The following is a 111,534-nucleotide window of genomic DNA, read 5'->3' on the forward strand; positions in this document are numbered from 1 at the left end:
GGGTGTCGCCCATGACGAGGGTGCCCGTGAGGAAGGCGACGCCGAGGAGGACGGCGGCGAAGGTGCCGAGGAAGCGGCGCCGGTGGGCGCGGAGCGAGGACCGGGCGAGCCGGAGGGTGGCGGGGGTGTTCATGCCGCACCTCCGGGGAGCGTCGCGGTGCCCGTGTCGAAGGCCTTCATGCGGTCGAGGACGAGGTCGGCCGTGGGGCCGGTCATGCGGTCGACGAGCCGCCCGTCCGCGAGGAAGATCACCTCGTCGGCGTGGGCGGCGGCGACCGGGTCGTGGGTGACCATGACGACCGTACGGCCGGTGTCGCGGACCGTACGGCCGAGGAGGCGGAGCACCTCCTCCCCGGACCGGGAGTCGAGGTTGCCGGTGGGTTCGTCGGCGAAGACTACGTCGGGGTCGCCGGCGAAAGCGCGGGCGACGGCGACGCGTTGCTGCTGTCCGCCGGAGAGTTCGCCCGGCCGGTGGTGGAGGCGGTCGCGCAGGCCGACGGTGTCGACGAGCCGGTCGAACCGCCGCCGGTCGACGGCGTGTCCGGCGAGGTCGAGCGGGAGGGTGATGTTCTCGGCGACGGTGAGGGTCGGGAGCAGGTTGAAGGCCTGGAAGACGAAGCCGATCCGGTCGCGGCGCAGCAGGGTCAGACGCCGGTCGTCGAGGGTGGACAGGTCGGTGTCGCCGACGAGCGCGGCGCCGGAGGTGAGCGTGTCGAGTCCGGCGGCACAGTGCATGAGCGTGGACTTGCCGGAGCCGGAGGGGCCCATGACGGCGGTGAAGCGGCCGGCGGGGAAGTCGACGCTCACCCCGTCGAGGGCCCTGACCTCGGTGTCGCCGCGGCCGTACACCTTGACGGCGTCGACGACGCGTGCGGCGGGGGTGGTCATGTCCGGCGCCCCTTCGGGTCCACGGCGTGGCGGCCGAACTGCTCCTCCAGGACGCTCAGGCGCCGCCAGTACTCGTCCTCGTCGATCTCCCCGGCCGCGAACCGGTGGCCGAGCAGGGCGATGGGCGAGCGCTCGTCGGGCCCGGCGTCGCGCCACGGCCTGCCCCGGCGCCATCCGACGCGGCGGGCGACGGTGACGATCCCGATGACGACGGCGGCCCAGACGAGGGGGAAGAAGAGGACCCACGGGCCGGGGCCCGCGTAGGCGAGTGTGTTCATGAGGGTTCAGCTCCTCGGTGTGTTTCTCCGTGGTTCGAGGTTCCCTCCGGAGGGGGGTCCGGGTCGTCGTACGGGCAGCGGCTCCTGACGTACGCCACCGGGAGTACGTCGCCCCGGTCGGCGCTCCTTCCGCTCTGTACCTACTGGTATGTACAGTGCCGTCATGAGCATGAGCACCCAGGAGCGGCTGATCGAGGCGACCCGCGAACTGCTGTGGGAGCGCGGCTACGTCGGCACGAGCCCCAAGGCCGTCCAGCAGGCGGCGGGCGCGGGCCAGGGCAGCATGTACCACCACTTCGCCGGCAAGCAGGACCTGGCGCTCGCCGCCATCCGGCGCTCGGCCCAGGAGCTGGGTGCGGCGGCCGAGGCGGTCCTCGGCGGCGGGGGTTCGGCGTACGCCCGCATCGAGGCGTACCTGCTGCGCGAGCGCGACGTCCTGCGCGGCTGCCCGGTGGGCCGGCTGACCATGGACCCGGAGGTCATCGCGGACCCGGAGCTGCGCGCACCGGTCGAGGAGGTGCTCGGCCGGGTGCGCGGCCGGCTCGCCGAGGTCGTCCGGGAGGGCGTGGAGAGCGGCGAGCTGAGCGGCGGCCTCGATCCGGAGCAGATCGCGGCGACGGTCCTGGCGACCGTGCAGGGCGGGTACGTGCTGGCCCGCGCGACGGGTTCCCGCGCGCCCTTCGACACGGCCGTACGCGGACTGCTCGCGCTGTTCGCCCCCCTCCCGCACTGAAGAGACGGAGCCTTCCCGTGCACGCGACGCAGTACGAGATCACCCTGCCCGCCGACTACGACATGGAGATCATCCGCGAGCGGGTGGCGAGCAGGGGCCACCTTCTCGACGACTTCCCCGGGCTCGGCCTCAAGGCGTACCTGGTCCGGGAGCGGGAGGACGGTTCGCCCGTGAACCAGTACGCGCCGTTCTATCTCTGGGCCACCCCCGAGGGCATGAACTCCTTCCTCTGGGGCCCCGGTTTCCAGGGCATCGTGAACGACTTCGGCCGGCCGGTGGTGCAGCACTGGACGGGCCTGGCGTACGAGGAGGGGCCGGCGGCCGCGTCGGCTCCGGGCGCCGCGACGCGCCGGAGGATCCCGCTCGGGGAGGGCGTCCCGCCGGGCGAGGCCGTGGCGGCGGCGGTGGCCCGGCATGCGCGCGAGGCGCGGCGGGACGGGGTGGTGGCCTCCGCCCTCGCGGTGGACCCGCGTCACTGGGAGCTGCTGCGCTTCACCCTGTGGGCGAGCCCGGAATCGCCCGCCGACGAGGGCGAGCGCTTCCGGGTGCTGCGTCTGTCGGCGCCGGGCCGCGCGGCGCTCGGCGCGGGACGGCAGTGGTGAGACGGGGCCCGGCCGGCCTCAGGCCACGGCGACGAGGGTGAGGTAGGCGATGCCGAGGACGCCCCGGTAGCCGTTCAGCCAGCTGGAACGCTGCCGGTCGACGCGCTCGCGCGTCTCGGCGGCGAGCGGGTGGCCGGGGTGGGCGGCGAGCCAGACCTCGGTGTCGTACCGGTAGCCCGACTCGAACTCCTCCCACTCCTCCGCGCTCGCCGTCTCGATCCACGCGGGCCGGAAACCCGCCTCGATCGCGAGGTCGACGAGGGCGCCGAGGGAGAAGTGGTCGCCGGTGCTCGCGCCGGGCCACATCCCGGCGAGCTCCGTCTCGGTGGGCGTGCGCTCCCAGAAGCCCTCGCCGAGCACGACCCGCCCGCCGGGCCGGACGAGCCGCCGCAGCTCGCGCAGGACGGCGGCGGGGTCGTACGGCAACTCGGGGTCGCAGAGGGCCTGGCTGGACCCGAGGCAGAGGATCGCGTCGACGGGGCCCCGGTCGGTGCCGAGCGCCGACTCCTCGACGAAGGTCACGCGGTCGGCTAGCCCGCGCGCCTCGGCGAGGGCCCGGCCGCGGACCAGGTCCTCGGCGTTGATGTCGATGCCGATGCCCTTCGCGGCGGGGGCCGCCTCGAGGACGCGCAGGAGCAACTCGCCCCAGCCGCAGCCGATGTCGAGGACGTCGGCGGGTGCGGAGGCGGCGAGCCGCTCGATCATGCGGGTGGCGCGGGCCTCGGAGAGAGGGCCGTGGAAGGTGAGACTGCCGAGGCGCGGGGGAAGGTCGGCTGCGGAAGAGGCGTCTGAGCCCGAAGTGATCATGAGGGGGAACAGTACGGCGTCCCCGCTCCCCCGCCCACCGGTTTCTCGGGCCGGGTCCCGGTAGCGCGTGGCGGCGACCGGCACCGATCCGCTCCCGGCCGGCCGGCCGCCCTGGCGGAGGGGCTCCCCGGCCCCCGAGCCCGCCCCCGTCAGGCCGGTTCGCGCCCCAGGGCCGCGAGCGGGTCGTCGAGGACCGGCTGCCAGGCGAGCTCGGCCGCGCCGACGAGGCTGTTGTGGTCCAGGGTGCAGGGGAGGATCGGCACACCGCCGCTGCGGCCCCAGAGGCTGCGGTCGGCGACGACCGCCCGGAGCCGCTCGGGGTCGGCGTCGAGCAGCTCGCGGTGCAGCCCGCCGAGGATGATCCGGTCGGGGTTGAGGATGTTCACCAGACCGGCGAGGCCCAGGCCGAGCCGGTCGATCAGCTCCCCCACCGCGACCCGGACGCCCGGGTCGTCGGGGCTCGTGCGCAGCAGGTCGCGGGACTGCTGGAGCAGGGAGACCTCGGGTCCCGGCACCCGGCCGGCGGCAGTGAGGAAGGCGAGCGGGTCGGTCTCGACGTCGAGGCAGCCGCGGCTGCCGCAGTGGCAGGGACGGCCCTCGGGGTTGACCGTGAGGTGGCCCACCTCCAGGGCCAGGCCGGAACTGCCGGTGTGGAGGCGGCCGTCGAGGACGAGCGCGCCGCCGACGCCCCGGTGGCCGGTGGCCACGCAGAGCAGGTCCCGGGCGCCGCGGCCCGCGCCGTGGCGGTGCTCGGCGAGCGCGGCGAGGTTGACGTCGTTGCCGGTGAAGGCGGGGCCTTCGATGCCGGCGGCCCGCACCCGCTCGGCGAAGATCTCCCGGACGGGCGCCCCGGCGGGCCAGGCGAGGTGGAGCGGGTTGAGCGCCGTGCCCTCGGGTTCGGCGACGGCGGAGGGGGCGGCGAGTCCGGCGCCGACGCACCGGCGGCCGCTCTCCCGGAGCAGCGCGGCGCCCGCGTCGACGACGGCGCCGAGGACCTGCGCGGGGTCGGCGGAGACGGTGACGCAGCCGGGGGCGGTGGCCACGATGGTGCCGCCGAGGCCGACGAGGGCGGCGCGGAAGCCGTCGGCGTGGACCTGGGCGGCGAGGGCGACGGGGCCCTTCTCGTCGACGGCGAGGCGGTGCGAGGGCCGCCCCTGGGAGCCGGCGGCGGCACCGGGGTTGGAGTCGACGCGGATGAGGCCGAGGGCCTCCAGCTCGGCGGCGACGGCGCCGGCGGTGGCGCGGGTGACGCCGAGCTCGGCGGTCAGGACGGCCCGGGTCGGCGCCCTGCCGGTGTGCACCAGTTCCAGCGCGGGGCCGAGCGCGTTACGCCCCCTGTCCAGCCGTGTCCGGGTCGTCGTCGCCTTGCCGTTCATGGGGGTGAGTCTCCCATGATCGGACCGCGACGCCGTCCCCGCCCGGTTGATTCCGTCGCCCCTCCGCCCCTATCCTGAGTTTGTGCCGCTACTAAACAAAGTACGGACGGCCGTATCGGGGGGCCCCGGCGGAGACACCGCCACCCGCTCCCTGCCCCGCCTCCGCTCCGCCCTGACCCTCTTCTTCGCCCTCGACGGCTTCCTGTTCGCCGGCTGGGTGGTCCGGATCCCCGCCGTCAAGCAGCAGACCGGCGCCTCGGCCGGCGACCTCGGCCTCGCCCTCCTGGGCGTCTCGGCGGGCGCCGTGATCACGATGACGCTGACCGGCCGGCTCTGCCGGCGGTACGGCTCCCACGGTGTCACCGTCGCCACCGCCGTCCTGCTCTCCCTCTCGGTCGCCCTCCCCGCGCTCACCCGTTCCCCGCTCGCGCTCGGCCTCGTGCTGCTCGTCTTCGGCGCCGCGTACGGCGGGATCAACGTGGCCATGAACAGCGCCGCCGTGGACCTCGTGGCCGCGCTCCGGCGGCCCGTGATGCCGAGCTTCCACGCCGCGTTCAGCCTCGGCGGCATGCTCGGCGCGGGTCTCGGCGGGCTGCTCGCCGGGAGCCTGTCCCCCACCGCCCATCTCCTCGGCCTCACGGTCGTCGGCCTGGCCCTGACGGCCGTCGCCGGTCCCGTACTGCTGCGTCACCCCTCCCCCGTGTACCCCGAGTCCCTCCCGACGCCGTCCACCCCCGAAGGCTCCGGCGCGCGGGCCGCCGGGTCGCGCCGTACGGTCCTCGTCTTCGGGGTGATCGCGCTCTGCACCGCGTACGGCGAGGGGGTGCTGGCCGACTGGGGCGCCCTCCACCTCGCGCAGGACCTGCACGCGCACCCGGGGGTCGCGGCCGCCGGGTACTCCGTCTTCGCGCTGACCATGACCGCCGGCCGGCTCTCCGGCACCGCCCTGCTCGAACGCCTCGGCCAGACCCGCACCCTCGTCGCGGGCGGCGCGACCGCCGCCGCCGGCATGCTGCTCGGCGCGCTCGCGCCGAGCGTCTGGGCCACGCTCCTCGGCTTCGCGATCACCGGCCTCGGCCTCGCCAACATCTTCCCCGTCGCGGTGGCCCGCGCGGGCGCGGTCGCCGGCCCCGGCGGGGTGGCGACGGCGTCCACCCTCGGCTACGGCGGCATGCTGCTCGGCCCGCCCTCCATCGGCTTCCTCGCCGACTGGTTCTCGTTGCCGGTGGCACTGACGACGGTCGCGGTCCTCGCGGCCGGCGCGGCGGCCATGGGCTACGCGGCGCGCAACGCGGGAACCTCCCGGGACGGTTGAGGCGGTCCGGGGCCGTCGGAGGCTGCCAGAATCCGCGTCATGGACACGCTGAAGATCCCCGAGCACATCCTGGCCCTTGAGACGGCTGGTCTCGGCCTCGCGGACGCCGCCGCCGCGGCAGGACCCGACGCGGAGGTGCCGACCTGCCCCGGATGGCGGGTCCGGGACCTCCTCCGCCACACGGCCATGGTGCACCGCTGGGCCACGACCTTCGTGGCCGAGGGGCGCACCGCGTTCCACCCCGGCGAGGGAGAGACGGCGCTCGACGGCGAGGAGCTGCTCGCGTACTTCCGAGAGGGGCACGCGCGACTGGTCGCCGCCCTGCGCGCGGCGCCGGAGGACCTGGAGTGCTGGACCTTCCTCCCGGCACCCTCACCGCTCGCCTTCTGGGCCCGCCGCCAGGCGCACGAGACGACCGTCCACCGCGCGGACGCCGAGTCCGCGCTCGCGAACGGTCCGGGACCGGTGGATCCGGCGGTCGCCGCCGACGGCATCGACGAACTGTTCCGCGCCTTCCACGCCCGCGACCGCAGCCGGGTGCGGACGGCCGGACCCCGGACCCTGCGGGTGCGGACGACGGACACCGACGACGTCTGGACCGTTCGTCTCTCGCCGACGGACCCGCCCCGGACGGAACGGGCCTTCCACGTCACGGGCGGCCCGGCCGACACCGAACTGAGCGGCCCCGCCGACCGGTTGTACCTGACCCTGTGGAACCGGCTCCCGGCCGGGGCCGTCACCCTGACCGGCGACGAGGAGCTCCTCCGGGTGTGGCGGGAGACCTCGGCGATCACCTGGGGCTGAGCGCGAGGATCAGTGAGCCGACGGGAGGCCGAGCGGGGCGAGGTCCGGCTCGACCCACCGGGCGCGGGCCTCGGCGGACGCCAGCGTGGCGGGACGGTAGAACCGGCCGAGCAGATCCTTGTCGAGCAGGTCGGCGTGGCGCGCCGCGAAGGCCGCGAAGTCCGGCAGCCGGTCCTCCGCCGCGCACCCGGCCACCAGCTCGACCCACGCCCTGGTCATCGTGACGTGGAACTTCCCTGGTGCCCCCGCGGCGCGGGCGGTGCGCTCGATGCCCTCGCTGACGAAGGCGACGGCGTCGGGCATCCCCACCCGCCGTACCGCCAGCCAGGTCAGATGGACGTGCTCGCGGTGCCCGAAGCCGCCGGTGGCCGCCATGGCCTCGGCCATCAGCTCCCGGAAGACGATCTCATGCGAAGGGGAAGTCACGAGATCGGAATATACGATTTCGCAGCGATGGCCCGCAAACACCGCCCGGACGGCGGCGCCCGCCCCCTCAGCCCAGCCAGCCCGGCCTGACCAGGCCCGACTCGTAGGCAAGGACGACGAGTTGGGCGCGGTCCCGGGCGCCCAGCTTCACCATCGCGCGGCTCACATGGGTCTTGGCGGTGAGGGGGCTCACGACCAGGCGCCGGGCGATCTCCTCGTTCGACAGGCCGATCCCCACCAGGGCCATCACCTCCCGCTCCCGCTCGGTCAGGGCGCCGAGCGCGGCCGTCGCCGCCGGGGCCTTGGAGCGGGCCGCGAATTCCTCGATGAGCCGGCGGGTGACGCCCGGGGAGAGCAGCGCGTCCCCGTGGACGACGGCCCGCACGGCCCGCAGCAGCTCCTCCGGTTCCGTGTCCTTGACGAGGAAGCCGGAGGCGCCCGCGCGGATCGCCTCGAAGACGTACTCGTCGAGCTCGAAGGTGGTCAGCATGACGACCCGGACCCCGCCGAGGTCCGGGTCCTCGGTGATGCGCCGGGTCGCCTCCAGGCCGTCGAGCCGGGGCATCCGGATGTCCATGAGCACGACGTCGGGGCGCAGCGCCCGGACCCGGTCCACCGCCTCGTCGCCGTCGGCGGCCTCGCCGGTCACCTCGATGTCGGGCTGGGCGTCGAGCAGCGCGCGGAATCCCGCCCGCACCAGCGACTGGTCGTCGGCGAGCAGGACACGGATCACGGGGTCTCCTTCGTACGGAGCGGCAGGACGGCGTGGACGCGGAAGCCGCCGTCCGGGCGGATACCCGCCTCGATGGTGCCACCGAGGGCAGCGGCCCGCTCCCGCATTCCGGCGAGTCCGTTCCCGCTGCCGCCGGCCTCCGTGCCGGTGGCGGGGCCGTCGTCGTCGACGGTCAGCTCCAGGCTCCCGGAGCCGTGCGCGATCCGGACCCGTGCGGCACGCGAACCGGAGTGGCGCACCACGTTGGTGAGCGCCTCCTGCACGATCCGGAAGGCGGCGAGGTCGGCGCCGGGCGGCAGGGCCGCCGGGGCGCCGCTGGTCGAGACGGTGACCGTGAGGCCCGCGGCGGCGGCCTGCTCGACGAGTTCGGGCAGCCGGTCGAGGCCGGGGGCCGGGGCGCGGGGGACGTCACCGGGGGTACGGAGGGTGTCGAGGACCTGCCGGACCTCGCCGAGCGCCTCCTTGCTGGCCGCCTTGATGGTGGTCAGCGCGGTCCTGGCCTGTTCGGGGTCGGAGTCCAGGAGGGCGAGTCCGACGCCGGCCTGCACGTTGATCACGGAGATCGAGTGGGCCAGCACGTCGTGGAGTTCGCGGGCGATGCGGAGCCGTTCCTCGTCGGCGCGGCGCCGCTCGGCGGCGGCCCGTTCGGCCCGCAGCTGGGCGTGCTGCTCGCGCCGTACCCGTACGACCTCGGACGCGGCGAGCACGGCCACGGCGAACGCGGCGGCGGGCAGCTCCTGCCCCCAGGGCGCGGGCCCGTCACCGGCCGGGGGCAGATAGCGGTAGAGCCAGTGGGCGAGCAGCAGATGGCCCGCCCAGAGCAGGCCGATGGCCCACCAGGCGGCGGTCCGGTGGCCGTGGACGACGGCCGCGAAGCAGGCGACGGCCACCATGACGAAGACCGGGCCGTACGGGTAGCCGGCCGCGAGGTAGCCGAGGGTCACGGCCGCGACGGCGAACACCACCGGCACGGGCCGGCGATGACGGAACAGCAGCGGGACCGCCCCGAGCAGGAGCAGGGCCCGCCCGAGGGCGTCGAGCGCCTCCCGGTCCGGCTGGTTGCGCGCGGAGAAACCGGTGCCCACCATGACGAGGACGGCGATCAGCACGGTCGACCGCCAGGCCAGACCCCCACCGTCCCGCCACCTCGGCTCCCGGAACCTGCGGCCGGGGTCGCGCCGTGGCGTGCGGCCCGGCTCACGCCCGGGCTCGCGGCCGCCGTGTCCCCGTCGGGGCCCCCGTCGGGGCCCGTGCCAGGGCCCGCCCGGTCGCTCCTCGTCCATGCCCGCTTCCATACCGGTCACGCTAGCCGCGACCGCCCCGCGCGCACGTCAGCCCGGCGGGGTGGTCGCGCGTACTCCCGCCGGAGTAGGAACACGGCCCGGGCGGCGGGTCAGCCGCGCGGGAGGAGGCCCACGTCCTGGCCCAGGCGGCGGGCCGCCGCCGCGAAGAAGGTGTCGCGGTCCTCGACGACGTTGTCGAACTGGCCGAAGACCTCGAAGGAAACGAGGCCGAAGAGCTGCGACCAGGCGGCGACGAGCGCGACGATGAGTGCCGGCGGCAGGTCCGCGGCGATGTCGGCGCTGATGCGCGCGGCTTCGGGCGCCAGGGTGTCCGGCAGGGGCCTGAGGGCGACTCCCTCGCCGGTGTGGGCGCTGCGGGCGATGTCGATGAAGACGAGACCGACGCGGGAGGCGGGGGCGATCGTGTCCTGGGGGGCGGTGTAGCCGGGGACCGGAGAGCCGTAGATGAGGGCGTACTCGTGGGGGTGGGCGACGGCCCAGGCGCGGACCGCCCTGCAGGTGGCGGTCCAGCGGTCGAGGGGGCGCTCGGCCCCGGCCCCGGCGGCCGCCTGTTCGGCGGCGGCGCCGACGGCGTCGTAGGCGTCGACGATGAGGGCGGTGAGCAGGTCGTCGCGGCTGGGGAAGTAGCGGTAGAGGGCGGAGGACACCATGCCCAGTTCGCGGGCGACGGCGCGCAGGGACAGCTTGGCGGCGCCTTCGGCGGCGAGCTGGGTGCGGGCCTCGTCCTTGATGGCGGCGGTGATCTCGATGCGGGCGCGGGCGCGGGCTCCTCGAACGGTCGTCATGGAGAGCAGTGTGCCACTTTCAGAGCACTGGAACGAAACGAGAGCACCGCTCTTGCGTGCCGACGCAGAACCGTGCACACTGATCTCAAGCGAGAGCAGTGCTCACAGTTTCGATCGCAGCATGATTCCGCAGGATTCCGCGAGACTTCCGCAGGAGGCCCACATGTCCGCTCAGCCCGCCGCCCACGTCATGAAGCCCGGCTGGTTCACCGTGAACGTCTTCAACCGCGCCGTCGCCTGGATGACCCGCCGCGGCATCAGCGTCTGGGGCTCCCGTGTCCTGGCCGTCCGCGGCCGCAAGAGCGGCGAATGGCGCCGCACCCCCGTCAACCTCCTGACGGTGGACGGCTCCCAGTACCTCGTCGCCCCCCGCGGCCACGTCCAGTGGACCCACAACATGCGGGCGGCCGGCGGCGGCCAGCTGCACCTGGGCAAGCACGTGCAGGAGTTCACCGCCGTCGAGGTCGGCGACGACGACAAGCCCGTCCTGCTCCGCGCCTACCTCAAGCGCTGGAAGGCCGAGGTCGGCGTCTTCTTCGACGGCGTCGGCCCCGACTCCTCCCCGGAGGAGCTGCGGGCCATCGCCCCGAAGCACCCCGTCTTCCGCATCACGACGACGGGCCCCGCCACCCCGGCGGCGTGATGCCGGCCGGGACGACGGGGCCCGTGACGAACGGTCAGACGTCTTCCGGGGCGCTCTCCGGCTCGGACGCCGCGCGCTCGCGCGGGCTGACGCCCCGCCCGGCCGGGCCGACTCCCGCCGAGGTGTCCATGCGCTTGTCGAGGAGCTCAAGGGCCCGCCGGGCCATGCCGTTCGAGCGGACCATGCCACCGAGCGTGGCGGAACCGCGGGTGATGTCGGCGAAGGCGTTCCAGGCCGGGCGCAGTCCCGTGATCACCGCGTGCAGCAGCCCGGGCCGCCGCTCGAAGACGGCGAGCATCCGGCGCCCGACCGCCATCTCGACCCCGAGGCCCGCCTTGATGGCGAAGGCGTAGTTCAGGGCCTGGCGCCGCGCGTCGACCGCGTCGTTCGACTCGGCGACCCGCACCGCCCACTCGCCCGCGAGACGACCCGAGCGCAGCGCGTACGAGATGCCCTCGCGGGTCCACGGCTCCAGGAGGCCCGCCGCGTCACCGCAGACCAGGACCCGGCCGCGGGAGAGCGGCGAGTCGTCGGTGCGGCAGCGCGTCAGATGACCGGAGGAGATCGAGGGCTCGAAGCCGGCGAGGCCGAGCCGGGCCACGAAGTCCTCCATGTACCGCTTGGTGGCGGCGCCTTCGCCGCGCGCCGAGATGACGCCGACGGTCAGCGTGTCCCCCTTGGGGAACACCCAGCCGTAACTGCCGGGCATCGGCCCCCAGTCGATGAGGACCCGCCCCTTCCAGTCCTCCGCCACGGACGGCGGCACGGGAATCTCCGCCTCCAGACCCAGGTCGACCTGACCGAGCCTCACCCCCACATGGGCGCCTATCCGGCTGGCACTGCCGTCGGCACCGACGACCGCGCGCGCGAGGACGGTCTCGCCGTCGGCGAGGACGACGGCGACGGTCCGCCGGTCCGGCACCGCCGGGCCGTGCTGCTCGACGCGGGACACCGTGGCCCCGGTCCGCAGTTCGGCTCCGGCCTTCTGCGCGTGCTCGACGAGCTGCGCGTCGAACTCCGGACGGTTGATGAGCCCGAAGAGCATCCGGCGCGAGCGGCGGGTGCGGGCGAAGCGTCCCTCCAGGGAGAAGGTGACGGCGTGGACCCGGTCCTGGAGGGGCAGTTCGAAGCCCGGCGGGAGCGAGTCGCGGGAGGGGCCGATGATGCCGCCGCCGCAGGTCTTGTACCGGGGCAGCTCCGACTTCTCCAGGAGCAGCACCCGGCGGCCGGCGACCGCCGCCGCGTAGGCCGCGGACGCACCGGCCGGGCCGGCGCCGACGACCACGACGTCCCAGACCTCCGCCGGCTCCCCGGCTGACGACCCCTCCGACGAGCCGGCCGGTTCCCCGTCGGGCGCCGCGTCGTCCGGGAGCCGTGCCGGCTCCGCCTCGGCGCTCCCGGCGGCCGCGGCAGCCGCGTTCTCGGGCTCGGTGTGCTCCGGACCGGCGTTCTCTGCGTGCTCGCTGCTCACGTGTGCTTCTGCTCCTGATCCGACCGGTGGTCTGCCTGACGCATCCTACGGCGCGGTAGCCAGGGCCCCGCCCGTAGGATCGGCGGTGCGTTCGCCGTACCACGACATACGACGGACGCCGTCCTCACGTCGTAACGTCGCACCCATCAGGAGCGTGCCCATGACTTCGAATCCGATCGCCGAGACCGTCCGGTCACTGATGCCCCGGGCCAAGGCCGAGCTCACGGAGCTCGTGGCCTTCGAGTCGGTGGCGGACGAGGCCGTGGCCCCGCGAAGCGAGTGCGAGGCCGCGGCGAACTGGGTCGCGGACGCCCTGCGCACCGAGGACTTCCAGGACGTGGCGCTGCTCGACACCCCGGACGGCTCGCAGGCCGTGTACGGCGTCCTGCCCGGCCCGGTCGGCGCGCCGACCGTCCTCCTGTACGCCCACTACGACGTGCAGCCGAAGCTGGACGAGTCCATCTGGCTCTCCCCGCCGTTCGAGCTGACCGAGCGGGACGGCCGCTGGTACGGGCGCGGCACCGCCGACTGCAAGGGCGGCGTCATCATGCACCTGCTCGCGCTGCGCGCCCTCAAGGCGAACGGCGGCGTGCCGGTGACGGTCAAGGTCATCGTCGAGGGCTCGGAGGAGCAGGGCACCGGCGGTCTCGAGCGGTACGCGGAGCAGCACCCCGAACTGCTCACGGCCGACGCCATCGTGATCGGCGACGCGGGCAACTTCCGCGTGGGCATGCCGACCGTGACCGCGACGCTGCGCGGCATGACGATGATCCGGGTCACGATCGACACCCTGGAGGGCAATCTGCACTCCGGTCAGTTCGGTGGTGCCGCGCCCGACGCGCTGGCCGCGCTGATCCGCGTCCTGGACTCGCTGCGCGGCCCGGACGGCTCCACCGTCATCGACGGCCTCGCGAGCGACCAGGTGTGGGAGGGCCTCCAGTACCCGGAGGAGGACTTCCGCCAGGACGCCAAGGTGCTGTCCGGCGTGTCCCTGCCGGGTGCCGGCACGGTCGCCGACCGGATCTGGGCGCGCCCGGCGGTCACGGTCATCGGCATCGACGCCCACCCGGTGGCCGGCGCGACCCCGTCGGTCCCGAAGTCGGCGCGCGCGCAGATCAGCCTGCGGGTGCCGCCGGGCGAGGACGCGGCCGAGGTGACGAAGCTCCTGTACGCGCACATCGAGAAGCACACGCCGTGGGACGCCCGGGTGTCGTTCGAGCAGGTCGGCCAGGGCCAGCCGTTCCAGGCGGACACCTCGAGCCCGGCGTACGCGTCGATGGCCGAGGCGATGCGGATCGCGTACCCCGGCGAGGAGATGCAGACGGCGGGCCAGGGCGGCTCCATCCCGCTGTGCAACACGCTGGCCTCGCTCTACCCGGAGTCGGAGATCCTCCTCATCGGTCTGAGCGAGCCGGAGGCGCAGATCCACGCGCCGAACGAGTCCGTCTCGCCCGAGGAGCTGGAGCGCCTGTCGGTGGCCGAGGCGCACTTCCTCGTCAACTACGCCCGGTCGAAGCAGGCCTGACGGCCCGTCGGTTCAGCGCTCGGCGAAGCTCGCCGAGAGCGTAGAAGCATACGGCGGACCTGCGCGGATGCGTAGGTTCGCCGTATGGCATCCATCGAACCGACCCGGATCACCCCTCGACTGCACCTCCTCGACTTCTCCATCGGCCAGGCCTACCTGTGGCAGGACGAGGAGGAGCTGACCCTGATCGACGCCGGCTGGGCCGGCACGGCGGACGCCATCGGCGCGGCGATACGGTCGGTCGGCCTGGACCCGGACCGGCTGCGCCGGATCGTGCTGACCCACTGCCACCGGGACCACGTGGGCGCGGCCCAGGAACTCGCGGACCGGCACGGTGCCGAGATCCTCGCGCACCGGCTCGACGCGCCGGTGATCCGGGGCGAGGCCCCGGTCCCGGAGCCGGACCTCCTGGACTGGGAGGTCCCGATCTTCGAGCACGGCCTGACCTCGCCGGAGGCACCGCCGACGCGGGTCGACCGGGAGGTCGAGGACGGCGAGGAGCTCGGCTTCGGCGACGGGGCCGTGGTGGTCCACGCCCCGGGCCACACCCCCGGCTCGATCGCCGTCCATCTCCCGCGCCACGGCGTGCTGTTCACGGGGGACACGGTGGCCTCGGTGCCGGACGTCATGTTCGGCGTCCTGCACGTCGACCGCGCGCTCGCCCTGGACTCGATGCGGACGCTCGCGAAGCTGGCGCCGTCGGTGCTGTGCTGCGGGCACGGGGCACCGGTGACGACGGACACGGCGGACCGCCTGACGGCGGCAGCGGCGGCGGCCCAGGCCTGACGGAATCGGTCCCTCAGCCGACCGGGTCGCCTGGGGCTCAGCCCGCCGGGGTCGCCCTGGGGCTCAGCCCACCAGGGCCGCCCTGGGGCTCAGCCCACCGGGGCCCTTGGGGCTCAGCCCACCGGGGCCCTTGGGACTCAGCCTTCCGGGGCCCTTGGGCCTCAGCCCACCGGGTCGCCCGCCTCCAGGTTGAGGACTGTGCCGCGTTCGCGGGCGCGCAGGGCCCAGTGGAGGCGCCTGTAGCGGACGGGCGGCAGCAGCTCGGCGGCCTCCTCCTCGGTGACGAACCGCCAGCCGCGCAACTCGGCGCCGGGGAGGTGGAGCCGCTCGACGTCGGCGGTACGGAGCGTTCCGCCGTCGAAGAGGAGACGCAGCCCCCCGTAGCCGGGGGGCTTGGGGCGTTCCCAGTCGACGAGCAGCAGCCGGGGTACGGAGCCGAGTTCGAGGCCGACCTCCTCGGCCACCTCGCGCATGCCGGCCCGGGCCGGCGGTTCTCCCGGCTCGACGACGCCGCCGGGGAACTCCCAGCCGGGCTTGTAGGTGGGGTCGACGAGCAGGAAGCGGTCCTGCTCGTCGAAGAGCAGGACGCCCGCGGCGAGGGTCTCGCCGGTCGGCTCGGGCGTCTGGACGATCCCGCAGGGAGCGGCCCGGCCGGCCAGGACCGCGTCGGCGACGGCCCGGGCGGCCCCGGCCGCGGTGAGTCCCGAGGTGTCGACGGTGTAGGCGTCGGCGGCGAGCCAGTCGAGGGCGGCGCGGTACGGGGGCAGGTGCTGGTGACACCACGCGCGTACACGGGCGTCGGCCTCGGGGTCGCCGTACTCCGACCGGTCGTCGATCCGCTGCCGCAGGATCGTTTCCTCCGGGGCGAGCAGCACATGGCGCACGTCGATGCGGCGGGCGGCGAGCCCGCCGAAGATCTCGTCCCGGTACTCCTGCCGCAGCAGGGTCATCGGGACGACGAGGACGCCGCCGACCTCGGCGAGCAGGGCGGCGGCGGTGTCGACGACCAGGCGGCGCCAGATCGGCAGGTCCTGGTAGTCCTCGACCTCGGCGAGCCGCTTGGCCGGGAGCAGCCGGCGCAGTCCCCCGCCGGTGACCTCGGGGTCGTACAGGGTGCTGTTCGGGATCAGATCGACCAGCTCGCGCGCGGTGCTGGACTTTCCCGCACCGAACGTACCGTTGATCCAGACGATCACGTTTCCCCCTCATCGATAGCCCCCAGTGGCTTGCCCGCAACACCCTGCCACGGAAACCACGAACAGCGGGACCGGGCCGCAGGCACCGGCAGGAGGCTAGGACCGGGGCGGTGCGGTCATCCGCCGGATCCTCGGCGGGTGGCCGCCGCCGCGGCGCCGAGGAGGCCCGCGTCGGTGCCCGTGGCCGCGGGGACGACCGTCAGGTTCCGGGTGAAGGAGAGCGCGGCGTAGCCGCCGAGGCTGCGGCGGAGCGGGGCGAAGAGGACCTCGCCGGCGCCCGCCACCCCGCCGCCGACGACCGCGATGTCGATCTCGACGAGAGCGGCGGTGGCGGCGATGCCGGCGGCGAGGGCCTGGGCCGCGCGCTCGAACGCGGCGATGGCGACCGGGTCCCCGGCCTGGGCGGCGGCGGCCACCGCGGCGGCGGAGACGTCGCCGTCGGGTCCCGGCCGCCAGCCGTTCTCCAGGGCGCGGCGGGCCAGGTGCGGTCCGCTGGCCAGCCGCTCGACGCAGCCGCGCCCGCCGCACGCGCAGGGTTCGCCGTCGAGGTCCACCGGGACGTGGCCGATGTGACCGGCGTTGCCGGTGGGGCCCGGGTGGACCCGGCCGTTCAGGACGAGGCCGCCTCCGACACCCGTGGAGACCACGAGGCACAGGGCGTTGGCGTGGCCCCGGGCGGCCCCGAGCCAGTGCTCGGCGGCCGTCATGGCGACACCGTCGCCGACGAGGGTGACCGGCCGGCCGGCGGCGGCCCGGCGGACCCGCTCGACGAGCGGATAGTCCCGCCAGCCGGGTACGTTCACCGGGCTGACGGTTCCCCGGGAGGCGTCGACCGGACCGGCGCTGCCGATGCCGACGGCCCCGGCGGACTCCCACAGCGGGGAGGCCGCGAGGTCGGCGAGCACCGCCTCGACCGCCGCCATCACCGTCTCGCCGTCCTCACGCGCGGGCGTGGGCCGCTGGGAGCGGACGTGGATGCGGCCCTCGCCGTCGACCAGCGCGCCCGCGATCTTGGTGCCCCCGATGTCGAGGGCGGCGACGAGGCCCGTGGCGGGGTCGGTGTCCATGGGCGCGGAGTCTCCAGTCTGCGGCGGGAACGGAAAGTCGTTCCGTACAGTCTCCCAGTGATGACAACGTTGTCCAAGCTCTATGCTCGAATCGAGATCGACTCGACTACCCCACACCGAGTGACCCGCTCCGGAGGAACCCCGCACCGTGGCAGACATAGCCCGCCGCCCCGAGTCCCGCTACGGCACCCGGCCCACGATGAAGGACGTCGCCGCCCGGGCGGGCGTCGGCCTCAAGACGGTGTCCCGGGTCGTCAACGGCGAACCGGGCGTCACCCCGGACACCGAGCGCCGCGTACGGGAGGCGATCGAGGCCCTGGGATTCCGCCGCAACGACAGCGCGCGCGTCCTGCGCAAGGGCCGCACGGCGACCGTCGGCCTCGTCCTGGAGGATCTCGCCGACCCCTTCTACGGGCCGCTCAGCCGGGCGGTCGAGGAGGTGGCGCGGGCGCACGGGGCCCTGCTGTTCAACGGTTCGAGCGCCGAGGACCCGGACCGGGAACAGGAGTTGGCGCTCGCGCTCTGCGCGCGCCGGGTCGACGGCCTCATCGTCATCCCCGCCGGTGACGACCACCGGTACCTGGAGCCGGAGATGAGGGCGGGTGTCGCCACGGTCTTCGTCGACCGGCCCGCCGGGCGCATCGACGCCGACGCCGTCCTCTCCGACAGCTTCGGCGGGGCGCGCGGAGGCGTGGCCCATCTGATCGCGCACGGCCACCGCCGGATCGGTTTCATCGGCGACCGTCCCCGCATCCACACCGCGGCCGAGCGGCTGCGCGGCTACCGGGCGGCGATGGACGACGCGGGCCTCCCGGTCCGGGACGCCTGGGTCTCCCTGGGCTCCACGGACCCGGAGCGCGTGAGCACGGCGGTACGGGAGATGCTGGCGGCGCCCGAGCCCGTGACGGCCCTGTTCTCGGGGAACAACCGGGTCACCGTGACCGTGGTCCGGGCCCTCGCCCGGCACGGGCGGCCGGTCGCCCTGGTCGGCTTCGACGACATCGAACTGGCCGACCTGCTCGGCGTCACGGTCGTCGCCCAGGACGCCGCCACCCTCGGCCGGACGGCGGCGCGGCGCCTCTTCCGGCGCCTCGACGGGGCCGACGAGGCACCGGAACGGCTGGTCCTCGGCACGACGCTGCTCGCCCGCGGATCGGGCGAGATCGCGCCACCGGCCGTCTGAGGCCCAGGGCCCGTCCGGCCCTGATCCGCCGGACGGTTCCCGGTCGTTCAGCAGATCCGCAGGCCCGCCACCGGACCGCCGCCGCCACCGCCCGAGAGGTGGAGCACGCTGAGGTAGACGTTGGTGTTGCCGCTGTCGTCGTCGGTGCGGGCGAACCAGCGGCTGGTGGTTCCGCCGTACGTCTCGGTCCGGTCCAGGTCGACCTGGCAGGAGAAGGAGCGCGGACCGGCGCCGACCGTGCCCATCTCGCCGCCGTCGTACCGGGTGGTGGTGGCGCTCCGGACGACCTGGCAGGTCGCGGACGAACCCGAGGCGGTGCAGCCGGAGGCGGGCGGCGGGGCCTGGGTGGTGGGCGCGGTCGTGGCGCCGCCCCCGGAGGGCGCGCGGGTCGTGCTCGTACCGCCGCCCGCGGTGCTGCTCCCACCGGCCGTGGCCGGGACCTTCGTACCGCCTCCGCCGCCGCCCGCTCCGGACGCCGGGTCCGAACCGGCGCCGCCCGCGGCCGCGCCCGGGTCCGAGCCGTCGGAGCCCGGTCCGTCGGTCGCCGGTGCACCCCCGGCCGCGGCGCCGGACTCCCGGCCGGAGGGCGTCGAGCCGGCGGACGGGGTGGCGCTGCCCCTCGGCCGCCCCGAGGGCGCGGTGCTGCTCCCGGGGTCGAGGACACGGCCGGAGTCACCCCCGGCGGCGGCGCCACCGCCCCCGTCCTGCGGGTTCTCCCCGGCGGCCCGCGCGCTGCCGTCGTGGTCCATGAGGGCGTACGTGACGCCCCCGCCGGCCAGGAGGACGGCGGCCACGGCGGCGGCGATCAGCACGCTCCCCCGGCGCGGCTTCGCCTCCGCACGGCGCGCGGCCCGTCCGCCGGAGCCGCCGGCGGCGGCGTCGAGCCGCACGGACGGCACGGGTGGCCCGGGCACGGCCGGGCCGAAGGATCCGGCGGGCGGCGTGGCGGCCGAGGCGTACGGGTGGGGCTCGACGGCGACTGCGTACGGATTCGGCTCCACGGAACCGGCGTACGGGTTCGCCACGGAGACCTCAGGCGCGGGCGCGGCAGCCGTCGGAGCGGGCACGGCAGCCGCCGGCGTCTCCGGGGCCACTTCCGCCTCCGGCGCCACTTCCGGCTCCGGCAGCGCTTCCGGCGCCGCACCCCCCACCGCGCCCAGGAGCCGCGCCGCCTCCCGTGCGGTCGGGCGGGAGGCGGGGTCCTTGTCCAGGAGGCGGCGCAGGACCGGGGTGAGGGGGCCCGAGCGCCGGGGCTCCGGGAGGGGTTCGGTGACGATGGCGGCGAGGGTCGACCAGGTGGACGTGCGGCGGAAGGGCGAGGAGCCCTCGACCGCCGCGTACAGGGTCGCGCCCACCGCCCACACGTCCGAGGCCGGGCCCGGGTCCTGTCCCTGGGCGCGCTCGGGGGCGAGGAAGTCGAGGGATCCGACGATCTCGCCGCTGCGCGTGAGGTGGGTCGCGGAGCCGTCGCCGGGGTCCTCCATCGTGGCGATGCCGAAGTCGGTGAGGACGATCCGGCCCATTGGGGTCTCCCCTGCTCGAGCGGAGTCGAGAGCTTGGGGAAGGTCGAGCAGGATGTTGCCGGGCTTCACGTCCCGGTGGAGGACGCCCACGTCGTGTGCGGCGGCCAGTGCCTCCAGGACCTGGGCGCCGATGCGGGCGGCCTCGGCGGGGTCGACGGTGCCGCGCTCGGCGAGGACGTCGTCGAGGGAGGGCCCTTCGACGAGCTCCATGACGATGACGGGCCGACCCTCGTGTTCGGTGACGTCGTGGACGGCGACGACTCCGGGGTGGCGGACCCGGGCGGCGGCGCGGGCCTCGCGGGTCATCCGCAGGCGCAGGTCGGCCAGTTCGGGCGCGGCCGCGTCCGAGTACGTGCGGAGTTCCTTGACGGCCACCTCACGGCCGAGCACCTCGTCGACGGCCCGCCAGACGACGCCCATGCCTCCGCGTCCGAGCTGACGCACGATTCTGTAGCGGCCCGCGAGCCGCCCGTTCTCCCCCGATGACACGCTGCCCCGTCCCCCTGTCGATCATGTGAACTCGACAAGGGTACGGGGCAGTTGGCGGGAAAGTGACCGTTTAGCGATCGGTGGTGGCGGTGAGGTCGCCTCGGCGCGGGGCGGCGAAGCGGTCGAGGTCGGCGCGGGTCATGCCGGTGAGGGCGTCGACCTCGGCGGTGTCGAGGGCGCCGCACTGGAGGCCGCGCAGCAGGTAGGAGCTGAGGGCCTTGGCGGTGGCGGGCTCGTCCATGACGTCGCCGCCGGCGTGGTTGGCGTAGGCGGAGAGGCGCTTGGCGGCGGTCTCGAAGCCCTCGCGGTAGAAGGCGAAGACGGCGGCGTAGCGGGTGGGGATGTGGCCGGGGTGCATGTCCCAGCCCTGGTAGTAGGCGCGGGAGAGGGCGCGGCGGGTGAGGCCGTAGTGCAGGCGCCAGGCCTCGTGGACGTGCTCGGTGGTGCCGACCGGGAGGACGTTGGTGGAGCCGTCGGAGACGCGGACGCCGGTGCCGGCGGCGGCGACCTGCATGATCGCCTTGGCGTGGTCGGCGGCCGGGTGGTCGCTGGCCTGGTAGGCGGCGGAGACGCCGAGGCAGGCGCTGTAGTCGAAGGTGCCGTAGTGCAGTCCGGTGGCGCGGCCCTCGGCGGCGCCGATCATGCGGGCGACGGCGGCGGTGCCGTCGCTGGCGAGGATGGACTGGCTGGTCTCGATCTGGATCTCGAAGCCGAGGCGGCCGGCGTCGAGGCCGTGGGCCTTCTCGAAGGCCTCCAGGAGGCGGACGAAGGCGGAGACCTGCTCGGGGTAGGTGACCTTCGGGAGGGTGAGGACGAGGCCGTCGGGGAGGCCGCCGTTCTCCAGGAGGCCGGTGAGGAAGACGTCGGTGGTGCGGATGCCGCGGTCGCGTACGGCGGACTCCATGCACTTCATCCGGATGCCCATGTACGGGGCGGCGGTGCCGTTCTCGTACGCCGCGGAGATCAGGCGGGCGGCGCGGGCCGCGTCCTGGTCCTCGTCCGTACCGGCGTAGCCGTCCTCGAAGTCGACGCGGAGGTCCTCGATGGGCTCGCGCTCCAGCTTGGCGCGTACGCGGCCGTAGACGTCCTCGGCGAGGTCGTCGGAGAGGCCGAGGACGGCGGCGAAGGAGGCGGCGTCGGGGGCGTGCTCGTCGAGGGCGGCGAGGGCCTGGTCGCCCCAGGAGCGGATGGTTCCGGCGTCGAAGGCGTTGCCGGGGACGTAGACGGTGTGGACGGGCTGGCGGGTGCCGGGGTCTCCCGGGTAGCGCCGGTCGAGCTCGGCGTCCACCGCTGCGAGGGAGGCGCTGATGCCCTCGCTGACCGCGCCGGCGAGGCTCGTCGACACCTTCTCCTGCTGACCCATCCTGCATCCTCCTGTTTTCCGCTGCACGGAATCAACAATCCGTATAGCGAAGTTAGTAGGCGTCGGGACCTGCGTCAATGGTTGTCCGAAACCACCGGGGGGGGGGGGGGGGGGGGGGGGGGGGGGGGGGGGGGGGGGGGGGGGGGGGGGGGGGGGGGGGGGGGGGGGGGGGGGGGATGCCTTGCTGTCTCTCTCCCCCCCCCCCCCCCCCCCCCACCTCCCCCCCCCCCCCCCCCCCCCCCCCCCCCCCCCCCCCGGGACCGACAGAACCGCAGGTCATCAGCCCTTGCGGGACTTCACCTCTTCGGTGAGCTGCGGGACGACGTCGAAGAGGTCGCCCACGACGCCGTAGTCGACGAGGTCGAAGATCGGAGCCTCGGCGTCCTTGTTGATGGCGACGATGGTCTTCGAGGTCTGCATGCCCGCGCGGTGCTGGATCGCGCCGGAGATGCCGGAGGCGATGTACAGCTGCGGCGAGACCGACTTGCCGGTCTGGCCGACCTGGTTGGAGTGCGGGTACCAGCCGGCGTCGACGGCGGCGCGGGAGGCGCCGACGGCGGCACCGAGCGAGTCGGCGAGCGCCTCGATGATCGCGAAGTTCTCGGCACCGTTGACGCCACGGCCGCCGGAGACCACGATCGCGGCCTCGGTCAGCTCCGGGCGGCCCGTCGACTCGCGCGGGGTGCGGGAGGTGACCTTGGTGCCGTGGGCCTTCTCCGAGAAGGAGACGGCGAGCGCCTCGACGGCGCCGGCGGCCGGGGCGGCCTCGACGGGGGCCGAGTTCGGCTTGACCGTGATGACCGGGGTGCCCTTGGAGACACGGGACTTGGTGGTGAAGGAGGCGGCGAACGCGGACTGCGTCGCGACCGGGCCCTCGTCACCGGCCTCCAGGTCCACGGCGTCGGTGATGATGCCGGAGCCGATGCGCACCGCGAGGCGGGCGGCGATCTCCTTGCCCTCGGCGGAGGACGGGACGAGCACGGCGGCCAGGGAGCCTGCGGCGGACACAGACTCGTACGCGGCCTGGAGGGCCTCGACCTTCGGGACGACGAGGTACTCGGCGAACTCGGGGGCGTCGGCGGTGAGGACCTTCACGGCGCCGTGCTCGGCGAGCGCGGCGGCGGTGTCGGCGGCGCCGTTGCCGAGGGCGACGGCGACCGGGTCGCCGAGGCGGCGGGCGAGCGTCAGCAGCTCCAGGGTGGGCTTGCGGACGGCTCCGTCGACGTGGTCGACGTAGACGAGAATCTCAGCCATGGGACTTCAATCTCCTGCGGAAGAAACGGGGGCGGACTTCAGCGGCTCACGCGAGCCCAGCGGCTAGATGAACTTCTGGCTCGCGAGGTACTCGGCGAGCTGCTTGCCGCCCTCGCCCTCGTCCTTGACGATCGTGCCGGCGGTGCGGGCCGGACGCTCGGCGGCGGAGTCGACCGCGGTCCAGGCACCCTCGAGACCGACCTCGTCGGCGTCGATCTCCAGGTCGTCCAGGTCCAGGGACTCCACCGGCTTCTTCTTGGCGGCCATGATGCCCTTGAAGGACGGGTAGCGGGCCTCGCCCGACTGGTCCGTCACGGAGACGACGGCCGGAAGCGAGGCCTGAAGCTGCTCGGAGGCGGTGTCGCCGTCACGGCGGCCGGTGACGACGCCGTCCTCGATCTTGACCTCGGAGAGCAGCGTGACCTGCGGGACGCCCAGGCGCTCGGCGAGGATCGCCGGGAGCACGCCCATGGTGCCGTCGGTGGAGGCCATACCGGCGATGACGACGTCGTAGCCGACCTTCTCGATCGCCTTGGCGAGCACCAGCGAGGTGCCCATGACGTCGGTGCCGTGCAGGTCGTCGTCCTCGACGTGGACCGCCTTGTCGGCGCCCATGGAGAGCGCCTTGCGCAGCGCGTCCTTGGCGTCCTCGGGGCCGACCGTGAGCACGGTGACCTCGGCGTCGTCGGCCTCTTCGGCGATCTGCAGGGCCTGCTCGACCGCGTACTCGTCGAGCTCCGACAGCAGGCCGTCGACGTCGTCGCGGTCGACGGTCAGGTCATCGGCGAAGTGCCGGTCGCCGGTGGCGTCGGGCACGTACTTCACACAGACAACGATCCTCAAGCTCACGCCGGCTCTCCTACTGCATCGTCATAACTGGGCTGCCTTGTTGCTCGCAGCATAGGCGCCTGAAGGGCGGGTTTCCGGTCGGGGCGCCGGACGCCCCGACCGAAATATTACTCGCCAGTACACCCAGTCCGTTACCCATGAGCAAGCGCTCAGGCATGTGACCTTGCCAACGCGCGGAGAGCGGCGCGCGGGGGAACTCTCAGTCGCGCAGCGCGTTGAAGCGGCCGTGGTGATAGAGGAGCGGACGGCCCGCCCCGTCCGGGTCCCCGGCGACCGCCTGCGCGATGACGATCCGGTGGTCACCGGCGGGCACCCGGGCCACCACGCGGCAGACCAGCCAGGCGAGGACACCGTCGAGCACGGGCACGCCCTCGGGGCCGAGGCTCCAGCGGGTCCCCTCGCCGAAGCGGTCGGCGCCGCTGCGCGCGAACGTGGCCGCGAGCTCCTGCTGGTGCTCGCCGAGTATGTGCACGCCGATGTGCTCGGCCTCGGAGATCACGGGCCAGCTGGAGGAACCCGTACCCACCCCGAAGGAGATCAGCGGGGGTTCGGCGGCGACGGAGTTGAGCGAGGTGGCGGTGAAGCCGACCGGGCGCTCACCGTGCGCGGTGACGACCGCGACGCCGGCGGCGTGCCGGCGGAAGACGGAGCGGAGCAGATCGGGAGAGGCCTGCCGGGGTGCGCCGATCGTGGGAACGGTACGGACTTCGGGCGAAACCGTCATGGAGTTGTCCTTCTGCGAGGGCGTCATGAGAGGGGTCCTGGGGTGGTCAGACACCCGGACAGCGCGCGCTCGCGTTGCGGGCCAGATCCACGTGGGCCCGGCCGTAGAGAAGGAGTTCTATGGGCACTCCGTCAGGGTGACGATCGGTGACCGGTGCAGTCAAGTGCGTACCGGGATGTGGGAGAAGTGTCACGCCGTCAGACGGCCCGGGCCCGGCGGGGGCCCCTGCGGTCAGACGGCCGGTCGTCAGACGGCCGGTCAGACGGCCCGGCCCAGGGCCGCGATGACGTCCGCCTTACGGGGCTGTCCTGCGGCCCTGCGGACGACGCGCCCGGCGGCGTCGAGGACGAGGACGGTGGGGGTACGGGCGATGCCGAGCTCGCGGACCAGGTCGAGCCGCTCCTCGGCGTCGATCTCCACGTGCCCCACGCCGGGCACCATCGCGGCGACCTCGGCGAGGGTCCGGCGGGTGGCCCGGCAGGGCTGGCAGAAGGCCGTCGAGAACTGGACGAGGGTCGCCCGCTCCCCCAGCTCGGTGCCGAGCGCCTCCGGCCCCAGGACCTCGGTCATCCCACTCCCCTTCATTCAGCCGTTCCCCCGGTGCAGCGTCGCACGACGCCGATCGATTCCCGCCACGACCACCGCGAGTGACGAGAATCTCCCCCTACGAAGCCGTCTGGACTGGTCACGGGGCCCCACATGGGGCACGATCTGCCCAAAGCCGAAAACCTACGGCCGCGTAACTTCGCCGGGAGAAACCGCTCCGGGCACATGAAGAAGAGGTTCCTCTCCGATGGCAGAACTCGTCTATCGGCCGGTCATCGGCGCCGCCCTGACCATGTTCAAGGCGCTCGACCTGAAGATCGACACCCAGGGTTCGGAGCACATCCCGAAGACCGGCGGCGCGGTGCTCGTGAGCAACCACATCAGCTATCTGGACTTCATCTTCACCGGCCTGGCCGCCCTGCCCCAGAAGCGTCTGGTGCGCTTCATGGCGAAGGACTCGGTCTTCAAGCACAAGATCTCGGGGCCGCTGATGCGCGGCATGAAGCACATCCCGGTGGACCGCACCCAGGGCGAGCACGCGTACAAGCACGCCCTGGAGTCGCTGCGGGCCGGCGAGATCATCGGCGTCTTCCCCGAGGCGACCATCTCCCAGTCCTTCACCCTGAAGAGCTTCAAGACGGGTGCGGCGCGCCTGGCGCAGGAGGCGGGCGTCCCGCTGATCCCGATGGCGCTGTGGGGCACCCAGCGGGTGTGGACGAAGGGCCGGCCGCGGAACTTCAAGCGGAGCCACATCCCGGTGACGATCCGCGTCGGCGAGCCCTTGGAGGCCCCCTCCGACCAGTACGCGGGCGCGATCACCCGGCGGCTGCGCGAGCGCGTCCAGGAGCTCCTGGAGGCCGCGCAGCGCGCCTACCCGGTCCGCCCGAAGGACGCGAGCGACACCTGGTGGGTGCCGGCGCACCTCGGCGGTACGGCTCCGACGCCGGCCCAGGTCAAGGACGCCGGCTGACGGAACCCCTTCCCCGCCCTTCGAAGGCCGCCCCTGGGGCTCAGAGCTCCGCCGGCAGCGTCCGGTCGAGGTGCGGGCGGTCCTGGGCGGCCTTCAGGACTCCCAGGACGACGGGGTGCGGCTCGGCGTGCAGCTCCGGGTAGTCCACCTCGCCGAGCTCCGGCCGTACGGGGTAGGCGAGCCGCTCCTGCGTCAGTGAGAACCGGGCGTCGACGCCCGGCTTGTTCCCCCGCACGTCCTGGCGTGCCCAGGCGCGCTCGCCGGGCAGCAGGACGGCGACGAGGCCGTGGATCACCGGGTCCGTGCCGTCGTCCTCGGTGAGCCGCTGGTAGCAGAGGGCGGCGGGGATGCCCCGGGCGCGCAGGAGCGCGGCGTACGCGAGGGACTTGGCGTAGCAGATGCCGGTGCGCGCCTCCAGGACGTCGGAGGCCCGGCAGGTGACGCGGAGATCGCCGGAGTCCATGGAGTGCGGGATGGCGTCGCGGACGAAGTGGTAGGCCGCTTCGGCGTATGAGTATGCGTCGGGGTGGTCGTCGGCGAGGCGGTCGGAGATCTCCCTGACGCGCGGATGCTCATGGTCGACGGTCTCACTCGCCGCGAGGTATGCCTGTATATCGGGGTTCTGCTGGATCAGCTCCATGCGGGATGACCCTATGAGGACGGCCGGACGGAGTCAATGACTTTCCGTCCGGCCGTATATTCATTCACACAGTGCTAGCGGGCCAGCTCTTCCTTCAGCGCCTGGAGGAAGGCGTCCACGTCGTCCTCCGTGGTGTCGAAGGCGCACATCCAGCGGACATCGCCGGCGACCTCGTCCCAGAAGTAGAAGCGGAACCGTTCCTGCAGGCGTCGGCTCACCTCGTGCGGGAGGCGGGCGAAGACCGCGTTGGCCTGCACCGGGTAGAGGATCTCCACCCCGTCCAGCTCGCGCACGCCGGTCGCGAGGCGCTGGGCCATCGCGTTGGCGTGGCGGGCGTTGCGCAGCCACAGGTCCTTCGCGAGGAGGGCCTCCAGCTGCACCGACACGAAGCGCATCTTCGAGGCGAGCTGCATGGACAGCTTGCGCAGGTGCTTCATGTGGCTGACCGCGTCGGGGTTGAGGACCACGACGGCCTCGCCGAAGAGCATGCCGTTCTTCGTGCCGCCGTACGAGATCACGTCGACGCCGACCGCGTTGGTGAACGCGCGCATCGGCACGTTCAGCGAGGCGGCCGCGTTGGCTATCCGGGCCCCGTCGAGGTGCACCTTCATGCCCTTGGCGTGGGCGTGCTCCACGATGGCGCGGATCTCGTCCACCGTGTAGACGGTGCCGAGCTCCGTGTTCTGGGTGATCGAGACGACCTGGGGCATGGCCCGGTGCTCGTCCTCCCAGCCCCAGGCCTGCCGGTCGATCAGCTCGGGGGTGAGCTTGCCGTCCGGGGTCGGGACGGTGAGCAGCTTGAGGCCGCCCATCCGCTCCGGCGCGCCGCCCTCGTCCACGTTGATGTGGGCGCTCTCGGCGCAGATGACGGCGCCCCAGCGGTCGGTGAGCGCCTGGAGGGCGGTCACGTTCGCCCCGGTCCCGTTGAAGACCGGGAAGGCTTCGGCGGTGGGGCCGAAGTGGCTGTGCATGATCCGCTGGAGGTGCTCGGTGTACTGGTCCTCGCCGTAGGCCACCTGGTGGCCTTCGTTGGCGAGGGCGAGGGCCGCGAGGACCTCGGGGTGGGCGCCGGCGTAGTTGTCGCTGGCGAAGCCCCGGACCGACGGGTCGTGGTGACGACGTGCGTCGGTCCTGGGGCCGAGTGCCGCGGTCACGGCTTGGGGGTCAGCCACAGACGCTGTCCATTCACTTCCTGGGCGGGCTTGTCCCAGAGACCCGCGATCTCGTTCGCCAGGTCCTTGACGTCGGTGAAGCCCGCGAACTTCGCGTTGGGGCGTTCGGCGCGCATGGCGTCGTGCACCAGTGCCTTGATCACCAGGATGGCAGCCGCCGCCTGCGGGCCTTCGTCGCCCCCCAGCTTGCGGAACGAGTCCGCCATGGCGAGGGTCCAGGCCTCGGCGGCCGCCTTGCCCGCGTTGTACGCGGCGTTGTTGGCGACCGGCTTGTGCGCACCGGACTGGCTGACCAGGGCGTACCGGCCGCGCCCGCCGGCGCGCAGCAGCCCGTCGTGGAAGGCGAGCGAGGTGTGCTGGACGGTACGGATCAGGAGCTTCTCCAGGAAGTCCCAGTCCTTGAGGTCGGTCTCCGTGAAGGAGGCGCTGCCGCGCCAGCCGCCGACCAGGTGGACCAGGCCGTCGATCCGTCCGAACTCCTTCTCGGTCTTCGCGGCCCAGTCACGGGTGGCGTCCAGGTCGAGGAGGTCGACCGTGTCGCCGATGACCTTGGCTCCGCCGTGGGCGTAGCGGGCGGCGTCGACGGCCTCCGCGAGGCGCGCCGGGTCGGCGTCGGAGGCGACGACCGTCGCGCCCGCCTCGGCGAGACGCAGCAGCGTCGCGCGGCCCGCCGGGCCGGCCGCGCCGGCGACCGCGATGACGGCGCCGTCGAGCGGTCCGCCGTTTCCGTTGGAGTTCATGGGCGACGCCTCCTCGGTGTTCTCGGTGAGGTCGCTCACGCGGCGGCCCGCTCGGTGCTCGGGACGTCGGCGGCGGTGATCCCCTTGGTGTCGGCGATCACGCCCTTCAGCTTCTTGGCGAGGGCCTCAAAGAACATGCTGAGCGGAAACTCGTCCGGAAGCACGTCGTCGACCAGCTTGCGGGGCGGCAGGGAGAGGTCGAGGGCGTCGGGGCCCTTGGCCCACTTCGATCCCGGGTGCGGGGCGAGGTAGGTGGAGACGAACTCGTACGCCTTGAACCAATGGACCAGCTTCGGGCGGTCGATGCCCTCGCGGTAGAGGGTCTCGATCTCCGAGCAGAGGCGGTTGGTGACCTCGGGGGCGCGGTCCCAGTCGATCGTGAGGACGTTGTCCGTCCAGCGCACCACGTCGTTCTTGTGGAGGTACGCGAAGAGGAGCTGGCCGCCCAGACCGTCGTAGTTGCGGGTGCGGTCGCCGGTGAGCGGGAAGCGGAACATCCGGTCGAAGAGGACGGCGTACTGCACGTCACGGCCGTGCCCGTTGCCCTCGGACTCCAGCTTCACGGCCTCCTTGAAGGCGGTGAGGTCGCAGCGGAGCTCCTCGAGGCCGTACATCCAGAAGGGCTGGCGCTGCTTGATCATGAAGGGGTCGAAGGGCAGGTCGCCGCGGCTGTGGGCGCGGTCGTGGACCAGGTCCCAGAGCGCGAAGGCCTGCTGGCAGCGCTCCTGGTCGCCGAGCATGACGGCGATGTCCTCGGGGAGCTTCACGCCGAGGGTGTCGACGGCGGCCTCGGTGACCTTGCGGAAGCGCGCGGCCTCGCGGTCGCAGAAGATGCCGCCCCAGGTGAAGCGCTCGGGGACCTCGCGGACGGCGACGGTCTCCGGGAAGAGGACGGCCGAGTTGGTGTCGTACCCGGCGGTGAAGTCCTCGAAGGTGATGCCGCAGAAGCCCGGGTTGTCGTAGCGGGTGCGCTCCAGCTCGGAGAGCCACTCGGGCCAGACCATGCGGAGCACGACGGCCTCGAAGTTGCGGTCCAGGTTGCCGTTCTGCGTGTACATCGGGAAGAGCACGAGGTGCTGGAGCCCGTCGGCACGGCCGGCGGCCGGGTGGAACTCCATGAGGGAGTCCAGGAAGTCCGGCACGGTGAAGCCGCTCTCGACCCACTTGCGCAGGTCCTTGACGAGGGCGCGGTGGTAGGCGCCGTCGTGCGGGACGAGCGGGGAGAGCTGCTCGACGGCCGCGACGAGGCGGTCCACGGTCTGCTCGGCGAGCGCGCGGGCCGGGGCGCCCTCGGCCTCGAAGTCGATCGAGCCGTCCTTGGACTGCCAGGGGCGGATCTCCTCCACGGCATTCTTGAGCTCGGCCCAGGCCGGGTGGTCGATCACGCGGGCGTCGGTGGATATCGCCCCACCGGTCACGTCCTGCACAAGAATTTCCGTCATGCCTCTTCCTCCACAGGAGAACCTTGCGTCAATACAACGTAACCATTGACGCTTCGTTCCCACAAGAGGAGCCAAGAGAAATTATCCTGTGCGACCCCCCGGACGGCAGAAGTTTTTCCTGTCCGTCAGGGGGGAAGCCACCTTTCCGCCGGACGGATCAGTTCAGCGGCTTGATCAGGAGCTCGAACTCCAGGCCGTCGCGCAGAGGCAGGCCGAGTTCGTCGGCGCCGTACGGGGTCGTGCGGCCCGTACGGCGGTAGCCGCGCCGCTCGTACCAGGCGATCAGCTCCTCGCGCGCGGTGATCACCGTCATGTGCATCTCGCGCACCTCCCACAGCTCGCGCGCCCGGCGCTCGGCCTCCGCGATGATCCGCTTGCCCAGACCCGCGCCCTGCAGTTCGGGGCGGACCGCGAACATGCCGAAGTAGGCGACCTCCCCCCGGTGTGCCAGCTGGCAGCAGGCCACGAGCTCGCCGTCGCGCTCGACGACCAGGAGCCGGCTACCAGGGGTGGTGATCACCTCGGTCATGTCCTCGGGGTTGGTGCGCTGCCCCTGGAGGATGTCCGCCTCCGTCGTCCAGCCGCCCCGGCTGGCATCGCCCCGGTAGGCCGACTCGACGAGCGGGACGAGCGCCGGGACGTCGTCGAGTACCGCGTCGCGGTAGCTCATGCGGTCGGTCTCCTGCGATGCGGCGGTGTCCATGGTTCGGGGCTCCCCTCGGGCGCTGACGATCGGCGTGCGCGATCGGCCCGAGCCTAACGCGCGCGCCTTTCGCTCCCTTCGTACGCCTGTGCGCGCCCGTGCGCCCGCGTGCGGCCCCCGGGAGGCGGGCATTCCTCCCTGGAGGGGACGGCGGCCCTGGAGGGGACGGCGGCTAGGGGGAGGTGTGCCGTGCACGGACCGGTTCTGTCCGGGTGGTTGCTGGTCGCGGTGTGCGCGGCGACGGGCGGGTACTGCCTGCTGCGGACGCGCGCCGGTGTGGGCGAGGAGCGGCGGGCCGCCGCCGGCGAGGCGGTGATGGGCTTCGGGATGGCGGCGATGGCGCTGCCCGCGGCTGTCCTGGCGCCGCCGGAGTGGGTGTGGGCGGTGTACGCGGCGGTGTTCGGCGCGGCGGCGCTGCACGGCCTCCTGGCGGTCCGGCACGGCGGTCACCATCTGCACCACCTGGTGGGCACGCTCGCCATGGTCTACATGGCGGTCGCGATGGCGGCCCCCGGCGCGCCGGGGGCGCACGCGGGGCACACGGCGGGGGCGACGGGCGGCATACCCGTGCTCACGGGCGGGCTTCTCCTCTATTACACGGCGTACGTGCTCCGCTCGGGTGCGCGACTCGTCCCGGTGACGGCGACCTCGGGGGGCGGCGCGGGCCGGGCGTGGGCGAGCGCCGGGGGCGGCGCGGGCGCCGCCTGGGCGGGGCGGCCGGAGCTGACCCACGCCTGCCGGCTGTCGATGGCGCTCGCGATGCTGGCCATGCTGGTGACCATGTGAGGCCGGGGCGCGCCGGGCCCGGGGCGGTGTCGTGGGATCCGGCCCCGCGCCCTCGTCTTCCGGCCAACGAAACCGTGGCGTACGTCACTTGCCGTCCGCTCCCATACCCCGGCGCGTACCGCGCTCATAGGCTGACGCCATGTGGGTCTCCCTCGCGCTGTTCCTGCTCGGCCTCCTGACCGCCGTCGCGGCCCCCAAGCTGCTGTCACGCGCCGACTGGGTGGAGCGAGAACCCGTGGTGGCCCTGTGGGTGTGGCAGTGCGTGGTGGCCGCGGTACTGGTCAGCTTCGCGCTCTCCATGACGTTCAGCGCGTCCGTGGCCTGGCAGGCCGTACGGGGGCAGGTCTTCGCGGGCGCGCCGCGCGCGGTGGTGGACGCGTACGAACTCGGCACGTCCGGGCCCTGGTCGGCGGTGCTCGCGGTGGCCCTGGCGGCCGGCGGGCTCTGGTCCGGGGCGATGCTGGGCCGCGAGATCGGCCAGGCCCGCGCCCGGCGCAGACAGCACCGCTGCGAACTGCTCGTCCGCGCGCCCCTGCTGCCCGGGGAGCGGCCGGACGGCGAGCGGCTCGTCGTCCTGGAGGGTGAGCGGGCGAACGCCTGGTGGGTGGCGGGCTCCACGCCCCAGCTGGTCATCACGACGGCGGCGCTGCGCCGCTTGAAGGGGCGCCGGCTGGACGCGGTCCTGGCGCACGAGCAGGGCCATGCCCGGGCCCGGCACGACTGGCTGCTGCACTCCTCGGCGGCGCTGGCCGCCGGATTCCCGGGGATCCCGGTCTTCGCCGCCTTCCGGGAGGAGATGCACCGCCTGGTGGAGCTGGCCGCCGACGACGTCGCCTCGCGTCGCTTCGGACGGCTGACGATCGCGCTCGCGCTGGTCGAACTGAACGAGGACCGGGGGGTGTTCGGCCCGGGGCCCGCGCCCGACGCCGGTCTGCCGCAGCGGGTGAACCGGCTGCTCACCGCGACCCCCCGCCTGACCGCAGGCCACCGGCTCCGGCTCACGGCGGCCGCTTCCCTCGTCCCCGTGATCCCCGTGCTCGTGGCCTTCGTGCCGGCGCTCAGGGCGTTGGGATAGCGGCAGGTGACAGCGGGCGCGACGGACCGGGCGGGGACGGCGACGCGCGCCGGGGCGGAGGACCGGGCCCGGACGGCGACACCCCCTGGCGGGGACGACGGCGCAGGGCGGATCGTCGGGCAGGATCGGCGCATGCGCACCTCCGCCGTGATCTCCGGGGTCCTGGCCCTGACTCTGCTCGTGCTCGTCGCGGTGGGGTGGTCGCCGCTGCTCTCCTTCGACCGGTCGGTCGCCGAGGCGCTCCACCGCAGCGCCCTCGCCCACCCCGGGTTCACCCAGGTCAACCGTGTGCTGACCGACTGGGTGTGGGACCCGTGGACGATGCGCGCCCTGGCCGCCGTCGCCACGGTGCTGCTGTGGTGGCGGAGGGAGCGGCGCCTGGCTCTGTGGGTGGCCGGGACGAGCCTGCTGGCCGTCGGGCTCCAGCAGGCCCTCAAGTCGCTGGTGGGCCGGGAGCGCCCGCAGTGGACCGATCCGGTCGACTCGGCGCGGTACGCCGCGTTCCCCTCGGGCCACGCCATGACGGCGACGGTCACCTGCGGCCTGCTGCTCTGGGTCCTCGCCCTGCGCTGGCGCGACGAGTGGCGCGGCTGGGGCGCCCTGGCGGGCGCCGCCGCCGTCACGGTGCTCGGAGTGGGCTGGACACGGGTCTACCTGGGCGTCCACTGGCCTTCGGACGTCGTCGGGGGCTGGCTGCTCGGCTGGTTCTGCGTGGCCGTGGCGGTCCTCACGTACCGGTGGAGTGAGCGGCGCGAAGCCCCCGGAGGCGCAAGCGACAGCGGGAGCAGAATGGGAGAAAGGCGATGAAGCCGTCTGTTCTGGACGATCCCCCGTGTCGCCCAGAACAGACGGCATCCCCGGCGGTATGCCACAGGGGCATGCCGACGGCATGCGCCGAGTATATTGGCCGGCAGCCAGTCAACGCAGGAGTCCAGCATGTCCCCGCGTAGCCCATCGGTCAATGAAGAGCTTCGGCGCCGGTCGCGGGAGCGGATTCTCCAGGCGACGGTGGACCTGATCGACGCTCACGGCTACGAGGCGACCACGCTCGGCGACATCGCGGAGCGGGCCGGTACGGCGCGGGGACTGATCTCGTACTACTTCCCCGGCAAGCGCCAGCTGCTCCAGGCGGCGGTGCACCGGCTGATGCACCTCACCCTGGAGGAGGCGCTGGAGCGGGAGCCGCGCACGGAGGACGGCCGCGAGCGGCTGGCCCGCGCGATCGACGCGATCCTGGGGCTCGCGGTGACGCGGCCCACCCTGATGCGGACCCACATGGCGGGCATCCTGCAGGCCGAGGGGTTCGTGCAGTGCGAGGAGCAGCAGCGCCTGGCCTTCCTGCTGCGGGACACGGTCACGCGGTACGGCTCCACGGACGTGGACACGGACTACCCGCTGCTGCGCGCCCTGCTGATGGGCACGGTGGTGGCGCTGCTGCTGCCGGGGGCTCCGATGCCGCTGGCCCGGCTGCGGTGGGAGCTGTTCCAGCGGTACGGGCTCGACTGGGCGGCGGGCATGCCGCCGGGCGGGGGTCCGCCCGGCGGCATGCGGGTGCTCGGGCCGTCAGCCGGCCGTCATGACCGCGGTCAGCCGTCGAGGTCGAAGTAGTCCGGCTGGGTCTGGACGTTGAGCCGGTCCATCCGGATCCGCTTCGCCGGGTCCGTACGGCGGTCGGAGAGCTGCAGGACGTCGAAGCCCTTCGCGATGTCGTTCGAGTAGATGTGGCCGTTGTAGTAGTACGCGGACCAGGAACCGCCCGTCGCCATCGTGGTGGCGGACAGCGGGCCGCGCTCGAAGTAGCCGATCTCCTTCGGGGCGGAGGAGTCGGTGAAGTCCCAGACGGAGACGCCGCCCTGGTACCAGGCCTGGACCATGAGGTCCTTGCCCTTGACCGGGATCAGCGAGCCGTTGTGCGCGACGCAGTTCTCGGTGTCGGCCTGGTGGCGCGGGATCTTGAAGTAGCTGCGGAAGACGAGCTTGCGCTGGTCGCCCTTGCCGACGATGTCGTAGATGCCGTCGGCGCCCCGGTCGGGGCCGACCTGGGCGTTGCAGGTGGCGGCGCCGCCGCCGCCGAGCTCGTCGGTGAAGACGACCTTGTTCGCCTTCTGGTTGAAGGTCGCGGAGTGCCAGAACGAGAAGTTGACGTTGTCCTCGACCTGGTCGATGACCCGCGGGTGCTCGGGGTCCTTGATGTCGAAGAGGATGCCGTCACCCATGCAGGCGCCGGCCGCGAGGTTCTCCGACGGAAGCACGGTGATGTCGTGGCAGCCGGTGGTCTTGGAGACGCCCGGGTTGGTGGGCGCGCCCGGGTTGCCGCCGCCGTCCGGGCCGTCACCCGGGAAGAGGACGGGGAAGTTGACGACCGCGGCCTGCTCGGGCGCCTTGCGGGGCACCTTGATGACGGAGATGCCGTCGTGCGGGGGCTGGCAGTCCGGGAAGGCCACGTTGGGCGAGTAGGAGGAGACGTAGATGTACACGTTCTTGCCCTTGGGCAGGATCGTGTGGGTGTGCGAACCGCAGTTGGTCTCGACGGAGGCGACGTACTTCGGGTTGGCGATGTCGCTGATGTCGAAGATCTTCATGCCCTCCCAGGATTCCTTCACCGAGGCGGGCTGCGTCGTGCTGGCGCACGAGTTGTCGCTGCGGGAGGAGTCGGTGGAGAGGAAGAGGAGGTTCCCGGAGACGGAGACGTCGTTCTGGGAGCCCGGGCAGAGGACCTGGGTGACGGTCCTCGGGGCCTTCGGGTCACTGATGTCGAAGATCCGGAAGCCGTCGTAGTTGCCGGCGAAGGCGTACCTGCCCTGGAAGGCGAGGTCCGAGTTGAGGCCCTTGAGGGCGTCCTTGGGGATGTTGGCCAGGTGCTCGATGTTCTGGCTGTGGACGATCTCGTCCACGCCGGGTATCTCGCCGCTCTGGATGGCGGAGCGCGCCTCTGCGGCCTGCTGCGAGGAGACCGCGCCGGGTGCGGGGCCGGTGTCTCCGGGGTCGGGGCTGGCGGCCGCGGGTCCTGCCACGAGCATGGCGGCCAGGAGCCCGGCGGCGGCGGATGCCGCACCCAGGCGTCTGATGCGGGCACGCGGGTCGCGCGTGTCGGACGTGTCGGACGTGGAACGCGGGGTACGCAACGAACTCACTCCGTCCTCCCTGGTATCCGTTCGGCTGTGAACGGGTGTTGGACCCCGGCAGTATCTTCCTTGCCGTGCACATCTCAACAGATGGCAACAGAGACGTCATGAAGGTTTTCGACCGGTCAAGAAGAGAAAGTGCTAGGAACGGTCACTGTCCCCGCAAGGACCCCTGGAGGTCGCGTTGTTGATCTGCCGTCAGCGTGCCGTCGTCGCCGTGGCCCTGTCCGCCGTCGCCGTACTCGCCCTGGGTGCCTGCGAGTCGGGGTCCGACGAGAGCGCGCCGCAGGCCAAGGCCACGAACGGGCAGTCGGTGGTGGCACCGGGCAAGCCGGGTGAACCGGCCCGGCGGATCTCCCCCGAGGAGGCCGCCCGGCTGCTCCCCGACGAGAGCCCGAACGGTGCGGACTTCCGGTACGTCCAGATGATGATGGTGCACCACCGGCAGGCCCTGACGATGACGGACCTGGTCCCCCAGCGGGCGTCCTCGCCGCAGGTGAAGAAGGTCGCCGCGCGGATCGCGGCGGCGCAGCGGCCGGAGATCGGCGCCATGGAAGGTTGGCTGAAAAACAACGGCGGTCCGCGCGAGCAGGGCGCGCACGACCACCACGCGATGCCGGGGATGGCGACCGAGGCCCAACTGAAGGAGTTGAGGAGCGCGAAGGGCAGGGCCTTCGACGAGCTCTTCCTGAAGCTGATGATCAGGCACCACGAAGGGGCCGTGACGATGGCCGCCGAGGTGCTGAGCGAGGGGAACAACGTCCTCGTGGAGGAGATGGCGAACGACGTGATCGCCCAGCAGACCTCGGAGATCGACCGGATGCGCTCGCTGTAGGCGCCGGCGGAGGGGGCGGGCCGTCAGGCCGCCCCCTCCTCCCCCGCGCGCCCCGCCTGGGCGCCGGCGGCGGACAGGACGGAGTCGAGGAGGCCGGGGAAGAGGGCGTCGAGGTCGTCCCTGCGCAGCAGGTTGTACTTGGCCGTGCCCCGGTACACCTGCCGGATCACGCCGCTCTCGCGGAGCACCCGGAAGTGGTGCGTGGTCGTGGACTTGGTCACCGGGAGGTCGAAGTACGAGCAGCTGAGTTCGACGTCCTCGCGCGCCATGTCCCGCACGATCCGCAGGCGTACGGCGTCCGAGAGGGCGTGCAGCACCTCTTCGAGGCGGATCTGGTCGCGCGTGGGGTGTTCGAGGACGCGCGGGCTGGTGGTGGTCGTCATGGCGGCGGCTCCACTTCATCCGGGATGCGCACCATTGTACGAGAGGCCTCGTAGTTTGACAGGTGCCGTACTACGATGAGTATCGTACGAGCATCTTCGAGGCATCCCGAAACGGAGTCCGTCATGAGCGTCGCCCTCTTCGAGCCGTACACCCTGCGATCCCTGACCGTGCCCAACCGGGTCTGGATGGCGCCCATGTGCCAGTACTCGGCGGAGACGAGCGGACCGAACGCGGGCGTCGCCGGAGACTGGCACTTCGCCCACTACGCGGCCCGCGCCACCGGCGGTGCCGGACTGATCCTCGTCGAGGCGACCGCAGTCTCCCCCGAGGGCCGCATCAGCCCGGCCGACCTCGGACTCTGGAACGACACCCAGATCGCAGGACTGCGGCGCATCTCCGGATTCCTCAAGGAGCACGGCACCGTCCCCGGCATCCAGATCGGCCACGCCGGACGCAAGGCCTCCACCAACCGGCCCTGGGAGGGCCGGGGTCCGGTCGACCCGCGCGAGGGCTGGCAGCCCGTCGGCCCCAGCCCGGTCCCGTTCGACGAGGCCCACCCCGTGCCCACCGAACTGACCGTGGAGCGGATCCGGGAGATCACCGGACAGTTCGCGGACGCGGCCCGGCGCGCCCTCTCGGCCGGCTTCGAGGTCCTGGAGGTGCACGGCGCGCACGGCTACCTCATCGGCGAGTTCCTCTCCCCGCACAGCAACCACCGCACCGACGCCTACGGCGGCTCGTTCGAGAACCGCACGCGCCTCGCCCTGGAGGTCGTCGACGCCGTGCGCGCCGTCTGGCCCGAGGAGCTGCCCCTCTTCTTCCGCGTCTCCGCCACCGACTGGCTGGAGGAGCAGGGCTGGACGGCCGACGAGACCGTTCGGTTCGCCTCGCTCCTGCGCGCGCACGGCGTCGACCTCCTCGACGTCTCCAGCGGCGGCAACGGCGGACCGGCCGCGATCCCGGTGGGCCCCGGCTACCAGGTGCCCTTCGCCGCCCGCGTCAAGGCCGAGACCGGGCTGCCCGTCGCCGCCGTCGGCCTGATCACCGGGAGCGAGCAGGCCGAGAAGATCCTCGCCGACGGCGAGGCCGACGCGGTCCTCCTCGGCCGCGAGCTGCTGCGCGACGCCTCCTGGCCGCGCCGCGCCGCCCGCGATCTCGGCGCGCGGACCCCCGCTCCGTCGCAGTACGCCTGGGCGATCTGACCGCGGCGCGTCTCCGGGGGCCGTTGTCAGTGGCCGGGTGCAGACTGGCCCGTATCAGTGACAACGGCGTCCCTGGAGGTGGCAGACATGCCCGACGTACTCCTCACCGTAGGCACCCGCAAGGGCCTCTTCATCGGGCGGAGGCACGACGGACGATGGGAGTTCGACGATCCCGGCTTTCCCGCGCAGGCGGTGTACTCGGTGGCCATCGACACCCGGCGGCCGACACCGCGCCTGCTCGCGGGCGGGGACAGCGCGCACTGGGGCCCCTCCGTCTTCCACTCCGACGACCTCGGCAGGACCTGGACCGAACCGGCCCGCCCCGCCGTGAAGTTCCCCGAGGACACGGGAGCCTCCCTGGAGCGCGTCTGGCAGCTGCACCCGGCACCTCAGCACTCCCCCGACGTCGTGTACGCGGGGACCGAGCCGGCCGCGCTGTTCCGGTCGGCGGACGGCGGCGAGTCCTTCGAGCTCGTCCGCCCGCTCTGGGAGCACCCGACGCGCTCGAAGTGGGTGCCCGGCGGAGGCGGCGAGGCCGTGCACACCGTCGTCACGGACCCGCGCGATCCGGACGCCCTGACGGTCGCGGTGTCGACCGCCGGGGTGTTCCGCTCGCGGGACGGCGGAGCCGCGTGGGCGCCCTCCAACCACGGGGTGTCCGCCGTCTTCCTGCCCGATCCGAACCCCGAGTTCGGGCAGTGCGTCCACAAGATCGCCCAGGACGCGGGCGACAAGGACCGGCTCTACCTCCAGAACCACTGGGGCGTCTTCCGCAGCGACGACGCCGGCGCGAACTGGTCCGACATCGGCTCGGGGCTCCCCTCGGACTTCGGCTTCGCGGTCGCCGCGCACCCGCACCGCCCGGACACGGCGTACGTCTTCCCGATCACCGCCGACTCCGACCGGGTTCCGGCGGGCCGCCGCTGCCGCGTCTACCGCACGACGGACGCGGGTGCCACCTGGGAGCCGCTCAGCCGGGGGCTGCCCGAGGGCGACCACTACGGCACGGTGCTGCGGGACGCGCTGTGCACGGACGACGCGGACCCGGCGGGCGTCTACTTCGGCAACCGGAACGGCGAGCTGTACGCGAGCGCCGACGACGGGGACAGCTGGCAGCTCCTGGCGGAGCACCTGCCGGACGTGCTGTGCGTGCGGGCGGCGGTGATCTGACGGATCGGCCCGACCCACGGATCGGGGCGCCGGTCGTCCGGCGCCCCTCCGGGTTCAGGGCAGGCGCCAGTCCACGGTCTCGGCGCCCATGCCGAGGAGCATCTCGTTGGCCCGGCTGAACGGGCGGGAGCCGAAGAAGCCCCGGTCCGCCGACATCGGGGACGGGTGCGCGGACTCGATCGCCGGCAGGTCGCCGAGGAGCGGGCGGGCGTTGCGGGCGTCGCGGCCCCACAGGATCGACACCAGCGGCTTGCCCCGGGCGGCCAGCGTGCGGATCGCCTGCTCGGTGACCTCTTCCCAGCCCTTGCCCCGGTGCGCGGCCGGCTTGCGCGGGGCCGTGGTCAGCGCCCTGTTGAGGAGCAGGACGCCCTGGCGGGTCCACGGCGTCAGGTCGCCGTTCGACGGCCGGGGCAGGCCGAGGTCGGTGTGCAGCTCCCGGAAGATGTTCTCCAGGCTGCCGGGGAGCGAGCGGACCTCGGGCGCGACCGAGAAGCTGAGCCCCATCGCCATCCCCGGCGTCGGATAGGGGTCCTGACCCACGATCAGGACCCGCACCTCGTCGAAGGGCTGCTGGAAGGCCCGCAGCACGTTCTGCCCGGACGGCAGGTACGTCCGGCCCGCGGCGATCTCCGCCCGCAGGAAGTCGCCCATCGCGGCGACACGTCCCGCGACGGGGCCCAGGGCCTCCGCCCAGCCGGGCTCCACCAGTTCGTTCAAGGGTCGCGCTGTCACAGTCCGTCACTCTACCGGCCTACGCTGACAACGGGGTCCGGCCCGGACCTCCGCCGGCTCCCGCTCACGCCTCCGAGGATGGTGCACCGTGGTCCCCGTGGATCCCGTACGTCCCGCTCTTCCCGTGAACCAGCCTTCTCCTCCCGTGAACCAGCCCTCTCTTCCCGTGAACCAGCCCGTTCCTCCCCCGACCGAGTCCTCCGACACCCTGGTCGTCGGCGTCGACTCCGGCGGTTCGGGGCTGCGCCTCGCACTGGCCGCGGCGGCGAACGGCACCGTCCTGGAGACGTTCTCCTCCCGGGAGCCGGTGCGGACCGGACCGGGCGGCATCTCCGCCGGTCACTTCCTGGAGCAGGTCCTGCCCGCCGTCGCCGCCCTGCGGGAGCGGACCGGCGCGCGGCCGGTCGCCGCCGTCGCCGTGGGGGCCGCCGGGATGGCGACCCTCGGGGACGAGCTGCGGGCCCAACTGCCGGACGCCTTCGCGGCGGCCTGGGGCGTACGCCGTCTCGCGCTCGCGGCCGACGCGGTCACCGCCTACGCCGGGGCGCTCGGACAGCGGGCGGGCGTGGTCGTCGCCGGGGGTACGGGTCTGATCGCGCTCGGCACGGATCTGACGTCCTGGCGGCGGGCCGACGGCTGGGGGCACCTGCTCGGTGACTGCGGCAGCGGCGCCTGGATCGGCCGGGCGGGCCTGGAGGCGGCGATGCGCGCGTACGACGGGCGGCGCGGGGGTTCGGCGGAGCTCCTGGCGCGGGCCGAGAAGCTCTTCGGGCCCGCGGCCGGCCTTGCGGGCGTGCTCTATCCGCGTACGGACCGGCCCGCCGTCCTCGCCTCCTTCGCTCCCGAGGTGGGACGGTGCGCCGGGTCGGATCCGGTGGCGGCCGGCATCCTCGCGCGGGCCGGCGCGCACATCGCCGAGGCCGCCGAGGCCGCGTGCCCGGCGGAGCCCGGCGCTTCGGTGGCCCTCACCGGCGGGCTCTTCAAGATGGGCGAGCCCCTGCTCGCCCCGCTCCGGTCCGCCCTCACCGAGCTGCTGCCGGAAGCCAGGGCGGTGGAACCGGCCGGAGACCCGCTCGCCGGGGCGGTCGCCCTCGCCTCCGCGCTCGCCACCGGCACCCTGCGCCTGCCGGAACACCCGTCGCTGCTCCGCCTGTTCGGCGCCGGGGCGGCCTAGGCCGGGCCTTCCGCCCAGGTGGGACGCGGTGCGCGGAAGCAGGAGTCGACCCGTACGGCATGACGGAGACGAGGAAGCGGAACCGGCGCCGGGGCGGGTACGCAAGGGCGACGTAACGGTAGTTGAAGCCGAGAGCGGACATAGAGGGGCAGAAGACGCGTGACCGCACCTCAGCCAACGGCGCGGCGGGCGAAACCAGTAGCATGCGGCGCCATGAGCTCCCCCACTGGGCCTGCTTCCGGCCTGCCTGTACGAATGCCTCGACCCCGCCAGTCCGGGCGGCACCGTCGCCCCGAACCCGCGGCGGCGCCCGAGGGCGCTCCCGCACTGGTTCTCGCCGTGCCCGGCGCGCCGTCCGCCGCCATACGCTCGCTGGCCGAAGAGGTCGTGAGCATCGCCCGCTCCGAGCTGCCCGGCCTGGAGGCCGCGATCGGCTTCCTGGAGGGCGACGACACCGAGTACCCCTCGCTCGCGACCGTCCTCGCGGCGACCGAGAAGCTGCGCACCGAGCGGTACGAGCTGGCCCTGGCCGCCGGCCGCGAGGCCACCGCCCCGACGGGCCCGGCCGCGGTCGTCGTCCCGCTGCTCGCGGGCCCGGACAGCGCGCAGATGCGCCAGGTGCGCCAGGGCCTCATGGACGGCGGCAACACCGCCGAGCTGACCGATGTCCTCGGCCCGCACCCGCTGCTCGCGGAGGCGCTGCACGTGCGGCTCTCCGAGGCCGGCCTGGCCCGCGCCGACCGCGCCCGGCTCTTCACCGTCGCCACGGCCGCCGACGGCATCATCCTGGCCACGGTCGGCGGCGAGGAGGCCGTGCAGGCCGCCGGCATCACCGGCATGCTGCTCGCCGCGCGCCTCGCCGTGCCCGTGATGGCCGCCGCGCTCGACCAGGAGGGTTCCATCGCCTCCGTGGCCGATCAGCTGCGCGCCGCGGGCGCGGAGCAGCTGGCCCTCGCGCCGTACCTGATCGGCCCCGAGCTGGCCGAGGGCCTCCTCGACGAGGCGTCGAAGGAGGCGGGCTGCGCCGCCGCCGAGCCGCTGGGCGCCTACCCGGCGATCGGCAAGCTGGTGCTCTCGCAGTTCACGGCCGCGCTGGGCATCCCGCCGCAGCAGCCGCAGGGCGCGCCCGCGCTCTGAGGCCCGCCCGCAGGCCCCGGCCCCGCACCGTACGGAAGGGCCCGCTCCGGAATCGTCCGGCGCGGGCCCTTCGTCGTACCCCCGTGAAGGCCGTACCCCCGTGCGGCAGGTCTCAGCCGAAGACGACGCAGGAGGCGGCGGGGGCCTCGACCGCGCCCGCGCGCGACGGGATCCCGGTCTCCGGGTCGAGGGTGAACCAGGTGACGTCGCCGGAGCGCTCGTTCGCCGCGTACAGGTGCCGCCCGGAGGGGGCGAGGGTCAGGTCGCGGGGCCAGGTGCCGCCGCAGGGCACGGTGGCGACGAGACGGGCCTCGGCGCCGTCCGCCCCGAGGGCGAGCACGGCGAGGGTGTCGTCGCCGCGCACGGCGGCCCAGAGGAAGCGGCCGTCGGGGGCGACGACCACCTCGGACGGGTAGCTCGGTCCGGCGGTGCCCTCGGGGACGACGGGGGTCTCGCCGAGCGGTTCGAGGACGCCCTGCGCGGCGTCCCAGCGGCAGACGGTGAGGGTGGGCTCCAGCTCGTTCAGGACGTACGCGTGGGTGCCGGCCGGGTGGAAGGCGAGGTGGCGCGGTCCGGTGCCGGGGCGCAGCGCGGTCTCGCCGTGGAGGGTGAGCCGCCCGGTCGCGGGGTCGAGGGCGCAGATCCGTACGGAGTCGGTGCCGAGGTCCACACTGACGACCCAGTCGCCGCTGGGGTCGGGGAGCACCTGGTGGGCGTGCGGGCCGCTCTGGCGGTCGGCGACGGGGCCGCCGCCCTCGTGCCGCAGGACGGTGGTGGCGGGGCGGGCGGTGCCGTCCTCGGCCAGGGGCAGGGCGGTGACGCTGCCGGAGGTGTAGTTGGCGGTGAGGAGGTGTCCGGCGGCGAGCGCCAGGTGGGTGGGGCCCGCGCCGTCGACGGGGACGGGGACGCCGACCGGCCGGGGTGCGGGCCCGGTGACGTCGAAGGCGGCGACGGCGCCCGCGTCGGTCTCGGACACGGCGTGGAGCACGGGGCCGGCGAGGGCGAGGAAGGAGGGGTCGCCGACGGCGTCGCTGGCGCCGGTGACGGTCAGTGCGCCGGTCGCCTCGTCCACGTCGGCGGCGAGGACGCCGCGGCCGCCCGCCGAGGTGAAGGAGCCGATGTACGCCCGTACCCCGCTCCGGCCCTGAACCGTCCCTGTGCCGCCCACGGCGCCTCCCCTGTCCCCGGGCCGGTCGCGGTCGACCGGCCGCCGTCTCTCGTCGGGCCGACGGTAGCAGGCGGCGGTCTAGACCAGGCCGCGGAGCCTGGGGCCGTTCAGGAGCGGACCAGCCACGCGCCGGGCGGAGTCCGCAGCGGAGCGTCGAGCTCCGTGAGCACGCGCGCGAGCCCGCTCGCGTGGGCGAGGGCCGGCGCACCCGCGTGAGCCTCGCTCTCGGCCCGGAGGTGACCCTCCAGCTCCATCGCCGCCCCTTCACGCGAGGTGAGGGCCTCCACTGCGGCCTCCACGCGCCAGCAGGCGGCGGCAAGGCGCGCGTCGTGACTGGCGTCCGGGTCGGCGGCCACGGCCACAAGACCCCGTACCTCGGCGGCCGCCTCGTCGAGGAGCACGAGGACCTGGCGCGCCCGCTGCTTCCTCCCCAGGAAGGGGGTCAGCGGATGCACCAGCGGAGCCAGCGAGAGCCGGACGCGCCCGAGGAGCGCCTCCAGCTCGGCGGCGTGCGGCGTCGGGTCGGCGGCTTCCTCGCCCGCGAGACGGCGTACGGACGCCGAGGTGGCGGACCGGACGCACAGCAGCGCCCGCTGGATCCACGCGTCGTTCGTCGTGTGCGTCCGTACGGGAAGGACCAGCGTCACGGCGAGGCCGGCGCACACGGCCCCGACGACGGTCTCGGACACGCGCAGCAGGAGCAGCGCGCCGTCGAGGACCCCGAGGAGCCCGTAGAGCAGGCTGGCCATCACGGTGACCGCGAGGATCATCCAACTGTACGAGACGGGGGCGGCGTAGAAGATCCCGAACACGCACACGGCGACCAGCAGCGCGGTGGCGACGGGGGCGCCGCCCAGCGGGATGGCGACGAGGAATCCGGCGGCGATGCCGGTGACGGTCCCGAGGACGCGGCGGAAGCCCCGGACGAGCGTCTCGCCGCGCGAGGCCGTGTTGACGAAGATCCACCAGACGGTGCCGACGGCCCAGTACCAGCGCTGCTCCGAGAGGACCTGCCCGATGACGAGGGCCGCGCCGGAGGCGACGGTGACCTGGACGGCCTGACGGGTCGTGGCCCGGGCGAGCCCCGTCCCGGGCAGCGCGGCGGGCGCGGCGGGCGGCGGGACCCGGCGCTCGATGGGCCACAGCACGAACCGCACGGTCGCGACCGCGCCCAGGGCGATGCCGGTGGCCGCGTACAGCTCGGGGAGCTGGGCGGGGAGGGCGTGCAGGAACTGGGTCACGAAGAACTGCATGAAGGCGAAGATGCCGAGCGCGTGTCCGCGCGGCCCCCAGCGGCGCGCGTACACACCGGCGAAGATCACGAGCAGCCAGGCCCCGTCGCGCAGGCCCGGAGCGCCGTGCAGGAGGGTCGCGAGGGCGAGCACCGGGAATCCGACCGTCGGCAGCAGGGCCGTGGTGGCGGCCTGACGGCGCACGCTCGGGTCGGCGACCGTGAAGAGGGCGAGCAGCGCGGCGAGCCCGGCGGTGATGGACGCGACGAGGGACAGACCGGCCAGCTCGGCCAGGGCGACCGCGAGCGCGATGCCGAGAACGGCGCGCAGCGAGACCCTGAGCCTGACGCGCCCCGGATCCGGGGCCATGAAGTACTTGTGCACGGCGGCCAATCCCGCCCCCCCTTGATCTGTCCCTCACCGCGCGCGAGGCATCCCCTGGGGTGGTGGGGGCTCGGACACGACGAAAGCACCGCGGGCCGGTCCGGCCTCGTCGCCGGACGGCGCTGCGCGGCGCCGAAGATGTGTGATGGCTACAAGGATAGCCCGAAGGGGGTACGGCGGCTCAACTCACCGGCGAAGGGGTGGGCCATCGGCCCAGCGACACGCCGGGACGAGTGACCGGACGGAGCCATTGGTCCACACCGCCGGAAAACACATGCCGGCGGCGCGGCCGACGCGCGGATGAACTGACCGATGAGTTCGCCGATGGGTTCACCGATGAGTTCGCCGTCCCCGAACGGTCTGCCCGGCGACACGACCGTTCTCGACTCGACAGGAGTGCCATGTCCACCATCCAGCCGGTGATCGTCACCGCCCACCACGACGTCCTGCTCGACTTCTACACGAAGCTGTTCGGCGCCCGGGAGATCTTCCGGGTCCCGGAGGAAGGCCCCGCCTTCTACCTCGGCCTGCGCATCGGCGACACCGACCTCGGTCTGGTGGCCAGGGCCGACGCGGGGAACGGGGCTGCGCCGCGGATCCTGCTCAGCATCGGTGTCGACGACGTCGACGAGACGCTCGGCCGGGTGACGGCGCTGGGCGGCTCGGTCACCGGCGGCCCCACCGACATGCCGTGGGGACAGCGCGTCGCCCACATCCAGGACCCCGACGGGAACCCGTTGAACCTCACCCAGCCGGTCCCGGCTCCGTGACCGCCGTCCATTACAGTGCGTGCTGACGGCGACGGTCTGTCGCGTTCGTGACAAGGGGTGGGTATGGCCGGGCATCGGCTTTCGAAGAAGCGTCGCTACATCGCCGCGGCGACCGGGGGTGCCATCGCCGTCGTGGGCGCCGTGGTCGCGGCGCAGACCTCGATGGCGGCCACGGTGTGGCCCGCGCAGAAGACGTTCACCGGGCGGGCCTTCGACACGTGCGCGGCGCCCTCCCTGGCGGCGATGAAGGCGTGGAAGGGCAACGGCTTCTACGGCGGCGCCGCCGTCTACATCGGCGGGAAGAACCGGGGCTGCGCCCAGCCGAACCTCACCGCGTCCTGGGTGAAGTCGGTCGACGCGGCGGGCTGGAGGCTCATCCCCCTCTACGTCGGCGCCCAGCCGCCCTGCCAGACCAGCGCCAACCCCGAGAAGCTCACGGCCGCGACGGCGGCGTCCCTCGGCGTGACGGACGGCAACGACGCGGCGGCGAAGGCCTCGGCGCTCGGCATGAAGCCCGGCAGTCCGGTTTTCCTCGACATGGAGCCGTACGCCGTCACCGACAAGGCGTGCAACGACGCCGTGCTGACGTACGTGCGGTCCTTCACCAGGACGCTCCGCGCGAAGACGTACCGCGGCGGCTTCTACGGCTTCACCAGCTCCAGCGCGAAGGCCGTCGCCACCGCGACCGACCGCACCGACCTGCCGGGCAACCTCTGGTACGCCCTGTGGGACAGGCAGAACACCACCACCGCCGACTGGCCGTGGGGCGCCACCCAGTACACCGGCCACAGCCGTGGCCACCAGTACCTGGTCAACAGCAAGGAGACGCGCGGCGGTTACACCCTCACCGTCGACCAGGACGCGTGGGACGGCCCCGTCGCCATCATCGGCTGACCACCGTCCGGCGGTGGGGCGCCAGGGGCTGTCCGACCCTGATCCGCCGGACAGGTCCTAGGCGTCCTCGCCGTCCAGTTCGGCCCAGACGGTCTTGCCCTCGTCGGTGTAGCGCACGCCCCAGTTGTCCGCGAGGGAGGCGCAGATCAGCAGGCCGCGCCCGCCCTCGTCGACGGCCTTGGCATGGCGGAGGTGGGGCGCCGCCTGCCCGGCGTCGCTCACCTCGCAGGTGAGGGACGGGCCGTCGGCGATCAGGCGGAGGACGACCGGGGCGGCGCCGTAGCGGAGGGCGTTGGTGACGAGTTCGCTGACGACGAGCGTCACCGTGAACGGGTCGGCGGGGTGGTCCCACCGGCGGAGGCGGTCCTTGACATGGGCCCGCGCGGCGGCCACCGCGGACAGGTCGTACGGGACCTCCCACTCGGCGAGTTCGCCGGGCGGCAGATGGCGGGTGCGCGCCAGGAGCAGGACCCGGTCGGGGGTGAGGAGCCGCTCCACGTCGTCGGCCATCGCCTCCGGGTCGCGCACCGGGTGGGCGAGGGCCGCCATCAGGTCCTCCGTCCGGGGCCCTTCGCCGCCGGAGGCCAGACAGAGGGTGCTGCCCTCGGGCAGGAAGTACGTCGCGCAGGCGAACGGCGGGCCTTCGCCGCCGAGGAGGGGCCCTTCGTCGAGCGGCCGGGGGTCCGCCGACCCGTCGGGGTGGACGACGACGAACAGCGAGGCACCGGCACGGGCGATGTCGAGCCGCCCGTCGACGGGGTCGTGGACGGCGATCGTGCAGCCGGCGGTGGGGTGGACGTCGACGTGCGGCGCGGCGTCCGTGCCGACGGCCGCATCCCCGCCCTCCGCGGCGAGCCGCAGGGTCGTGGCGTGCAGGCGGGCGAGGAGCTCGTGCGGGTCGAGGTCGAGCGTGGTCAGGCTGTGGACGGCGGTCCGCAGCCGGCTCATGGTGGCGACGGCCCCGGGCCCCGGGGACTCCACCTGCCCCACGACGAGGGCCACGCGCGCGCCCGGCAGGGGGATCACGTCGCACCAGGAGCCGGCGCCGCTGCCACCGGGCCGCTGGCGGCGGGCGACGTCGACGGCGCTCTGGGTGGCCTCCTCCCTGGGCGGCGGCCAGCTCTGCAGGACGGCCATCACGGTGTGCTCGCGGGTGTAGCGGAGGGCGTTCTCCAGGCAGCTCGCCGTACGGGACGCCAGGGCGTCGGCGAGGGCGCGGTCGTCGGGGCCGTACGGCTCGGCGTCGGCCCGGCGCTCGAAGGCGACCGCGCCGAAGATCTGCCCGCGCACGGTCAGGGGGACCACGAGCCGCGCCGGAAGCGGACGGCCGGACGCGGGCTCCCGCTCCTCGAAGATCCCCGGCAGCACGACGGCACCGGCCTCCGGGACCTCCGTCCCGGTCCCCGTGCCGCCGGTGGCGGTGCAGCGCAGCAGCGGCACCGTGTCCCGGGACTGGAGGGCCGGGTCCTGCCCGCGGAAGACGGCGTCGGTGAGGGCGACGACGACGGAGTCGGCGAACGCCGGCACGGTCACGTCGACGAGCTCCCGGGCGGTGCGCTCCACGTCGAGACTGGCGCCGATCCACTCGTGCGCGTCGTGCAGGAGCCGCAACCGGGCGTGGGCCCGCTCGCGGTCGGTGACGTCGGTGCTGGTGATGACGAGGCCGAGGACGGCTCCCTCGGCGTCCTGGAGGCGGTACGCGGAGGCCGAGTAGACGCGCTCGCCGCGCTCGGCGCCGGGTGCGCGCCCGACGACGCGCAGGTCGGCGGCCGGGCGGCCCGTCGCGAGGACCTCGCGCAGGACGGCCTCGTCGACCTGCACGCCGGCGAACGTCGCGTACGCCTCGACGGCCGGCATGCCGAGGAGGCGGTCGGCGGGTACGCCGTGGAGTCCGGCGACGACCCCGTTCACGCGGACGACGCGCAGGTCCTCGTCGAAGACGTGGAGCCCGATGTCGGCCTGGGTGAAGACCGCGTCCAGGACGGCGTCGCCCCACGCCCCCTCCGCGCTCCAGAACTCGGCCGCCGCGCGCGGGGGCGTACCCGCCTGGTCCTGTCCACGGTACGCATCCACTGATCGTCGCTCCCGCCGAACGTGCCCGGCCGCGCCTCAGCCGGTTCCGACGAGCCTCTCCCAGATCGCTGCTCCGCGCGAACGCAACAGCGGACACGGGACCGAGGCACGGCACCCGCCTGGGGCCTGTCCGGCGGATCAGGGTCGGATAGGCCGCGGCGTCTGGTGCGGTGCATCGCAAGGCGCCGGAGCGCCTCGAATGGGGTCTCCCCTGCTCGAGCGAAGCCGAGAGCTTGGGGAAGGAGCTATTGGGGCGTTTCGGCAACGCGGCGAGGTGCCGTGCCAGACGCCGCGGCCCCGGCCATGATCCGCCGGACAGGCCCCAGGGCATGGGTACAGTCGGAAACCGGACGAGCCGGGGCGAAGGAGGGCGGCGGAGCATGGCGGTGGACGAGCTCGACACGCGGATCCTGCGGCTGCTCATCGAGCAGCCGAGGACGAGCGTGCGCGAGTACGCGCGGATCCTGGGGGTGGCGCGGGGCACCGTGCAGGCGAGGATCGACCGCCTGGAGCGGGACGGGGTGATCACGGCGACCGGCCCGGTCCTCTCCCCCGCCGCCCTCGGTCATCCGGTGCTCGCCTTCGTGCACGTCGAGGTCACGCAGGGGCATCTGGACGAGGTCGGCGACGCGCTCGCGGGCGTGCCGGAGATCGTGGAGGCCTTCTCCATCACCGGCGGCGGCGATCTGCTGACCCGGGTGGTGGCCCGGGACGCCGGGCATCTGGAGGACGTCATCCAGCGGCTGATCCAGCTGCCCGGGGTGGTCCGCACCCGGACCGAGATCGCCCTTCGTCGGTTCGTCCAGGCGGGGCGGGCGATGCCCTGAGATGGACCTTGATCGCTTGTAGGTGCGATCCGCACGCCCTAACGTGACCCGCATGCAGTCCTACACCATCGGTCAGGCCGCCCGCCTGCTCGGCGTCAGCCCCGACACGGCACGCCGCTGGGCCGACGCGGGCCGGGTCGCGACCCACCGCGACGAGAACGGCCGGCGGCTCATCGACGGCCGCGACCTGGCCGCCTTCTCCATCGAGGTGGGGCAGGGCACCGCCGGGGACGAGGAGGAGCCGTACACCTCCGTCCGTAACGCCTTCCCCGGGATCGTGACCGCCGTCAAGCTCGGCGACGTCGCCGCCCAGGTCGAGATCCAGGCCGGTCCGCACCGGCTCGTCTCGCTGCTCACCCGCGAGGCGGTGGAGGAGCTGGGGCTCGAGGTCGGCATGATGGCCACCGCCCGCGTGAAGTCGACCAGCGTGCACATCGACCGGACCTGAGCCCCCTGCGGGACGTCAACGTCCCGTCCCGCAAGGCGATTCGCGCGCGCCGGGCGGGGTGCTGAGCGGAGGGGTCAGCGGGTGGTGCGGGCGAGGAGCATCGCCACGTCGTCCTGGGCGGAGCCCGCGAGGAGCCGCACGATGACCTCGTCGCACAGCGTGTCCAGCGGCCGGTCCAGGGGCCGCAGCGCCTCGGCGAGCTGCCGCATGCCCTGGTCGATGTCCCGGTGGCGGGCCTCGATGAGGCCGTCCGTGTAGAGGACGAGGAGTCCGCCCCCGGGCAGGACGACCTCCTCCGTACCGAAGTCGTGCGCCCCGGTGCCGAGCGGGGTTCCGGGCGGCCCGTCGAGGAAGGTGATGGTGCCGTCCGGGGTGGCGACGGCCGGCGGCGGATGGCCCGCGCGGGCGATGACCCAGCCGCCGGTGGCCGGGTCGTGGACCGCGTAGACGCAGGTCGCCATCTCGTCCTCGCCGAGGTCGGCCACGACGGCGTCCAGGGAGCTGAGCATGCGGGCGGGTGCGATGTCGTGGCGGGCCAGGGTCCTGACGGCGGTGCGCAGTTGGCCCATGACGGCCGCCGCGTGGATGCCGTGGCCCATGACGTCGCCGATGACGAGCCCGGTCCGGCCGCCGGGCAGCGCGATGACGTCGAACCAGTCGCCGCCCACGTCGTGGGAGCTCGCGGGGAGGTAGCGGCCGGTGAGTTCGAGGCCGGTGACGTCGGGGAGCGCGTTGTTGGTGAGGCTCCGCTGGAGGGTGAGGGCGGCCTCCCGCTGGGTGGTGTACAGCCGGGCGTTGTCGATGTTGAGGGCGGCGCGGGCGACGACCTCGTCGATGAGGACGAAGTCCTGCTCGTCGAAGGCTTCACGGGTGCGCAGCCGGGTCACCGTGACCGCGCCGAGCACCTGGCCCCGGGCCACCAGGGGGATGAGCCGGGCCGAGCCGATGCGGGTGGCGAGATATTTCTGGAGGGCCTCGGTGCGGGGATCGGTGAAGAGCTCCGGGATGTCGGTCGTGTAGAGGTTCATGGGCAGGCCGCGGGCGATGACCTGCTCGTACACGGAGTCCAGGGGGATCTGGAAGGTCTGCCCGGGGGTGAGGAGGGCCGTGGGCGCGGTCGGGTCGGGGAAGCGGGCCGCGAGCCGCCGCAGCACGCTCCGGGTGGAGTCCACGGGATCGTCGGGTTCGAGGACGGACTCCAGCATCTGCACGTCGGCCGAGTCGGCGAGCTGGGGCACGAGGAAGGCGACGGTCTCGTCGGCCGTCGTCTTCAGGTCGAGGGTGGTGCCGATCCGGGTGCCGGCCTCGGCGAGCAGGGCGAAGCGCTGGCGGGCGCGCTCGACCTCGATGTGCGCCTCCTGGCTCTCGGTGATGTCGACGAGGGAGGCGATGAGCCCGAGCGACCGCCGTTCGGTGCGGTCGACGAGGGGGGCGTACGAGCAGGACCAGATGTGGTCGTGGTCGGGGTCGGCGGGGGTACGGCCGACCCGGCGGGCATCCACCACGGCCGTGCCGCTCTCCATGACCTGGCGCATCAGCGATTCGAGGCCGGCGGCGTTGACGTCGGGCACGACCTCGGTGAGCCGGCGGCCGACGTGCCGGGCGGCCGAGACGCCGTTCATGCGCGCCAGGGCGTCGTTGACGCGCAGGAAGCGCAGGTCGGGGCCGAGCAGTGCGAGCCCTATGGGCGACTGGGTGAAGAGGCTCTCCATCGCCGCCAGGTTCTCCCGCATCCGCAGGACCTCGGACGTCTCCACCGCGATGAGCATCGCGCCCGGGCGGCCCTCGGGGTCGGTGGCCGGGACGATCCACATCTCCATGGTGACCGTGTGGCCGTCGCGGTGGCGTACGGGGAGCGTGCCGACCATGGTCTCGCCGGACTGGACGCGGTCGGTGAGCTTGTCGGCGAGTTCCCGGTTGCTGTCGGGGACGAGGAGCGGGGTGGCGAGCCTTCCGAGGACGTGTTCGGGCCGGTGACCGAGGAGGTCCTGGGCGGCGAGCGACCACTCGACGATGCGGCCCTCGGCGTCCTCCCGCCAGAGGGCGATCGGCAGCAGCTCGCGGAGCACGCCCGCGTCCCCGACGGCCGCCCGGGGCGGCTGCGGAACCCTGCTCGACGACTGATGAGTCTCCAACGCAACGACCTACGCATCGGCCCGGCCCCGGGGGGCGCAATCCCTACCGAATCACCCTAGCCGAGGAGCCGACGGCGGGCCCGGCGCAGTGCGGCCGATCGGTGCGGAGCCCCGTCCCCGCCGGGTCGGCGGGGCGCCCGCTCCCGGTGGCCCAGGCACTCACGGGTGCATCCTGGCCCCCTTGAGCACCTTGTCGACGGCGTTGCGCGGCCCGTACACGGCGATGCCCGCCAGATCGAGCTGTCCCGCGCCCACGGCCCGTATGGCGGCGCGGTTGTCGCGGTCGTTGCCGGTGGTGAACAGGTCGGTGGTGAACACCGCCCGGGGCAGCGCCCGGGAGAGGGCGCGGCCGTGCGCGGCGGTGAGCGTCTCCTCGGCGCCCTCGAAGACCAGGACGGGCTGCCGGAACATCGGCAGGTACGGGGTGTCGTCGGCGTCGGCGTACGGTTCGCCGATCACCTCGGGGAGCTGCGTGCCGAGGCCGCTGACCAGGAACGCCGTCACGTTCAGCCGCTGCCAGGTCTCCAGGTCCTCGCGCAGCAGCACGGCGATCTTGGTGTCGAAACGTACGGGCGTGTTGTCGGTCGTCGTCATGGTCCGAGACTGCCGCCGGGCCCCTCGCGCGGTCTTGTACATTCCTTGCATGGTGGACCGCACGTGACCCGGGAGCAGGTCTCGGCGTGGCGCCCGCACGTGCCGGGTGTCGTGGAGGTGTTCCACGCCCACTTCACCGAGCACGCGTACCCGATGCACGTGCACGACGTGTGGACGCTGCTCATCGTCGACGACGGCGCGGTCCGCTACGACCTCGACCGGCACGAGCGCGGCACGCCCGGCGACACGGTGTCCCTGCTCCCGCCGCAGGTCCCGCACAACGGTTCGCCGGCCACCTCCGGCGGCTTCCGGAAGCGGGTCCTGTATCTGGATCTGACGCAGCTGGACGAGAGTCTCATCGGTGCCGCGGTCGACGCGCCCGACCTGGTCGATCCGCTGCTGCGGCGCCGTGTCGGACAGTTGCACACCGCGCTCGCGGAGCCGGGGGACGAACTGGAGGCGCAGAGCCGCCTCGCCCTGATCGCGGAGCGGCTGCGCGGCCGTCTGCGGCCCCGGCTCGTCACGCCCGCGCGGGGAGCCGATCCCGGGGTGGCGCACGGTCTGCGGGAGCTCCTCGACGCGCGCCTCGTCGAGGGCGTGACCCTGGACGAGGCGGCCCTGCGGCTGCACGCGCACCCCGCGCATCTCGTACGGGCCTTCAGCGGCGCCTTCGGCATCGCACCGCACCAGTATCTGACGGCCCGCCGGATCGACCGGGCCCGGCGTCTGCTGCTCGACGGGCGGCCGCCGGTCGAGGTGGCGGCCGCGACCGGTTTCTACGACCAGTCGCATCTGAACCGCTCGTTCAAGCGGATCGTGGGCACGACTCCCGGGCGCTTCGCCCGGACGCTTCGCCCGGACGCGCGGGGACCGTCGGCGCTGTCGTGAACTGGCCACCGGACGAGGGGCGCGCACGCGTTCCGGGAGCGGACGTCCGTACGCCCGGTGGTGCGCCGTCCGGCCGGTGAGGCGCTCCGAACCGGGACGTTCCGGCCAGACACACCGTCACCACCCCCTGCGGACGACCGGATTCCACCTATCGTCACCCAAACGGACCAGATGATGCACAGGTAGTCATCTCCCCTGGTGACGGTGATTCCAGCGCCCCGCCGCACGCCCTGTCGACGCCGATCCTCCGCCCGCACCCTGAGCAACAGGAGACAGCGGGGGAGAGCGAGCGGGGAGCGGGTGACCGAGTGGACACAGGCACGGACGACGGCGTGGACGTGTGCGTGGTCGGGGCGGGGCCGGTCGGACTGACCCTCGCGATCGGTCTGCGCCGCCTCGGGTTACGGGTCAGGATCGTCGACAAGGCTCCGGCCGCCAAGCACGAGGCCCGCGCCCTGGTGCTCTGGGCGCGGGCCCGCGAGGCCCTCGACTCGCTCGGGGTCGGCGAGCTCCTCCGGCGCCACGGGGTGGAGCTGGACGCGGTGACGATCCACGCGCGCGACCGGTTCCTCGGCGAGCTCACCACCGGCTGGGCGCTCTCCGCGCACGCCCGCCCCCTCAACATCGAGCAGCACGACATCGAACGCCTCCTGTGCGGGGAACTCGCCCGCCTCGGCACCCGCGTCGAGTGGAACGCCGAGGTGACCGACGTCAAGGTCCACGAGGACCGGGCCGAGTTCACCCTGCGCCACGGCGACGGCAGGATCGAGTCCGCCGCCGCACCGTGGATCGTCGGCTGCGAGGGCACCGCCAGCGTCGTCAGGGACCGGCTCGGCATCCCCTTCGAGGGCCGCCGCCGCACCGGCCTCCAGGTCGTCCAGGGCAACGCCCGCCCCACCTGGCCGCTCGGCGAGCGGCCGGGGCGCGGACACATCTTCCTGGCCCCGCACCGCTCCCTGCTCGTCTTCCCACTGCCGGGCGGCGGCTTCCGCTTCTTCTGCTTCCGCGACGACCCCGACCCCACGCTGACCGCCGCGCCCACCGTGGAGGAGCTGCGCGACCTGGTCGCGGACACCGCCCGCATGCCCGGTCTCCGGCTCGACACGACGGAGCCGCTCTGGCTGAACCGGGCGCGCTTCAGCGACCGGGTCGCCGCCCGGCTGCGCCACGGGCGCGGCCTGCTCGCCGGGGACGCGGCGCACGCCTGGGCCCCGGTCGGCGGCCACGGCATGAACGTCGGCATCCTCGGCGCCCACAGCCTCGCCTGGAAGCTCGCCGCCGTGCACCGGGGCCAGGCCGGCGAGGAGCTTCTCGACACGTACGGCGACGAGCAGCGGCGGATGGCCGTGCGGTACATCCGCGAGATGCGCTTCAACTTCATGGAACTGCCCCTGCCTCCTCTGGGCCACCGGGCGTTCACGGCCACGGTGCCCGGCGCCCTCGCCCGGCGCGGCTTCCAGCGCCGGCTCGACCTGCGCCTGAGCGACCTGCTCCGCCACCACCGGGGCCGCGCGCTGTCCTGGCACCGCGCCGGCCGCCACCACCGCTCCGGGCCGCGCGCGGGCGACCGCATGCCCGACGTCCGGGTCGCGAACGGCACGAAGGACCGCGGTGGACCCGTCGTCCGGCTGCACACCCTCCTCGCGTACGAGCGGTGGACGCTGGTGGTGCGGGCCGAGCGGGCCGCGCCCGGGGTGCTCGCCGCACTGCGCGCGGCGTGCGCCCGCTCCCCCGTACCGGTCCTGGTCCTGCCCGTGACGCCCCGGGACGGCATCGAGGCCGGGCGGCTCGGTCACCCCGGCGACCTGTGTCTGGTGCGGCCCGACGGTTACGTGGGCCTGGTCGCCCCGCTCGCCCGCACCGCCCTGCTCCGCGACTACCTCGCGGCGCTCGCCCCCCGGCAGAAGATCCGCCCGCACTGAACCGATCGGGAGTCGGACCGCCATGCAGACCACCACCGCCGTGCAGCCCGTCCCCGCGCAGCCCCTTCCCGCGCAGCCCCTTCCCGTGCCGTGCGCCCGGCGGCGCACCCGCGCCAACAGCACGGTGACCGTCGTCGGCGCGGGCATGGCCGGGCTCGTCGCCGCCTACGAGCTGGAGCGGCTCGGCTTCAGGACCGAGGTCCTCGAAGGCAGCCGCAGACTCGGCGGCCGTGTCCGCACCCACCGCTTCGGCCCGGCGGAGGGCGCCCCGTTCGTGGAGCTCGGCGCCATGCGGATCCCCACCGGGCACCGCCGCACCATGCACTATGTGCGCCATCTCGGCCTCGGCGACCAGGTCCGGCCGTTCACCACGCTGCTCTCCGAGGAGAACGCCTACCTCGCGACGAGCACCGGCCACGTGCGCCTGCGGGACGCGCCCCGGGCGCTGATCGCCGACGTCCGGGCCACGCTGCCGGGAAACCGGTACCGCGAGGAGACCGTGGTGTTCGCCGCGTGGCTGGCCGCCGTCGTCGACGCCGTCGCGCCGCCGGGTCTGCGGGCGGGGCTCCGCGCCGACCTCGCCCGCGACCTCCTCGACCCCGTCGAGGACATCGACCTCTCCCCGTACCTCCTCGGGAACGCCAAGGACCGGATCGACGTGCACGGACTCTTCGCGGCGCACCCCGGGATCCGGGCCGGCTGCGGCACCCGCCTCAACGGCTTCCTCGACGACATCCTCACCGAGACCAGCCCCGAACTGGTGCGGCTCGCCTGCGGCATGGACCAGCTCGCGCAGCGGCTGGCCGCCCGGATCCGGGGGCCGATCTGGCTGGGCCAGCGGGTCTCGGGCTTCGAGGTGACCCCCGACCACGTCCGCGTACGGCTCGGCGGCGAGGGCGCACCGGCCGCCGTCCGGCGGTGCGACTACGTGCTGTGCACGGTGCCGTTCTCCGTGCTGCGCGGGATGACCCTGGCCGGTTTCGACGAGGACAAGCTCGCGGTCGTCCGGGAGGTGGACTACTGCCCGGCGACCAAGGTGGCGGTCCACTGCCGCGAGCCGTTCTGGGAGCGCGAGGGGATCCGGGGCGGCGCCTCGTTCAGCGGGGGCCGCATCCGGCAGACGTACTACCCGCCGGCGGAGCCCGAGGGGACGGCGGACCCGGCGCGGGGCGCCGCGCTGCTCGCCAGCTACACGATCGGCGAGGACGCCGACCTCCTCGGCCGCATGCCCCCCGCGCTGCGGCACCGGACGGTGGTCGAGGAGCTGGGGCGGCTGCATCCGCAGCTGCTGCGGCGCGGGATGGTGCGGGGCGTCGCCAGTCTCGCCTGGGGCGGGCATCCCTGGACGGCGGGCGGCTGCACCATCCGCTGGGGGCGGTCCGCCGCCGCCTGCGAGGAGCAGCGGAGACGGGCCGTGCGGCCGCAGCACCGGATGTTCTTCGCCGGGGAGCACTGCGCGGCCGAACCGGCCTGGATCGAGGGTGCGGTGGAGTCGGCGCTCGACGCGGTGTCCCTCATCGCCCGGCACGCACCGGGCCGGGGCGTGGCACCGCCGGCCGGACGGGAGGCGGCATGAGCGTCTTCGACCTTCCCCGGCTGTACTTCGCGGGCACCGCCCTGACCCGGCTCCCCACGGGCCCGGGCGGCGGTCTCGTGGATCTGGCGCGGAACACCGCGCTGCGGGGTGCGCAGGGGCGGGCCCCGGTGCCGTTCGGGACGGACGGACCCGCCGAGCAGTACCACGCGCATCTGGCCGAACGGGGTGCGCGCGGCGGGCACTTCTCGGGGAACGGGCATCTCGTCGTGGAGGCCCGGGTGACCGGGGTGGAGCGGACGCCCGGCGCCGTGGAGACCTCGGACCCGCTGGTCGGGCGGGCCGTCGACCTGTGGGGGCACTACAACCCGTACCTGGGGACGACGGTGAACCGGCCCCGGGTCTTCGACGTCGACCCCGCGTCCGCGTGGACGACGACGCTGATGGGCGGTCGGTTCGCCTTCGGACGGGACGGACGCTCCCACGACTCCGGATACGTGTGCGTCGGTGACCTGACCGGCTTCATGCCGCCGCGCTGGCACGCCTTCCGCCCGGTCCGCCGCACGCTCCACCAGTGCGCGATCGAGGCCGGGGGAGGACTCGACTGGCCGGCCGGTGTGACGGACTCCCCCGCCGTCCGCGCCCTGCGGGCGGCCGTCGAGGCGCCCGAAGGCGGTGGTCTGCTCGTCCAGTTCACCCTGGAGGAGGCCCCCGGGGGCGGGGAGGACGCGCCGGGGCGGTGGCTCCTGCGCGGGGTCGTCGCCCCCTGGCACCCGGACGAGCCGCGCACCCACCCGGCGGGCCGGCTGCTCGTCCCGTACGGGGCGGGCCCCCGTACGGGACCGTGCACGGTACGGGTGTCCCCGACGGACGTGGCGGTCAACCGGCCCTTCACGGAGGGCGGTTCAGGAGCGGGCGAGCCCCTTGAGCTGCGGACCGGGCTGTCCGACCTGCTCGTGGCCGTCCTGCCGGCCGGCGGCGGCGAGGTGGTGACCGTACCGGCGGCCTCGCGGGAGGCGGTACGGAGGGCGGACACGGAGGGCCTGGTCCTGGTGGACCCGTCCCGCGCCGTGCTGTTGCGGGAGCGCGAGCGGCTCGTCCTGACCGACGAGGCCTGCCTGGTCCTGGAGCATCCGGACCGGGAGCGGGGCGAGGAGTACGCCGTGGAGGTCCCGGTCCGCACCTTCCTGCGGGGCCGGCCGGCGGCTCTCGGCACGGTCGTCGTCCGCCAGTACCCCAACCCCCGCGCCCTGCCGCTGGACCCGGCGGCCTCGGCGCCGCGGGCCCGCTGCGGGGACGTGGAGATCGTACGGCTCCGGGCGGGCGGGGACGGGGCTTCGTCCTCCTGCCGTCTCACGACGGACGCGCGCGGGCGCGGCCGGTTCACGGTCTCCGGGGCGCGGTCCGGCACGGCCAGGCTGCTGCTCGCGGCCGGGCCCGAGGACGTGCCGCCCGTCGATCCGGATGCCCCCGGCTCGGCCCTGGCCTGCTACGACCACGAGGACGTCCTGGGGTTCTGGCCGTGGGCGGGGTGGGCGGCGGTGCGGGTCCTGCCCGACGACTGGCACCTGGACGGCGTGCTCCAGGAGGACGTGACCTTCGAGCTGCTGCACCGCGAGGTGTTCGCGTACTACGAGCAGCTGTTCCCGTTCATGCGGGACGAGGTGTTCAGCCTGGAGGACCGCTGCAAGGTCGAGACGTACGCGAAGCTCATCTGGCAGATGTGCGACCCGGCCAACAAGGACAGGACGTACTACATGCCGCCGACCCGTGACCTGTCCCTGCCGAAGGCGCGCCTGCTGCTCACGTATCTGCGGGCCCGGGGCGCTGCGGCCGCCGTGCCTCCCGCGGCCGTCCCGTCTCCGGTCCGCGCGCATCCGCCGATCACGACGCGGGCCCAGCTGCGGGCGGCGCTGTGGCAGGCCGTCACCGTCGAGCTCGCGACCTCGCTGCAGTACCTGTACGCCGGGTACTCGGTCCCCACCCACGGCACGGGATTCGCGTATGTGCGCAGCGGGGTGTGGACCCCGCGTCAGCTCCGGCTCGCCTGCGGGGACGGCGGGGAGACCCTGGCCAAGGGGGTACGGGACAACCTCTTCGACGTGGCCCGGGAGGAGATGATCCACTTCCTGGTCGTCAACAACATCCTGATGGCGATGGGCGAGCCCTTCCACGTCCCGGAGATCGACTTCGGCTCTCCGGGCCGGCTGCCGCTGCCGCTGGACTTCGCCCTGGAGCCGCTGCATCTGGGCAGTCTCCAGCGGTTCATCGCGATCGAACGGCCGGAGCGGCTCGCGGGCGGCGGCACGAGCGCGGCCGGCGGGATCGGACCCGGCCGGTTCGGTTCGCCGAGCGAGCTGTACGCGGCCATCCGGGAGGGCCTGACCCGGGTCCCCGACCTCTTCCTCGTGGACCGGGGGCGCGGCGGCGGCGAGCACCATCTGTTCCTCGGTGAGGCGGTCGACTCCGTGCATCCGGACTACCAGTTGGAGGTGGACGACCTGTCGAGCGCGCTGTTCGCCGTCGACTTCGTGACCGAGCAGGGCGAAGGCGGTGTCCTCGGCGCCGTCCTCGGCGCGGAGAAGGGCGGTACGGAGTCCCACCACGCCACCTTCGTACGGCTCGCGGAGCTGCTGATGACGGAGCGCGCCGACGGCCCGCACGGGGCGGGGGCCCCGTGGCAGCCGGCGTACCCCTCGCTGCGCAATCCGACGCTCGACCCCGGCCACCCCGGGCGGGCGGCGGTGAGCGATCCGCACGCCCGGCAGGTGATGCGCCTGTTCAACCGCTGCTACTTCCTGATGCTCCAGCTGATCGTCCAGCACTTCGGGGAGAGCCCGGACGCGAGCCTGCGGCGCTCGCGGCTGATGAACGCCGCCATCGACGTGATGACGGGGATGATGCGCCCGCTCGCCGAGCGGCTGATGCCGCTGGAGTCGGGATGGCGGGGGCGGACCGCGGGGCCGTCCTTCGAGCTGGAGGAGCCGCCCGCGTACCTCGCGCGCCCCGATGTGGCCCGGCGCGGCTTCGCGATGCGCTTCCGGCACCTCGCGGCGATGGCCCGCGCCTGCGAGGGCGTGCCGGACCGGGTGCCGGAACTGATGGCCTGGTACGCGGAGCGCTTCGAGCGCGAGGGAGGGAAGTGACGCCGTGAAGGACACCCAGCGAACCTTCGAGGCCGAGGTGCTGATCGTGGGCGGCGGGCCGGTCGGGCTCGCGCTCGCGCTCGATCTGGCCCACCGGGGCGTGGACTTCGTCCTCGTGGAGGCCGGGGACGGCCGGGTCACGCACCCGAAGGTCTCCACGGTCGGCCCGCGCGCGATGGAGACGTTCCGGCGCTGGGGCGTCGCGGACGCGATCCGGGACGCGGGCTGGCCCGCCGGGCACACCCTGGACGTCGCCTGGGTGACCGCCGTCGGCGGCCACGAGCTGCACCGGCTGCGGCTCGGCACCGCGGGCGGGCGGCCCCTTCCCCCGTACACCCCGGAGCCCGAGGCGATCTGCCCGCAGCACTGGCTCGCGCCGCTCCTCGTCGCGCGGCTCGGCGCGGGCCCGGCGGGGCCGGTGCGGCTGGGCACCCGGCTCGTCGGGTTCACGCAGCGCCCGGACCGGGTGACCGGGGTCGTCGAGGACGGCGCGGGGGTACGGGCCGCGGTCCGCGCCCGGTTCCTGGTGGGGTGCGACGGGGCCTCCTCCGCGGTCCGCAAGGCCTGCGGGATCGACGCGCCCGAGCGGCACCGGACCCGCGCCCTGCGCAACATCCTCTTCCGGGCGCCCGGTCTCGCCGACCTGCTCGGCCCACGCACGGCCGTGCTCCACTTCATCACCGAGCCGGGCGGGCTGCGCTATCCGCTGCGGGCGATGGACGGCCGCGGCCTGTACCGGCTGACCGGTCCGGCCGGGCCCGCCGACGCCGTCGACGTCGTCCGGCGGGCCCTGGCGGCGGACCTGTCCGGCCTGCCGGTGGAGGTGGTGTCGGACGGCGTCTGGCACCTGACCCACCGGGTGGCCTCGCGCTACCGCGCCGGGCGGGTGCTGCTCGCCGGCGACGCGGCGCACACGCTGTCGCCCTCGGGCGGGCTCGGGCTCGCCACCGGGGTGGGCGACGCGGCGGACCTGGGGTGGAAGCTGGCGGCCGAGCTGGCCGGCTGGGCCGGTCCCGGGCTGCTCGACTCGTACGAGAGCGAACGGCGCCCGGTGGCCGTCGGCGGCCTGGAGGAGAGCCACCGCAACCTGCGGCGGACCGTCGACCGGCGCCTCTCCGCCGCCCTGCGCGACGCGACGCCCGAGGGGGAGCGGGCCCGCGCCGCGCTCGCCCGGGAGATCGCCGCGTCCGATCCGGGGCGCGAATTCGAGGCGCCCGACGCCCACTTCGCGTACCGGTACGCCTCGCCGGTGATCGCGGACGAGAAGACGGGGGCCGGCCGGTGCGCCTCGGCCGGTTCGAGTCCGGGCGGTGAGCCCTGGTGGAACCGTACGGCCCAGCCGGGCGGTGAGCCCTGGTGGAACCGAACGGCCCAGCCGGGGGCGCGGGCGCCGCACGTCCCGCTCGGGGCGGGCGTCTCGACGCTGGACCTGTTCGGTCCGGGGTTCGTCCTGCTGTGCCTCGGCCCGGGCCCGTACGCCGCCGCCGGGGGCGGCCCGGCGAACCCGGACGGCCTGGTGCGGGCCTTCGCCGAGCGCCGGGTGCCGCTGGGCGTGGTGCGCTGCCGCGACGTGGAGGTGGCACGGCGCTACGAGCGGCCGTTCGTCCTCGTCCGCCCGGACGGTCACGTGGCCTGGCGCGGTACGGCTCCGCCCGCCGCCCCCGGCCGGCTCGCGGACCTGGTGCGCGGGGCGGGGACATGAACCGGCCCCGGGCGGGGACCGGGCCTCCGGAGGAGTTCGATCCGGCGCGGCTCGACCTCGCCGACCCGTACCCCGTGTACCGGCGCTACCGGGAGACGGACCCGGTGCACGCCGTGCGCCCGAGGGCCGCGTCCGGGCCGACGACCTGGTACCTGTTCGGGTACGCGGAGGTGGCGCGGGTCCTCACCGACCGGGGCTTCGGCCGCACCGACCCGTCGGACGCGCGCACGGCGCCGGTGCCGCCGGGGTACGCGACGCTGCGACGGATCGTCGAGAACTGGCTCGTCTTCCTCGACCCGCCCCGGCACACGCGGCTGCGTGCCCTGGTCGCCCCACCGCTGGGCGCGGCCGCCGTCGGGGAACTGCGGCCACGCGTACGGGAGATCGCGGAGGGGCTCGCCGGGCCGCTCGGGCGCCGGCGGTCGATCGATCTCGTGGAGGGCTTCGCCGCCCCGTATCCGCTGCTCGTCGTCGCGGGCCTGCTCGGGGTGGACGGCGTGCGGTGGCCGTGGTTCCGGGCGGAGGCGCTCGCCCTCCAGCGGGCCGGCGGGACGCGGGGCGACCGCTCGCCCGCGGCCCTCGCCCGGGCGGACCGGTCGGCGGCGGCGCTCGACGCGTACTTCGGGAGGGAGTTGGCGGCACGGCGGACGGAGGACCGCGGGGACCTGCTCTCCGCGCTCGCCCGGGCCGGGGCCGTCGAACCGGCCCTGGGCACGACGGCGCTGACGGCGACCTGCGTCCATCTCCTCACCGCCGGGCACGAGACGACGACGGGACTGATCGGCAAGGCGGTGCTCGCGCTCCTCGCACGCCCCGGGTTACGGGCGGAACTCCGGTCCGACCCGGGCCTGTTGCCGAAGGCCGTGGACGAGTTCCTGCGCCACGACCCGCCGGTCCAGATGGTCACCCGGTGGGCGCACCGGGACGCCGAACTCGCGGGCCGGTCCGTGCGCCGGGGCGACCGGCTGCTGCTCGTCCTGGGCTCGGCGCACCGGGATCCGGCGCGGTTCCCCGACCCCGACCGCCTCGACATCCACCGGGACGCCGGCCGGCACTGCGCCTTCGGCCTGGGCATCCACTACTGCGTGGGCGCGGCGCTCGCCCGCGCGGAGGCGGAGATCGGGCTCGGCGTCCTCCTGGACCGGCTGCCGGCGCTCGGCCGCGGGGTCCGGCCGGGGGTGGTGGTGGAGTACGCGCCGGACTGGGTGTTCCACGGCCCGTCACGACTGACCCTGACCTGCTGACACAGGCGCCACTCGTCCCCCGGGAACGTCTTCCCGCCCCTCCGCGTTATACCCCCCAAGGGTATACAGAGGAGGGGTTCATGACCACGAGAAGACTGACCGCGCTCGCCCCCGAGCAGGCGCCGGGACGTGCCCGCGAGCTGCTGACCGACATCGTCGAACGACACGGCTCCGTCGGCGAGATGGTGTCCACGATGGCGCACTCCCCGGCGCTGCTCGACGGCTACCTCAGCCTCTCGCGCGCCATGAAGCGGGTGAAGATCCCGCGCGCCCTGAGCGAGAAGCTCTCCCTCGCCGTCCAGGAGTGGATCGGCTGCGGCACCTGCCGCGAGGCGCACGTCGAAGCCGGACGCGCGGCGGGCCTGACCGAGACCGACATCGAGCTCGCCCGCCAGGGCACGTCGACCGACCCGCGCGAGGCCGCCCTCATCGGCCTGGCGCTGCGGGTCCTCGCCGAACCGGGCGCGCTCTCCGACGAGGACGTCGCCGAGGTGCGGGCGCACGGCTGGAGCGACCGGGTGATCGCCGAGGTGGTCGGCGTGGTCACCCTCAACCTCCTCACCGGCGCCTTCAACCTCCTCGCGGGCATCCAGCCGGAGAAGGGGGACTGAACCGGCCCGGCCTCAGCTCGCGGTGGGGGCCGTGAAGGTGACGTCGGCGGCCCGGACGGTGGTCTCCGCGTCGCTTCCCAGGGCGTAGGCCGCGACGCGGGAGACCGTCGCGGCCGGGACGGCCTCGCTGATGCCCGGTGCCGCCGGGATGTCCTGGGTCGCGTGGGCGTCGTGCGGGACGACGACCCGGTAGCCGAGCCCCAGGGCCGTGCGGGCCGTCGCCTGCACGCACATCTCCGACATCACGCCGCAGACGGCGACCGCCCGTACCCCCGCGCCGGTGAGCACCGCACCCAGCGGCGTCTCCGCGAAGCCGTCGTCGTGGGGCTTGCGGATCACGACCTCGGCGGGTCCTGGTTCCACGGGGTGGTGGAGCTCCCAGCCGGGGGTGTGCGGTTCGTCCTCGGCGCCCGGCGGCCCGTCGTTCTGCAGATGGGCGATGAACGCCCCGTCCCGCCGGGCCCGGGCGATCAGGTCGGTCGTCCGGTCGACGAGCCGGCCGGCGTCGGGCACGGCGCCGTCTCCGGTGACGAAGGCCGACTGCACGTCGACGACGATCAGGGCATCCACGGCCTGCGCGCGCTCGGTCATCCGGACATCATCACGTCCACGGGCCGGGCCCGCCACGGCATTTCGCCGCCGCAGGAGGGGCGGGTAAACCCGCGCGCGGGCCACTGACCTGCGGGTAGCCTCACCGGTCGAGAACCAGGGGAGGATCCGCATGGCCGAGTCGACGACGTCCGAGTGGTGGGAGCTGCTGCCGGACGGCATCCGCGGTGAGGTCGACGGGTACGTCCTCCAGGACCGCCGGCTCCAGGCGGCGCGTGTCGTCTGGGAGAGCTGCCGGGCGCGTGGCATCAGGCTCCACGAGGCGGAAGAGGTCGTCCACGCCCGGTACCTCCACCACGGCGACCGGATCGCGGGCACCCCGCTCAGCCCCCTCGACCTGGAGTCGCTGACGGCGAAGGCCTCCGGCTGCCCGGGGCCCGTCGTCGCGATCGAGGCGATCTGGGACGGCGACACCGTCCACGACTGGTTCGTGATCCTCCTGGCCGTCTCCACCGAGCCCGCCGGCGAACGGGAGCTCGCCACGGTCTACCGGGAGACGGCCGTACGACACCTGGGCGAGGCGCGGGCCGCGGAGTCGCGCCGGCCGGAGGCCTCGGCCGCCGGGGTGGCGGGCCGGGCACTGGCCCGACACCTGTCCGTTCCCTTCCACTTCGCGAGCCCGGACACCCCGGACGACGAGGCGCCGCGCTGGCGGCCCTGAGCCGCGACACCGGTCGCCTAGACGCCCTTGGCGGCCCGGGCGAGCAGCCATCGGCCCGCGACCCCCGTGACAAGGAGTCCGGCGACGAGCGCGACCAGGGCGGCGCCCGGACCCGAGGCCCAGTCGACCGTGGTGGCGCGGGCCGCGAGGACCGCGCCGAGGGCGAGCGCCACGACGGGGACCGCGTGGAGCGCGGGGCGGATACGGTCCAGGTCGTCCTCCGCCAGGGACCCGAGGACTCCGACACCGAGGGCGAGCGCCCACACACCGAGGCCCTGCGCGTCGGCGCGGTTCACCGTCCACGGGAGCAGGGCGCCCCAGAAGGCCGGGAAGAACAGCAGGCCGGCGCCGATGCCGAGCCAGCCCGAGCCGAGCACGGCGAGCGGCGGCTTCGACCAGGCGGGCAGCGGGACGACCGGACACCGTGGCCCCGCCCCCGTGCCGCCGGGCCGTGCGCGGTACTGCGCGGCCAGGCAGCCCACCGCCGCGAGGGCGAGGACGCCGAGGGTGGCGACCCAGCCGAGGCTGAACAGGGCGAGGAACAGCGGGCCGCCCCGTACGGCCTGGAGGCTTCCGGCGTTCAGCACGGTCACCGTGAACAGGCCGACGAGGACGAGCGCGAGCGGCAGCACCAGGCAGCGGACCTCCTCCCAGACGCGGGCCCGGCCGACCGTGAACAGCGTGGGTGCCACGCCCGCCATGGCGGCCCCGACGAGGCCGGGGCTCAGCGCCTCGGGCGACACCCAGGCGCCCGCCGCGTGCCCGGTCAGGCTCGCCACGGCGAGCAGGGCGCCGACGGTGGCGCTGATGCCTCCGACGACCCCGCTCAGGACCACGACGGCGGGCGAGAGGGCGCGGCCGTAGGGCGTTCCGGTGGTCACGGCCCCGCTCATCCCCGCGCCCCTTCCCGTACGGCGCCGGCCGTCGCCGGGCTCGTCGGCGGGTCCGCGGACTCCCGCTGCCGCTTGAGGACTTGGCGGGCGTACAGGATCCGCAGGCTCACCGCCGTCACCGCCGCGTAGGCGAGCATGCCGCAGCCGATGCCGACGCCCGCGACGAGGGCCGTGGCCCGGTCGAGGCCCAGGGTCCGTTCGAGTACGGGCACGGTCATCGCCGAGAAGGCGGGGGCCAGGCACAGGGCGGTGAGGTGCAGCGACCACTCCTCGCGCGCCCACGCGCCACCGGCGCGCGCGGCCCGCAGGGCGATGACCGTGTAGGTCACGGCGTAGGGGACGAGGTACGCGAGGAGCAGTCGGCGCCCGGCGGTTCCCTCGGCGAGGAACGCCACCGTGATCCACACCAGGCCCGCCGCGCCCGCGAGATGGGCGGCGACCCGCACCGGCGGCGGGCACCAGGTGCCGGTCAGGCCGGGGACGGTGGTGCGCCGGTCGAGGGCGCGGGAGGCGAGGAGCGCGCCGAAGGAGACGAGCGCCCCGAGGTGCATGATCGCGACGCGGTTGATGGCGAAGAGATCGAGCCCGGGGTAGAGCGAGGGCAGCACGCCCCATTCGAGCCGCAGCAGCGGAGCGGTCATCAGGAAGCCGTAGCAGAGCAGCAGCCAGCGCTGGTGGAGGTCGGGGAAGCCGGTGAGGGCGGCGAGGACGCCGGAGGTCACGCTGCCGACGGTGCCGACCAGGATCGTGGCGAGGACGATCCAGAACGCGGCCCCGCTGAAGGCCTCCGCCGGCGGGGTGCGCACGAGGTAGAGGGCGGCGCCCGCCATCGACGCGTACACGGTGACGGCGAAGACGGTCCCGGCGATCCGGTGCAGCCGGATGCGGCGCCGGACGGCGGAGAGCAGCTGCACGGGGCCGAGCAGCATGAGGAGGCCGCCCAGGACCGAGTGCACGATCAGGGGGGCGAGGCTGCGGCCGTACGGTCCGATCCGGTCGCGCACGGCCTGGGCGACGAACTCCGGGGAGACGGAACGGCCGAGGAGCCATTCGCCGGGGGCGGGCGCTCCCGGCCGCGCGTACGGCCAGAGTTCGGTCATGGCGATCGGCGCGTACGCGAGGCAGAGCACGGTCACCGCCACGGTCGCCGCTCTCCCCCACCCCCGGCTCGTGCCGGTCGGACGGCTCATGGCGGTTCCCCCTTCACCGAAAGCACCCATGGTCCTTTCTGGACTATGGAGGAAGGTAGGGGCGCGCACCCCCGGGGTCAACCGGTCGGTAACAAGCCGTCGTCCGCGGGATCAGGGCTCGCGGCCCTCCACCCACTGCCAGAAATCGACCATCATCCGCTCATACCGGATGCCGAACTCCAGCGCCTCGCGCTGACCGCGCGTCAGCAGTTCGCCGACGTCGTGCGCGAGACCCTCGTACGCGTCAAGCGTCCGCCGGTGCTCGTCGACCTGGACCGGGGCGTGGACGCGCGGGCTGGCGCCGAACCACAGCTTGAGGATGCCCCGTTCGCGGGCCTCGACGGGGACGAAGGCGGGGTCCGCGAGCCAGCCGCGCAGCGCCGCCGTCCCCTCCTCCGTGAGGCTCATCAGGCGCCGGTTGCGGCCGCCGGGCTGCCGCATCTCCGAGAGGAGTCCCGCCTCCAGGAGCCGGTCGCACTGCGCGTACACCTGGGCGTGCGGCATGGACCAGAACGGGGCCACCGTCCGCGCGGCCTCCACCTTCACGTCGTACGGACTGGCCTCGCCCAGCTTGTCGATGATGCCGAGCACGAGGAAGGAGGGCGTGGTCAACCGGACTTCAGACATGCGGCGACCGTATCGCGGCGCCCCGGCGGAGCGCCCTGGTGAGCGCGCCGCCGGGCCTTGCGACCGGGCGCAGGAGGTGATCGCCGCCTACGAGACGGGTCTCGTCACCCCGGGCTCGGCCGGGAGCGGCACCGCGGGCCCGGGCGGGGCCGGCTGACCGAGCGGGTCCGGACGATCGAGGAGGTCCGCGGGGCCCGGCTCGGGGTGGAGGACGTCGCCGAGCGCGGTCAGCCGGATGAGCCGCAGGATCCACGGCTGGTCGCAGTAGAGCCGCCAGCGCGCTCCGCGCCGGTGCATCCGCCCGGCGCAGTGGGCGAGGAGCCCGAGCCCGGTGGCGTCGCAGAAGGTGAGTCGCCGGATGTCGACGGTCAGGGCGTCGGACTCCCGGACGAGGGCGTCGAGCTCGGGCCGCAGGTGCCGCACCAGGACGAGGTCGAGCTCGCCCCGGAGGGCGGCGACCGTGAGACCGCCGGTCGAGCGGACATCGAGGTACGGGTCATGACGGGGGATCAGCTGCATCGGACGCTCCACAGGGTGGCTCCATGTGTCACGTCGAGCGTGGCCGCCCCGCTGTGGGGAGGGACGTTTCGCCTCGACCGCTGTCACCTGAATCGGTGAAGATCCGCCCCGCCTTCTCTCGTTCGTCAGCGCGCTGCTCGGGAAGGTGTACGGCGCGAGGGGTCCGTGAGCGGCGCCAGCGGGATGCGCCGGAACTCGACGGTCTCGTACGGGCTCCGCGTCCCGGTCTCGCGCAGGAGGCCGACCGTGGCGCCGTCCAGGGGGACCAGGTCCGAGTAGGCGGCCTTCCGCCGGTCCACCGTCAGCGCCTTCGTGAAGGTCCGTCCGCCGTCCGTACTGGTCCAGAGGGCCGCCTCGGCCCGGTCGTCCGGTACCGAGGGGGCCGAGAACAGCAGGACCCCGTCACGGCCGCCCACGTACAGCAGACTGCCCTGCACCACGGGCACGCGGTCCAGGGCGTGCTGGGGTGCGAAGGGACGGTCGAGGCTCTCGCCCCCGTCGGCCGAGGAGGCGTCGGCACGGTTGCCGGGGCTCGTCCCCAGCTGGTCGCGGGAGCTGACGTACACGCTTCCGTCGGGGAGTTGGGCGGCGGTCGACTCGTTGGCGTTGACGAAGCCGTCGTAGGTGTCGTCCACGAAGCCGAGGGACCAGGTGCGGCCGCCGTCGTCGCTGGAGAGGGCGTGCGCCCCGTAGTACCCGGGTTCCTCTCCGGTGTCCGTGGAGCCCTCGGGCGGCGCCGCCGAGTGGTTCGCGGCCACGACGAGCCGGCCGGCGTGCGGGCCGCGCGTCAGCGCGAGGGCGTGGCCGGGACCGGTGGCGTACCAGCGCCATCCGGGCCTCTTCACGCGCGCGGTGATCTCGCGCGGCGCGGAGAACGTCCGCCCGTCGTCGGCGCTGCGCTGGACGAACACCCGGCGGCCGCGCGCGGCGGGCACCTCGCCGCGCAGGATCCGCCGTTCCGTCGCCTCCGCGCCGTTGTACGAGCTGAGCAGCACCACGTCGCCCGAGCGGGGATCGACGACCGGTGCGGGGTTCCCGCGCGTGTCGCCGTGTCCGTCGGCGACGACGCGCATCGGCCCCCAGGTGCAGCCGCCGTCGGCCGACCGCCGCACGACGATGTCGATGTCGCCGCTGTCCCCGGCCCGTCCGCGCCGGCCCTCGGCGAAGGCGAGCACGGTCCCGGCGCGGGTCCGCACGGCCGCGGGGATGCGGTAGCCCGCGTAGCCGCCGGTACCCGCGGTGTACGGGACGGACACCCCGCACCCGGGCGCGGTCACCGGCGGGCCGGGCTCCACGGCGGCGAGTCCGGCGACGGTCAGCCCGGCGAGGGCCGCCACCAGGAGCGCCAGGACGACCAGTCGTGCGGTCCGCACGGTCACGCGCCTCACAGGCCCCCCTGACGCCGCATCACGATCACACGCCCCGGGCGATCCGTCCCAACGTCCCTCCCCCGCGGCACGACGAGCCGAACTCCGGGACGACACGAGGGGCCGTCCGCGTGAATTCACGCGGACGGCCCCTCGTCCGAGCCGGCGGGAGGCTCAGCCCGCGAACCGGGCCATCCACGCCTCGACCTCGGTCGAGGAGCGCGGCAGACCGGCCGACAGGTTCTCGTGGCCGTCCTCGGTGACGACCAGGTCGTCCTCGATCCGGACGCCGATGCCGCGCCACTCCTCGGGCACGGTCAGGTCGTCCGGCTGGAAGTACAGGCCGGGCTCGACCGTGAGCACCATGCCCGGTTCGAGGACGCCGTCGACGTACTCCTCCGTGCGGGCCTGCGCGCAGTCGTGGACGTCGAGGCCGAGCATGTGGCCGGTGCCGGCCATGGTGAAGCGGCGCTGGAGGCCCAGCTCGTACGCGCGGTCGACGGGCCCCTCGATGAAGCCCCACTCGACGAGGCGCGCCGTCAGGTGGCGCTGGGAGGCCTCGTGGAAGTCGCGGTACGGGGCGCCCGGCTTCACCGCGGCCATGCCCGCCTCCTGCGCCTCGTACACCGCGTCGTACACCTGGCGCTGGACCGGGGTGAAGGTGCCGCCGATGGGGAGGGTGCGGGTGACGTCGGCGGTGTAGAGGGAGTGCGTCTCCACGCCGGCGTCGAGGAGGAGCAGCTCGCCGGGGCGGACCGGGCCGTCGTTGTCCGTCCAGTGCATGATCGTCGCGTGGTCGCCGGCGGCGCAGATGGAGCCGTAGCCGACGTGGTTGCCCTCCAGGCGGGCGCGGCGGAAGAAGGTCCCTTCGATCCACCGCTCGGAGGAGGCGATCGCGCGGGAGAGCTCGGCGACGCAGTCGGTGAAGCCGCGGACGGTGGAGTCGACCGCCTTGCGCATCTCGCCGAGTTCCCAGGCGTCCTTGACGAGGCGGAGGTCGCTGAGCGCGCCTTCGAGCTCGGCGTCGCGCTCCTCGTCGGTGGTGACGGCGGCTTCGAGGGCCGGGTCGATCCCGCGGACGATCCGGGTCGGCACGCCGGAGCCGGCGGCCAGGTCCTCCGTGATGGTGCGGACGTCGCGGCAGGGCAGTCCGAGGACGGTCGCGGACTCGGCGAGGGAGCGGCGGCGGCCCATCCACAGCTCGGCGGTGTAGCCGATCCAGAACTCGTCGTTGTCGCGGCTGTCGCGGGGCAGCTGGTAGCAGTAGGCGTCGTGGCCGCCGTCGGCGCGGGGTTCGAGGACGAGCGCGCCGTCGCGGGTCTGGTCTCCGGTCATGTGGACGTAGCCGGAGTAGGGGCGGAACGGGTAGTTGTCGTCGTTGGAGCGGTACTTGAGGTTGCCCGAGGGGACGATCAGGCGCTCGCCGGGGAAGAGCGCGGAGAGCGCCAGACGGCGCCCGGCCGCGAACGGGGCCTGCTCGGCCGGTTCGAGGTCGTGCCGTTCGGTGTCCGCCCAACCCGTCCTCATCAGAGCGGAGAGCTCCTCGGAGACGCCGTTGTAGAGGCCGTTCTTGCGACCCTTCGCCACGTCCTGCACCTTCTTCCGGGTACGTTCTCGGCCGCCGGCCGTCGACGGCACCCGGAAGGTACTGCGCCGCGGGCCCGCCGGGTGCCCGGATCGGCCAGTGGCACGGATCTGCCACACCCGGGCGGCGGGGGCGGTCCGCGCGGGCCGATAATGCGGTCCATGGCGAACGAGAAGCTCGGTGAGGCGCTCCGGCTCCTCGGGATCGACGACGAGGCCCGCCGGGTCTACGTCCGGCTCCTGGAACTCGGTCCCGCGCCGCTGAGCGCGATCGGTTCCGCGGCCGGTCTCGACGGCGCGGAGCTGACCGCGGCGTACGGGGAGCTGGTCGACGCGGGCCTGGCGAGCCCGGCGGGGCAGGACCCGGACCTGGTGGCTCCGGTGCCTCCCGCCGCGGGCCTGGAGATCCTGGGGCGGCACCGGGCGGCCGAGCTCGACGAGTCGCGGATCACCGTCGGCGGCGCCTTCGAGTCGTTCCGGCGGCAGCGGCTCGCCGCGTACCACGACGATCTGGTCGAGGTGGTGACCGGCGACGCGGTCGGGCCCCGGATGCGGCACGCCTGGGCGAGCGCGCGCGGGGAGATCCGGCAGCTGGACTCCCCGCCGTACTTCCCGCTGCCCAGCGCCACCGACGACGCGCTGGCGACGCTGGCGCGCGGGGTGACCCAGCGGGTCGTCTACTCGCAGGCCTCGCTGGAGTACCCGGGGCAGCTGGAGTCGTCGATCGAGCCGTGCGTGGAGGCCGGGGAGCAGGCGCGGGTGCTGCCGTCGGTGCCGGTGAAACTGGTGATCATCGACGAGTCGTACGCCATGGTCTCGCTCTCCATCAAGGAGGCCGACGTCCACAACAGCATGCTGGTGGTGCAGCCGTGCGGCCTGCTGTCGGCGCTGGTCGCGCTGTTCGAGCAGACCTGGCAGAACGCGCTGCCCCTGCACGGCCGTTCCGTCCGGCCGGCCGGACTGCTTCCGGCCGACCGGCGGCTGTTGCGGCTCCTCGCCGGCGGGGCGGGCGACGAGGTCATCGCCCGGGAGATCGGGGTCAGCCGCCGTACGCTCTTCCGCCGGATCCAGGTGCTCATGGCCCGGCTCGGCGCCACGAGCCGCTTCCAGATGGCGCTGCAGGCACAGCGCGCGGGCTGGCTCTAGGACCCGGGCTCAGGTGAGGTGCCGCCGGAGGAAGGTGTGCACCAGGGCGCTGTTGTGGGCGGCCTGTTCGTTGTCCCCTGCGCCCGCGTGGCCGCCGCCGGTGTTCTCGTGGAACAGCACGGGGTGACCGAGCTCCCGCAGCCGCGCCGCCGTCTTGCGCGCGTGGCCGGGGTGGACCCGGTCGTCGCGGGTGGAGGTCATGAGGAGCAGCGGAGGGTACGTCCGGTCGGCCTCGATCCGGTGGTACGGGGAGAGTTCCCGCAGGTGGGCGAGGTCGGCCGGGTCGTCGGGGTCGCCGTACTCGGCGATCCAGGACGCGCCCGCGAGGAGCTGGTGGAAGCGGGTCATGTCGAGCAGCGGGACCTGCGCGACGATCGCCCCGAACAGCTGGGGGTAGCGGGTGAGCATCGCGCCCATGAGCAGGCCGCCGTTGCTGCCGCCCGCCGCGCCGAGCCGGTCCGGGGTGGTGATGCCCCGCGCGACGAGGTCCTCGGCGACGGCCGCGAAGTCCTCGAAGGCCCGCGGCCGTTCGGCGCCGAGCGCGGCCTGGTGCCAGTCCGGGCCGTACTCGCCGCCGCCCCGGATGTTCGCGATGACGTACGTGCCGCCGCCCTCCAGCCACCCGCGGCCCCGCAGGGCGCCGTAGGCGGGGGTGAGGGAGACCTCGAAGCCGCCGTAGCCGTAGAGGAGGGCGGGCCCGGGTCCGGTGGCGGTGTGGTCGGGACCGATGACGAAGTAGGGGACGCGGGTGCCGTCGGAGGAGGCCGCGAAGTACTGCGCGACGGTGAGCCCTGCGGTGTCGAAGCGGTCCGGGGCCTGCTTGAGCACCTCCGTCTCGCCGCCGATCTGCCCGCGGTGGAGGCTGGAGGGCTGGAGGAAGCCCGACACGTCGAGGAAGTACTCGTCGGAGACGTCCGGGTCCGTGTCCACGACGGCGACGGCGGACAGCGCCGGGACGCCGACGAGCGGGGTCCGCGTCCAGCCGGCGCCGTCGGGGCCCGGGGTGAGGACCTCGATGTGGGCGCTGACGTCCCGCATCGTCTCCAGGATCAGGTGGTGCCGGGTCCAGGAGTACCCGGCGAGGGCCGTCCGCGCGTCCGGGGTGAACAGCACCTCGAAGGTGCGGTCGCCCGCGAGGAAGGCGTCGAAGCCGAAGGCGAGGAGGGAGCCGGTGGGCTGCCCGAGCCACGCGGACTTCAGGGTGACGAGCAGGTGCCGGCCGTGGGCGTCGACGAGCGCGTCCTCGGGGACGTCGATGCGTACCGTCGTGCCGCCGGGCTGTCCGTCGTACGTGCTGCCGGGCGTGGTGGCGGACGTGCCGCCGGGCGTTCCGTCGGACGTGCCACCGGGCGTTCCGCCAGGCGTGCCGCCGTCGGGCGTCAGGAGGTACGTCTCGCTGCGGAAGAAGTCCAGCGAGCGGCCGACGAAGTCCCGCTCGAAGCCGGGGGTGGGGTCGTGGTACCCCCAGGCCGACACGTCGCTGTCCTGGGCCTCGTAGACCAGCTCGGACTCCTCGATCGGCGTGCCGCGCCGCCACCGGCGGACCGTGCGCGGGTAGCCGGAGTCGGTCAGGGAGCCCGGTCCGGTGTCCGTGCCGACGAAGACGGTGTCGGCGTCGATCCAGCCGATCCGCGTCTTCGCCTCCGGCACCTGGAAGCCGTCCTCGACGAACTCCCGTGTGCCGAGGTCGAACTCGCGGACCACGACGGCGTCGCCGCCGTCCCGAGAGAGCCGCACGAGGGCCCGGTCGTACGCGGGAAGGCGCGCCCGCGCCCCGTCCCAGACCCACTTCTCGCCCTCGGCGGCGGCGAGCGCGTCGACGTCGAGGAGGACCTCCCACTCGGGTTCGTCCTTGCGGTACTGCTCCAGGGTCGTGCGCCGCCACACCCCGCGCACGTGCTCGGCGTCGCGCCAGAAGTTGTAGAGGTACGCGCCGCGCCGCGTGGTGTACGGGATGCGGTCCGAGGCGTCGAGCACCTCCCGCAGGCGCGCCTTCAGCGGGGCGAACCCGGCGTCGGCGGCCAGCACCTCCGCCGTCTCGGCGTTCCGCTCGGCCACCCACGCGAGGGCGGCCTCGCCGGAGATGTCTTCCAGCCACAGGTACGGGTCGTCATCGCTCACCCCCGTATTGTGCAGGCTCGCGCTTCAGCTCCGGCTTTCACGGCGCAGCCGTACCGCGAGGTGGTGCTGGAGCGGACGGCCGACGGCGGCGAGGTCGTGGACGAAGTCGAGGGTGTCCTCGTCGGTGAGGGTGTAGCGGCGGCGGGTGGCGTCGACCTGCTTGGCGGTGGGCGCGAGGGCGACCTCGTGGGTGGCGAGGTCGACGGCGGTGCCGTCCGCGCGGCCGACGGCGATCTCGGCGATGCCGGTCGGCTGGGTGATCAGGGCCTCGACCCGGCCCTCGGGCTGCAGCCGCCACCAGCCGCTCTCGCGGGCCGACGGCCGCAGCGGGGTGCCGTCCTCGTCGATGAGCCAGGACCGCGCCTCGTAGTGCAGGAAGGGGCGCCCGTCGTGGCTGAAGGTGACCTCCTGCTCGTACGCGAAGTCCTCGGCGAGCGTCGGATAGCCGCCCCGCCCGCGCCCCACCCAGGTCCCGAGCAGCCCGGCGACCGGGGCGAGCAGCGCATGCGGCGCGGGCTCCTCGTCCGCCCGGAACGCGTCGGGGTACGGGTGCTGCCGGTCGCGGTCGTTCATGAGGGTGCGCTCCTGGGGTCGGGGCCTGTGCCGTACGGCAGCTTAGGCCGCCGGTTCCGGCGCGCCCCGCAGGGAGAGCCGGAGCACCGTGGTGGCGAGGACACCGGCGAGGAGGCCGCAGGTCAGAGCGGCCGGGATGCCGTTGCCGATGGCGGCGGAGGAGGAGAGGAGGCCCTGCTGGGGGCCCGTCCCGACGACGGCGATCCGCAGGAGCTGGCTCGCGAGGAGGCCGAGGACGGTGGCGCCGACCGCACCGGCCGCCATGGCCGGGAGCGTGACCCGGGTGAGGAGCCCGGGGAGCCGGCTCAGGGCCCACCAGACGACGGCGAGGAGGAGGACGTCGGAGGCCCGGTAGAGGAGCCAGTCTCCGATCTGGCCGCCCGCCGGGGCGTCCCAGGCGCCGAGCAGCAGCCACTGGCGCAGCAGGTCGCCGGGGTCGGCGAGGGGTCCGCCGTCCGGAGAGTACGACTGGAGGGCGGCGGCGACCGGCTGGTACGAGAGGACCACCACGGACAGGGCGGTCACGGCGGTCCCCGCGGTGGCGGCCAGGCGCGCGGCGCGGGCCGGGACGACCGTGCGGGGCAGCGGCCTCGCGCCTTCGGCGGCGATCCGCGCGAGGAGGACGGTCGCTCCCGCCGCGACGAGCGACACGGCCACGGGGAGCTGCCGTCCGGCGGCGGTCACGCTCGCCAGCTGGGGCAGGAAACGGTAACTGCCGTGCCCGGCCGCGGCGATGAGCCAGGGCGCGGACACGGCGGCGGCCAGCGTCCCGGCCACCGCGCCCCAGGCCCACAGCGCGAGGAACGCCGCGGTGGTGCGCCCGCGCTCGGGCGGGAGCCTGCGGATCAGCAGGAGGGCGCCGAGGACGAAGGCGGCGAACACCACTCCGTAGCGGATCTGGAGCCCGGCCGTGTAGAGCCCGTTGTAGCGGTCGCGACCGTCGTCGGCGAGGAGTGCGTAGCCGTGGCCCTGCACGCCGGAGTCGAGGAAGGACGGCGGGTCGTACGCCCAGGGGGTCACCCAGCGCTGGAGCTCGGCGACCGCGTCGGGGCCGAGCGTCCCGACGCTGCCGGGCAGCCGCAGCGCGTCGGCGCCGGCCCCGGCCCACCACAGGAGTGCGGCGAGCAGCAGCCCGCCGATGAGCGCGGGTATCGCCGCGCGCCGGTATGTCATTCCGTGTCCCCCGTCGTGAACGTGCCGTCCGAGTGCCCCCGTTGGAGACTACGGTCCGCTGATCACGTGTCGGCCACGGAGGCACGTCGGTTCGGCGGGCAGGACGCTCCGGGGATGCGTCCAGGGTCCGAGACACCGTTGACCGCGCGCGTGCCGACCGCTACGTTCGCGCCATGTTGCGTACAGCCCTGCTCACCACGCGCGGTCACATCGACCTGCTGCGGGTGGCCTCCGCCGCGTGTCGCCGCGGTCGCTGACGCCCTCTCACCGCCTTCACCACACCTCTGACGCCCTGGCTCCCGTGCGCGCGTGTCCGCTCCGCGCCCACGGGCGCTGAGGCGTACCTTCACCTCCCTCTCCCCCGGAGTCCGCCATGACGGTCGACCATGCCCCGCCCTCACCCCTGCCCGACATATCGCCTTTGCCGGAGATCGAACCCCTCACTCCCGCCCGGAGACCGGGCCGCCGCCCGTCCGTTCCCCGCTGGCTGCGCCGGGCCGTGGGCCCCGTGGTGCTGCTCGCCCTCTGGCAGTCGTGCAGTGCGACGGGGGTGCTGCCCGCGGACGTGCTGGCCTCGCCGGGGACCGTCGCGCGGGCCGCCGGCGACCTGGCCGGGGACGGGACGCTGCCGACCGCGATGGGGGTCTCGCTGCGGCGGGTCGCCGTGGGTCTGCTGCTCGGCGGGGTCGTGGGGATCGCGCTCGCCCTGCTGTCCGGGCTCTCGCGGCTCGGGGAGGACCTCGTGGACGCCCCCGTCCAGATGCTGCGGACGGTGCCGTGGGTCGGCCTGATCCCGCTGTTCATCATCTGGCTGGGCATCGGGGAGGCGCCCAAGGTGGCGCTGATCGCCCTCGGGGTCGCCTTCCACCTCTATCTGAACGTGTACGCCGGGATCCGCGGGGTCGACGCCCGACTCGTCGAGGCGGGCGAGTCCCTGGGGCTCGGCCGGTGGGGTCTGGTCCGGCACGTCGTCCTGCCGGGCGCGCTGCCCGGGGCGATGACCGGCCTGCGCTACTCCCTGGCGACGGCCTGGCTCGCGCTGGTCTTCGGCGAGTCCATCAACGCCGACGCCGGGATCGGCTTCCTCATGAACCAGGCGCGGGAGTTCTTCCGCACGGACGTGATCGTCGTCTGCCTGGTCGTCTACGCCTTCCTCGGCCTGCTCGCCGACACCCTCGTCCGTACGCTCGAAAGGCTGCTGCTGCAATGGCGACCGACCTTCACGGGGCAGTGACCGTCCAGGGTCTCACCCGCTCCTTCGACGGGCGTCCCGTCGTCGACGGCCTCGATCTGACCCTGCGCGCCGGGCAGTTCACCGCGCTGCTCGGGCACAGCGGCTGCGGCAAGTCGACGCTCCTGCGGATCCTCGCGGGGCTCGACCGGGAGATCTCCGGCACGGTCCTGGTGCCGCGCCGCCGCGCGGTCGCCTTCCAGGCACCGCGCCTGATGCCCTGGAAGAAGGTCTGGCGGAACGTGCTGCTCGGGCTGCCGGGGAGGCCGGACCGGGCGGTGGCGGAGCAGGCGCTCGCCGAGGTGGGCCTCGACCACCGCTCAGGGGCCTGGCCGAAGACCCTGTCGGGCGGCGAGGCCCAACGCGCCTCGCTCGCCCGGGCGTTGGTACGGGACCCGGATCTGCTGCTGCTCGACGAGCCGTTCGGCGCGCTGGACGCGCTGACCAGGATCAAGGCCCAGCGACTGGTGGCCGAGCTGTGGCAGCGGCGCGGCTGCACGGTCCTGCTCGTCACGCACGACGTCGACGAGGCGCTGCTGCTCGCGGACCGGACGCTGGTGATGCGCGACGGGGTGATCGCGTACGACACCGCCGTCGACCTCGACCGCCCCCGCTCCCCCGGCGACCCCGCCCTCGCCGCGCTCCGCACCCGACTGCTCGCCGAACTGGGCGTCGCCGAGGCCGAGTTCGCCTCACGCGTGACGTCCTGACGACCGCCCCCGAACCCTTCCCGAGGAGACAACCGTGAAGTCCTTCCGTCTGTCCGCCGCGGCGCTGCTCGTGCCGCTCGCCCTGCTCGCCTCCGCCTGCTCCGGTGCCGCCGCGGCCGGCAGCGCCTCGAACTCCGACGGCCAGGGCCCCCTCGTCCTGAACGTCGGCGACCAGAAGGGCGGCGCCGAGGCCCTGCTGCGCGCCGCCGGTGAGCTCGACGACCTCCCCTACCGGGTGAAGTGGTCGACGTTCACCTCCGGCCCACCGCTCCTCGAAGCGGTGAACGCCAGAGCCGTCGACTTCGGATCCGTCGGGAACACCCCGCCCGTCTTCGCGGCCGGCGCCGGCTCGAAGATCACCGTGGTCGCCGCGACGCACGGCGACTCCGCGGGAGAGACGATCCTCGTCCCGAAGGACTCCCCGCTGCGCACCGCGCGGGACCTGAGGGGGAAGCGGATCGCCGTCGCCCAGGGCAGCTCCGCCCACTTCCAGCTGATCGCCTCGCTCCGCAAGGCCGGGCTCGGCCTGGACGACGTCCAGGTCAGCCTGTTGCAGCCGGCCGACGCGCTCGCCGCGTTCACCGCCGGCAAGGTCGACGCCTGGGCGGTCTGGGACCCGTACACCTCCCAGGTCCTGCTGAGCGGCAAGGGCCGGGTGCTGACCGACGGGCGCGGGATCGTGAACGGCCTCGGCTTCCAGGTCGCGGCCCCCTCGGCGCTGGCCGACCCGGAGAAGGCGAAGGCCGTCGGCGACCTCGTGGAGCGGCTGCGCCGCGCCCAGGGCTGGGTGTTCGGCCACCCCGGGGAGTGGGCGAAGGTCTGGTCGAAGGAGACCGGGCTGCCGTACGAGGTGGCCCTGGCGGCCGTGAAGCGGAGCAACGGGACGCGCATCCCCGTCGCCCTCGACGACGCGGCGATCGCCTCCGAGCAGAAGATCGCCGACACCTTCACCGCGCTGAAGCTCATCCCGCGCACGTTCCGCTTCGCGGACTACGTCGACACCCGTTTCAACAAGGACCTGCCGCCGTCCACCACGCCGGCGCGCAGCTACGGAAAGGCCTCCTGATGACCGTCCATCTGCACTGGTTCCTGCCGACCGGCGGCGACGGCCGGACCCTCGTCGACCGGCACGCCTACACGGACGGCGGGATCACCCGGGACCGGACCGTGTCCGGGGTGCGCGCGCCCGACATCGACTACCTGATCCAGATCGCCAAGGCGGCCGAACAGCTGGGCTTCGAGGCCGTGCTGACCCCGACCGGCACGTGGTGCGAGGACGCCTGGCTGACGACGGTCGCGCTGTCGCAGCACACCGAGCGTCTCAAGTTCCTGGTGGCGTTCCGGCCGGGGGTGATCTCGCCGGTGCTCGCGGCCCAGATGGCGTCCACGTACCAGCGGATCACCCGGGGCCGGCTGCTGCTCAACGTCGTGACGGGCGGCGACTCGTCCGAGCAGCGCCGCTTCGGCGACCACCTCGACCACGACCGGCGGTACGCCCGGACGGCCGAGTTCCTCTCGGTGGTGCGGGGCGTGTGGAACGGGCGGCCGTACGACTTCGACGGCGAGCACTTCCGGATCGAGGGCGGGCTCACCGCCCTGCCGCCGGACCCGCTGCCCGAGATCTTCTTCGGCGGCTCGTCGGCGGCGGCCGGCCCGGTCGCGGCGGAGCACGCCGACGTGTACCTGACGTGGGGCGAGCCGCCGTGGCAGGTGAAGGAGAAGATCGACTGGATCCGGCGGCTCGCCGAGGAGCGCGGCCGGACGGTCCGCTTCGGGGTCCGGCTGCACACGATCTCGCGCGACTCGGCGCGGGAGGCCTGGGCGACGGCCGACCGGCTGCTCGCGGATCTCGACGCGGAGACCGTCGCCGCGGCGCAGGAGCTGCTCGGCCGGAGCGAGTCGGTGGGCCAGCAGCGGATGCTGGCGCTGCACGGCGGCAGCTCGCTGGACCGCGACCGCCTGGAGATCTCGCCGAACCTGTGGGCGGGTGTCGGTCTGGTACGGGGCGGGGCGGGGACCGCGCTTGTCGGCAGCCACGCCGATGTGGCGGACCGGATCGAGGAGTACCACGCCCTGGGGGTGGAGCACTTCGTCCTGTCCGGCTACCCGCACCTGGAGGAGGCGTACTGGTTCGGCGAGGGCGTGACGCCCGAGCTTGCGGCGCGCGGCCTGTTGCCGTCGGCCCCCGCCTCGCCGCTGCTCGGCGTCCCGGCGGCGAACGGCCGCCCGGCCTCCGCTCCGGGCGGTGCGCCGCTGCTCGTGCCCGGCGGGCGGTAGACGACACCACGGGGCGGGGGGCGGCGCGGGAAGAACCGCACCCCCGCCCCGGTTGGTGGAAGCGTGAACGATTTCGGGTTCGAAGAGGTCAGGGCGGTGGACGTCGTCGTCATCGGCGCCGGGCAGGCGGGGCTCTCGGCCGCCTTCCACCTGCGGCGCACCGGTCTTGAGCCGGACCGGGACTTCGTCGTCCTGGACCACGCCCCCGCGCCGGGCGGCGCCTGGCAGTTCCGGTGGCCCTCGCTCACGTACGGCAAGGTCCACGGAATGCACGCCCTGCCCGGCATGGAGCTCACCGGGGCCGATCCCGCCCGTCCCTCCTCGGAGGTGATCGGCGCGTACTTCGACACGTACGAGCGGACCTTCGGCCTGCGGATCCACCGGCCCGTCGACGTCACCGCCGTGCGGGAGGGCGAGGGCGGGCGGCTGCGGGTCGAGACCTCGGAGGGCGTCTACGCGACGCGGGCCCTGATCAACGCGACGGGCACCTGGGACCGGCCGTTCTGGCCGCGCTACCCGGGGCAGGAGACCTTCCGGGGCCGCCAGCTGCACACCGCCCAGTACCCGGGCCCCGAGGCGTTCGCCGGGAAGCGGGTCCTCGTCGTGGGCGGCGGGGCCTCCGGCACCCAGCACCTCATGGAGATCGCCGAGGTCGCCGCCGGGACGACCTGGGTGACCCGGCGCGAGCCCGTCTACCGCGAGGGCCCGTTCGGCGAGGTGGAGGGCCGCGCGGCCGTCGCCCTGGTCGAAGAGCGGGTGCGGCGCGGGCTGCCGCCGCAGAGCGTCGTCTCGGTCACCGGGCTCCCCCTCAACGACGCGATCCGCGCGGCACGCGCGCGCGGGATCCTGGACCGCCTCCCGATGTTCGACCGGATCACCCCGACCGGGGTGGCCTGGGACGACGGCCGGACCGTCGACGTGGACGTCATCCTGTGGGCGACCGGTTTCCGTGCGGCGATCGACCATCTGGCACCGCTGCGGCTGCGGGAGCCGGGCGGCGGCATCCAGGTCGAGGAGACGCGCGCGGTACGGGACGAGCGCGTCCACCTCGTCGGCTACGGTCCCTCGGCGTCGACGATCGGCGCCAACCGGGCCGGACGCGCGGCGGCCTCCGACATCCGCCGACTGCTCGGCCGCGAGCGGGTCCCCGCGCCTACGCCCTGACCGTTCACTGCCGCGCGGCGCCCCGGTTGGCGTTGAACGCGGCCACGTTCGCCTGGTGGGTGGCGTAGTCGGCGGTGAAGCGCGTGTCCCCGGGGGCCACCGTGACGAAGTAGAGCCAGTCGCCGTCCGCGGGGCGGATCACCGCGTCCAGGGCCTCGTCCCCCGGGTTCCCGATGGGCGTCGGCGGGAGGCCCTTGCGGGCGTAGGTGTTGTACGGGCTCCGGGACTTCGTGTCCTCGGCGCTGGTGTCGACGGTGCTGCGCCCGAGGGCGTAGTGGAGCGTCGAGTCCATCTGGAGCGCCATGCCCCGCGCGAGCCGGTTGTGGACGACACGCGCCACCTTCGCCATGTCCTCCGGGTTGTCGGCCTCGGCCTGCACGATGCTGGCCGCGATCACCGTCTCGTAGACGCTGAGTCCGTGCGCCCGCGCCCCTTCGGCGATCCGCCCGGCGCCGTAACGCCTGCCCGCGGTGTCCACCATGAAGCGCAGCAGCGCCTCCGGGGTGGTGGACGAGAGCACCGGGTAGGTCGCCGGGAAGAGGTAGCCCTCGGGGTTGCCGCCGGCCGCGGCGGGCAGCGGGAGGACGCCGGAGGTGGTCGCGGTCTTCCGCGCGGTCCCGTCGGGCAGGTGGAGTGCCCGGTCGACGGCGGCGTAGACCTGGCCGGCCCGCCAGCCCTCCGGGACGAGGAGGGTGCGGGGCTGTTCGACGGCCGGTTCGTCGCGGGTGAGAAGGAGCGGGACGGCGACGCCGACCGCCAGGACGAGGACCGCCCCGAGGAGCAGCGCGAGCCGGCCGCGCCGGGTGAGGCGGGAACGGCGGTCTCGACGGGCTCGGCGGGGAGGCCGGGGCAGGGTCGGGCGGCGAGGACGGCGCTGGGGTGCGTACGGTGACGGCGTCCGGTACGTCATGAGCGCACGCTAACGCGGGCCGTACGCGAATCCGGGGATCCCGCGCACACGGCGGCGCCGCCGGCCCCCTGGGACGGGGGGCCGACGGCGCCGGGCACTGCGATCGTCAGACGAGCCAGCCCAGGAAGTGGAGGACGCCGGCGAGCAGGTTGGTGATGACGTTCATGATGGTGCTTCTCCTCGTACAGGTACATCAGTGGGACGTGTGCGGTCGCGGTCTGCAGCCCGTCGCTCGCACTCCGTGATCATCTGATGCCGTACGGCACCCGGGCAACGAATCCCGGCACGATCACACGTTCTGGGGAACAACCGCTCCCACGTTCGTCTGTTCGGCCCGGCTCGGGTCCTCGGCGTCGCCCTTCGCGGCCGTACGGGCGTCCCGGCGGACCAGCGCGGCGTACCGTCCGTCGCGGGCGAGCAGCTCCTCGTGCGTCCCGCGCTCCGCTATCCGGCCGGCCTCCAGGACGACGATCTGGTCGGCGTCGCGGACGGTGGAGAGCCGGTGGGCGATGGTGATCGTGGTGCGGCCGGCCGACAGGGCGTCGATGGCGCGCTGTACCGCGTGCTCGGTGCGGGTGTCGAGGGCGCTGGTCGCCTCGTCGAGGATCAGGACCGGCGGATCGCGCAGGATGGTGCGCGCGATGGCGAGGCGCTGCTTCTCGCCGCCGGAGAAGCGGTAGCCGCGCTCGCCGACGAGGGTGTCGTACCCCTCGGGGAGCGAGGCGATGTGCTCGTGGATCTGGGCGGCGCGGGCGGCGGCCTCGATCTCCTCGTCGGTGGCCTCCGGCTTGGCGAAGCGGAGGTTGTCGGCGACGGAGGCGTGGAAGAGGTACGTCTCCTGGGAGACGACGCCGACGGCGCGGGCGAGGGTGTCGAAGTCCAGGTCGCGCACGTCGGCCCCGTCGAGGGTGACGCGGCCGCCGGTGACGTCGTACAGCCGGGGCACCAGGTAGCTGAGGGTGGACTTGCCGGAGCCGGTGGGGCCGACGACGGCCAGGCTGCCGCCGGCGGGGACGGTCAGGTCGATGCCGTCCAGGGTCGGACGGCTCTGCCCGTCGCGGTCGTAGTGGAACGCGACCTTCTCGAAGGCGACCTCGCCGCGGATCTCCGGCAGCGGGACCGGCTCGTCGGGCTCGGTGATCTCGACGGGCAGGTCGAGGTACTCGAAGATGCGCTGGAAGAGCGCGAGGGAGGTCTGCACCTGCACGCCGGTGGAGAGCAGGCTGACGGCGGGCCGGAAGAGGCCCTGCTGGAGCGAGACGAAGGCGACGAGCGTGCCGAGCGAGATCTCCGAGACGCCCCGCCCGAGGGCGATGCCGGCGGCCCAGTAGATCAGGGCGGGCATGGCGGCCATGACGATGCCGATGGTGGACATCCGCCACCGTCCGGCCATGGAGGAGCGCACTTCGAGGTCGACGAGGCGCTCGGACTCCTCGGCGAAGGACATGGTCAGGGAGTCGGCGCGGCCCATGGTGCGGCCGAGCAGGATGCCGCTGACCGAGAGGGACTCGGTGACGGTCGCGGCCATGGCGGCCATCTGCTTCTGGCGCTGGGTGGTGATCTTCTTGCGCTCGCGGCCGACGCGGCGGCTGATCCAGACGAAGACGGGCAGCAGGAGCAGCGAGACGAGGGTGAGGCGCCAGTCGAGGGCGAGCATGGCGACGACGGTCGCGACGACGGCGGTCAGGTTGGAGACCAGGGAGGTGGCCGTGGAGGTCACGGTCGCCTGCATGCCGCCGATGTCGTTGGCGATGCGGGACTGGACCTCGCCCGTACGCGTGCGCGTGAAGAAGGCGAGCGGCATCCGCTGGAGCTGCTCGTAGACCCCGGTGCGCAGGTCGTGCATGACGCGCTGGCCGACGGTGGTCGATATGAGGGTCTGGAGCACGCCGAAGACGCTGGTCAGGACGGCGGTGGCGATCATGCCGAGGGCGAGCAGGCTGAGGAGCCCGGTGCGGCCCTGGGGGATCGCGACGTCCAGGATCTCGCGCAGGAGGAACGGCGAGGCGACCGACACGAGCGAGGCGGCGCCGACCAGGAGGCCGACGAGCGCGAGGCGCGCGCGGTAGGGGCGGAAGAGCCGCAGGATCCGCCGCACCTGCGCGGGCTCCTTGGGCTGGCCGGGGTCGCGGGGCGGGGGCGTCCAGTCGGACTGGTCGTGGGGGCGCATGGGCTCCTTCGGAAGATTCGACGGTCGATAGAGACCATAGCTCATTGTTACCTATACTCACAATGAACATGGTCCTGATATTGTTCCCGTATGAACACCTCCGACCGTCCGGGCGGGACCGACACCGACGGGCTCCTCGCCGAGCAGCTGCTGCGGCTCACCCGGCGCCTGCACCGCATCCAGAAGCGCCATCTGGAGCCGGTCGGCATCACCCCCGCGCAGTCCCGGCTGCTGCGCACGGTCGCGCACTTCGGCGAGCCGCCCCGGATGGCCGACCTCGCGGCCCGCCTGGAGGTCGTCCCGAGGGCCGTGACCAGTCTCGTCGACGGCCTGGAGGCGGGCGACCGGGTGCGCCGGGTGCCCGACCCGAGCAACCGCCGGGTGGTGCGGGTCGAGCTCACCGACGCGGGCCGCGCCACGCTGCGCGAGCTGCGCAGCGCGCGCCGGGCCGCCGCAGAGGACATCCTTGCTCCATTGACCGTCGAACAGCGCGAGGTGCTCGAAGGTCTGCTGTCCGCCCTGGTCGACCCCGGCCCGGAGCGCGGCTGCTGACCCGACGGGTGCGGGGACGCGCCGAAGGGGAGCCAGGACATGCCGCTGCTCGAACCGAACCCGCAGGCCCTGCGTCCCGGTACGAAGCGGACGCCCGCCCCGGACCGCGTGCCGGAACTCGCGGCGCGCGGCACGCCGCGGCGGCTGCGCCAGGAGCTCACCGAGCTCCTCGGGCCCGGCAAGGTCCTCTCGGGCATCTCCGACCTGGTGCGCTACGCCTCGGACGCCAGCCCGTACCGCTTCGTCCCGCAGGTCGTCGTGGTCGCCGAGGACATCGACGACATCTCCACCGTCCTGTCGTACGCCCACGGCAAGGGCCGCGAAGTGGTCTTCCGGGCCGCCGGGACCAGCCTCAACGGCCAGGCGCAGGGGGAGGACATCCTCGTCGACGTGCGCCGTCACTGGGCGGGCGTCGAGGTCCTGGACGGCGGGGCCCGGGCGCGGATCCGGCCCGGCACCACCGTGGTGCGGGCCAATGCCGCGCTCGCCCCGTACGGGCGGGTCCTGGGGCCCGATCCGGCCAGCGCGATCGCCTGCACGATCGGCGGGGTCGTCGCCAACAACGCCTCGGGGATGACGGCTGGCACGACCCGGAACTCGTACCGGACCGTCTCGTCCCTGACCGTGGTGCTGCCGAGCGGGACCGTGGTCGACACGGCGGACCCGCATGCCGACGAGGAGCTCGCGCGCGCCGAGCCGAGGCTGTGCGCGGAGCTGACGGCGCTGAAGGCGGAGATCGAGGCGGACCCCGCGCTGACCGCGCGGATCCGGGCCAAGTACGCCATCAAGAACACCAACGGCTACCGGCTCGACGCCTTCCTCGACGGCGACACCCCGGTGCGGATCCTGCGCGGCCTGATGGTCGGCTCCGAGGGGACCTTCGGCTTCCTCTCCGAGGTCGTCTTCGACACCCTGCCGCTGGACCGGGAGGTGTCCACGGCCCTGCTGTTCTTCCCCTCGCTGCCCGCCGCCGCCGCGGCCGTGCCCCTCTTCAACGGGGCCGGGGCGCTCGCCGTCGAGCTGATGGACGGCAACACGCTGCGGGCCTCGGTGAGCGTGGCCGGCGTGCCCGCCGACTGGGCGGAGCTGCCGAAGGAGACGGCGGCGCTCCTGGTCGAGTTCCGGGCCCCGGACACCCCGGCCCTGGAGGCGTACGAGCGGGCGGCGGAAGCCGTGCTCGGCGGCCTGGGCCTGGTCGCCCCGGTGGCCTCCGTCGAGAACGCCTTCACCCGGGACCCGAAGCGGATCTCCGGCTACTGGAGGGCCCGCAGGGCCTTCGTGACGGCCGTCGGCGGCTCCCGCCCCTCCGGTACGACCCTGATCACCGAGGACTTCGCGGTGCCGCCGGACCGGCTCGCGGAGGCCTGCGAGTCGCTGCTGGGCCTCCAGGCGCGGCACGGCTTCGACGCGGCCGTCGCCGGCCACGCGGCCCACGGCAACCTCCACTTCCTGCTCGCCTTCGACGCGGCCGACCCCGCCGACGTCCAGCGGTACGCGGCCTTCATGGACGAGTTCTGCAAGCTGACCGTGGAGCGTTTCGACGGCTCGCTCAAGGCGGAGCACGCCACCGGCCGCAACATCGCGCCGTTCCTGGAGCTGGAGTGGGGGACGCGGGCGACCGATCTGATGTGGCGGGTCAAGGAGGCCATCGACCCGGCCGGCGTGCTCGCCCCGCGGATCGTCCTGGACCGCGACCCGCAGGCCCACCTGCGCGGCCTCAAGACCATCCCCACCGTGGAGCGGATCGCCGACCCGTGCATCGAGTGCGGTTTCTGCGAACCGACCTGCCCCAGCCACGACCTGACGACCACTCCGCGCCAGCGGATCGTGCTGCGCCGGGAGATGATGCGCCAGTCCGACGGCTCGCCGGTCGAGGCCCGGCTCCTGGAGGCGTACGGCTACGACGCCGTCGACACCTGTGCGGGCGACTCCACGTGCAGCCTCGCCTGCCCGGTCGGCATCGACACGGGGGCGCTGATGAAGGAGTTCCGGCACGAGCGGCACTCGCCGCGCGAGGAGCGGATCGCGGCTCTGGCCGCGAAGAACTTCCGCGCGGTGGAGGCCTCCGCGCGGCTCGCGGTCGGCGCCGCGGACCGGATCGGCGACCGGGTCCTGGAATCGGTGACGGGCCTCGCCCGCAAGGCCGTCCGCCCGGACCTCGTCCCGGAGTGGCTGCCGGAGATCCCGGGCGCGGCGGCCTGGCGGCTCCCCCGCACCCACCGTCCGGCGGCGGTCGCCGTCTACTACCCGGCGTGTGTGAACCGTATCTTCGGCAATCAGGAGGGCGTCCGCGGGCCCTCGCTGCCGGAGGCCGTCGTCGCGGTGTCCGCGCGGGCCGGGCGGCCGGTGTGGATCCCGGACGACGTGGCCGGCACGTGCTGCGCGACGATCTGGCACTCCAAGGGGTACGAGCGGGGCAACGAGGTGATGGCGAACCGGATCGTCGAGGCCGCCTGGGGGTGGACGGCCGGCGGGAGGCTGCCGCTCGTGGTGGACGCCTCCTCGTGCACCCTGGGCCTCGCGCACGAGGTGGTGCCGTACCTGACGGAGGAGAACCGTGAGCTGCACGCCGAACTGACCGTGGTGGACTCGCTCGTGTGGGCGGCGGACGAGCTGCTCCCCCGGCTCGACGTGCGCCGCCGGGTCGCCTCGGCGGTGGTCCATCCGACCTGCTCGATGCGGCACCTGGGCGACGAGGAGAAGCTCACCGCGCTCGCCGGGGCCTGTGCGGAGGAGGTCGTCGTCCCCGCCGACGCGGGCTGCTGCGCCTTCGCCGGCGACCGGGGCATGCTGCACCCGGAGCTGACGGCCTCGGCGACGGCCCGGGAGGCCGCCGAGGTCACGGCCCGGCCGTTCGACGCGCACGTCTCGGCGAACCGGATGTGCGAGATCGGGATGAACCGCGCGACAGGCCGGAGTTACGAATCGGTGCTGCTCGCGCTGGAACGCGCCACCCGCCCCTGATTATCCGTCAATCCCCCGCGCGCCGGGACTGACAGGGCCCCTCACCCCGTACGGTGAGGGGCCCTTCGTATGTTCGGGTGATCATCCGCGGCCGGTGCGGCTCGGCGGAGGAACCGGAACAGTACAGTCCAACCACCCGTCAGCAGGGAGGTTCCATGGACGACCAGACACCGCGCCCCCCGAGCCGTCGCACGGTCCTGCGGACCACGGCCGGAGCGGGACTCGCCATCACCGCCGCGAGCGGGCAGACCGCGCACGCCGCCACCGGCTCCGCTCCCGCCGTCACGCCGCAGACCCCGGCCGCGCCGAAACGCCGGGGCTCCACCATGGCCGGGGTCCCGTTCCAGGGCCGTTCCACGGTCCGGATCGGCATCGTCGGACTCGGCAACCGCGGCGGCGGCATGATCGCCAACTTCCTCGCCCTCCCCTGGGTCCAGATCGTCGCCCTCTGCGACCCGGTGCGCGAGAAGGCCGAGAAGGCCGCCAAGGCCGTCACCGCCTCCGGCCGGCCCGCCCCCGCCCTCTACACCCACGGCGCGGACGACTACGCCAACCTCTGCGCCCGCACCGACCTCGACTTCGTGTACGCGGCGACCCCCTGGGACACCCACTTCGCGATCGCCAGGACGGCGCTGCTGAACGGCAAGCACGTCGGCGTGGAGTGCCCGATCGCCCTGGAGCTCGAGCAGCTGTGGGAGCTCGTCGACCTGTCGGAGCAGAACCGCCGCCACTGCATGCAGCTGGAGAACTGCTGCTACGGGCGCAACGAGATGCGGGTGCTGCGGATGGCGCACGCCGGGAGGTTCGGGGAGCTGCTGCACGGCGCGGGGGCGTACAACCACGACCTGCGCGGGCTGCTGTTCTCGCCGACGTACTACGAGGGGCCCTGGCGCCGACTGTGGCACACCCGGCTGCGCGGGGACCTCTACCCGAACCACGGCTTCGGGCCGGTCGCCAACTACATGGACGTCAACCGGGGCGACCGGGCGGTGAGCATCAGCAGCTTCGGCACCCCGGCGCTCGGGCTCGCCGAGTACCGCGCGGCGCACATGCCGGCCGGCGACCCGAGCTGGAAGGAGACGTACATCGAGAGCGACCGGACGATCAGCATGGTGCAGACGGCCAAGGGCCGGCTGATCCGCCTGGAGCACGACGTGTCCACCCCGCACCCGTACAGCAGGATCAACAGCCTGGGCGGTACGCGGGGGGTCTTCGAGGACTACCCGGCCCGGATCTATCTGGAGCCGGACCACAAGGACGACGTCTGGGGGGACTTCGCGGCGTACGCGGCCGAGTTCGACCACTGGCTGTGGAAGGACCACGCCAACCCGCCGGGCGCCCACGGGGGCATGGACTACATCATGGTCTACCGCCTGATGCAGTGTCTCCAGAAGGGCCTGCCGCCGGACTTCGACGTGTACGACGCCGCCACCTGGACGGCTCCGGTGCCGCTGAGCCACGCGTCGATCAAGGCGAACGGCGCGCCGCAGGAGATCCCCGACTTCACGCGCGGCGAGTGGCGCAGGGCCCGCGCGGGCGTGGACTCCGCGAAGCCGGCCTGACCCGGCGGTACTGCCCGGCCCCTCGGGAAGGGGGCCGGGCAGCGCCGTGTTCAGCAGCGGCGCAGGTCCTCGGTGACCGTGCCCTGGACGGCGGTCAGGCTGCGGTCGTAGCAGTCGTCGGAGCCGTGGAGCCGGTAGCGCTCGGTGCTGGTGCCGACCGCGTGCCGCTGGTCGCGGGGGACGCCGAGGGTGAAGGAGGCGTCGCCGGTGTACGTGTCGTCCAGGCGCGACCAGGACAGCCGCTTGCCGTTCCGGACGACGTCGACGGCGGCGCGGTCGCCGACGGTGAGCCCGGTCCGCAGGCGGTTCGCGCCGTCGACGGCGATCTCGCCGTCCATCGTGTACGTGCGCCGGGTGTGCGTCGCGGTCCGGCCGACGGTCACGGTCTCGTCGTCGGTCCAGCGGGCGGTGAGCGCGTCGGGGTTCTCGTCGGCGCCCCAGCGGTGGGTGGACCGGTGGTCGACGGTACGGGTGACGGTGGTCGCGACGCGGCCGTGCGAGGTGTTCAGGTGCCCGGCGACGGTGAGCGTGTCGCCGCCCGTGGCCTCCAGGACGTCCGGGGCGCCGGCCGTGTACACGGCGGAGTCGCGCGGGGTGCCGGGCTCGTGCCGGTCCAGGCCGCCGGTGACGACCTCGCTGCCCTCGTCCTGCCAGAGCAGCACGTTGGTGGGGATGCTCCAGCCGGACTGCCCGGCGGGGACGCCGGCGACGGAGACCTCGACGCGATGGGCCGCGCCGTCGTTGAGCAGGGCCGCGAAGGGCGTGAGGTCGTAGGTGATCGGCTGTACGTCGAAGGCGCGCGGCGCGGGCGTCACGTACCAGAGGAAGGGGTTGGACCAGCCGCCGGTCCACACGTGCGGGAAGGGGGCCGCGATGCCGGCGAGCTTCCCGTCGACGGAGATCCGCACCTCCCGGTAGGGCCCGTCGGTGGCCTTGCAGGAGTAGGGGGCGGCGTCGGGGACGGTGAGGTACCAGAACTCCTCGCAGCCGCCGCCGGATCCGGTGGCGTACACCTCGGCGAGGACGCGCTCGGTGTTGCGCGGGGTGGTAAGGGTCGCGCCGGTGAGCGGGACGACCCGGTCGGGGGTGCCGGCGGCGGGCTTCACGCGGCCCTCGGCGGCGTGGAACGTGAGCGTGACGCGGACGTCGAGGACACCGGTGTACGTCTCGTTCACGACGTTGCCGATGAGCATCTCGACCGGCTGCGGGCGGCTGAGCGTGTCCCGGTAGCGGGTGACGTCCTTCTCGACGGACCAGCTGACGCCGTCGGGAGAGGGCTCGGGGGTGGAGGTGCGGAGGATCTCGACGCCGCCGAGGGTGAGGTAGCCCAGGCGGTCGTACTGGCGGCCCTTGACCTGTCCGTCGAGGCGCAGCACCACCTTGTTCCAGCGGGCGCCGGTGCCGCACTCCTTCGGCGGGGCGTAGCTCCCCCGGTACGGGGTGAAGTCGCGGAACTCGGTGGCCGCGAGGGTCACCTCGCAGGTGCGGGTGCCGGGGGTGGCGACGGGCGGGGCGGCGGTGACCGGGTCGTGCCAGTCGGTGGAGAACTCGGCGGGGGGCGTCGGGCCGGTCGGACCGTCGGCGGCGGCCGGGTGGGCGGTGAACAGCGCGCCGGCGGCGAGCACCAGACCGCCGATCACGCTCGTGATCTTGAGTGATCTCATGGCCCGGAAGTGAAGCGCGGTCGTCCGCCGCGGTCCAGAGGACGATGAGCGGACATGGCGCGATCTATGCCGTTCGGCACCCGCAGGCCGCGAGAGGAAACCGAGCACCGCCGGCCGCTAGAGGAAACCGAGCGCCGAGGCTCCGCCGACGCCGCCGAGGACCATGAAGGCGGGCATCAGGACCTTGAGCTCGACCCAGCTGCCGGCCCGGAAGCGCATGCCCTTGGGCGGGCCGATCGGGTACCAGCGCTTGCGTCCGACGGGGATGGGCCACAGGATCGGGCAGCCGGAGACGGTCAGGGCGTCGCCGATGTCGTGCACGAGGGCGCCGAGGACGATGGGCAGACCCAGCCACAGGTACTCCTGGCCGGGGCCGGTGAAGAACCAGTCCGCGCCGTTGCCCGGCTGGTCGAGGACGCCCGCGAGGATCCAGGCGCTGGTGGCGCCGAGCAGCCAGACCAGGACGTCGCTGGACACCCGGGCGGCCCGCCACAGCAGGCCTTCCACGGCGAGGACCAGGTGCACGAAGAGGATCGCGAGGACCGCCCAGCGGCCGCCGGTGACCGCCGCGACGGAGGCTCCGCCGCCGATCAGGACCGCCCAGAGCCAGGTGTGGGTGAGCGTCCGGTGCCCGCCGGACCTGCGGGGGTCGGACGTGGAGCGGGTCGCCTTGTAGACGGCGTACGACAGCTTGTCGACGATCTCGCAGAGGGTCCGGGAGACCGGCCCGAAGGCGCGGGAGATGGTCGCCGACTTGTGGTCGAGGTCGGGCGCGAGGGCCGCGCCCGCGCAGATGAGCGCGCCGACGACGAGAACCGGCCAGGGCATCGGGTGGTCGAAGGCGGCCGCGGCCGCTCCCACCCCCAGCCAGGCCGCCGCTCCGGACAGCGAATGCGCCGGTCCCATCATGGTCGGTCCGCCCCGTTTCTCCCCTGCCGGCGCTCAGTTGACGACCGGTCGACGGACGAGCCTATCGTCCGTGATCAAGACTGATGATGGCCGGTTCCCTCATCCGCGCGGAATGCGGGCAAGATGGGGGCGTGACCCTTATCGATCAGCTGCCGCCGACCGCCGACCCCGACGCCCTCTTCGAGGCCTTCTCCTCCTGGGCCGAGGACCGGGGCATCACGCTCTACCCGGCCCAGGAAGAGGCGCTGATCGAGGTCGTCTCCGGGGCCAACGTGATCTTGTCCACACCTACCGGATCGGGAAAGTCGCTGGTCGCGGCGGGTGCGCACTTCACCGCGCTCGCCAATGACCAGGTGACCTTCTACACCGCGCCGATCAAGGCGCTCGTGTCGGAGAAGTTCTTCGACCTGTGCAAGCTCTTCGGCACCGAGAACGTCGGCATGCTGACCGGCGACGCCTCCGTGAACGCGGACGCCCCCGTGATCTGCTGCACCGCCGAGGTGCTCGCCTCGATCGCGCTGCGGGACGGCAAGTACGCCGACATCGGCCAGGTCGTCATGGACGAGTTCCACTTCTACGCCGAGCAGGACCGCGGCTGGGCCTGGCAGATCCCGCTCCTGGAACTCCCCCAGGCGCAGTTCATCCTCATGTCGGCGACGCTCGGCGACGTGTCGATGTTCGAGAAGGACCTGACCCGGCGCACCGGCAAGCCGACCTCGGTGGTCCGCTCGGCGACCCGGCCGGTGCCGCTGTCGTACGAGTACCGGCTCACGCCCATCACGGACACCCTGACCGAGCTCCTGGAGACCAAGCAGGCGCCCGTCTACATCGTGCACTTCACGCAGGCGCAGGCCGTCGAGCGCGCCCAGTCGCTGATGAGCATCAACATGTGCACGCGCGAGGAGAAGGACCAGATCGCCGAGCTCATCGGCAACTTCCGCTTCACCACCAAGTTCGGCCAGAACCTCTCGCGGTACGTCCGCCACGGCATCGGCGTGCACCACGCGGGCATGCTGCCGAAGTACCGGCGGCTCGTGGAGAAGCTGGCCCAGGCGGGCCTCCTGAAGGTGATCTGCGGGACGGACACCCTCGGCGTCGGCGTGAACGTGCCGATCCGCACGGTGCTCTTCACGGCCCTCACCAAGTACGACGGCAACCGGGTGCGCACCCTGCGCGCCCGTGAGTTCCACCAGATCGCGGGCCGGGCCGGCCGGGCCGGCTTCGACACCGCCGGTTTCGTGGTGGCGCAGGCCCCCGAGCACGTCATCGAGAACGAGAAGGCGCTCGCAAAGGCCGGCGACGACCCGAAGAAGCGCCGCAAGGTGGTCCGCAAGAAGGCCCCCGAGGGTTTCGTCGCCTGGAGCGACACGACCTTCGAGAAGCTTATCGACGCCGAGCCGGAGCCGCTGACCTCCCGCTTCAAGGTCACCAACATCATGCTGCTCTCGGTGATCGCCCGGCCGGGCAACGCCTTCGAGGCGATGCGCAAGCTCCTGGAGGACAACCACGAGCCGCGCAAGGCGCAGCTGCGGCACATCCGCCGGGCCATCGCGATCTACCGCTCGCTGCTCGACGGCGGCGTGGTCGAGCAGCTGGACGAGCCGGACGCGGAGGGCCGCACCATCCGGCTCACGGTCGACCTCCAGCAGGACTTCGCGCTGAACCAGCCGCTGTCGACGTTCGCGCTCGCCGCCTTCGACCTGCTCGACCCGGAGTCCCCCTCGTACGCCCTGGACATGGTGTCGGTCGTCGAGTCGACGCTGGACGACCCGCGCCAGATCCTCGCCGCCATGCAGAACAAGGCGCGCGGGGAGGCCGTCGGGCGGATGAAGGCGGACGGCGTCGAGTACGAGGAGCGGATGGAGCGGCTCCAGGAGATCTCGTACCCGAAGCCGCTGGAGGAACTGCTCTGGCACGCGTACAACGTCTACCGGAAGTCGCACCCGTGGGTCGGCGACCACCCGGTGTCGCCGAAGTCGGTCATCCGTGACATGTACGAACGGGCGCTGACCTTCACGGAGTTCACCTCCTGGTACGAGCTGGCGCGGACCGAGGGCATCGTCCTGCGGTACCTGGCGAGCGCGTACAAGGCGCTCGACCACACCATCCCGGACGACCTGAAGACCGAGGACCTGGAGGACCTGATCGCCTGGCTGGGCGAGATGGTGCGGCAGGTGGACTCCTCGCTGCTCGACGAGTGGGAGCAGCTGGCCAACCCGGAGGTCCAGACGGCCGAGGAGGCCCAGGAGAAGGCCGACCAGGTCAAGCCGGTCACGGCGAACGCCCGCGCGTTCCGGGTCCTGGTGCGCAACGCGATGTTCCGCCGGGTGGAGCTGGCCGCCCTCGACAACGTCGACGCGCTCGGCGAGCTGGACGGCGAGGCCGGTTGGGACGCGGACGCGTGGGGCGAGGCGATGGACGCCTACTGGGACGAGTACGACGATCTGGGTACGGGTCCGGACGCGCGCGGCCCGAAGCTGCTCGCGATCGAGGAGGACGCGGCGCACGGCCTGTGGCGCGTCCGGCAGACCTTCGCCGACCCGAACGGCGACCATGACTGGGGCATCAGCGCGGAGGTGGACCTCGCGGCCTCCGACGAGGAGGGCCGGGCCGTGGTCCGCGTGACGTCCGTCGGACAGCTGTAGAGGAGACGTGTGGTGACCAACCCCGCCGAGAGGCTCGTGGATCTGCTCGACCTGGAGCGGATCGAGGTCGACATCTTCCGCGGGCGCAGCCCGCAGGAGTCGCTGCAACGGGTCTTCGGCGGGCAGGTCGCCGGTCAGGCCCTGGTGGCGGCCGGCCGCACCACCGAGGGCGACCGGCCGGTGCACTCGCTGCACGCCTACTTCCTGCGGCCGGGGCGGCCCGGGGTGCCGATCGTGTACCAGGTGGAGCGGGTGCGCGACGGCCGCTCGTTCACGACCCGCCGGGTCACGGCGATCCAGGAGGGGCGGACGATCTTCAACCTGACGGCCTCCTTCCACCGGCCGGAGGAGGGCGCCTTCGAGCACCAGCTGCCCCCGAGGCACCTGACCGATCCGGAGACGCTGCCGAACCTGGCGGACGAGATCCGCGAGCACCTGGGCTCGCTGCCGGAGGCCCTGGAGCGGATGGCCCGCCGCCAGCCCTTCGACATCAGGTACGTGGACCGGCTGCGCTGGACCCAGGACGAGGTCAGGGGCGCGGACCCGAGGAGCGCTGTGTGGATGCGGGCCGTCGGCCCGCTGGGCGACGCCCCGCTGGTCCACACCTGCGCCCTGACGTACGCCTCGGACATGACGCTCCTGGACGCGGTCCGGATCCCCGTCGAACCGCTCTGGGGCCCGCGCGGCTTCGACATGGCCTCACTGGACCACGCGATGTGGTTCCACCGCCCGTTCCGGGCGGACGAGTGGTTCCTGTACGACCAGGAGTCCCCGATCGCCACGGGCGGCCGGGGTCTGGCCCGGGGCCGCATCTACGACCGCGAGGGCAGGCTCCTGGTGTCGGTGGTCCAGGAGGGCCTGTTCAGGAAGCTGTAGGGGCTCTCAGATCCCCGGCAGGGTGTCCTGCTCGACCTCGTGGCGGCGGGTGCGGATGTCCGGGGCCGGGGGGTGGAGTTTGGCGTCGCAGGTGGGGCCCAGGCCGGTGCGGCGGGAGTCGGCGCCGGTCAGGGGGCGGCCGCAGAGCCGGCAGTACACCCGGCGCGGTCCCGTCGGTGTCGTGGAATCGATCGCGATTGCCAGTGGTTCGTCTCCCATGCTGAGATCAAACCCTATTGCGATGAGGAGCACTCCCATGAGCCTGTACGACATCCCCCTGAAGACCCTGACCGGTGAGCCGGTCTCCCTGGCCGACTACCGCGACCGCGCCGTGCTGGTGGTGAACGTGGCCTCGAAGTGCGGCCTGACCCCGCAGTACGCCGGTCTGGAGCGGCTGCAGAAGGCGTACGGGGAGCGCGGCTTCACCGTGCTCGGCGTGCCCTGCAACCAGTTCGCGGGCCAGGAGCCGGGCAGCTCCGAGGAGATCGCCACCTTCTGCTCGGCGACGTACGGGGTGTCCTTCCCGCTCCTGGAGAAGACGGACGTCAACGGCGACGGCCGCCACCCGCTCTACTCGGAGCTGGTGAAGGTCGCCGACGCCGAGGGCGAGGCCGGTGACGTGCAGTGGAACTTCGAGAAGTTCCTCATCGGCCGCGACGGCCAGGTCACCCGCTTCCGTCCGCGCACCGAGCCGGAGGCCCCGGAGGTCGTGTCGGCGATCGAGGCGCAGCTTGTCTGACCTGGGGGTGGTGGAACGGCTGCGGGCCGCCGGCTGCGTCTTCGCCGAGGAGGAGGCGGAGATGCTCCTGGCGACCGCCGCCGGGCCCGCCGAGCTCGACCTGATGGTCGAGCGGCGGGCCTCCGGCCTGCCCCTGGAGCACGTCGTGGGGTGGGCCGAGTTCGCCGGGCTGCGGATCGAGGTCGACGGCGGGGTCTTCGTGCCCCGGCGGCGTACGGAGTTCCTCGTCGGTCACGCGGTGGAGCTGGCCCGGCCCGGCGCCGTCTGCGTCGACCTGTGCTGCGGCTCCGGCGCGGCGGGCGCCGTGCTGCTCGACCGGGTCGAGGGCGCGCGGGTGCACGCCTCGGACATCGAGCCGGCGGCCGTGGCCTGCGCCCGGCGGAACGTCGAGCCGCGCGGCGGTCTGGTGTACGAGGGGGACCTCTTCGCGCCGCTGCCGCGGGAGCTGCGGGGCCTGGTCGGGGTACTGGTCGCGAACGTGCCCTACGTACCGACGGAGGAGATCGGGCTGCTGCCGCCCGAGGCCCGGGACCACGAGCCGCTGGTCACGCTCGACGGCGGCGCGGACGGGCTCGACGTGCTGCGGCGGGTCGCCGGCGAGGCGCCGGAGTGGCTGGCGCCGGGCGGGCACCTGCTGGTGGAGACGAGCGAGCGGCAGGCGGAGACGGCGCTCGCGGTGATGTCCGCGGCCGGTCTGGCGCCGCGGGTCGTCACCTCCGAGGAGTGGTGGGCGACGATCGTGGTCGCGACCAGGCCGTAGGGGGACGGGAGCGGCCCCGGTCGGGCCGCTCCCGTACGTACAGCGGTTACGCCGTCCTCGGGATCAGGCGGCAGCGTGCCGGGCCCTCCTGCGTGAGGGTGATCGCGGAGCCGACCGGCACCTCGGTGTCGACGGCCTCCAGGCCGTACTTCTGGAGGACCATCGCCAGCGCGATCACCGACTCCAGCATCGAGAAGTGCTGGCCGATGCAGGCGCGCGGGCCGCCGCCGAAGGGGAACCAGGCGTACCGGGGGCGGGCCGCCTCCGCCTCGGGCGTGAAGCGGTCCGGGTCGAAGCGCTCCGGGTCCTCCCAGTAGGCGGGGTGCCGGTGGGTCACCCAGGAGGAGATGATGACGTCCGCGCCCGCCGGGATGGTGACACCGCCGATCACGGTGGCGTCGACGGCGCGGCGGCCGACGGCCGGGGCGGCGGGGAAGAGCCGCATGGCCTCCTTCAGCACCTGCGTGAGGTAGGGCAGCGCGTCGAGGTCGGCGGCGCCGGGGGTACGGCCGCCGAGGACCCGGTCGATCTCCTCGTGGGTCCGCTTCAGCACCTCGGGGTGGCGGGCGAGGAGGTGGAGGGCGAAGCCGAGGGAGGTGGCGGTGGTCTCGTGCCCGGCGAGCAGGAAGACGAGGACCTGTTCGCGCAGCTCGGTGGCGTCGAAGCTGCCGTCCTCGGCGCTCTCGGCCTCGACGAGCAGGGTGAGGAGGTCGTCGCCCTCGCCGGAGGACCGGCCGGAAGCGCGCCGCTCGGCGATGATCCGGTCGCAGACCTCGTACAGCGCCTGGTGGACGGCGGCGGCCTTGCGGTTGCCGGGGGTGGGCCAGTCGCGCGGGAACTTGACCGGGGAGTAGCCGCGGCGCAGCACGTACGCGCCGAGCTCGGGGAAGCAGCGCTCGACGATCTCGACGGCCGCGTCGACGTCGGTGCCGAAGAGGATGCGGGCGACCGCGCGCAGGGCGAGGCGGGTCATCTCGTGGAGGACGTCGACGGTCTCGGCGCCGCCGTCCTGCCATTCGCCGATGAGGGTGGTGACCTCGGCGGCGACGGCCCCCGCGTAGCCGTCGACGCGGCGCTTGGTGAAGAGCGGCTGGACGAGCCGGCGCTGGCGGAGGTAGTCCTCGTCCTGGCTGGTCAGCAGCCCGTTGCCGAAGGACTCGCGGATCTCCTGGTAGAAGGCGTTGTCCTTGCGGAAGTTGGCGGATTCCCCGGCGAGGACCTGCTGGGCGCCCTCCGCGGAGAAGACGCCGTAGAAGGTGGCGCGGATCCCGGGCGGGCCCGCGGTCATCTTCACGACGTCCCCGTGCTCACGCCGGGCGCGCAGGAAGGTGCCCAGGGAGTCCTTCTTGAGGTCGAGCATGGAGCCGAGGAGCGGATTTCCCCCGAGGTGGGGTGCTTCGGTACCGGTGGTGGCCATGATCGGTTCCCCCTTGATCGTCACTGGCCCGCTGATTGTCCCTCAGGAAGTAACCCACAGGTAGCCGGGGCCGAACAGCCGACCGAATCAGGCCTGTTGGCGTGAAACGCCTGACGGCCCCGGCCTCGTTGTCAGTGGCTTCTGGGACGCTCACCGGCATGGACGAGCGACCCGAACTGACACTGCAGCTGACCATCGACTGCGCCGACCCCCAGCGCCTGGTGCCCTTCTGGCTGGACGCCCTGCGGTACGTCCCCGAACCGCCGCCCGCAGGCCACGCCACCTGGAGGGCGTACTGGGAGGCGATCGGCGTGCCGGAGGACGAGCTCGGCGAGGGCGCCGGGGACCTTCCGGAGTCCATCGTCGACCCGAAGGGCATGGGCCCCCGGGTCTGGTTCCAGCGGGTCCCGGAGCCGAAGACCGCCAAGAACCGCGTCCACCTCGACCTGAAGGTCGGCGGCGGCCGGGAGGTCCCCCTCGCCGTCCGCCGCGCGCGCGTGGACGGTGAGGTGGCCCGGCTGACGGCGCTCGGCGCGACCGTGCTGTACACGATGGACGAGCCGAACGGCATGGACTACTACGGGGTGGTCCTCCAGGACCCGGAGGGCAATGAGTTCTGCCTGGCGTGAGCGGCGGCGGCTACTTCGCGATCGCGCGGCTGATCACCACGCGCTGGATCTCGCTGGTGCCCTCGAAGATCGTGTAGATCGCGGCGTCGCGGTGCATGCGCTCCACCGGGTACTCGCGGGTGTAGCCGTTGCCGCCGAGGATCTGGATGGCCTGGGCGGTGACCTTCTTGGCGACCTCGCTCGCGTACAGCTTGGACATGGAGCCCTCGGCCGCGGTGAAGGGCTTGCCGGCCGTGGCCATCCAGGAGGCGCGCCAGACGAGGAGGCGGGCGGCGTCGATCTGGGTGGCCATGTCGGCGAGCTGGAAGGCGACGCCCTGGTTCTCGATGATCGGGCGGCCGAACTGGACGCGGGTCTTGGCGTAGTCGAGGGCGACCTCGTACGCGGCGCGGGCGGTGCCGACGGCCATGGCGCCGACGGCCGGGCGGGAGGCCTCGAAGGTGGCCATGGCGGCGTTCTTCACGCTCCCCCAGCTACCGCTGGGAGGTGCCCCCACCCCGCCCGCCCTGGCCTTCTCCCGGGCGCGGGCGAGCCGCTCGTCCAGCTTGTCCTTGCCGCCGAGCAGGCAGGAGCCGGGGACGCGGACGTCCTCCAGGACGACCTCGGCGGTGTGGGAGGCGCGGATGCCGTGCTTCTGGAACTTCTGCCCCTGGGAGAGGCCGGGGGTGTTCGGCGGCACGATGAAGGAGGCGTGGCCCTTGGAGCCGAGCTCGGCGTCGACGACGGCGACGACGACGTGGACGTTGGCGATGCCGCCGTTGGTCGCCCAGGTCTTGGTGCCGTTGAGGACCCACTCGTCCTTGGCCTCGTCGTACACGGCGCGGGTGCGCATGGAGGCGACGTCGGAGCCGGCGTCGGGCTCGGAGGAGCAGAAGGCGGCGACCTTGACGTCGTTCGCGTCGCCGTACATCTGCGGGACCCAGGTGCCGATCTGCTCCTCGGTACCGTTGGCGAGGACGCCGACGGCGGCGAGGCCGGTGCCGACGATGGAGAGGGCGATGCCGGCGTCGCCCCAGAAGAGCTCCTCCATCGCCATCGGGATGCCGAGGCCGGTCGGGTCGAAGAACTGCTGGGCGTAGAAGTCGAGGGAGTAGATGCCGAGCTTGGCCGCTTCCTGGATGATCGGCCAGGGAGTCTCCTCACGCTCGTCCCACTCGGCGGCCGCGGGGCGCATCACATCGGCGGCGAAGCCGTGGAGCCAGTCGCGGACCTGCTTCTGGTCCTCGTTGAGTTCGAGCGTGAACTCGCCCATGTTCCCTCCCAGCATGACGTTACTTGCGGTAACAGCAGTCTGTTACCGGTGGGTATAGGCTGTCAACCTGCGGTGGAGCGGTTCGGCCCGAGCGACACCGGATCGCCGCCGGGTGTTACGTTGCGACAGCCTCACGAATCGCACGGGCGGGGAGACACGCACATGGACATCGCACACCGGACCACCGACCAGCAGACGCCCGCCGAGCAGCGGCGCCGCGAACTGCTGGAGGCGGCGGACCGGGTGGTGCTCCGGGACGGCCCCAAGGCGTCCATGAACGCGATCGCGGCCGAGGCCGGCATCACCAAGCCGATCCTCTACCGCCACTTCGGCGACAAGGGCGGGCTCTACCGCGCCCTCGCCACCCGGCACACGGACGCGCTCCTCGCCTCGCTCCGCGCCTCGCTCGACGCGCCCGCCGACCGGCGCAGCCGCGTCGAGGCCACCCTCGACACCTACCTGGCGTCCATCGAGGCGATGCCCCAGGTCTACCGCTTCCTCATGCACCCGGCGGAGGAGTCCCACCAGACCGAGCAGGGCTTCGACGTCGGCCGCCACTCGGCCCCGCTCCTGCGCCGCATGGGCGAGGAGCTCGGCCAGGTCATCGCCGAGCGCGTCGACCTGGGACCGGCCGCCGAGGCCCAGGCCCGGATCTGGGGCCACGGCATCGTCGGCATGATGCACGCGGCCGGCGACTGGTGGCTCGGCGAGCGCCCCTGCTCCCGGACGGACCTGGTCAAGAGCCTGGCCGACCTGCTGTGGGGCCGCCTCGCGGAGGCCGACGACCGCCCGGGCGGGCCCGGCTTCTAGGCGAGCGGGTCAGGCCTCAAGGACGGAGGCCCCGGTCCCCCACGGCTGCTTGCGGATCGTGCGCAGCAGACGTGACTTGCGCCACCCCGTGACGTGGTCCGCGTAGACCCCGCCCTCCAGGTGGTCCGTCTCGTGCTGGAGGCAGCGGGCGAAGAAACCCGTGCCCTCGATCCGTATCGGGGTGCCGTCGAGGCGTACGCCCTCGACCACCGCGCGGTCGAAGCGGGGGGTCGGCGCCTCGACGCCCGGCAGGGAGAGGCAGCCCTCGGGGCCGCGGATCTCGTCGCCGTCCGCCTCCACGAGGCGCGGGTTCACCACATGGCCCAGGTGGCGGTTCTCCTCGTCGTCGGGGCAGTCGTACACGAAGACCCGCAGGCCCACGCCGACCTGGTTCGCCGCCAGGCCCACGCCGTTCGCCGCGTACATCGTGGCGAACATGTCCTCGACGAGCCGGGCCAGTTCGGGTCCGAAGTCGGTGACGGGCGCGCAGGGGGTGTGCAGTACGGGGTCGCCGAGGAGCGTCATCGCTCGGACGAGGCCGGAACTGCCGGGGATGGGGCGGTTTCGCATGGCCGTAAGGGTACGGTCCGCCGTGACCTCGCCGTTTCGCGCGGTCGCTTGCCGGTGCCGCTGTTCGGGCTGCTGGCCGGATCTCGATAGGCTGAGCCCGGACCGACGCAAGGAGGAACAAGAACGATGTCAGGACACCCCGGTAATCCAGAGCCGCTGTCGCCGCGCGCCAAGCTGGCCGTGACGGCGGGCAAGGCCGCGGCCGCGGTGTCGCGTGCGGCGGGGCGCGGCAGCGGATCGGTGATCGGCGGGCGGGTGGCGCTCAAGCTCGACCCCGACCTGCTCGGTCGGCTCGCGCAGCATCTGGACGTCGTCCTGGTGTCGGCGACCAACGGCAAGACGACGACGACCCGGCTCATCGCGGAGGCCCTGCGCGCCGCCGGGCCCGTGGTCTCCAACGCCCTCGGCGCGAACATGCCCGCGGGCATCACCTCGGCGCTGGCCGGCGGCACGGACTCCAAGTTCGGTGTGATCGAGGTCGACGAGAAGTACCTCGCCGGCGTCGCCCGGGACACCACGCCCAAGGCGATCGCGCTGCTGAACCTCTCCCGCGACCAGCTGGACCGTGCGGCCGAGACCCGGATGCTCGCCGAGAAGTGGCGCGAGGGCCTCAGCGGCACCAAGGCCGTGGTCATCGCCAACGCCGACGACCCGCTGATCGTGTGGGCCGCCTCCTCCTCGCCGAACGTGGTGTGGGTCGCCGCCGGTCAGGAGTGGAAGGACGACGCCTGGTCGTGCCCCGCCTGCGGCGGTGTGATGCAGCGTCCGGGCGACGACTGGTTCTGCGGCGAGTGCGGCTTCCGCCGTCCCGCGCCGAGCTGGGCGCTCAGCGGCGACCACGTGCTCGACCCGCACGGTTCGGCCTGGCCGATCCGGCTCCAGCTGCCCGGCCGCGCCAACAAGGCGAACGCCGCGACCTCGGCCGCCGTCGCCGCCGTCTTCGGGGTGCCGCCGCAGGTGGCCCTGGAGCGCATGTACCAGGTGCAGGCCGTCGCCGGACGCTACGACGTGGTGTCCTTCCAGAACCGCGACCTGCGTCTGCTGCTCGCGAAGAACCCGGCCGGCTGGCTCGAAACGTTTTCCCTCATCGACGGGCCGCCCGCCCCGGTGATCCTCTCGGTCAACGCGCGGGGCGCCGACGGCACGGACACCTCCTGGCTGTGGGACGTGGACTACGGCCGGCTCGCCGGCCACCCGATCATGGTGATCGGCGACCGGAAGCTGGACCTCGCGGTCCGCCTGGAGGTCGCGGGTGTGGACTTCCGCGTCTGCGAGACGCTCGACGAGGCCGTCTCGATGGCCCCGCCCGGGCAGATCGAGCTGATCGCCAACTACACCGCCTTCCAGGACGTCCGCCGCCGCGTCGGCAACTGACCCGTAGAGGACTTGCAGCATGAGTGACAGCAGCCTGCGCCTGGTCTGGGTCTACCCGGACCTGCTCAGCACCTACGGCGACCAGGGCAACGTCCTCGTCGTCCAGCGCCGTGCCGAACAGCGCGGCCTCAGCGTCGAGCGCGTCGACGTCCGCAGCGACCAGCCGGTCCCCACCTCGGGCGACATCTACCTGATCGGCGGCGGCGAGGACCGTCCGCAGCGGCTCGCGGCCGAGCGGCTGCGGCGGGACGGCGGCCTGAGCCGGGCCGCCTCGAACGGCGCGATCATCTTCTCGGTCTGCGCCGGGTACCAGATCCTGGGCCACGAGTTCATCAACGACCTCGGCGAGCGCGAGGCCGGCCTCGGGCTCCTCGACGTGATCTCGACCCGCGGCGAGGGTGACCGCTGCGTCGGCGACGTCCTCGCGGACATCGACCCGCGCCTGGGCCTCCCCCAGCTGACCGGTTTCGAGAACCACCAGGGCATCACCCACCTCGGCCCGACGGCCCGGCCCTTCGCCCGGACCGTCTACGGCAACGGCAACGGGACCGGCGACGGCACCGAGGGCGCGTACAACGAGACCGTCTTCGGCACGTACATGCACGGCCCCGTCATGGCCCGCAACCCGCAGATCGCGGACCTGCTCCTGAAGCTGGCCCTCGATGTGAACGCGCTGCCGCCGACCGACGACCGCTGGTACGAGGCGCTGCGCGCCGAGCGCATCGCGGCGGCTTCGCAGCCCGCCTGAGTCACCCCAGGGGCCGCTGTTCGCCCCTCGTACGAACGTACGTTGTCCACTGTGCGGACATCCGGTTCGGCCCCGCCACCCTGCGGCGATAGGGTGGCGGGGATCCAGCCGGACGACGTGGTCCGGGAGTCGGCCCACGTTGCAAAGGTTTTTGGGCTATGCGCATTGGCGTGCTCACCTCCGGCGGAGACTGCCCCGGTCTGAACGCTGTCATCCGTTCCGTCGTGCACCGCGCCGTCGTCGATCACGGCGACGAGGTCATCGGCTTCCACGACGGGTGGAAGGGCCTCCTGGAGTGCGACTACCGGAAGCTCGACCTCGACGCGGTCGGCGGCATCCTGGCCCGGGGCGGCACCATCCTCGGCTCCTCGCGGGTCCAGCCCGCACACCTCGTCGGCGGCGTCGAGCGCGCCAGGGGCCATGTCGCCGACCTCGGTCTCGACGCCATCATCCCGATCGGCGGCGAAGGCACCCTCAAGGCGGCGAACCTGCTCTCCGAGGCGGGCATCCCGATCGTCGGCGTCCCGAAGACGATCGACAACGACATCGCCTCCACCGACGTCACCTTCGGCTTCGACACGGCCGTCACCGTCGCCACCGAGGCCCTCGACCGGCTGAAGACCACCGCCGAGTCGCACCAGCGGGTCCTCGTCGTCGAGGTGATGGGCCGCCACACCGGCTGGATAGCGCTGCACTCCGGCATGGCCGCCGGCGCGCACGCCGTGGTCGTCCCCGAGCGCCCCTTCGACATGGACGAGCTGACGACCCGGGTCGGGGAGCGCTTCGAGGCCGGCAAGCGGTTCGCGATCGTGGTCGTCGCCGAGGGCGCGAAGCCGCGCGAGGGCTCGATGGACTTCAAGACCGCCGGCACCGACATCTACGGCCACGAGCGCTTCACCGGCATCGCCAACCAGCTCTCCGTCGAGCTGGAGCGGCGCCTCGGCAAGGAGGCCCGCCCGGTCATCCTCGGCCACGTCCAGCGCGGCGGCACCCCCACCGCGTACGACCGCGTCCTCGCGACCCGCTTCGGCTGGCACGCCGTCGAGGCGGCGCACCGCGGCGAGTTCGGCATGCTGACCGCGCTGCGCGGCACGGACATCACGATGGTCCCGCTGGCGCAGGCCGTGGAGACCCTCAAGACGGTCCCGGCCGACCGCTACGACGAGGCGGAGTGCGTGCTCTGACGACTCCCGTCCGTGACATCCGCCCCCGGTCGCAGTCGCGGCCGGGGGCGGTTCTAGTCTGGTGCGGACAACAAGCGCGAATCGGGCTCCAGGAGTGTACGGATGGATCACAGCGGGCACGGCATGACCACGGATCTGCCGCCGTTCACGCTGGGACGGGGCCTGGAGTTCTCTCCCGACCTGTTCTTCCTGATCGGATGCCTGGCGGCGCTCGGTCTGTACGGGTGGGGCGTGGCGCGGCTGCGGCGGCGCGGTGACGCGTGGCCCGTCAGCCGGACGGTGTTCTTCGCGGTCGGTGTGCTGACGGTCGCGCTGATGATGTGCACCAAGCTCAACGACTACGGCATGGTCATGTTCAGCGTGCACATGGTGCAGCACATGGTGATCTCCATGCTCTCGCCGATCCTGCTGCTGCTCGGCGCGCCGGTGACGCTCGCGCTGCGGGCGCTGCCGGTGGCGGGCCGGGGCTCGACGGGGCCGCGCGAGCTGCTCCTGAAGCTGCTGCACAGCCGGTACATGAAGGTCGTCACGCACCCGGCGTTCACCATCTCCATGTTCATCGCGAGCCTGTACGGGCTCTACTTCTCGCCGCTGTTCGACTTCCTGATGGGCTCGAAGGCCGGGCACATCGGGATGATGGTGCACTTCCTGATGGTGGGCCTGGTCTTCTTCTGGCCGATCATGGGCGTGGACCCGGGCCCGCACCGGCCGGGCTACGTGATGCGGATGCTGGAGCTCTTCGCCGGCATGCCGTTCCACGCGTTCTTCGGCATCGCGATGATGATGGCGTCGCAGCCGATGGTGGAGGCGTACAAGAACCCGCCGGTCTCGCTCGGCATCGACGCCCTCGCCGACCAGACGGCCGCGGGCGGCATCGCCTGGGCGTTCAGCGAGATCCCGTCCGTCCTGGTCCTGATCGCGCTGGTCTACCAGTGGTACCGCTCCGAGCAGCGGCAGGCGGTCCGCAAGGACCGGGCCGCCGACCGGGACGGCGACAAGGAGCTGGAGGCGTACAACGCGTATCTGGCCTCGCTGCGGGGTCAGAGCAGCTGAGGGCGGACCGCCCGGCGCACGCCGGAGCGTCCAGGGAGTAGCGCGCGCCCCTCTTCCGGGGTCACGATGGGCTGGACGGCTTCCGTGGCCTCGGTCGGGAGGAGGGCGGGCTTATGTCCGGTCCCACGAAGACGATGACGGTGCTGACGTGCGCCGCGCTGGTGCTGACGACGACCTACACGGTGGCGCTCGGCAGCAGCGGCTGGCTGTGGTTCGGCCTGGTGCTGCTGGTCGTGGCGACGATCGGGATGGCGGCGGCGGACAGCTCCGTACCACCCCCTCCCCCGCCCCGCCCGCCGGCCTCGACGTCCTGACCGGCCCTAGGGGTGTCTTGCCGATCAGGCAGGACACCCCCTAGGAACGCGGGGCCAGCACGATCCAGGTCTGGCCCGGGGCGAAGGGCAGGCGTGTCCCGGCCGGGGTGGTGAAGGTGGTGCCGGAGCCGGCCGAGGGCCGGGACCAGCGGGCCTCGTAGGCGCGTCCGTCGCGCAGGACGAGGGCGGTCCCGCTGCCGACGGTCTCGCTGTACGGGGAGACCGAGCCGAACCGGTCGTGGAAGCGGGACGGGCGGATCGTGACGTGCTGGACGACGACCGTCTCCGGGGTGAGCGGGCCCGTGTCGGTGGCGCGGGCCTCGCGGCCGTCCATGGCCACCTTCCAGGCGTGGTCGGCGGGGGACCAGGTGAAGGTGTAGCGGGCCGCCGGGTAGCGGACGGCCGAGGTCGTGGCCGGGGTGCCGCCGGGCGGGGCGGGCCCGAAGCGGAGCCCGATGTCCCTCGCGTCGCCGGCCCCGGGCGCGGCGGCGAGTGCGCGGCCGGGGCGCGCGTAGAGGTTGTGCGGGGCGGGTCGCTGCGAGGAGCGCTGGAAGGCCTGGGGTGCGGAGCTCTCGGTGACGAGGTCGAGGGGCGCGGCCCGGAGGAGCGGGGTCAGCGCGGTCTGGGCGCCGGAGTAGGCGAGGGCCGGGCGGTCGAAGTCGCCGAGCAGGGCGATGTCGGACTCGCGGGCGCTGCGGACCGGGCCGGCGCGTGCGGGCAGGTGGGAGGAGTAGACGGCGAGGAGCCGGGTGACCCCGCCCTCGACCTGTTCGACGTAGACGAGGTCGGCGGCGCCGAGTCCGGTGTGGGGGCGGGCGGCCGGCACGTTGTCGATCTTCACGGCGAGGACGGGGGCCGGCTTGGCGGGGAGCCCGGTGAAGGGTGAGAGGCCGGTGAAGGGTGGGAGGCCGGTGGCGGGCGCGGTGGTCGGCCTGGGGCTGGGCTCCGACGGGCCCGAGCCGGAGCAGCCGTACAGCCCGGCCGCCGTCAGCGCGCACAGCAGCGCGGTGAGGACGCGGCCGGGGCGCCTGACCCCGCGCTCGCCTGTCATGTGACGCTCCCCCACCAGTGGACCACGCGCGCGTGCGGGGATACAACGGGCGTGACGGACGACGAAACGGGGGTCGCGCGTGTTCTACCGGCTGATGAAACACGTCCTGCTCGGGCCGCTCCTCAAGCTGCTGTTCCGGCCGAGGATCGAGGGGCTCGCGCACATACCGGAGGAGGGGGCCGCGATCGTCGCGGGCAATCATCTCTCCTTCTCCGACCACTTCCTGATGCCGGTCGTGCTCGACCGGCGGATCACCTTCCTCGCGAAGCAGGAGTACTTCACGGGTCCCGGACTGAAGGGCCGGCTCACGGCGGCGTTCTTCCGGGCCGCCGGGCAGATCCCGGTCGACCGGTCGGGGAAGGAGGCCGGGAAGGCGGCGATCCGGGAGGGGCTCGGCGTCCTCGGCCGGGGCGAGCTCCTCGGGATCTATCCCGAGGGGACGCGTTCGCACGACGGACGGCTCTACAAGGGCAAGGTCGGGGTGGCGGTGATGGCGCTGACCGCCGGTGTCCCGGTGGTGCCCTGCGCGATGGTGGGGACCTTCGAGATCCAGCCGCCGGGGAAGGTGGTGCCGAGGATCCGCCGGGTCACCATCCGGTTCGGGGAGCCGCTGGACTTCTCCCGGTTCGCCGGGTCGGCGGGTGAGCGGGCGGTGGTCCGCGCGGTGACGGACGAGATCATGTACGCGATCCTGCGGCTGTCGGGTCAGGAGTACGTGGACGAGTACGCGGCGGTGGTGAAGGCCGCGGAGTCCGGGCCCTCCGAATAGTTCCCGTGCGGGGAACGCTGAGGGCGGATCCGCGCACGGCGCAATCCCCTGGGCCGCCGCCCGGGGCAGCCGTAGCGTCCCCTGCATGACCAAGGGCAACGCGTTCGTGCTGGGTGCGACGGGACAGGTGGGGCGGGCGGCCGTGCGGGCGCTCGTCGCGGACGGCTGGGAGGTGACGGCCGCCTCGCGGGGCGGCGCACGGGACGACAGGTGGCCGGACGAGGTCCGTTCGGTGCGGCTCGACCGGAACGAGGAGGGCGCGCTGGCGGCAGGGCTCGGTGACGGCTGTGACGTGCTCGTGGACATCGTCGCCTACGACGGCGGGCACGGACGGCAGTTGACCGGTCTCGCCGACCGGATCGGTTCGGCGGTGGTGGTGTCGAGCGGCGCCGTCTACGAGGACGCGCGGGGCCGCAGCTTCGACACCCAGGACCAGCCGGACGGCTTCCCCGCCTTCCCGGTGCCGGTCGCGGAGGACTGGCGGACGGTGGCGCCGGGCGACACCACGTACGGCACGCGGAAGATCGCTCTGGAGCGGGAGCTGCTCGCGGCGGGCGAGACGCTGCCGACGACGCTGCTGCGGGCGGGCGCGATCCACGGCCCGTACTGCCCGGGGCCGCGCGAGCTGTGGTTCGTGAAGCGGGCGCTCGACGGGAGGCCGGTGCGCCTGCTGTCGTACGGCGGCACCTCGCGGTTCCACCCGGCCCACGTGGACAACCTCGCGGAGCTCGTCCGGCTCGCAGCGGCCGACCCGGGCAGCCGGGTGCTGAACGGCGCCGACCCGGAGGCGCCGACGGTGGCGGAGATCGGGGCGGCCATCGACGCCGTCCTGGGCGTGGAGAGCGAAACGGTGCTGATCGAAGGGGCGCCCCCGGAGGACCTCGTGGGGCTCACCCCGTGGACCTCGCCTCATCCCATCGTCTACGACATGACGGCGGCCGAGCGGGAGTTGGGCTACCGGCCGGTCGTGTCGTACGCGGAGTCGCTGCCGGAGACGGTCGAGTGGCTGACCGGGCACCTGAAGGGACGGGAGTGGCGGGAGGCGTTCCCGGGTCTCGCGAAGTACCAGGTGGACTTCTTCGACTACGCGGCCGAGGACGCCTGGCTGGCGTCCCGGGCATGACGAGAGGGGCGGCCGTCGGACGGCCGCCCCTCCCTTCACACCGCGCGGAGCGTTACGGCTTGGGCGTGGCGTGCGGCTCGCACGTCACGTCCTGGCTGTCCACCTTGCCGGTGAGCAGGTACGTCTCGACCTTGGTGTTGATGCACGGGTTCACCAGGCTGGTGACGCCGTGCGAACCCGCGTTCTTCTCGGTGATGAGACGCGAGCCCTTGAAGCGCTTGTGCAGCTCGACCGCGCCGACGTACGGCGTCGCCGCGTCGCGCTCGGACTGGACGATGAGCACCGGCGGCAGGCCCTTGCCGGTCTTGACCTGGGTCGGCTTCTGCCGCGGCGCGGACCAGGTGGCGCACGGCAGGTTCATCCAGGCGTTCGTCCAGGTCATGAACGGGTACTGCTCGTGGAGCCGGGTGTTGTCCAGGTCCCACTTGTTCCAGTTGGTCGGCCAGGCCGAGTCGGCGCACTCGACGGCGGTGTAGACGGCGTTGCCGTTCTCCGACGCGATGTTGCCGGCCGTGTCCGTGAGGTCGGCCGCGGCGCCGTCGATCAGCGGCTGCGGGTCGCCCGCGGCGTACGCGCTCCAGGCCTGCGCGACCGGGACCCACGAGGAGTCGTAGTACGGCGCGCTCTGGAAGAAGCCGATGAGCTCGGCCGGTCCGACCTTGCCGCCCAGGGGCTCCTTCTTGGCGGCGGCGCGCAGGGTCACCCACTGCTGCTGGACCTTCGCCAGGGTGTCGCCGAGGTGGAAGGTGGCGTCGTTCTGGGCGACCCAGGTCATCCAGTCCTTGAGGCGGCCCTCGAAGGCGATGTCCTGCTCCAGGTTGGCCTGGTACCAGATGTTGCTCTTCGCCGGGTTGACCACGCTGTCGACCAGCATGCGGCGCACGTGGTTCGGGTACAGCGTGCCGTAGACGGCGCCCAGGTAGGTGCCGTAGGAGACACCGATGAAGTTGAGCTTCTTCTCGCCGAGCGCGGCCCGGATGACGTCGAGGTCACGGGCGGTGTTGCGCGTCGTCATGTAGGGCAGCATGTCGCCGCTCTTCTCGGCGCAGCCCTTGGCGTACTCGGCGGCCAGCTTGCGCTGGGCGAGCTTGTCCGCCTCGGTGACCGGGTCCGGGTCGAGCTTCGGGCCCTTGACGTACTCGGTCGGGTCGACGCAGGAGATGGGCGCCGAGTGGCCGACGCCGCGCGGGTCGAAGCCCACGAAGTCGTACGCCTTCGCGGTGTTCACCCAGAGCGGGCTCTTGGTGGTGACCCGGCGCGGGAAGCGCAGGCCGGAACCGCCGGGGCCGCCCGGGTTGTAGAGCAGGGCACCCTGGCGCTCGGCCGGGGTGCCGGTGGACACGGCGCGGTCCACGGCGAGCTTGATCTTCTTGCCGTTCGGCTTGGCGTAGTCGACCGGGACGGTGACCCAGCCGCACTGGATGGGTGCGGCGAAGCCCCAGTCGGCCGGGCAGTCCTGCCAGTCGATGCCGGCCTTCGCGGCACGCTCGGCGGCGATGGTCGCGCCGCGCGCCTCGTCGTTACGGTCCTGGCCGGTGACGGCACCGGCCGTCGGCGCGGCGAGCGCGGTCGCCATGAGCGTGCCCGCTATCAGAGTGCCGGCGGAGCCGAGCACTGCTGTGCGTCTCAATGGTCCTCCCCCTGAAGGAGTCTGTGTGTCCGGGGGATCCTTTCGTCCGTGGGGCTCAGGATGTAAGGGCGTACACCTGTTCCTTTGCCAAACCAATAACCGGTGAACGGTGTACCGCTGAGCGGTACAGGTTCTGGGAAGGGTCAGAACGGGGCGAGTTCGGACAAGGCCGCGTCGAGGAGCCGGCGCAGCGCGAGCGCGTCCGGGGCGACGGCGGTGGCGAGGGCGGCGGGTCCGGCGAGCGGACTGACCACCGCCATCTCCCCGTACGGCCTCGCTTCGACCGGCTTGTCGGCGAACGCCGGGTCGACGACGAGGAGTTGGCCGGTGGCCCGGTGGCCGCCGAGGACGGCGGCGCCGTCCCAGCCGCCGGGCGCGCCGGGGCCGAAGGCCAGCTCCTGGTCGAACAGGGGGCGGCCGGCGCGGCGGACGGTGAGCCGGGTGGTGAGGGTGCCGGGCGCTTCGCCGTACCGGCCGAGGACCTG

105 protein-coding genes (2 of these 105 cut by a window edge) are annotated in these 111,534 nt (G+C 73.5%); 53 read left to right on the top strand and 52 right to left on the bottom strand.

The features are described 5' to 3' along the window. The 3 genes in view from ACZ7HT_RS10185 to ACZ7HT_RS10195 are tightly spaced (each overlapping or abutting the next) and all read right to left on the bottom strand, a layout consistent with a single transcriptional unit that may run on beyond the window. A protein-coding gene (locus tag ACZ7HT_RS10185) for an FtsX-like permease family protein (protein ID WP_471162481.1) crosses the window boundary here: on the bottom strand, positions 1–133 show its 5' end (the start). Its footprint begins 2,429 nt before the window's first position; only the first 133 of its 2,562 coding nucleotides appear in the window; its start codon is at positions 131–133; its stop codon lies off the left edge, out of view. Next, complete coding sequence (locus ACZ7HT_RS10190; RefSeq protein ID WP_471162484.1) at positions 130–888, bottom strand: ABC transporter ATP-binding protein; 759 nt, start codon at positions 886–888, stop codon at positions 130–132. The genes ACZ7HT_RS10185 and ACZ7HT_RS10190 overlap by 4 nt, the downstream gene beginning before the upstream one ends. Beyond that, a complete protein-coding gene (locus ACZ7HT_RS10195) occupies positions 885–1,166 on the bottom strand; it encodes an SHOCT domain-containing protein (protein ID WP_471162487.1) in 282 nt (93 codons plus the stop codon). Before ACZ7HT_RS10195 ends, ACZ7HT_RS10190 begins: the two co-directional genes overlap by 4 nt. A 148-nt stretch (positions 1,167–1,314) precedes the next feature. Here ACZ7HT_RS10195 and ACZ7HT_RS10200 point away from each other — a divergent pair, with 148 nt between their 5' ends. After that, positions 1,315–1,899, top strand: a complete 585-nt coding sequence (locus ACZ7HT_RS10200) for a TetR/AcrR family transcriptional regulator (protein WP_471162490.1) — start codon at positions 1,315–1,317, stop codon at positions 1,897–1,899. Positions 1,900–1,916: 17 nt separating this feature from the next. After that, complete coding sequence (locus ACZ7HT_RS10205) at positions 1,917–2,501, top strand: DUF4865 family protein (protein WP_471162492.1); 585 nt, start codon at positions 1,917–1,919, stop codon at positions 2,499–2,501. 18 nt (positions 2,502–2,519) lie between these two features. On the opposite strand, the gene ACZ7HT_RS10210 is transcribed toward ACZ7HT_RS10205, so the two are convergent. Next, entirely contained in the window at positions 2,520–3,308 is a 789-nt protein-coding gene (locus tag ACZ7HT_RS10210; protein ID WP_471162495.1) for a methyltransferase domain-containing protein, read from the bottom strand. 149 nt (positions 3,309–3,457) lie between these two features. Continuing rightward, positions 3,458–4,684 carry an ROK family protein gene (locus ACZ7HT_RS10215; RefSeq protein ID WP_116162440.1) on the bottom strand — a complete coding sequence of 409 codons (1,227 nt, stop codon included), beginning with the start codon at positions 4,682–4,684 and terminating at the stop codon, positions 3,458–3,460. An 82-nt stretch (positions 4,685–4,766) separates the two neighbouring features. On the opposite strand from ACZ7HT_RS10215, the gene ACZ7HT_RS10220 reads away from it, so the two are divergent. Beyond that, entirely contained in the window at positions 4,767–5,999 is a 1,233-nt protein-coding gene (locus ACZ7HT_RS10220; protein WP_471162498.1) for an MFS transporter, read from the top strand. A 48-nt stretch (positions 6,000–6,047) separates the two neighbouring features. Further along, the gene (locus ACZ7HT_RS10225; protein ID WP_471163090.1) at positions 6,048–6,803 is read left to right on the top strand and encodes a maleylpyruvate isomerase family mycothiol-dependent enzyme; all 756 of its coding nucleotides are present in this window, start codon (positions 6,048–6,050) and stop codon (positions 6,801–6,803) included. A 9-nt stretch (positions 6,804–6,812) separates the two neighbouring features. On the opposite strand, the gene ACZ7HT_RS10230 is transcribed toward ACZ7HT_RS10225, so the two are convergent. The 4 genes from ACZ7HT_RS10230 to ACZ7HT_RS10245 form a co-directional block, all read right to left on the bottom strand. Beyond that, on the bottom strand, positions 6,813–7,229 hold the full coding sequence (locus ACZ7HT_RS10230) for a hypothetical protein (RefSeq protein ID WP_471162500.1): 417 nt from the start codon (positions 7,227–7,229) through the stop codon (positions 6,813–6,815). Between the two features lie 67 nt (positions 7,230–7,296). Then, positions 7,297–7,962, bottom strand: a complete 666-nt coding sequence (locus ACZ7HT_RS10235) for a response regulator transcription factor (RefSeq protein ID WP_471162503.1) — start codon at positions 7,960–7,962, stop codon at positions 7,297–7,299. Then, on the bottom strand, positions 7,959–9,245 hold the full coding sequence (locus ACZ7HT_RS10240) for a sensor histidine kinase (RefSeq protein WP_471162506.1): 1,287 nt from the start codon (positions 9,243–9,245) through the stop codon (positions 7,959–7,961). Before ACZ7HT_RS10240 ends, ACZ7HT_RS10235 begins: the two co-directional genes overlap by 4 nt. Before the next feature lie 110 nt (positions 9,246–9,355). Next, positions 9,356–10,051 carry a TetR/AcrR family transcriptional regulator gene (locus tag ACZ7HT_RS10245; RefSeq protein ID WP_471162509.1) on the bottom strand — a complete coding sequence of 232 codons (696 nt, stop codon included), beginning with the start codon at positions 10,049–10,051 and terminating at the stop codon, positions 9,356–9,358. Between the two features lie 163 nt (positions 10,052–10,214). On the opposite strand from ACZ7HT_RS10245, the gene ACZ7HT_RS10250 reads away from it, so the two are divergent. Continuing rightward, entirely contained in the window at positions 10,215–10,694 is a 480-nt protein-coding gene (locus ACZ7HT_RS10250; protein ID WP_471162512.1) for a nitroreductase family deazaflavin-dependent oxidoreductase, read from the top strand. A 34-nt stretch (positions 10,695–10,728) separates the two neighbouring features. On the opposite strand, the gene ACZ7HT_RS10255 is transcribed toward ACZ7HT_RS10250, so the two are convergent. Further along, positions 10,729–11,979, bottom strand: coding sequence for a geranylgeranyl reductase family protein (locus tag ACZ7HT_RS10255; RefSeq protein WP_471163093.1), 1,251 nt, complete (start codon positions 11,977–11,979; stop codon positions 10,729–10,731). Between the two features lie 346 nt (positions 11,980–12,325). Between ACZ7HT_RS10255 and ACZ7HT_RS10260 the strand changes: the two genes are divergently transcribed. Beyond that, positions 12,326–13,690 (top strand): M20/M25/M40 family metallo-hydrolase, encoded by a 1,365-nt coding sequence (locus ACZ7HT_RS10260; protein WP_471162515.1) that lies wholly within the window; start codon positions 12,326–12,328, stop codon positions 13,688–13,690. 84 nt (positions 13,691–13,774) lie between these two features. After that, the gene (locus tag ACZ7HT_RS10265; RefSeq protein ID WP_471162518.1) at positions 13,775–14,476 is read left to right on the top strand and encodes an MBL fold metallo-hydrolase; all 702 of its coding nucleotides are present in this window, start codon (positions 13,775–13,777) and stop codon (positions 14,474–14,476) included. A gap of 161 nt (positions 14,477–14,637) precedes the next feature. Here ACZ7HT_RS10265 and ACZ7HT_RS10270 read toward each other — a convergent pair whose 3' ends face one another. Then, positions 14,638–15,672: an NUDIX hydrolase gene (locus tag ACZ7HT_RS10270; protein WP_471162521.1), complete on the bottom strand. Its 1,035-nt coding sequence runs from the start codon at positions 15,670–15,672 to the stop codon at positions 14,638–14,640. A 116-nt stretch (positions 15,673–15,788) separates the two neighbouring features. Next, positions 15,789–16,739: an ROK family protein gene (locus ACZ7HT_RS10275; RefSeq protein WP_471162524.1), complete on the bottom strand. Its 951-nt coding sequence runs from the start codon at positions 16,737–16,739 to the stop codon at positions 15,789–15,791. A 148-nt stretch (positions 16,740–16,887) separates the two neighbouring features. Between ACZ7HT_RS10275 and ACZ7HT_RS10280 the strand changes: the two genes are divergently transcribed. Next, a complete protein-coding gene (locus ACZ7HT_RS10280) occupies positions 16,888–17,922 on the top strand; it encodes a LacI family DNA-binding transcriptional regulator (RefSeq protein WP_471162527.1) in 1,035 nt (344 codons plus the stop codon). A 47-nt stretch (positions 17,923–17,969) separates the two neighbouring features. Here the strand turns inward: ACZ7HT_RS10280 and ACZ7HT_RS10285 are convergent, their stop codons facing one another. The 6 genes from ACZ7HT_RS10285 to ACZ7HT_RS10310 all read right to left on the bottom strand — a co-directional run bounded on the left by ACZ7HT_RS10285 (position 17,970) and on the right by ACZ7HT_RS10310 (position 24,694). Next, complete coding sequence (locus ACZ7HT_RS10285) at positions 17,970–19,934, bottom strand: serine/threonine-protein kinase (RefSeq protein WP_471162529.1); 1,965 nt, start codon at positions 19,932–19,934, stop codon at positions 17,970–17,972. A gap of 70 nt (positions 19,935–20,004) precedes the next feature. Beyond that, a complete protein-coding gene (locus tag ACZ7HT_RS10290; RefSeq protein WP_471162532.1) occupies positions 20,005–21,297 on the bottom strand; it encodes a DUF6986 family protein in 1,293 nt (430 codons plus the stop codon). 279 nt (positions 21,298–21,576) lie between these two features. Continuing rightward, positions 21,577–22,551, bottom strand: coding sequence for an electron transfer flavoprotein subunit alpha/FixB family protein (locus ACZ7HT_RS10295; RefSeq protein WP_471162534.1), 975 nt, complete (start codon positions 22,549–22,551; stop codon positions 21,577–21,579). Positions 22,552–22,614: 63 nt separating this feature from the next. After that, positions 22,615–23,400, bottom strand: a complete 786-nt coding sequence (locus ACZ7HT_RS10300) for an electron transfer flavoprotein subunit beta/FixA family protein (protein WP_471162537.1) — start codon at positions 23,398–23,400, stop codon at positions 22,615–22,617. 199 nt (positions 23,401–23,599) lie between these two features. Then, positions 23,600–24,124, bottom strand: coding sequence for a flavin reductase family protein (locus tag ACZ7HT_RS10305; protein WP_471162540.1), 525 nt, complete (start codon positions 24,122–24,124; stop codon positions 23,600–23,602). Between the two features lie 258 nt (positions 24,125–24,382). Further along, on the bottom strand, positions 24,383–24,694 hold the full coding sequence (locus ACZ7HT_RS10310) for a TlpA family protein disulfide reductase (RefSeq protein ID WP_471162543.1): 312 nt from the start codon (positions 24,692–24,694) through the stop codon (positions 24,383–24,385). 223 nt (positions 24,695–24,917) lie between these two features. Here ACZ7HT_RS10310 and ACZ7HT_RS10315 point away from each other — a divergent pair, with 223 nt between their 5' ends. After that, positions 24,918–25,640 carry a lysophospholipid acyltransferase family protein gene (locus tag ACZ7HT_RS10315; RefSeq protein WP_471162545.1) on the top strand — a complete coding sequence of 241 codons (723 nt, stop codon included), beginning with the start codon at positions 24,918–24,920 and terminating at the stop codon, positions 25,638–25,640. Positions 25,641–25,680: 40 nt separating this feature from the next. Here ACZ7HT_RS10315 and ACZ7HT_RS10320 read toward each other — a convergent pair whose 3' ends face one another. The 5 genes from ACZ7HT_RS10320 to ACZ7HT_RS10340 all read right to left on the bottom strand — a co-directional run bounded on the left by ACZ7HT_RS10320 (position 25,681) and on the right by ACZ7HT_RS10340 (position 30,337). Further along, entirely contained in the window at positions 25,681–26,280 is a 600-nt protein-coding gene (locus ACZ7HT_RS10320; RefSeq protein WP_471162548.1) for a transglutaminase-like domain-containing protein, read from the bottom strand. A 74-nt stretch (positions 26,281–26,354) separates the two neighbouring features. Next, positions 26,355–27,434, bottom strand: a complete 1,080-nt coding sequence (locus ACZ7HT_RS10325) for a threonine aldolase family protein (protein WP_471162551.1) — start codon at positions 27,432–27,434, stop codon at positions 26,355–26,357. Then, positions 27,431–28,192, bottom strand: coding sequence for an SDR family NAD(P)-dependent oxidoreductase (locus ACZ7HT_RS10330; protein WP_471162554.1), 762 nt, complete (start codon positions 28,190–28,192; stop codon positions 27,431–27,433). The genes ACZ7HT_RS10325 and ACZ7HT_RS10330 overlap by 4 nt, the downstream gene beginning before the upstream one ends. Positions 28,193–28,227: 35 nt before the next feature. Continuing rightward, positions 28,228–29,634 (bottom strand): DUF6421 family protein, encoded by a 1,407-nt coding sequence (locus ACZ7HT_RS10335; protein WP_471162557.1) that lies wholly within the window; start codon positions 29,632–29,634, stop codon positions 28,228–28,230. Positions 29,635–29,791: 157 nt separating this feature from the next. Next, the gene (locus tag ACZ7HT_RS10340; RefSeq protein ID WP_471162560.1) at positions 29,792–30,337 is read right to left on the bottom strand and encodes a GNAT family N-acetyltransferase; all 546 of its coding nucleotides are present in this window, start codon (positions 30,335–30,337) and stop codon (positions 29,792–29,794) included. 189 nt (positions 30,338–30,526) lie between these two features. On the opposite strand from ACZ7HT_RS10340, the gene ACZ7HT_RS10345 reads away from it, so the two are divergent. From ACZ7HT_RS10345 to ACZ7HT_RS10360, 4 genes are all read left to right on the top strand, one after another. After that, positions 30,527–31,123: a DUF5134 domain-containing protein gene (locus tag ACZ7HT_RS10345; RefSeq protein ID WP_471162563.1), complete on the top strand. Its 597-nt coding sequence runs from the start codon at positions 30,527–30,529 to the stop codon at positions 31,121–31,123. A gap of 139 nt (positions 31,124–31,262) precedes the next feature. Then, complete coding sequence (locus tag ACZ7HT_RS10350; RefSeq protein ID WP_471162566.1) at positions 31,263–32,198, top strand: M56 family metallopeptidase; 936 nt, start codon at positions 31,263–31,265, stop codon at positions 32,196–32,198. A gap of 132 nt (positions 32,199–32,330) precedes the next feature. Further along, positions 32,331–33,005, top strand: a complete 675-nt coding sequence (locus ACZ7HT_RS10355) for a phosphatase PAP2 family protein (protein WP_471162569.1) — start codon at positions 32,331–32,333, stop codon at positions 33,003–33,005. Between the two features lie 129 nt (positions 33,006–33,134). Continuing rightward, complete coding sequence (locus tag ACZ7HT_RS10360; protein WP_471162572.1) at positions 33,135–33,806, top strand: TetR/AcrR family transcriptional regulator; 672 nt, start codon at positions 33,135–33,137, stop codon at positions 33,804–33,806. Here the strand turns inward: ACZ7HT_RS10360 and ACZ7HT_RS10365 are convergent. Next, the gene (locus ACZ7HT_RS10365; protein WP_471163096.1) at positions 33,785–35,218 is read right to left on the bottom strand and encodes an LVIVD repeat-containing protein; all 1,434 of its coding nucleotides are present in this window, start codon (positions 35,216–35,218) and stop codon (positions 33,785–33,787) included. The two genes, ACZ7HT_RS10360 and ACZ7HT_RS10365, sit on opposite strands and share 22 nt — an antisense overlap. A gap of 289 nt (positions 35,219–35,507) precedes the next feature. On the opposite strand from ACZ7HT_RS10365, the gene ACZ7HT_RS10370 reads away from it, so the two are divergent. After that, on the top strand, positions 35,508–36,158 hold the full coding sequence (locus tag ACZ7HT_RS10370) for a DUF305 domain-containing protein (RefSeq protein WP_471162575.1): 651 nt from the start codon (positions 35,508–35,510) through the stop codon (positions 36,156–36,158). A 23-nt stretch (positions 36,159–36,181) separates the two neighbouring features. Here ACZ7HT_RS10370 and ACZ7HT_RS10375 read toward each other — a convergent pair whose 3' ends face one another. Next, positions 36,182–36,541, bottom strand: coding sequence for an ArsR/SmtB family transcription factor (locus tag ACZ7HT_RS10375; RefSeq protein ID WP_471162577.1), 360 nt, complete (start codon positions 36,539–36,541; stop codon positions 36,182–36,184). 123 nt (positions 36,542–36,664) lie between these two features. On the opposite strand from ACZ7HT_RS10375, the gene ACZ7HT_RS10380 reads away from it, so the two are divergent. Both ACZ7HT_RS10380 and ACZ7HT_RS10385 read left to right on the top strand, forming a co-directional pair. Next, positions 36,665–37,744 carry an NADH:flavin oxidoreductase/NADH oxidase gene (locus ACZ7HT_RS10380; protein WP_471162580.1) on the top strand — a complete coding sequence of 360 codons (1,080 nt, stop codon included), beginning with the start codon at positions 36,665–36,667 and terminating at the stop codon, positions 37,742–37,744. Between the two features lie 87 nt (positions 37,745–37,831). Next, the gene (locus tag ACZ7HT_RS10385) at positions 37,832–38,914 is read left to right on the top strand and encodes a WD40/YVTN/BNR-like repeat-containing protein (RefSeq protein WP_471162583.1); all 1,083 of its coding nucleotides are present in this window, start codon (positions 37,832–37,834) and stop codon (positions 38,912–38,914) included. Between the two features lie 54 nt (positions 38,915–38,968). Here ACZ7HT_RS10385 and ACZ7HT_RS10390 read toward each other — a convergent pair whose 3' ends face one another. Beyond that, a complete protein-coding gene (locus tag ACZ7HT_RS10390) occupies positions 38,969–39,646 on the bottom strand; it encodes a uracil-DNA glycosylase (protein ID WP_471162586.1) in 678 nt (225 codons plus the stop codon). A 166-nt stretch (positions 39,647–39,812) separates the two neighbouring features. On the opposite strand from ACZ7HT_RS10390, the gene ACZ7HT_RS10395 reads away from it, so the two are divergent. Both ACZ7HT_RS10395 and ACZ7HT_RS10400 read left to right on the top strand, forming a co-directional pair. Further along, positions 39,813–40,820 (top strand): N-acetylglucosamine kinase, encoded by a 1,008-nt coding sequence (locus ACZ7HT_RS10395; protein WP_471162588.1) that lies wholly within the window; start codon positions 39,813–39,815, stop codon positions 40,818–40,820. A 213-nt stretch (positions 40,821–41,033) separates the two neighbouring features. After that, positions 41,034–41,957: a sirohydrochlorin chelatase gene (locus ACZ7HT_RS10400; RefSeq protein ID WP_471162590.1), complete on the top strand. Its 924-nt coding sequence runs from the start codon at positions 41,034–41,036 to the stop codon at positions 41,955–41,957. A gap of 112 nt (positions 41,958–42,069) precedes the next feature. Here the strand turns inward: ACZ7HT_RS10400 and ACZ7HT_RS10405 are convergent, their stop codons facing one another. Next, a complete protein-coding gene (locus tag ACZ7HT_RS10405) occupies positions 42,070–43,125 on the bottom strand; it encodes a lactonase family protein (RefSeq protein WP_471162592.1) in 1,056 nt (351 codons plus the stop codon). Positions 43,126–43,232: 107 nt separating this feature from the next. Further along, complete coding sequence (locus ACZ7HT_RS10410) at positions 43,233–44,726, bottom strand: FUSC family protein (RefSeq protein ID WP_471163098.1); 1,494 nt, start codon at positions 44,724–44,726, stop codon at positions 43,233–43,235. A 416-nt stretch (positions 44,727–45,142) separates the two neighbouring features. Between ACZ7HT_RS10410 and ACZ7HT_RS10415 the strand changes: the two genes are divergently transcribed. Continuing rightward, positions 45,143–45,511, top strand: a complete 369-nt coding sequence (locus ACZ7HT_RS10415) for a VOC family protein (protein ID WP_471162595.1) — start codon at positions 45,143–45,145, stop codon at positions 45,509–45,511. Between the two features lie 63 nt (positions 45,512–45,574). Beyond that, a complete protein-coding gene (locus ACZ7HT_RS10420; RefSeq protein ID WP_471162597.1) occupies positions 45,575–46,405 on the top strand; it encodes a glycoside hydrolase domain-containing protein in 831 nt (276 codons plus the stop codon). Between the two features lie 57 nt (positions 46,406–46,462). Here the strand turns inward: ACZ7HT_RS10420 and ACZ7HT_RS10425 are convergent, their stop codons facing one another. Continuing rightward, positions 46,463–48,478, bottom strand: coding sequence for a SpoIIE family protein phosphatase (locus ACZ7HT_RS10425; protein ID WP_471162600.1), 2,016 nt, complete (start codon positions 48,476–48,478; stop codon positions 46,463–46,465). 380 nt (positions 48,479–48,858) lie between these two features. On the opposite strand from ACZ7HT_RS10425, the gene ACZ7HT_RS10430 reads away from it, so the two are divergent. Together ACZ7HT_RS10430 and ACZ7HT_RS10435 are read left to right on the top strand one after the other, a co-directional pair. Further along, positions 48,859–49,305 (top strand): Lrp/AsnC family transcriptional regulator, encoded by a 447-nt coding sequence (locus ACZ7HT_RS10430; protein ID WP_471162602.1) that lies wholly within the window; start codon positions 48,859–48,861, stop codon positions 49,303–49,305. 52 nt (positions 49,306–49,357) lie between these two features. Further along, complete coding sequence (locus ACZ7HT_RS10435) at positions 49,358–49,753, top strand: TOBE domain-containing protein (protein ID WP_471162605.1); 396 nt, start codon at positions 49,358–49,360, stop codon at positions 49,751–49,753. 74 nt (positions 49,754–49,827) lie between these two features. Here the strand turns inward: ACZ7HT_RS10435 and ACZ7HT_RS10440 are convergent, their stop codons facing one another. Together ACZ7HT_RS10440 and ACZ7HT_RS10445 are read right to left on the bottom strand one after the other, a co-directional pair. Then, on the bottom strand, positions 49,828–51,888 hold the full coding sequence (locus ACZ7HT_RS10440) for a SpoIIE family protein phosphatase (RefSeq protein ID WP_471162607.1): 2,061 nt from the start codon (positions 51,886–51,888) through the stop codon (positions 49,828–49,830). 159 nt (positions 51,889–52,047) lie between these two features. Next, positions 52,048–52,533 carry a DUF2000 family protein gene (locus tag ACZ7HT_RS10445; protein ID WP_471162609.1) on the bottom strand — a complete coding sequence of 162 codons (486 nt, stop codon included), beginning with the start codon at positions 52,531–52,533 and terminating at the stop codon, positions 52,048–52,050. A gap of 12 nt (positions 52,534–52,545) precedes the next feature. Here ACZ7HT_RS10445 and ACZ7HT_RS10450 point away from each other — a divergent pair, with 12 nt between their 5' ends. From ACZ7HT_RS10450 to ACZ7HT_RS10480, 7 genes are all read left to right on the top strand, one after another. Then, positions 52,546–53,370: a helix-turn-helix transcriptional regulator gene (locus ACZ7HT_RS10450; RefSeq protein ID WP_471162612.1), complete on the top strand. Its 825-nt coding sequence runs from the start codon at positions 52,546–52,548 to the stop codon at positions 53,368–53,370. Between the two features lie 308 nt (positions 53,371–53,678). After that, positions 53,679–55,292, top strand: a complete 1,614-nt coding sequence (locus ACZ7HT_RS10455) for an FAD-dependent monooxygenase (RefSeq protein WP_471162614.1) — start codon at positions 53,679–53,681, stop codon at positions 55,290–55,292. Between the two features lie 22 nt (positions 55,293–55,314). After that, a complete protein-coding gene (locus ACZ7HT_RS10460) occupies positions 55,315–56,868 on the top strand; it encodes a flavin monoamine oxidase family protein (RefSeq protein WP_471162617.1) in 1,554 nt (517 codons plus the stop codon). Beyond that, positions 56,865–59,972, top strand: a complete 3,108-nt coding sequence (locus ACZ7HT_RS10465) for a ferritin-like domain-containing protein (protein WP_471162620.1) — start codon at positions 56,865–56,867, stop codon at positions 59,970–59,972. Before ACZ7HT_RS10460 ends, ACZ7HT_RS10465 begins: the two co-directional genes overlap by 4 nt. A gap of 4 nt (positions 59,973–59,976) precedes the next feature. Beyond that, complete coding sequence (locus ACZ7HT_RS10470; protein ID WP_471162623.1) at positions 59,977–61,674, top strand: FAD-dependent monooxygenase; 1,698 nt, start codon at positions 59,977–59,979, stop codon at positions 61,672–61,674. Beyond that, entirely contained in the window at positions 61,671–62,918 is a 1,248-nt protein-coding gene (locus tag ACZ7HT_RS10475; protein WP_471162625.1) for a cytochrome P450, read from the top strand. The genes ACZ7HT_RS10470 and ACZ7HT_RS10475 overlap by 4 nt, the downstream gene beginning before the upstream one ends. Positions 62,919–62,998: 80 nt before the next feature. Then, a complete protein-coding gene (locus ACZ7HT_RS10480; RefSeq protein ID WP_471162627.1) occupies positions 62,999–63,529 on the top strand; it encodes a carboxymuconolactone decarboxylase family protein in 531 nt (176 codons plus the stop codon). A 12-nt stretch (positions 63,530–63,541) separates the two neighbouring features. Here the strand turns inward: ACZ7HT_RS10480 and ACZ7HT_RS10485 are convergent, their stop codons facing one another. Continuing rightward, the gene (locus ACZ7HT_RS10485; protein WP_471162630.1) at positions 63,542–64,120 is read right to left on the bottom strand and encodes an isochorismatase family protein; all 579 of its coding nucleotides are present in this window, start codon (positions 64,118–64,120) and stop codon (positions 63,542–63,544) included. A gap of 130 nt (positions 64,121–64,250) precedes the next feature. Here ACZ7HT_RS10485 and ACZ7HT_RS10490 point away from each other — a divergent pair, with 130 nt between their 5' ends. Next, positions 64,251–64,799, top strand: coding sequence for a hypothetical protein (locus ACZ7HT_RS10490; RefSeq protein ID WP_471162632.1), 549 nt, complete (start codon positions 64,251–64,253; stop codon positions 64,797–64,799). Positions 64,800–64,816: 17 nt separating this feature from the next. Here ACZ7HT_RS10490 and ACZ7HT_RS10495 read toward each other — a convergent pair whose 3' ends face one another. The 6 genes from ACZ7HT_RS10495 to ACZ7HT_RS10520 all read right to left on the bottom strand — a co-directional run bounded on the left by ACZ7HT_RS10495 (position 64,817) and on the right by ACZ7HT_RS10520 (position 70,982). Then, positions 64,817–65,692 (bottom strand): hypothetical protein, encoded by an 876-nt coding sequence (locus ACZ7HT_RS10495; RefSeq protein WP_471162634.1) that lies wholly within the window; start codon positions 65,690–65,692, stop codon positions 64,817–64,819. Next, the gene (locus ACZ7HT_RS10500) at positions 65,689–66,882 is read right to left on the bottom strand and encodes a DUF2306 domain-containing protein (RefSeq protein ID WP_471162636.1); all 1,194 of its coding nucleotides are present in this window, start codon (positions 66,880–66,882) and stop codon (positions 65,689–65,691) included. The genes ACZ7HT_RS10495 and ACZ7HT_RS10500 overlap by 4 nt, the downstream gene beginning before the upstream one ends. Before the next feature lie 111 nt (positions 66,883–66,993). After that, a complete protein-coding gene (locus ACZ7HT_RS10505) occupies positions 66,994–67,509 on the bottom strand; it encodes a PadR family transcriptional regulator (RefSeq protein WP_471162639.1) in 516 nt (171 codons plus the stop codon). 87 nt (positions 67,510–67,596) lie between these two features. Further along, positions 67,597–68,028 carry an STAS domain-containing protein gene (locus ACZ7HT_RS10510; protein ID WP_471162642.1) on the bottom strand — a complete coding sequence of 144 codons (432 nt, stop codon included), beginning with the start codon at positions 68,026–68,028 and terminating at the stop codon, positions 67,597–67,599. Between the two features lie 125 nt (positions 68,029–68,153). Further along, positions 68,154–69,407: a sialidase family protein gene (locus ACZ7HT_RS10515; RefSeq protein WP_471163101.1), complete on the bottom strand. Its 1,254-nt coding sequence runs from the start codon at positions 69,405–69,407 to the stop codon at positions 68,154–68,156. Between the two features lie 162 nt (positions 69,408–69,569). Next, entirely contained in the window at positions 69,570–70,982 is a 1,413-nt protein-coding gene (locus tag ACZ7HT_RS10520) for an aminopeptidase P family protein (protein WP_471162646.1), read from the bottom strand. A gap of 159 nt (positions 70,983–71,141) precedes the next feature. Here ACZ7HT_RS10520 and ACZ7HT_RS10525 point away from each other — a divergent pair, with 159 nt between their 5' ends. Next, positions 71,142–72,125 (top strand): LuxR family transcriptional regulator, encoded by a 984-nt coding sequence (locus ACZ7HT_RS10525; RefSeq protein ID WP_471162649.1) that lies wholly within the window; start codon positions 71,142–71,144, stop codon positions 72,123–72,125. 9 nt (positions 72,126–72,134) lie between these two features. On the opposite strand, the gene ACZ7HT_RS10530 is transcribed toward ACZ7HT_RS10525, so the two are convergent. From ACZ7HT_RS10530 to ACZ7HT_RS10540, 3 genes are read right to left on the bottom strand one after another with little or no spacing between them, the layout of a single operon-like run. After that, positions 72,135–74,246, bottom strand: coding sequence for a prolyl oligopeptidase family serine peptidase (locus ACZ7HT_RS10530; RefSeq protein WP_471162651.1), 2,112 nt, complete (start codon positions 74,244–74,246; stop codon positions 72,135–72,137). 24 nt (positions 74,247–74,270) lie between these two features. Then, positions 74,271–74,819 carry a nitrobindin family protein gene (locus ACZ7HT_RS10535; protein WP_471162654.1) on the bottom strand — a complete coding sequence of 183 codons (549 nt, stop codon included), beginning with the start codon at positions 74,817–74,819 and terminating at the stop codon, positions 74,271–74,273. A gap of 42 nt (positions 74,820–74,861) precedes the next feature. Further along, positions 74,862–75,992 carry a hypothetical protein gene (locus tag ACZ7HT_RS10540; protein WP_471162656.1) on the bottom strand — a complete coding sequence of 377 codons (1,131 nt, stop codon included), beginning with the start codon at positions 75,990–75,992 and terminating at the stop codon, positions 74,862–74,864. A 173-nt stretch (positions 75,993–76,165) separates the two neighbouring features. Here ACZ7HT_RS10540 and ACZ7HT_RS10545 point away from each other — a divergent pair, with 173 nt between their 5' ends. The 6 genes from ACZ7HT_RS10545 to ACZ7HT_RS10570 all read left to right on the top strand — a co-directional run bounded on the left by ACZ7HT_RS10545 (position 76,166) and on the right by ACZ7HT_RS10570 (position 81,374). Then, on the top strand, positions 76,166–76,249 hold the full coding sequence (locus ACZ7HT_RS10545) for a putative leader peptide (RefSeq protein WP_352027631.1): 84 nt from the start codon (positions 76,166–76,168) through the stop codon (positions 76,247–76,249). Positions 76,250–76,365: 116 nt separating this feature from the next. Next, a complete protein-coding gene (locus ACZ7HT_RS10550; RefSeq protein ID WP_471162659.1) occupies positions 76,366–77,226 on the top strand; it encodes an ABC transporter permease in 861 nt (286 codons plus the stop codon). Further along, complete coding sequence (locus ACZ7HT_RS10555; RefSeq protein WP_471162662.1) at positions 77,199–77,933, top strand: ABC transporter ATP-binding protein; 735 nt, start codon at positions 77,199–77,201, stop codon at positions 77,931–77,933. The genes ACZ7HT_RS10550 and ACZ7HT_RS10555 overlap by 28 nt, the downstream gene beginning before the upstream one ends. A gap of 34 nt (positions 77,934–77,967) precedes the next feature. Continuing rightward, a complete protein-coding gene (locus ACZ7HT_RS10560; RefSeq protein ID WP_471162665.1) occupies positions 77,968–78,999 on the top strand; it encodes an ABC transporter substrate-binding protein in 1,032 nt (343 codons plus the stop codon). Continuing rightward, a complete protein-coding gene (locus ACZ7HT_RS10565; protein WP_471162667.1) occupies positions 78,999–80,210 on the top strand; it encodes an LLM class flavin-dependent oxidoreductase in 1,212 nt (403 codons plus the stop codon). Before ACZ7HT_RS10560 ends, ACZ7HT_RS10565 begins: the two co-directional genes overlap by 1 nt. 63 nt (positions 80,211–80,273) lie before the next feature. Next, a complete protein-coding gene (locus ACZ7HT_RS10570) occupies positions 80,274–81,374 on the top strand; it encodes an NAD(P)-binding domain-containing protein (RefSeq protein WP_471162671.1) in 1,101 nt (366 codons plus the stop codon). A gap of 4 nt (positions 81,375–81,378) precedes the next feature. Here ACZ7HT_RS10570 and mltG read toward each other — a convergent pair whose 3' ends face one another. Then, on the bottom strand, positions 81,379–82,284 hold the full coding sequence (gene mltG, locus ACZ7HT_RS10575; RefSeq protein WP_471162674.1) for an endolytic transglycosylase MltG: 906 nt from the start codon (positions 82,282–82,284) through the stop codon (positions 81,379–81,381). Between the two features lie 289 nt (positions 82,285–82,573). Further along, a complete protein-coding gene (locus tag ACZ7HT_RS10580) occupies positions 82,574–84,454 on the bottom strand; it encodes an ABC transporter ATP-binding protein (protein WP_471162677.1) in 1,881 nt (626 codons plus the stop codon). A gap of 90 nt (positions 84,455–84,544) precedes the next feature. Between ACZ7HT_RS10580 and ACZ7HT_RS10585 the strand changes: the two genes are divergently transcribed. The 3 genes from ACZ7HT_RS10585 to ACZ7HT_RS10595 all read left to right on the top strand — a co-directional run bounded on the left by ACZ7HT_RS10585 (position 84,545) and on the right by ACZ7HT_RS10595 (position 89,532). Then, on the top strand, positions 84,545–85,006 hold the full coding sequence (locus ACZ7HT_RS10585; RefSeq protein WP_471162679.1) for a MarR family winged helix-turn-helix transcriptional regulator: 462 nt from the start codon (positions 84,545–84,547) through the stop codon (positions 85,004–85,006). Positions 85,007–85,045: 39 nt separating this feature from the next. Continuing rightward, entirely contained in the window at positions 85,046–87,970 is a 2,925-nt protein-coding gene (locus ACZ7HT_RS10590; protein WP_471162681.1) for an FAD-binding and (Fe-S)-binding domain-containing protein, read from the top strand. Positions 87,971–88,125: 155 nt separating this feature from the next. After that, positions 88,126–89,532: a Gfo/Idh/MocA family protein gene (locus ACZ7HT_RS10595; RefSeq protein ID WP_471162684.1), complete on the top strand. Its 1,407-nt coding sequence runs from the start codon at positions 88,126–88,128 to the stop codon at positions 89,530–89,532. A gap of 50 nt (positions 89,533–89,582) precedes the next feature. Here the strand turns inward: ACZ7HT_RS10595 and ACZ7HT_RS10600 are convergent, their stop codons facing one another. Further along, a complete protein-coding gene (locus ACZ7HT_RS10600) occupies positions 89,583–91,196 on the bottom strand; it encodes a peptide-N4-asparagine amidase (RefSeq protein ID WP_471162686.1) in 1,614 nt (537 codons plus the stop codon). 117 nt (positions 91,197–91,313) lie between these two features. After that, complete coding sequence (locus ACZ7HT_RS10605) at positions 91,314–92,105, bottom strand: metal-dependent hydrolase (RefSeq protein WP_471162688.1); 792 nt, start codon at positions 92,103–92,105, stop codon at positions 91,314–91,316. Positions 92,106–92,188: 83 nt separating this feature from the next. Between ACZ7HT_RS10605 and ACZ7HT_RS10610 the strand changes: the two genes are divergently transcribed. Both ACZ7HT_RS10610 and ACZ7HT_RS10615 read left to right on the top strand, forming a co-directional pair. Further along, entirely contained in the window at positions 92,189–94,750 is a 2,562-nt protein-coding gene (locus tag ACZ7HT_RS10610) for a DEAD/DEAH box helicase (protein ID WP_471162691.1), read from the top strand. Between the two features lie 12 nt (positions 94,751–94,762). Continuing rightward, the gene (locus tag ACZ7HT_RS10615; RefSeq protein ID WP_471162693.1) at positions 94,763–95,626 is read left to right on the top strand and encodes an acyl-CoA thioesterase; all 864 of its coding nucleotides are present in this window, start codon (positions 94,763–94,765) and stop codon (positions 95,624–95,626) included. Positions 95,627–95,632: 6 nt separating this feature from the next. Here the strand turns inward: ACZ7HT_RS10615 and ACZ7HT_RS10620 are convergent, their stop codons facing one another. Next, the gene (locus tag ACZ7HT_RS10620) at positions 95,633–95,845 is read right to left on the bottom strand and encodes a DUF6011 domain-containing protein (protein ID WP_471162695.1); all 213 of its coding nucleotides are present in this window, start codon (positions 95,843–95,845) and stop codon (positions 95,633–95,635) included. A gap of 37 nt (positions 95,846–95,882) precedes the next feature. Between ACZ7HT_RS10620 and ACZ7HT_RS10625 the strand changes: the two genes are divergently transcribed. Both ACZ7HT_RS10625 and ACZ7HT_RS10630 read left to right on the top strand, forming a co-directional pair. Next, on the top strand, positions 95,883–96,365 hold the full coding sequence (locus tag ACZ7HT_RS10625; protein WP_471162698.1) for a glutathione peroxidase: 483 nt from the start codon (positions 95,883–95,885) through the stop codon (positions 96,363–96,365). Then, entirely contained in the window at positions 96,358–97,125 is a 768-nt protein-coding gene (locus ACZ7HT_RS10630) for a putative protein N(5)-glutamine methyltransferase (RefSeq protein WP_471162701.1), read from the top strand. Before ACZ7HT_RS10625 ends, ACZ7HT_RS10630 begins: the two co-directional genes overlap by 8 nt. A 46-nt stretch (positions 97,126–97,171) precedes the next feature. Here ACZ7HT_RS10630 and ACZ7HT_RS10635 read toward each other — a convergent pair whose 3' ends face one another. Beyond that, positions 97,172–98,542, bottom strand: coding sequence for a cytochrome P450 (locus ACZ7HT_RS10635; protein WP_471162703.1), 1,371 nt, complete (start codon positions 98,540–98,542; stop codon positions 97,172–97,174). Between the two features lie 158 nt (positions 98,543–98,700). Here ACZ7HT_RS10635 and ACZ7HT_RS10640 point away from each other — a divergent pair, with 158 nt between their 5' ends. Next, positions 98,701–99,171, top strand: a complete 471-nt coding sequence (locus ACZ7HT_RS10640; protein WP_471162706.1) for a VOC family protein — start codon at positions 98,701–98,703, stop codon at positions 99,169–99,171. 10 nt (positions 99,172–99,181) lie between these two features. Here ACZ7HT_RS10640 and ACZ7HT_RS10645 read toward each other — a convergent pair whose 3' ends face one another. Beyond that, positions 99,182–100,423 carry an acyl-CoA dehydrogenase family protein gene (locus tag ACZ7HT_RS10645; protein WP_471162709.1) on the bottom strand — a complete coding sequence of 414 codons (1,242 nt, stop codon included), beginning with the start codon at positions 100,421–100,423 and terminating at the stop codon, positions 99,182–99,184. Between the two features lie 162 nt (positions 100,424–100,585). On the opposite strand from ACZ7HT_RS10645, the gene ACZ7HT_RS10650 reads away from it, so the two are divergent. Beyond that, positions 100,586–101,233, top strand: coding sequence for a TetR/AcrR family transcriptional regulator (locus ACZ7HT_RS10650; RefSeq protein ID WP_471162712.1), 648 nt, complete (start codon positions 100,586–100,588; stop codon positions 101,231–101,233). A 9-nt stretch (positions 101,234–101,242) separates the two neighbouring features. Here ACZ7HT_RS10650 and def read toward each other — a convergent pair whose 3' ends face one another. Further along, on the bottom strand, positions 101,243–101,803 hold the full coding sequence (def, locus tag ACZ7HT_RS10655; protein ID WP_471162715.1) for a peptide deformylase: 561 nt from the start codon (positions 101,801–101,803) through the stop codon (positions 101,243–101,245). 126 nt (positions 101,804–101,929) lie between these two features. On the opposite strand from def, the gene ACZ7HT_RS10660 reads away from it, so the two are divergent. From ACZ7HT_RS10660 to ACZ7HT_RS10680, 5 genes are all read left to right on the top strand, one after another. Further along, complete coding sequence (locus tag ACZ7HT_RS10660; RefSeq protein ID WP_471162717.1) at positions 101,930–103,177, top strand: MurT ligase domain-containing protein; 1,248 nt, start codon at positions 101,930–101,932, stop codon at positions 103,175–103,177. A 19-nt stretch (positions 103,178–103,196) separates the two neighbouring features. Further along, on the top strand, positions 103,197–103,925 hold the full coding sequence (locus ACZ7HT_RS10665; protein ID WP_471162720.1) for a type 1 glutamine amidotransferase: 729 nt from the start codon (positions 103,197–103,199) through the stop codon (positions 103,923–103,925). A 158-nt stretch (positions 103,926–104,083) separates the two neighbouring features. Next, entirely contained in the window at positions 104,084–105,109 is a 1,026-nt protein-coding gene (locus tag ACZ7HT_RS10670; RefSeq protein WP_471162723.1) for a 6-phosphofructokinase, read from the top strand. A 102-nt stretch (positions 105,110–105,211) separates the two neighbouring features. After that, the gene (locus ACZ7HT_RS10675; RefSeq protein ID WP_471162726.1) at positions 105,212–106,162 is read left to right on the top strand and encodes a cytochrome c oxidase assembly protein; all 951 of its coding nucleotides are present in this window, start codon (positions 105,212–105,214) and stop codon (positions 106,160–106,162) included. A 113-nt stretch (positions 106,163–106,275) separates the two neighbouring features. Then, the gene (locus tag ACZ7HT_RS10680; protein WP_471162729.1) at positions 106,276–106,476 is read left to right on the top strand and encodes a hypothetical protein; all 201 of its coding nucleotides are present in this window, start codon (positions 106,276–106,278) and stop codon (positions 106,474–106,476) included. Positions 106,477–106,516: 40 nt separating this feature from the next. On the opposite strand, the gene ACZ7HT_RS10685 is transcribed toward ACZ7HT_RS10680, so the two are convergent. Continuing rightward, positions 106,517–107,527, bottom strand: coding sequence for a DUF3048 domain-containing protein (locus ACZ7HT_RS10685; RefSeq protein ID WP_471162731.1), 1,011 nt, complete (start codon positions 107,525–107,527; stop codon positions 106,517–106,519). 79 nt (positions 107,528–107,606) lie between these two features. Here ACZ7HT_RS10685 and ACZ7HT_RS10690 point away from each other — a divergent pair, with 79 nt between their 5' ends. Both ACZ7HT_RS10690 and ACZ7HT_RS10695 read left to right on the top strand, forming a co-directional pair. Further along, a complete protein-coding gene (locus ACZ7HT_RS10690; protein ID WP_471162734.1) occupies positions 107,607–108,296 on the top strand; it encodes a lysophospholipid acyltransferase family protein in 690 nt (229 codons plus the stop codon). Between the two features lie 85 nt (positions 108,297–108,381). Next, positions 108,382–109,419 carry an NAD-dependent epimerase/dehydratase family protein gene (locus ACZ7HT_RS10695; RefSeq protein ID WP_471162736.1) on the top strand — a complete coding sequence of 346 codons (1,038 nt, stop codon included), beginning with the start codon at positions 108,382–108,384 and terminating at the stop codon, positions 109,417–109,419. Positions 109,420–109,471: 52 nt separating this feature from the next. On the opposite strand, the gene ACZ7HT_RS10700 is transcribed toward ACZ7HT_RS10695, so the two are convergent. Further along, on the bottom strand, positions 109,472–111,049 hold the full coding sequence (locus ACZ7HT_RS10700) for an alpha/beta hydrolase (RefSeq protein ID WP_471162739.1): 1,578 nt from the start codon (positions 111,047–111,049) through the stop codon (positions 109,472–109,474). Between the two features lie 143 nt (positions 111,050–111,192). Continuing rightward, on the bottom strand, positions 111,193–111,534 hold the 3' end of the coding sequence (locus ACZ7HT_RS10705; RefSeq protein WP_471163104.1) for an urease accessory protein UreD. It continues 402 nt past the right edge of the window; only the last 342 of its 744 coding nucleotides appear in the window; its start codon lies beyond the right edge, outside the window — the gene reads right to left on this strand; it ends in the stop codon at positions 111,193–111,195.

The sequence above is a fragment of the Streptomyces sp. NPDC037410 genome (genome assembly GCF_055602235.1).

Bases quoted from the DNA above. Each gene is read 5' to 3' on its own strand.
- ACZ7HT_RS10420 (WP_471162597.1), top strand. From the start codon at position 45,575: ATGGCCGGGCATCGGCTTTCGAAGAAGCGTCGCTACATCGCCGCGGCG.
- ACZ7HT_RS10555 (WP_471162662.1), top strand. From the start codon at position 77,199: ATGGCGACCGACCTTCACGGGGCAGTGACCGTCCAGGGTCTCACCCGC.
- ACZ7HT_RS10490 (WP_471162632.1), top strand. From the start codon at position 64,251: ATGGCCGAGTCGACGACGTCCGAGTGGTGGGAGCTGCTGCCGGACGGC.
- ACZ7HT_RS10495 (WP_471162634.1), bottom strand. From the start codon at position 65,692: ATGAGCGGGGCCGTGACCACCGGAACGCCCTACGGCCGCGCCCTCTCG.
- ACZ7HT_RS10315 (WP_471162545.1), top strand. From the start codon at position 24,918: ATGGCAGAACTCGTCTATCGGCCGGTCATCGGCGCCGCCCTGACCATG.
- ACZ7HT_RS10620 (WP_471162695.1), bottom strand. From the start codon at position 95,845: ATGGGAGACGAACCACTGGCAATCGCGATCGATTCCACGACACCGACG.
- ACZ7HT_RS10340 (WP_471162560.1), bottom strand. From the start codon at position 30,337: ATGGACACCGCCGCATCGCAGGAGACCGACCGCATGAGCTACCGCGAC.
- ACZ7HT_RS10485 (WP_471162630.1), bottom strand. From the start codon at position 64,120: ATGACCGAGCGCGCGCAGGCCGTGGATGCCCTGATCGTCGTCGACGTG.
- ACZ7HT_RS10330 (WP_471162554.1), bottom strand. From the start codon at position 28,192: ATGAACTCCAACGGAAACGGCGGACCGCTCGACGGCGCCGTCATCGCG.
- ACZ7HT_RS10380 (WP_471162580.1), top strand. From the start codon at position 36,665: ATGAGCGTCGCCCTCTTCGAGCCGTACACCCTGCGATCCCTGACCGTG.
- ACZ7HT_RS10595 (WP_471162684.1), top strand. From the start codon at position 88,126: ATGGACGACCAGACACCGCGCCCCCCGAGCCGTCGCACGGTCCTGCGG.
- ACZ7HT_RS10385 (WP_471162583.1), top strand. From the start codon at position 37,832: ATGCCCGACGTACTCCTCACCGTAGGCACCCGCAAGGGCCTCTTCATC.
- ACZ7HT_RS10305 (WP_471162540.1), bottom strand. From the start codon at position 24,124: ATGACGGTTTCGCCCGAAGTCCGTACCGTTCCCACGATCGGCGCACCC.
- ACZ7HT_RS10635 (WP_471162703.1), bottom strand. From the start codon at position 98,542: ATGGCCACCACCGGTACCGAAGCACCCCACCTCGGGGGAAATCCGCTC.
- ACZ7HT_RS10465 (WP_471162620.1), top strand. From the start codon at position 56,865: ATGAGCGTCTTCGACCTTCCCCGGCTGTACTTCGCGGGCACCGCCCTG.
- ACZ7HT_RS10540 (WP_471162656.1), bottom strand. From the start codon at position 75,992: ATGACATACCGGCGCGCGGCGATACCCGCGCTCATCGGCGGGCTGCTG.
- ACZ7HT_RS10190 (WP_471162484.1), bottom strand. From the start codon at position 888: ATGACCACCCCCGCCGCACGCGTCGTCGACGCCGTCAAGGTGTACGGC.
- ACZ7HT_RS10445 (WP_471162609.1), bottom strand. From the start codon at position 52,533: ATGCAAGGAATGTACAAGACCGCGCGAGGGGCCCGGCGGCAGTCTCGG.
- ACZ7HT_RS10545 (WP_352027631.1), top strand. From the start codon at position 76,166: ATGTTGCGTACAGCCCTGCTCACCACGCGCGGTCACATCGACCTGCTG.
- ACZ7HT_RS10360 (WP_471162572.1), top strand. From the start codon at position 33,135: ATGTCCCCGCGTAGCCCATCGGTCAATGAAGAGCTTCGGCGCCGGTCG.
- ACZ7HT_RS10665 (WP_471162720.1), top strand. From the start codon at position 103,197: ATGAGTGACAGCAGCCTGCGCCTGGTCTGGGTCTACCCGGACCTGCTC.
- ACZ7HT_RS10610 (WP_471162691.1), top strand. From the start codon at position 92,189: ATGATGGCCGGTTCCCTCATCCGCGCGGAATGCGGGCAAGATGGGGGC.
- ACZ7HT_RS10335 (WP_471162557.1), bottom strand. From the start codon at position 29,634: ATGACGGAAATTCTTGTGCAGGACGTGACCGGTGGGGCGATATCCACC.
- ACZ7HT_RS10460 (WP_471162617.1), top strand. From the start codon at position 55,315: ATGCAGACCACCACCGCCGTGCAGCCCGTCCCCGCGCAGCCCCTTCCC.
- ACZ7HT_RS10320 (WP_471162548.1), bottom strand. From the start codon at position 26,280: ATGGAGCTGATCCAGCAGAACCCCGATATACAGGCATACCTCGCGGCG.
- ACZ7HT_RS10640 (WP_471162706.1), top strand. From the start codon at position 98,701: ATGGACGAGCGACCCGAACTGACACTGCAGCTGACCATCGACTGCGCC.
- ACZ7HT_RS10365 (WP_471163096.1), bottom strand. From the start codon at position 35,218: ATGCTCGTGGCAGGACCCGCGGCCGCCAGCCCCGACCCCGGAGACACC.
- ACZ7HT_RS10505 (WP_471162639.1), bottom strand. From the start codon at position 67,509: ATGTCTGAAGTCCGGTTGACCACGCCCTCCTTCCTCGTGCTCGGCATC.
- def (WP_471162715.1), bottom strand. From the start codon at position 101,803: ATGCGAAACCGCCCCATCCCCGGCAGTTCCGGCCTCGTCCGAGCGATG.
- ACZ7HT_RS10580 (WP_471162677.1), bottom strand. From the start codon at position 84,454: ATGCGCCCCCACGACCAGTCCGACTGGACGCCCCCGCCCCGCGACCCC.
- ACZ7HT_RS10375 (WP_471162577.1), bottom strand. From the start codon at position 36,541: ATGACGACCACCACCAGCCCGCGCGTCCTCGAACACCCCACGCGCGAC.
- ACZ7HT_RS10355 (WP_471162569.1), top strand. From the start codon at position 32,331: ATGCGCACCTCCGCCGTGATCTCCGGGGTCCTGGCCCTGACTCTGCTC.
- ACZ7HT_RS10685 (WP_471162731.1), bottom strand. From the start codon at position 107,527: ATGACAGGCGAGCGCGGGGTCAGGCGCCCCGGCCGCGTCCTCACCGCG.
- ACZ7HT_RS10350 (WP_471162566.1), top strand. From the start codon at position 31,263: ATGTGGGTCTCCCTCGCGCTGTTCCTGCTCGGCCTCCTGACCGCCGTC.
- ACZ7HT_RS10200 (WP_471162490.1), top strand. From the start codon at position 1,315: ATGTACAGTGCCGTCATGAGCATGAGCACCCAGGAGCGGCTGATCGAG.
- ACZ7HT_RS10290 (WP_471162532.1), bottom strand. From the start codon at position 21,297: ATGGGTCAGCAGGAGAAGGTGTCGACGAGCCTCGCCGGCGCGGTCAGC.
- ACZ7HT_RS10510 (WP_471162642.1), bottom strand. From the start codon at position 68,028: ATGCAGCTGATCCCCCGTCATGACCCGTACCTCGATGTCCGCTCGACC.
- ACZ7HT_RS10275 (WP_471162524.1), bottom strand. From the start codon at position 16,739: ATGGACACCGACCCCGCCACGGGCCTCGTCGCCGCCCTCGACATCGGG.
- ACZ7HT_RS10600 (WP_471162686.1), bottom strand. From the start codon at position 91,196: ATGAGATCACTCAAGATCACGAGCGTGATCGGCGGTCTGGTGCTCGCC.
- ACZ7HT_RS10675 (WP_471162726.1), top strand. From the start codon at position 105,212: ATGGATCACAGCGGGCACGGCATGACCACGGATCTGCCGCCGTTCACG.
- ACZ7HT_RS10250 (WP_471162512.1), top strand. From the start codon at position 10,215: ATGTCCGCTCAGCCCGCCGCCCACGTCATGAAGCCCGGCTGGTTCACC.
- ACZ7HT_RS10415 (WP_471162595.1), top strand. From the start codon at position 45,143: ATGTCCACCATCCAGCCGGTGATCGTCACCGCCCACCACGACGTCCTG.
- ACZ7HT_RS10260 (WP_471162515.1), top strand. From the start codon at position 12,326: ATGACTTCGAATCCGATCGCCGAGACCGTCCGGTCACTGATGCCCCGG.
- ACZ7HT_RS10245 (WP_471162509.1), bottom strand. From the start codon at position 10,051: ATGACGACCGTTCGAGGAGCCCGCGCCCGCGCCCGCATCGAGATCACC.
- ACZ7HT_RS10295 (WP_471162534.1), bottom strand. From the start codon at position 22,551: ATGGCTGAGATTCTCGTCTACGTCGACCACGTCGACGGAGCCGTCCGC.
- ACZ7HT_RS10680 (WP_471162729.1), top strand. From the start codon at position 106,276: ATGTCCGGTCCCACGAAGACGATGACGGTGCTGACGTGCGCCGCGCTG.
- ACZ7HT_RS10625 (WP_471162698.1), top strand. From the start codon at position 95,883: ATGAGCCTGTACGACATCCCCCTGAAGACCCTGACCGGTGAGCCGGTC.
- ACZ7HT_RS10590 (WP_471162681.1), top strand. From the start codon at position 85,046: ATGCCGCTGCTCGAACCGAACCCGCAGGCCCTGCGTCCCGGTACGAAG.
- ACZ7HT_RS10535 (WP_471162654.1), bottom strand. From the start codon at position 74,819: ATGAACGACCGCGACCGGCAGCACCCGTACCCCGACGCGTTCCGGGCG.
- ACZ7HT_RS10410 (WP_471163098.1), bottom strand. From the start codon at position 44,726: ATGGCCCCGGATCCGGGGCGCGTCAGGCTCAGGGTCTCGCTGCGCGCC.
- ACZ7HT_RS10475 (WP_471162625.1), top strand. From the start codon at position 61,671: ATGAACCGGCCCCGGGCGGGGACCGGGCCTCCGGAGGAGTTCGATCCG.
- ACZ7HT_RS10670 (WP_471162723.1), top strand. From the start codon at position 104,084: ATGCGCATTGGCGTGCTCACCTCCGGCGGAGACTGCCCCGGTCTGAAC.
- ACZ7HT_RS10500 (WP_471162636.1), bottom strand. From the start codon at position 66,882: ATGAGCCGTCCGACCGGCACGAGCCGGGGGTGGGGGAGAGCGGCGACC.
- ACZ7HT_RS10605 (WP_471162688.1), bottom strand. From the start codon at position 92,105: ATGATGGGACCGGCGCATTCGCTGTCCGGAGCGGCGGCCTGGCTGGGG.
- ACZ7HT_RS10240 (WP_471162506.1), bottom strand. From the start codon at position 9,245: ATGGACGAGGAGCGACCGGGCGGGCCCTGGCACGGGCCCCGACGGGGG.
- ACZ7HT_RS10210 (WP_471162495.1), bottom strand. From the start codon at position 3,308: ATGATCACTTCGGGCTCAGACGCCTCTTCCGCAGCCGACCTTCCCCCG.
- ACZ7HT_RS10430 (WP_471162602.1), top strand. From the start codon at position 48,859: ATGGCGGTGGACGAGCTCGACACGCGGATCCTGCGGCTGCTCATCGAG.
- ACZ7HT_RS10660 (WP_471162717.1), top strand. From the start codon at position 101,930: ATGTCAGGACACCCCGGTAATCCAGAGCCGCTGTCGCCGCGCGCCAAG.
- ACZ7HT_RS10550 (WP_471162659.1), top strand. From the start codon at position 76,366: ATGACGGTCGACCATGCCCCGCCCTCACCCCTGCCCGACATATCGCCT.
- ACZ7HT_RS10645 (WP_471162709.1), bottom strand. From the start codon at position 100,423: ATGGGCGAGTTCACGCTCGAACTCAACGAGGACCAGAAGCAGGTCCGC.
- ACZ7HT_RS10310 (WP_471162543.1), bottom strand. From the start codon at position 24,694: ATGACCGAGGTCCTGGGGCCGGAGGCGCTCGGCACCGAGCTGGGGGAG.
- ACZ7HT_RS10400 (WP_471162590.1), top strand. From the start codon at position 41,034: ATGAGCTCCCCCACTGGGCCTGCTTCCGGCCTGCCTGTACGAATGCCT.
- ACZ7HT_RS10265 (WP_471162518.1), top strand. From the start codon at position 13,775: ATGGCATCCATCGAACCGACCCGGATCACCCCTCGACTGCACCTCCTC.
- ACZ7HT_RS10525 (WP_471162649.1), top strand. From the start codon at position 71,142: ATGGCGAACGAGAAGCTCGGTGAGGCGCTCCGGCTCCTCGGGATCGAC.
- ACZ7HT_RS10195 (WP_471162487.1), bottom strand. From the start codon at position 1,166: ATGAACACACTCGCCTACGCGGGCCCCGGCCCGTGGGTCCTCTTCTTC.
- mltG (WP_471162674.1), bottom strand. From the start codon at position 82,284: ATGACGTACCGGACGCCGTCACCGTACGCACCCCAGCGCCGTCCTCGC.
- ACZ7HT_RS10695 (WP_471162736.1), top strand. From the start codon at position 108,382: ATGACCAAGGGCAACGCGTTCGTGCTGGGTGCGACGGGACAGGTGGGG.
- ACZ7HT_RS10215 (WP_116162440.1), bottom strand. From the start codon at position 4,684: ATGAACGGCAAGGCGACGACGACCCGGACACGGCTGGACAGGGGGCGT.
- ACZ7HT_RS10650 (WP_471162712.1), top strand. From the start codon at position 100,586: ATGGACATCGCACACCGGACCACCGACCAGCAGACGCCCGCCGAGCAG.
- ACZ7HT_RS10435 (WP_471162605.1), top strand. From the start codon at position 49,358: ATGCAGTCCTACACCATCGGTCAGGCCGCCCGCCTGCTCGGCGTCAGC.
- ACZ7HT_RS10585 (WP_471162679.1), top strand. From the start codon at position 84,545: ATGAACACCTCCGACCGTCCGGGCGGGACCGACACCGACGGGCTCCTC.
- ACZ7HT_RS10565 (WP_471162667.1), top strand. From the start codon at position 78,999: ATGACCGTCCATCTGCACTGGTTCCTGCCGACCGGCGGCGACGGCCGG.
- ACZ7HT_RS10480 (WP_471162627.1), top strand. From the start codon at position 62,999: ATGACCACGAGAAGACTGACCGCGCTCGCCCCCGAGCAGGCGCCGGGA.